The sequence below is a fragment of the Aeromonas sp. ASNIH7 genome, assembly GCF_002903485.1.
GTDB classification, from domain to species: Bacteria; Pseudomonadota; Gammaproteobacteria; order Enterobacterales; family Aeromonadaceae; genus Aeromonas; species Aeromonas caviae.
This window is the reverse complement of sequence record NZ_CP026226.1, coordinates 1544964-1656906: the sequence shown is the minus strand read 5'-3', so window position 1 is coordinate 1656906 and position 111943 is coordinate 1544964. Positions and strand designations below refer to the sequence as shown.

107 protein-coding genes, 4 tRNA genes, 1 other RNA gene and 5 pseudogenes (2 of these 117 only partly in view) are annotated in these 111943 nt (G+C 61.7%); 68 read left to right on the top strand and 49 right to left on the bottom strand.

Annotated elements, in window-relative coordinates:
* Together C2U47_RS07810 and C2U47_RS07805 are read right to left on the bottom strand one after the other, a co-directional pair.
* Window positions 1-22 carry the start of a GNAT family N-acetyltransferase gene (locus C2U47_RS07810; protein ID WP_041214330.1) on the bottom strand. It extends 407 nt beyond the left edge of the window, so only the first 22 of its 429 coding nucleotides appear in the window; it begins with the start codon at window positions 20-22; the stop codon falls past the left edge of the window.
* Between the two features lie 28 nt (window positions 23-50).
* Complete coding sequence (locus C2U47_RS07805) at window positions 51-686, bottom strand: Vat family streptogramin A O-acetyltransferase (protein ID WP_103261567.1); 636 nt, start codon at window positions 684-686, stop codon at window positions 51-53.
* A 222-nt stretch (window positions 687-908) separates the two neighbouring features.
* Here C2U47_RS07805 and C2U47_RS07800 point away from each other — a divergent pair.
* Window positions 909-1492, top strand: a pseudogene (locus C2U47_RS07800) (penicillin-binding protein activator LpoB).
* 326 nt (window positions 1493-1818) lie between these two features.
* Window positions 1819-2709 carry a sensor domain-containing diguanylate cyclase gene (locus C2U47_RS07795; protein ID WP_103261566.1) on the top strand — a complete coding sequence of 297 codons (891 nt, stop codon included), beginning with the start codon at window positions 1819-1821 and terminating at the stop codon, window positions 2707-2709.
* Between the two features lie 75 nt (window positions 2710-2784).
* On the opposite strand, the gene C2U47_RS07790 is transcribed toward C2U47_RS07795, so the two are convergent.
* On the bottom strand, window positions 2785-3423 hold the full coding sequence (locus tag C2U47_RS07790) for an exopolysaccharide biosynthesis protein (protein WP_103261565.1): 639 nt from the start codon (window positions 3421-3423) through the stop codon (window positions 2785-2787).
* Window positions 3424-3668: 245 nt separating this feature from the next.
* Here C2U47_RS07790 and C2U47_RS07785 point away from each other — a divergent pair, with 245 nt between their 5' ends.
* Together C2U47_RS07785 and C2U47_RS07780 are read left to right on the top strand one after the other, a co-directional pair.
* Entirely contained in the window at window positions 3669-4265 is a 597-nt protein-coding gene (locus C2U47_RS07785; protein WP_180911694.1) for an outer membrane beta-barrel protein, read from the top strand.
* A gap of 45 nt (window positions 4266-4310) precedes the next feature.
* On the top strand, window positions 4311-4841 hold the full coding sequence (locus C2U47_RS07780; RefSeq protein WP_010672677.1) for a GNAT family N-acetyltransferase: 531 nt from the start codon (window positions 4311-4313) through the stop codon (window positions 4839-4841).
* On the opposite strand, the gene C2U47_RS07775 is transcribed toward C2U47_RS07780, so the two are convergent.
* Entirely contained in the window at window positions 4822-5127 is a 306-nt protein-coding gene (locus C2U47_RS07775) for a monooxygenase (RefSeq protein ID WP_103261951.1), read from the bottom strand. The two genes, C2U47_RS07780 and C2U47_RS07775, sit on opposite strands and share 20 nt — an antisense overlap.
* Window positions 5128-5248: 121 nt before the next feature.
* Here C2U47_RS07775 and C2U47_RS07770 point away from each other — a divergent pair, with 121 nt between their 5' ends.
* Entirely contained in the window at window positions 5249-5605 is a 357-nt protein-coding gene (locus tag C2U47_RS07770; protein ID WP_069785521.1) for a winged helix-turn-helix transcriptional regulator, read from the top strand.
* Here C2U47_RS07770 and C2U47_RS07765 read toward each other — a convergent pair.
* From C2U47_RS07765 to C2U47_RS07755, 3 genes are all read right to left on the bottom strand, one after another.
* Window positions 5577-6614: an acyltransferase gene (locus tag C2U47_RS07765; protein ID WP_069785522.1), complete on the bottom strand. Its 1038-nt coding sequence runs from the start codon at window positions 6612-6614 to the stop codon at window positions 5577-5579. The two genes, C2U47_RS07770 and C2U47_RS07765, sit on opposite strands and share 29 nt — an antisense overlap.
* Before the next feature lie 176 nt (window positions 6615-6790).
* A complete protein-coding gene (locus C2U47_RS07760; RefSeq protein ID WP_069785523.1) occupies window positions 6791-7411 on the bottom strand; it encodes a PepSY-associated TM helix domain-containing protein in 621 nt (206 codons plus the stop codon).
* A 65-nt stretch (window positions 7412-7476) separates the two neighbouring features.
* Window positions 7477-9519 (bottom strand): TonB-dependent receptor, encoded by a 2043-nt coding sequence (locus C2U47_RS07755; protein WP_052814443.1) that lies wholly within the window; start codon window positions 9517-9519, stop codon window positions 7477-7479.
* Window positions 9520-9790: 271 nt separating this feature from the next.
* On the opposite strand from C2U47_RS07755, the gene C2U47_RS07750 reads away from it, so the two are divergent.
* A complete protein-coding gene (locus tag C2U47_RS07750; protein WP_069785524.1) occupies window positions 9791-10273 on the top strand; it encodes a GNAT family N-acetyltransferase in 483 nt (160 codons plus the stop codon).
* 470 nt (window positions 10274-10743) lie between these two features.
* Window positions 10744-11481 (top strand): class I SAM-dependent methyltransferase, encoded by a 738-nt coding sequence (locus C2U47_RS07745; protein WP_069785525.1) that lies wholly within the window; start codon window positions 10744-10746, stop codon window positions 11479-11481.
* Between the two features lie 59 nt (window positions 11482-11540).
* Here C2U47_RS07745 and C2U47_RS07740 read toward each other — a convergent pair whose 3' ends face one another.
* Window positions 11541-12599: a porin gene (locus C2U47_RS07740; RefSeq protein WP_069785526.1), complete on the bottom strand. Its 1059-nt coding sequence runs from the start codon at window positions 12597-12599 to the stop codon at window positions 11541-11543.
* A gap of 218 nt (window positions 12600-12817) precedes the next feature.
* On the opposite strand from C2U47_RS07740, the gene glpX reads away from it, so the two are divergent.
* The gene (gene glpX / locus C2U47_RS07735; protein WP_039040467.1) at window positions 12818-13828 is read left to right on the top strand and encodes a class II fructose-bisphosphatase; all 1011 of its coding nucleotides are present in this window, start codon (window positions 12818-12820) and stop codon (window positions 13826-13828) included.
* 355 nt (window positions 13829-14183) lie between these two features.
* Window positions 14184-14435 (top strand): YkgJ family cysteine cluster protein, encoded by a 252-nt coding sequence (locus C2U47_RS07730; protein ID WP_069785527.1) that lies wholly within the window; start codon window positions 14184-14186, stop codon window positions 14433-14435.
* Between the two features lie 162 nt (window positions 14436-14597).
* Here the strand turns inward: C2U47_RS07730 and murA are convergent, their stop codons facing one another.
* From murA to mlaF, 7 genes are read right to left on the bottom strand one after another with little or no spacing between them, the layout of a single operon-like run.
* Window positions 14598-15854 (bottom strand): UDP-N-acetylglucosamine 1-carboxyvinyltransferase, encoded by a 1257-nt coding sequence (gene murA, locus C2U47_RS07725; RefSeq protein WP_041211853.1) that lies wholly within the window; start codon window positions 15852-15854, stop codon window positions 14598-14600.
* Window positions 15855-15873: 19 nt separating this feature from the next.
* A complete protein-coding gene (gene ibaG / locus C2U47_RS07720; RefSeq protein WP_010675882.1) occupies window positions 15874-16131 on the bottom strand; it encodes a BolA family iron metabolism protein IbaG in 258 nt (85 codons plus the stop codon).
* Window positions 16131-16403, bottom strand: coding sequence for an STAS domain-containing protein (locus C2U47_RS07715; RefSeq protein WP_069785528.1), 273 nt, complete (start codon window positions 16401-16403; stop codon window positions 16131-16133). Before C2U47_RS07715 ends, ibaG begins: the two co-directional genes overlap by 1 nt.
* Window positions 16400-17032, bottom strand: coding sequence for a phospholipid-binding protein MlaC (gene mlaC, locus C2U47_RS07710; RefSeq protein ID WP_039040470.1), 633 nt, complete (start codon window positions 17030-17032; stop codon window positions 16400-16402). The genes C2U47_RS07715 and mlaC overlap by 4 nt, the downstream gene beginning before the upstream one ends.
* Window positions 17033-17034: 2 nt before the next feature.
* Window positions 17035-17532 carry an outer membrane lipid asymmetry maintenance protein MlaD gene (gene mlaD / locus C2U47_RS07705; protein WP_010675879.1) on the bottom strand — a complete coding sequence of 166 codons (498 nt, stop codon included), beginning with the start codon at window positions 17530-17532 and terminating at the stop codon, window positions 17035-17037.
* A gap of 7 nt (window positions 17533-17539) precedes the next feature.
* The gene (gene mlaE / locus C2U47_RS07700) at window positions 17540-18319 is read right to left on the bottom strand and encodes a lipid asymmetry maintenance ABC transporter permease subunit MlaE (protein WP_010675878.1); all 780 of its coding nucleotides are present in this window, start codon (window positions 18317-18319) and stop codon (window positions 17540-17542) included.
* Window positions 18319-19119, bottom strand: coding sequence for a phospholipid ABC transporter ATP-binding protein MlaF (mlaF, locus tag C2U47_RS07695; RefSeq protein WP_029314846.1), 801 nt, complete (start codon window positions 19117-19119; stop codon window positions 18319-18321). The genes mlaE and mlaF overlap by 1 nt, the downstream gene beginning before the upstream one ends.
* A gap of 206 nt (window positions 19120-19325) precedes the next feature.
* On the opposite strand from mlaF, the gene C2U47_RS07690 reads away from it, so the two are divergent.
* The 10 genes from C2U47_RS07690 (at window position 19326) to npr (ending at window position 26137) form a co-directional block, all read left to right on the top strand.
* Complete coding sequence (locus tag C2U47_RS07690) at window positions 19326-20321, top strand: KpsF/GutQ family sugar-phosphate isomerase (protein WP_029314845.1); 996 nt, start codon at window positions 19326-19328, stop codon at window positions 20319-20321.
* Window positions 20321-20875: a 3-deoxy-manno-octulosonate-8-phosphatase KdsC gene (gene kdsC / locus C2U47_RS07685; RefSeq protein WP_042864828.1), complete on the top strand. Its 555-nt coding sequence runs from the start codon at window positions 20321-20323 to the stop codon at window positions 20873-20875. The genes C2U47_RS07690 and kdsC overlap by 1 nt, the downstream gene beginning before the upstream one ends.
* On the top strand, window positions 20872-21432 hold the full coding sequence (gene lptC, locus C2U47_RS07680) for an LPS export ABC transporter periplasmic protein LptC (RefSeq protein ID WP_039040473.1): 561 nt from the start codon (window positions 20872-20874) through the stop codon (window positions 21430-21432). The genes kdsC and lptC overlap by 4 nt, the downstream gene beginning before the upstream one ends.
* Window positions 21419-21937, top strand: a complete 519-nt coding sequence (lptA, locus tag C2U47_RS07675) for a lipopolysaccharide transport periplasmic protein LptA (RefSeq protein WP_010675873.1) — start codon at window positions 21419-21421, stop codon at window positions 21935-21937. The genes lptC and lptA overlap by 14 nt, the downstream gene beginning before the upstream one ends.
* Window positions 21938-21949: 12 nt before the next feature.
* On the top strand, window positions 21950-22675 hold the full coding sequence (gene lptB / locus C2U47_RS07670; RefSeq protein WP_010675872.1) for an LPS export ABC transporter ATP-binding protein: 726 nt from the start codon (window positions 21950-21952) through the stop codon (window positions 22673-22675).
* Between the two features lie 65 nt (window positions 22676-22740).
* Window positions 22741-24180, top strand: coding sequence for an RNA polymerase factor sigma-54 (locus C2U47_RS07665; protein ID WP_041211850.1), 1440 nt, complete (start codon window positions 22741-22743; stop codon window positions 24178-24180).
* A 20-nt stretch (window positions 24181-24200) separates the two neighbouring features.
* Window positions 24201-24488, top strand: a complete 288-nt coding sequence (hpf, locus tag C2U47_RS07660) for a ribosome hibernation promoting factor (RefSeq protein WP_005305957.1) — start codon at window positions 24201-24203, stop codon at window positions 24486-24488.
* A 2-nt stretch (window positions 24489-24490) separates the two neighbouring features.
* Complete coding sequence (gene ptsN, locus C2U47_RS07655; RefSeq protein WP_010675870.1) at window positions 24491-24937, top strand: PTS IIA-like nitrogen regulatory protein PtsN; 447 nt, start codon at window positions 24491-24493, stop codon at window positions 24935-24937.
* A gap of 40 nt (window positions 24938-24977) precedes the next feature.
* The gene (rapZ, locus tag C2U47_RS07650) at window positions 24978-25844 is read left to right on the top strand and encodes an RNase adapter RapZ (protein WP_010675869.1); all 867 of its coding nucleotides are present in this window, start codon (window positions 24978-24980) and stop codon (window positions 25842-25844) included.
* 20 nt (window positions 25845-25864) lie between these two features.
* Window positions 25865-26137: a PTS phosphocarrier protein NPr gene (gene npr / locus C2U47_RS07645; protein WP_010675868.1), complete on the top strand. Its 273-nt coding sequence runs from the start codon at window positions 25865-25867 to the stop codon at window positions 26135-26137.
* A 15-nt stretch (window positions 26138-26152) separates the two neighbouring features.
* Here the strand turns inward: npr and C2U47_RS07640 are convergent.
* From C2U47_RS07640 to C2U47_RS07585, 12 genes and pseudogenes are all read right to left on the bottom strand, one after another.
* Window positions 26153-28056 (bottom strand): annotated as a pseudogene (locus C2U47_RS07640) (BglG family transcription antiterminator).
* A gap of 103 nt (window positions 28057-28159) precedes the next feature.
* Complete coding sequence (dagF, locus tag C2U47_RS07635) at window positions 28160-28900, bottom strand: 2-dehydro-3-deoxy-phosphogluconate aldolase (protein WP_069785532.1); 741 nt, start codon at window positions 28898-28900, stop codon at window positions 28160-28162.
* Window positions 28900-30015: a DgaE family pyridoxal phosphate-dependent ammonia lyase gene (locus C2U47_RS07630; protein WP_069785533.1), complete on the bottom strand. Its 1116-nt coding sequence runs from the start codon at window positions 30013-30015 to the stop codon at window positions 28900-28902. Before C2U47_RS07630 ends, dagF begins: the two co-directional genes overlap by 1 nt.
* Entirely contained in the window at window positions 29999-31138 is a 1140-nt protein-coding gene (locus C2U47_RS07625) for an amidohydrolase/deacetylase family metallohydrolase (protein ID WP_103261561.1), read from the bottom strand. The genes C2U47_RS07630 and C2U47_RS07625 overlap by 17 nt, the downstream gene beginning before the upstream one ends.
* A 142-nt stretch (window positions 31139-31280) precedes the next feature.
* Window positions 31281-31931, bottom strand: a complete 651-nt coding sequence (locus C2U47_RS07620) for a DUF4310 family protein (RefSeq protein WP_069785535.1) — start codon at window positions 31929-31931, stop codon at window positions 31281-31283.
* An 11-nt stretch (window positions 31932-31942) separates the two neighbouring features.
* Window positions 31943-32719, bottom strand: a complete 777-nt coding sequence (locus C2U47_RS07615; protein WP_010675862.1) for a DUF4311 domain-containing protein — start codon at window positions 32717-32719, stop codon at window positions 31943-31945.
* Window positions 32720-32744: 25 nt separating this feature from the next.
* On the bottom strand, window positions 32745-33041 hold the full coding sequence (locus tag C2U47_RS07610) for a DUF4312 family protein (RefSeq protein WP_069785536.1): 297 nt from the start codon (window positions 33039-33041) through the stop codon (window positions 32745-32747).
* Window positions 33041-33406 (bottom strand): SFCGS family glycine-rich protein, encoded by a 366-nt coding sequence (locus C2U47_RS07605; protein ID WP_010675860.1) that lies wholly within the window; start codon window positions 33404-33406, stop codon window positions 33041-33043. Before C2U47_RS07605 ends, C2U47_RS07610 begins: the two co-directional genes overlap by 1 nt.
* Window positions 33407-33769, bottom strand: a complete 363-nt coding sequence (locus tag C2U47_RS07600) for a transcriptional regulator (protein ID WP_010675859.1) — start codon at window positions 33767-33769, stop codon at window positions 33407-33409. It abuts the gene before it with no gap.
* 308 nt (window positions 33770-34077) lie between these two features.
* A complete protein-coding gene (gene degS, locus C2U47_RS07595) occupies window positions 34078-35205 on the bottom strand; it encodes an outer membrane-stress sensor serine endopeptidase DegS (RefSeq protein WP_010675858.1) in 1128 nt (375 codons plus the stop codon).
* Between the two features lie 89 nt (window positions 35206-35294).
* Window positions 35295-36653 carry a Do family serine endopeptidase gene (locus C2U47_RS07590; RefSeq protein WP_042015057.1) on the bottom strand — a complete coding sequence of 453 codons (1359 nt, stop codon included), beginning with the start codon at window positions 36651-36653 and terminating at the stop codon, window positions 35295-35297.
* A gap of 81 nt (window positions 36654-36734) precedes the next feature.
* Window positions 36735-37115 carry a YhcB family protein gene (locus C2U47_RS07585; protein WP_010675856.1) on the bottom strand — a complete coding sequence of 127 codons (381 nt, stop codon included), beginning with the start codon at window positions 37113-37115 and terminating at the stop codon, window positions 36735-36737.
* Window positions 37116-37253: 138 nt separating this feature from the next.
* Here C2U47_RS07585 and zapE point away from each other — a divergent pair, with 138 nt between their 5' ends.
* The 8 genes from zapE to C2U47_RS07545 all read left to right on the top strand — a co-directional run bounded on the left by zapE (window position 37254) and on the right by C2U47_RS07545 (window position 43436).
* Window positions 37254-38348: a cell division protein ZapE gene (zapE, locus tag C2U47_RS07580; protein WP_042864835.1), complete on the top strand. Its 1095-nt coding sequence runs from the start codon at window positions 37254-37256 to the stop codon at window positions 38346-38348.
* 266 nt (window positions 38349-38614) lie between these two features.
* Window positions 38615-39043 (top strand): 50S ribosomal protein L13, encoded by a 429-nt coding sequence (gene rplM, locus C2U47_RS07575; RefSeq protein WP_005336289.1) that lies wholly within the window; start codon window positions 38615-38617, stop codon window positions 39041-39043.
* Window positions 39044-39057: 14 nt separating this feature from the next.
* Complete coding sequence (gene rpsI / locus C2U47_RS07570; RefSeq protein ID WP_005336286.1) at window positions 39058-39450, top strand: 30S ribosomal protein S9; 393 nt, start codon at window positions 39058-39060, stop codon at window positions 39448-39450.
* A gap of 299 nt (window positions 39451-39749) precedes the next feature.
* The gene (petA, locus tag C2U47_RS07565; protein ID WP_010675854.1) at window positions 39750-40340 is read left to right on the top strand and encodes a ubiquinol-cytochrome c reductase iron-sulfur subunit; all 591 of its coding nucleotides are present in this window, start codon (window positions 39750-39752) and stop codon (window positions 40338-40340) included.
* A gap of 2 nt (window positions 40341-40342) precedes the next feature.
* Entirely contained in the window at window positions 40343-41560 is a 1218-nt protein-coding gene (locus C2U47_RS07560) for a cytochrome b (RefSeq protein ID WP_103261560.1), read from the top strand.
* On the top strand, window positions 41557-42291 hold the full coding sequence (locus tag C2U47_RS07555) for a cytochrome c1 (RefSeq protein WP_042078451.1): 735 nt from the start codon (window positions 41557-41559) through the stop codon (window positions 42289-42291). Before C2U47_RS07560 ends, C2U47_RS07555 begins: the two co-directional genes overlap by 4 nt.
* An 87-nt stretch (window positions 42292-42378) precedes the next feature.
* Window positions 42379-43008, top strand: a complete 630-nt coding sequence (sspA, locus tag C2U47_RS07550) for a stringent starvation protein SspA (RefSeq protein ID WP_039040485.1) — start codon at window positions 42379-42381, stop codon at window positions 43006-43008.
* Entirely contained in the window at window positions 43005-43436 is a 432-nt protein-coding gene (locus tag C2U47_RS07545; RefSeq protein ID WP_029314842.1) for a ClpXP protease specificity-enhancing factor, read from the top strand. The genes sspA and C2U47_RS07545 overlap by 4 nt, the downstream gene beginning before the upstream one ends.
* A gap of 43 nt (window positions 43437-43479) precedes the next feature.
* Here the strand turns inward: C2U47_RS07545 and dolP are convergent, their stop codons facing one another.
* The 4 genes from dolP to C2U47_RS07525 are packed head-to-tail and all read right to left on the bottom strand — an operon-like array spanning window position 43480 to window position 46766.
* On the bottom strand, window positions 43480-44058 hold the full coding sequence (gene dolP / locus C2U47_RS07540) for a division/outer membrane stress-associated lipid-binding lipoprotein (RefSeq protein WP_010675849.1): 579 nt from the start codon (window positions 44056-44058) through the stop codon (window positions 43480-43482).
* Between the two features lie 4 nt (window positions 44059-44062).
* Entirely contained in the window at window positions 44063-44653 is a 591-nt protein-coding gene (locus tag C2U47_RS07535) for a D-sedoheptulose-7-phosphate isomerase (protein ID WP_010675848.1), read from the bottom strand.
* Between the two features lie 9 nt (window positions 44654-44662).
* The gene (locus C2U47_RS07530; RefSeq protein WP_080770042.1) at window positions 44663-45058 is read right to left on the bottom strand and encodes a YraN family protein; all 396 of its coding nucleotides are present in this window, start codon (window positions 45056-45058) and stop codon (window positions 44663-44665) included.
* Window positions 44976-46766, bottom strand: a complete 1791-nt coding sequence (locus tag C2U47_RS07525) for a penicillin-binding protein activator (RefSeq protein WP_049637188.1) — start codon at window positions 46764-46766, stop codon at window positions 44976-44978. The genes C2U47_RS07530 and C2U47_RS07525 overlap by 83 nt, the downstream gene beginning before the upstream one ends.
* 199 nt (window positions 46767-46965) lie before the next feature.
* On the opposite strand from C2U47_RS07525, the gene rsmI reads away from it, so the two are divergent.
* The 21 genes and pseudogenes from rsmI to mutT all read left to right on the top strand — a co-directional run bounded on the left by rsmI (window position 46966) and on the right by mutT (window position 71071).
* On the top strand, window positions 46966-47799 hold the full coding sequence (gene rsmI, locus C2U47_RS07520) for a 16S rRNA (cytidine(1402)-2'-O)-methyltransferase (RefSeq protein WP_052814457.1): 834 nt from the start codon (window positions 46966-46968) through the stop codon (window positions 47797-47799).
* Window positions 47800-47861: 62 nt separating this feature from the next.
* Window positions 47862-48248: RNase P RNA component class A (gene rnpB / locus C2U47_RS07515), an RNA gene on the top strand.
* 446 nt (window positions 48249-48694) lie between these two features.
* The gene (gene mraZ, locus C2U47_RS07510; protein WP_039040489.1) at window positions 48695-49153 is read left to right on the top strand and encodes a division/cell wall cluster transcriptional repressor MraZ; all 459 of its coding nucleotides are present in this window, start codon (window positions 48695-48697) and stop codon (window positions 49151-49153) included.
* Window positions 49154-50092 (top strand): 16S rRNA (cytosine(1402)-N(4))-methyltransferase RsmH, encoded by a 939-nt coding sequence (gene rsmH / locus C2U47_RS07505; RefSeq protein ID WP_042015088.1) that lies wholly within the window; start codon window positions 49154-49156, stop codon window positions 50090-50092.
* A 3-nt stretch (window positions 50093-50095) separates the two neighbouring features.
* Entirely contained in the window at window positions 50096-50410 is a 315-nt protein-coding gene (gene ftsL / locus C2U47_RS07500) for a cell division protein FtsL (protein WP_010675842.1), read from the top strand.
* Window positions 50407-52173, top strand: a complete 1767-nt coding sequence (locus C2U47_RS07495; RefSeq protein WP_010675841.1) for a peptidoglycan glycosyltransferase FtsI — start codon at window positions 50407-50409, stop codon at window positions 52171-52173. Before ftsL ends, C2U47_RS07495 begins: the two co-directional genes overlap by 4 nt.
* A gap of 95 nt (window positions 52174-52268) precedes the next feature.
* Window positions 52269-53753, top strand: coding sequence for a UDP-N-acetylmuramoyl-L-alanyl-D-glutamate--2,6-diaminopimelate ligase (gene murE, locus C2U47_RS07490; protein WP_045522167.1), 1485 nt, complete (start codon window positions 52269-52271; stop codon window positions 53751-53753).
* Entirely contained in the window at window positions 53750-55105 is a 1356-nt protein-coding gene (gene murF / locus C2U47_RS07485) for a UDP-N-acetylmuramoyl-tripeptide--D-alanyl-D-alanine ligase (protein WP_042864853.1), read from the top strand. The genes murE and murF overlap by 4 nt, the downstream gene beginning before the upstream one ends.
* Window positions 55099-56180 (top strand): annotated as a pseudogene (gene mraY / locus C2U47_RS07480) (phospho-N-acetylmuramoyl-pentapeptide-transferase). Before murF ends, mraY begins: the two are co-directional and overlap by 7 nt.
* 3 nt (window positions 56181-56183) lie before the next feature.
* Window positions 56184-57467 carry a UDP-N-acetylmuramoyl-L-alanine--D-glutamate ligase gene (murD, locus tag C2U47_RS07475; protein ID WP_042015091.1) on the top strand — a complete coding sequence of 428 codons (1284 nt, stop codon included), beginning with the start codon at window positions 56184-56186 and terminating at the stop codon, window positions 57465-57467.
* Window positions 57464-58648, top strand: a complete 1185-nt coding sequence (ftsW, locus tag C2U47_RS07470; protein ID WP_103261559.1) for a cell division protein FtsW — start codon at window positions 57464-57466, stop codon at window positions 58646-58648. Before murD ends, ftsW begins: the two co-directional genes overlap by 4 nt.
* Window positions 58645-59712: an undecaprenyldiphospho-muramoylpentapeptide beta-N-acetylglucosaminyltransferase gene (murG, locus tag C2U47_RS07465; protein ID WP_010675835.1), complete on the top strand. Its 1068-nt coding sequence runs from the start codon at window positions 58645-58647 to the stop codon at window positions 59710-59712. The genes ftsW and murG overlap by 4 nt, the downstream gene beginning before the upstream one ends.
* A 110-nt stretch (window positions 59713-59822) precedes the next feature.
* Window positions 59823-61277, top strand: a complete 1455-nt coding sequence (murC, locus tag C2U47_RS07460) for a UDP-N-acetylmuramate--L-alanine ligase (RefSeq protein WP_041211792.1) — start codon at window positions 59823-59825, stop codon at window positions 61275-61277.
* Between the two features lie 97 nt (window positions 61278-61374).
* On the top strand, window positions 61375-62127 hold the full coding sequence (locus tag C2U47_RS07455; RefSeq protein WP_029314839.1) for a cell division protein FtsQ/DivIB: 753 nt from the start codon (window positions 61375-61377) through the stop codon (window positions 62125-62127).
* Window positions 62108-63367, top strand: coding sequence for a cell division protein FtsA (gene ftsA, locus C2U47_RS07450; protein WP_010675832.1), 1260 nt, complete (start codon window positions 62108-62110; stop codon window positions 63365-63367). Before C2U47_RS07455 ends, ftsA begins: the two co-directional genes overlap by 20 nt.
* A 39-nt stretch (window positions 63368-63406) precedes the next feature.
* Window positions 63407-64558, top strand: a complete 1152-nt coding sequence (gene ftsZ / locus C2U47_RS07445) for a cell division protein FtsZ (protein ID WP_005305686.1) — start codon at window positions 63407-63409, stop codon at window positions 64556-64558.
* A 102-nt stretch (window positions 64559-64660) separates the two neighbouring features.
* On the top strand, window positions 64661-65584 hold the full coding sequence (lpxC, locus tag C2U47_RS07440; RefSeq protein WP_010675831.1) for a UDP-3-O-acyl-N-acetylglucosamine deacetylase: 924 nt from the start codon (window positions 64661-64663) through the stop codon (window positions 65582-65584).
* 140 nt (window positions 65585-65724) lie between these two features.
* The gene (locus C2U47_RS07435) at window positions 65725-66630 is read left to right on the top strand and encodes a M23 family metallopeptidase (RefSeq protein ID WP_039040495.1); all 906 of its coding nucleotides are present in this window, start codon (window positions 65725-65727) and stop codon (window positions 66628-66630) included.
* Window positions 66631-66687: 57 nt separating this feature from the next.
* Window positions 66688-69408, top strand: a complete 2721-nt coding sequence (gene secA, locus C2U47_RS07430) for a preprotein translocase subunit SecA (RefSeq protein ID WP_103261558.1) — start codon at window positions 66688-66690, stop codon at window positions 69406-69408.
* A 65-nt stretch (window positions 69409-69473) separates the two neighbouring features.
* On the top strand, window positions 69474-70658 hold the full coding sequence (locus tag C2U47_RS07425) for a tetratricopeptide repeat protein (RefSeq protein WP_103261557.1): 1185 nt from the start codon (window positions 69474-69476) through the stop codon (window positions 70656-70658).
* A gap of 8 nt (window positions 70659-70666) precedes the next feature.
* The gene (gene mutT, locus C2U47_RS07420; RefSeq protein ID WP_174218568.1) at window positions 70667-71071 is read left to right on the top strand and encodes an 8-oxo-dGTP diphosphatase MutT; all 405 of its coding nucleotides are present in this window, start codon (window positions 70667-70669) and stop codon (window positions 71069-71071) included.
* A 57-nt stretch (window positions 71072-71128) separates the two neighbouring features.
* On the opposite strand, the gene yacG is transcribed toward mutT, so the two are convergent.
* The 9 genes from yacG to C2U47_RS07375 all read right to left on the bottom strand — a co-directional run bounded on the left by yacG (window position 71129) and on the right by C2U47_RS07375 (window position 78785).
* Window positions 71129-71323, bottom strand: coding sequence for a DNA gyrase inhibitor YacG (gene yacG, locus C2U47_RS07415; protein ID WP_039040499.1), 195 nt, complete (start codon window positions 71321-71323; stop codon window positions 71129-71131).
* Between the two features lie 10 nt (window positions 71324-71333).
* Window positions 71334-72056, bottom strand: coding sequence for a cell division protein ZapD (gene zapD / locus C2U47_RS07410; protein ID WP_010675825.1), 723 nt, complete (start codon window positions 72054-72056; stop codon window positions 71334-71336).
* A 37-nt stretch (window positions 72057-72093) separates the two neighbouring features.
* Complete coding sequence (gene coaE, locus C2U47_RS07405; protein WP_043154105.1) at window positions 72094-72708, bottom strand: dephospho-CoA kinase; 615 nt, start codon at window positions 72706-72708, stop codon at window positions 72094-72096.
* An 18-nt stretch (window positions 72709-72726) separates the two neighbouring features.
* Window positions 72727-73602 (bottom strand): prepilin peptidase, encoded by an 876-nt coding sequence (locus C2U47_RS07400; protein WP_103261555.1) that lies wholly within the window; start codon window positions 73600-73602, stop codon window positions 72727-72729.
* 77 nt (window positions 73603-73679) lie between these two features.
* Complete coding sequence (locus tag C2U47_RS07395) at window positions 73680-74921, bottom strand: type II secretion system F family protein (protein ID WP_010675822.1); 1242 nt, start codon at window positions 74919-74921, stop codon at window positions 73680-73682.
* A gap of 127 nt (window positions 74922-75048) precedes the next feature.
* Window positions 75049-76755, bottom strand: a complete 1707-nt coding sequence (gene tapB, locus C2U47_RS07390) for a PilB family type IVa pilus assembly ATPase TapB (protein ID WP_103261554.1) — start codon at window positions 76753-76755, stop codon at window positions 75049-75051.
* Between the two features lie 7 nt (window positions 76756-76762).
* Window positions 76763-77137 (bottom strand): pilin, encoded by a 375-nt coding sequence (locus tag C2U47_RS23620; protein ID WP_103261553.1) that lies wholly within the window; start codon window positions 77135-77137, stop codon window positions 76763-76765.
* 310 nt (window positions 77138-77447) lie between these two features.
* Window positions 77448-78311: a carboxylating nicotinate-nucleotide diphosphorylase gene (nadC, locus tag C2U47_RS07380; RefSeq protein WP_103261552.1), complete on the bottom strand. Its 864-nt coding sequence runs from the start codon at window positions 78309-78311 to the stop codon at window positions 77448-77450.
* Between the two features lie 3 nt (window positions 78312-78314).
* Window positions 78315-78785, bottom strand: coding sequence for a retropepsin-like aspartic protease family protein (locus C2U47_RS07375; RefSeq protein ID WP_042015101.1), 471 nt, complete (start codon window positions 78783-78785; stop codon window positions 78315-78317).
* A 128-nt stretch (window positions 78786-78913) separates the two neighbouring features.
* Between C2U47_RS07375 and ampD the strand changes: the two genes are divergently transcribed.
* From ampD to lpdA, 5 genes are all read left to right on the top strand, one after another.
* Complete coding sequence (ampD, locus tag C2U47_RS07370) at window positions 78914-79486, top strand: 1,6-anhydro-N-acetylmuramyl-L-alanine amidase AmpD (RefSeq protein ID WP_103261551.1); 573 nt, start codon at window positions 78914-78916, stop codon at window positions 79484-79486.
* A 276-nt stretch (window positions 79487-79762) separates the two neighbouring features.
* Window positions 79763-80527 (top strand): pyruvate dehydrogenase complex transcriptional repressor PdhR, encoded by a 765-nt coding sequence (gene pdhR / locus C2U47_RS07360; protein ID WP_010675815.1) that lies wholly within the window; start codon window positions 79763-79765, stop codon window positions 80525-80527.
* Between the two features lie 83 nt (window positions 80528-80610).
* Window positions 80611-83271 (top strand): pyruvate dehydrogenase (acetyl-transferring), homodimeric type, encoded by a 2661-nt coding sequence (aceE, locus tag C2U47_RS07355; protein ID WP_039040509.1) that lies wholly within the window; start codon window positions 80611-80613, stop codon window positions 83269-83271.
* Between the two features lie 120 nt (window positions 83272-83391).
* Window positions 83392-85287, top strand: a complete 1896-nt coding sequence (gene aceF, locus C2U47_RS07350; protein WP_103261549.1) for a pyruvate dehydrogenase complex dihydrolipoyllysine-residue acetyltransferase — start codon at window positions 83392-83394, stop codon at window positions 85285-85287.
* Window positions 85288-85435: 148 nt separating this feature from the next.
* Entirely contained in the window at window positions 85436-86863 is a 1428-nt protein-coding gene (gene lpdA / locus C2U47_RS07345) for a dihydrolipoyl dehydrogenase (protein ID WP_010675812.1), read from the top strand.
* A 73-nt stretch (window positions 86864-86936) separates the two neighbouring features.
* Here the strand turns inward: lpdA and C2U47_RS07340 are convergent, their stop codons facing one another.
* The 3 genes from C2U47_RS07340 to C2U47_RS07330 all read right to left on the bottom strand — a co-directional run bounded on the left by C2U47_RS07340 (window position 86937) and on the right by C2U47_RS07330 (window position 90942).
* On the bottom strand, window positions 86937-87119 hold the full coding sequence (locus C2U47_RS07340) for a hypothetical protein (RefSeq protein WP_017779057.1): 183 nt from the start codon (window positions 87117-87119) through the stop codon (window positions 86937-86939).
* A 143-nt stretch (window positions 87120-87262) separates the two neighbouring features.
* A complete protein-coding gene (locus C2U47_RS07335; RefSeq protein WP_069785555.1) occupies window positions 87263-88909 on the bottom strand; it encodes a methyl-accepting chemotaxis protein in 1647 nt (548 codons plus the stop codon).
* Between the two features lie 122 nt (window positions 88910-89031).
* Window positions 89032-90942, bottom strand: coding sequence for a methyl-accepting chemotaxis protein (locus C2U47_RS07330; RefSeq protein WP_069785556.1), 1911 nt, complete (start codon window positions 90940-90942; stop codon window positions 89032-89034).
* A gap of 273 nt (window positions 90943-91215) precedes the next feature.
* Between C2U47_RS07330 and C2U47_RS07325 the strand changes: the two genes are divergently transcribed.
* The 3 genes from C2U47_RS07325 to C2U47_RS07315 all read left to right on the top strand — a co-directional run bounded on the left by C2U47_RS07325 (window position 91216) and on the right by C2U47_RS07315 (window position 98149).
* A complete protein-coding gene (locus C2U47_RS07325; RefSeq protein ID WP_103261548.1) occupies window positions 91216-93519 on the top strand; it encodes a patatin-like phospholipase family protein in 2304 nt (767 codons plus the stop codon).
* A 229-nt stretch (window positions 93520-93748) separates the two neighbouring features.
* Window positions 93749-96346, top strand: coding sequence for a bifunctional aconitate hydratase 2/2-methylisocitrate dehydratase (acnB, locus tag C2U47_RS07320; RefSeq protein WP_103261547.1), 2598 nt, complete (start codon window positions 93749-93751; stop codon window positions 96344-96346).
* 231 nt (window positions 96347-96577) lie between these two features.
* On the top strand, window positions 96578-98149 hold the full coding sequence (locus tag C2U47_RS07315; protein WP_042864865.1) for an EAL domain-containing protein: 1572 nt from the start codon (window positions 96578-96580) through the stop codon (window positions 98147-98149).
* On the opposite strand, the gene C2U47_RS07310 is transcribed toward C2U47_RS07315, so the two are convergent.
* A complete protein-coding gene (locus C2U47_RS07310; protein ID WP_103261546.1) occupies window positions 98146-99063 on the bottom strand; it encodes a LysR family transcriptional regulator in 918 nt (305 codons plus the stop codon). The two genes, C2U47_RS07315 and C2U47_RS07310, sit on opposite strands and share 4 nt — an antisense overlap.
* A gap of 76 nt (window positions 99064-99139) precedes the next feature.
* Between C2U47_RS07310 and C2U47_RS07305 the strand changes: the two genes are divergently transcribed.
* The 4 genes and pseudogenes from C2U47_RS07305 (at window position 99140) to mdtD (ending at window position 103927) form a co-directional block, all read left to right on the top strand.
* The gene (locus C2U47_RS07305; RefSeq protein WP_103261545.1) at window positions 99140-99757 is read left to right on the top strand and encodes a LysE family transporter; all 618 of its coding nucleotides are present in this window, start codon (window positions 99140-99142) and stop codon (window positions 99755-99757) included.
* Between the two features lie 115 nt (window positions 99758-99872).
* Window positions 99873-101279: a D-arabinono-1,4-lactone oxidase gene (locus C2U47_RS07300; protein WP_103261544.1), complete on the top strand. Its 1407-nt coding sequence runs from the start codon at window positions 99873-99875 to the stop codon at window positions 101277-101279.
* Between the two features lie 71 nt (window positions 101280-101350).
* Complete coding sequence (locus tag C2U47_RS07295; RefSeq protein ID WP_069785561.1) at window positions 101351-102478, top strand: CobW family GTP-binding protein; 1128 nt, start codon at window positions 101351-101353, stop codon at window positions 102476-102478.
* Between the two features lie 61 nt (window positions 102479-102539).
* A pseudogene (mdtD, locus tag C2U47_RS07290) lies at window positions 102540-103927 on the top strand (multidrug transporter subunit MdtD).
* Window positions 103928-103936: 9 nt separating this feature from the next.
* On the opposite strand, the gene C2U47_RS07285 reads toward mdtD, so the two are convergent.
* The 3 genes from C2U47_RS07285 to folB form a co-directional block, all read right to left on the bottom strand.
* Window positions 103937-104419, bottom strand: a complete 483-nt coding sequence (locus C2U47_RS07285; RefSeq protein WP_048208541.1) for a YbaK/EbsC family protein — start codon at window positions 104417-104419, stop codon at window positions 103937-103939.
* A 117-nt stretch (window positions 104420-104536) separates the two neighbouring features.
* Window positions 104537-105046 carry a 2-amino-4-hydroxy-6-hydroxymethyldihydropteridine diphosphokinase gene (gene folK / locus C2U47_RS07280; protein WP_039040929.1) on the bottom strand — a complete coding sequence of 170 codons (510 nt, stop codon included), beginning with the start codon at window positions 105044-105046 and terminating at the stop codon, window positions 104537-104539.
* The gene (gene folB / locus C2U47_RS07275) at window positions 105046-105417 is read right to left on the bottom strand and encodes a dihydroneopterin aldolase (RefSeq protein WP_069785562.1); all 372 of its coding nucleotides are present in this window, start codon (window positions 105415-105417) and stop codon (window positions 105046-105048) included. Before folB ends, folK begins: the two co-directional genes overlap by 1 nt.
* Window positions 105418-105588: 171 nt before the next feature.
* Between folB and plsY the strand changes: the two genes are divergently transcribed.
* The 6 genes and pseudogenes from plsY to C2U47_RS23740 form a co-directional block, all read left to right on the top strand.
* Window positions 105589-106251, top strand: coding sequence for a glycerol-3-phosphate 1-O-acyltransferase PlsY (gene plsY / locus C2U47_RS07270; protein WP_029314836.1), 663 nt, complete (start codon window positions 105589-105591; stop codon window positions 106249-106251).
* A 47-nt stretch (window positions 106252-106298) separates the two neighbouring features.
* Window positions 106299-106374 (top strand) — tRNA-Phe (locus C2U47_RS07265).
* A 52-nt stretch (window positions 106375-106426) separates the two neighbouring features.
* A tRNA-Thr gene (locus C2U47_RS07260) sits at window positions 106427-106502 on the top strand.
* 3 nt (window positions 106503-106505) lie between these two features.
* A tRNA-Phe gene (locus C2U47_RS07255) sits at window positions 106506-106581 on the top strand.
* Between the two features lie 8 nt (window positions 106582-106589).
* A tRNA-Asn gene (locus C2U47_RS07250) sits at window positions 106590-106665 on the top strand.
* Window positions 106666-106763: 98 nt separating this feature from the next.
* A pseudogene (locus C2U47_RS23740) lies at window positions 106764-107804 on the top strand (IS3 family transposase); the annotation flags it as partial.
* A gap of 170 nt (window positions 107805-107974) precedes the next feature.
* Here the strand turns inward: C2U47_RS23740 and C2U47_RS07240 are convergent.
* A complete protein-coding gene (locus C2U47_RS07240; protein ID WP_010672813.1) occupies window positions 107975-108454 on the bottom strand; it encodes a MarR family winged helix-turn-helix transcriptional regulator in 480 nt (159 codons plus the stop codon).
* A gap of 163 nt (window positions 108455-108617) precedes the next feature.
* Between C2U47_RS07240 and C2U47_RS07235 the strand changes: the two genes are divergently transcribed.
* Window positions 108618-109145: a hypothetical protein gene (locus tag C2U47_RS07235; RefSeq protein ID WP_010672814.1), complete on the top strand. Its 528-nt coding sequence runs from the start codon at window positions 108618-108620 to the stop codon at window positions 109143-109145.
* 9 nt (window positions 109146-109154) lie between these two features.
* A complete protein-coding gene (locus C2U47_RS07230; RefSeq protein ID WP_069784987.1) occupies window positions 109155-110753 on the top strand; it encodes a BCCT family transporter in 1599 nt (532 codons plus the stop codon).
* 70 nt (window positions 110754-110823) lie between these two features.
* Here C2U47_RS07230 and mutS read toward each other — a convergent pair whose 3' ends face one another.
* On the bottom strand, window positions 110824-111943 hold the 3' end of the coding sequence (gene mutS, locus C2U47_RS07225; protein WP_069784988.1) for a DNA mismatch repair protein MutS. Its footprint extends 1451 nt past the window's final position; only the last 1120 of its 2571 coding nucleotides appear in the window; its start codon lies beyond the right edge, outside the window — the gene reads right to left on this strand; its stop codon occupies window positions 110824-110826.

The window sequence follows — 111943 nt, the reverse complement described above, 5'->3', positions numbered from 1 at the left end:
GTTGGGGTGGGGTGAGCTGCATAGTGCTTCCTGCTTGATGGTGGTTGTCTCTAACGGGTTGCCGCTTCCAGCGCAGCTATCTCACCGCCGCTGATCAGCGGCAGGTTGCGGCTGATCTGCTCTACCGGCCAGTCCCACCAGGCGAGGGCGTTGAGACGGGCGATGGTGTCGTCGTCGAAGCGATAGCGGATCACCTTGGCGGGGTTGCCGCCGACCACGGCGTAGTCGGGCACATCGCCGGTGACCACGGAGCGGGCGGCGATGATGGCGCCGTTGCCGACCTTGACCCCTGGCATGATCAGGGCGTCATAGCCTATCCAGACATCGTTGCCGATGACGGTATCCCCCTTGTAGGGGAGGCTGCCAGGGGTCGGGGCGGCACTCTCCCAGCCGTTGCCGAAGATAAAGAAGGGGTAGGTGGAGAAGCCGGAGGCCTGGTGGTTGGCGCCGTTCATGATGAACTTGACCCCGCGGGCGATGGCGCAGAACTTGCCGATGATGAGCTTGTCGCCGATGAAGGGGAAGTGGTAGAGGACGTTGCGCTCGAAGCCCGCCGCATCCTCCGGATCGTCGTAATAGGTGTAGTCACCCACCTCGATATTGGGTCCCTTGATGGTGTTCTTGATAAAGCACACCTGGGGGAAGCCGTTCATGGGGTGAGGGTTGGCGGGATCGGGTCCGTGCATGGGGGCTCCTCTGGGGTCTGGGCTCTGGCTACCCTAACGGAATCGGGTGGAGCCTTGCCACCCTTTTGTGCCCTCCGCTTCGCCAGTCTCTGTCGCCCCCTGCCCATGTGCGCATCGACCCGGGGCGGGTTTGTCTCTAGCATGGAGGGGCGGCGGAGTCTGGCTCCGTCAAAATGGATGATGGACGAAGTGCGCCTTGCACACTTCTGGCGGAGAGAAAAGATGAAGCTGCGTTCCTTGTTGATGGTGGGTGTCCTGCTGCTGGGCGGATGTGCGGTCAATCCCTATGGGGGGACGCCTGCGCCGGTCGGCGAGCCGGACAAGCCGGTGACCAAACCAGAGAAACCCGTGGCCGAGCCTGACAAGGCCGAGCCGGTGCCTGCCCCCAAACCCGTGGCACCGACGGGGCTGGCGGTCGCCCTGGCCGATGACTTCCTGAAGGCCGCCGATGTGCAGGCGCTGGCGGGCAGCAGCCCGGTACTGCTGCTGATGGCGCCCCAGAACGGTACAGGTGAGCCCTTCAGCACCCAGCCCCTGGCGGTGGCTATGATCCAGCGCATTCAGGCCAATAGCGGCTTTCGCTTCGCAGACCCGGGCCAGGTGGCGGCCATCACGGGTCAGCTCGAATACCAGCAGGGGGCATGAACCCCGCTTCCCTGGTGCGTCTGGGTCGCCAGACCGGGGCGGGTTACATGCTCTACGGGGATCTCCTCTCTGAAGGGGGCCGCTACCGGCTCGCCATGAGCCTGATGGATCTCAAGAGCGGCGAACTGCTCTGGAACGCCAGTCGATCCGCTGCCCGTTGATGCCAGCTCGCCGGATCCCTCTTGACCGGGATCCGGCCTTGCCCCCTTGTCCGGGGGCGGGAATACCCCTGTGGCGCCCCTGACGTCACTGGGTTGGCATGTCGCACTGCCTGAAGGAAAAAAAACCTTCCTGACTGTCTGACAATTCTGGTTCTGACAGCATCCCCGATTGCTACCATTCACTTTGCCGGAGGCTTGTCCGGTGAACACGTCACCGACCGCATCCTTCCCGCCCGGCAGGCAACTTTCTGCCCCTGTGCGATACTCCATGAGTCTTGTATAACAGGAGTACAGGGACCCACTCCCACGGATAGCAAGGAGCTCGGATGGCGCTCTCAGTGGCACAACTCTACGAAGTGATGGCCCAGTTGCCGGATCCCGTTTTCATCCTCAGCGAAGATGGCTACTACATCGAGTACATCGGCGGGATGGAGCAGCAGTCCTACCAGAACGGCAACCCGCTGATCGGCAGACAACTGCTGGACGTGCTGCCCGAGGACAAGGCGCAGTGGGTGATGGCGCAGGTGGCTCAGGCCCTCGCCAGCGGCCAGGTGCAGGTGGTGGAGTATGACCTTTCCCCCGCCGAGGTGGACGGCATCGACGCCGACGCCGGGCCCCAGGGAATGCAGCGTTTCGAGGGCAAGATAGCGCCCTTGCCCTCTTTATATGAGGGGAAGCGGGCGGTGGCCTGGATGACCCGCAGCATCACTCGCCAGCACGAGTTGCAACAGCGGCTCAAGCGGCTCGGGGAGACGGATCAGCTCACCGGCCTCTACAACCGCCACTTCTTCTTCGACCAGTATCACCACAGGGTGCAGGGGCAGCATCTCACCGGCCTCATCATGCTGGATCTCGATCACTTCAAGCAGATCAACGATCGCTTCGGCCACCAGACCGGTGACAAGGTCTTGTGCCGGGTCTGCGAGTGCGTCTCCGCCCAGTTGCGGGGGGAGGATCTCTTCGTGCGCAGCGGTGGCGAGGAGTTTCTGATCCTGCTGCCGCAGATAGACGAGGGGATATTGCTGAAGGTGGCGGAGCGGATCCGCGCCGCGGTGGCGGCCCTGGCGCCGGATCCGGCCCCCGTGACCGTGAGCCTGGGCACCACCCTGATCCGGCCGGGCGAGGATCTCGGCACCGTGCTGGCCCGGGCGGACGAGTGGCTCTATCGGGCCAAGCGGGGCGGGCGCAACCAGGTGGCCCACGCGGGGGATCCCTGAAAAGCGGCCAGGCCTGCAACGAAAGAGGGCGACCCTGTGTCGCCCTCTTTCATTTGTCTGCGTCTTGGCGCCGTCTCAGCCAAACAGCGTCGAGATGTTCTGGCCCGCCATCAGCAGGCCGATGGCCAGCACGCTGAACCAGACCAGGGTGGCGGCGACCAGGGTATAGCCGAGGGCGACGAAGAGACCGTCCCGCTGCAACATGCCGACGGCCAGCAACAGTATGGCCCAGGCGGGCATGGCGTTGGTGAAGGGGATGGCGCCGAGCGGCAACATCAGCAGCAGGGCGGCCAACATGATGAGCAGGCCGTTGCAGCGATTGATGGCGTAACTGCCGGTCAGGATCAGCAGGCGGGGCCGGATCAGGCGATCGATGCGGGCCAGCAGATCCGCCCCCTTGTGCAGGGTCGGCTTGATGTGCTCGGCGGCGAAGCGGCGCTCCATCAGGACGGCGGGCAGCCAGGGCACCCGGTTGAGGGTGATGCCGGTGCCGATGAAGAGGATCAAGAGGCCAAAGGGCGTGCTGACGCCGGGGATGGAGACCGGCAGCAGGAAGGGCACGGTGAGCAGCACGCAAAACAGCAGCATGCCCTGCTCGCCCACCAGGGCCAGCATCTGGCGCAGGCTGATGTGGCTCTCTTCGATGGCGTGAGCGGTGGCCCTCAGGGTATCGGAGAGCGTGCTTTGTGGGTCGTTGAGTTGCGCGGCAACCATTCCTGAGATCCTCGTCCTGTTAAGGCCACCCCTGTGGCGCCGACAGCTTACGGGGGCGAGGTTAATCCCAGATGAATAATGTGAGCCGGCGCAAGTTTTGATGGCAAGGATGCGCCGGGAGCGGGGGCGGGTCGCCAAAATGGGGCGATACAGCCCCCGTCCAGGGTCGGATGGAACAGGCTCTGATATGCTTTTTGACGCAATCCATGTGAACCGGGGAGAAGAGCGTGACGAGAGCGACGATGATGGTGCTGGGACTGTGGTTACCGCTGACGGGCTGGGCGGCCGAGCCCGCGGTGTCGGGCTGGCAGCTGACCCCTTTCCTGGGTTACAGCTCGTCCATCGACTTCGAGGCGATGGATGAACCCACCCCCACGCCGCACTCGGCCGGCATCGGCTCCCTGCAGGGGGAGAGCTCGGGCAACTGGGGCCTCTTCATCAGCAGGGAGGTGGATGACCCCGGCATGGTGGAGCTGCTCTACAGCCACCAGTCGACCCGGGTGTCCCCCGAACTGCCCGACAGGCTGACGGTGGACACCCTGCAGTTTGCCGGGGCCCTGACTCTCTCGGACAACCTGATGGCCCCCTATATCGGCGCCGGGATCGGGGTCACCCGCTTCGATGCCTACGACAGCGAGACGGCCCCCTCCATGTCCCTGGCGCTCGGGGTGCAGCCGCGCCTGACCGAACATCTGGCTGTGCGGGCCGAGGTGCGCGGTTATGGTGCCCTGGTCAACGACGACAGCCAGTTTCTCTGCAACCCCGAGATCTGCGCCTTTCGGGTGCGAGGGGAGCTGATCACCCAGTGGCAGGCCAATATCGGCTTGACCCTGAGGTTCTGAGCCTCATGATTGGGCTCCTTTGACCAGACAAGGCGATACGACTCCGTGCCATCCCTGCCCCGTGAACTGCCCGTACTGCTGACGCCAAGGGGGCGACTGCGCCCCTTCGATGGGCGGGATGCTGCCGATCTCTTCGCCATCTACGGGGATCCCCTGGTGATGCGCTTCGTCGGGGAGCCGCCGTTTCCCTCCCTTGCCACCGTGTCGCAGATGCTGGCTAGCGTCGAGCGGTTGCTGGCTGGCGGCGAGTCGCTGGAGTGGGGGCTGGTGTTACGCGGCAGCGGCCGCCTGGTGGGTACCTGCGGCTTGCACAGCTTTGCGGCCGGCGCCAGCCTGCGCCAGGCGGAGGTGGGCTGCATGCTGGCCCGCAGCCACTGGGGACAAGGTTTGATGGGGGAGGCGCTGAGCGCCCTGATCGCCTATGCCCGCCAGCTTGGCATCATCACCCTGCTTGCGGATATCGAACCGGACAATCTGCCCAGCCAGCGGCTATTTGAGCGGCTGGGCTTCATCTGGCAGCAGGATACCTGCTACCGGTTGCTGCTGGGCGAGGAGATCACACCAGACCGCGCGTGACGCGGCTGAGGGGCTCGTTGACGTCGAACACCTTGTACTGCACCGCGCTGGCGCCCATGGCGAGCACCCGCTGCTCATGCATGGTGGCGTAGGCGAGGGCGCTCCCCTCATCCTCGAACAGATAGATGCCGCCCGCCTCGCCGGTGCGGGGGTTCTCGGTCCAGATCTTGGAGATGAAGCCGGGCTCCCGGGTGATGGAGTCGGCCAGCGGCATGGCCGCAGCAGTGAGGGCTGGTCCCATCATCTGGGCGGGGAAGTTGAAATGGATCTGCAGCAGGCTGGGCATGATAAACCTCTCGTGGGCGTTGATTGGCGGAATCCGCATCATAGGAAGCCAGCATCTTGGCTGCAAGAAGGCACATTTTCGTGGCATAGTTACCGCAAAGTAACCACTCACGAGCCATACCGTGCCCTCACTGCCCTGTCCCGCCTATCAGGTATTGCGCCTGCTGACCGGCAAATGGAAGCCGGCCATTCTGTTTCATCTGCGCGAACAGACCCGGCGCTTTGGCGACCTGCGCCGCTGCCTGCCCGAGGTGAGCCAGAAGGTGCTCACCGCCCAGCTCAAGGAGCTGGAGAGCGACGGTGTCATCATCCGCACCCTCTACCCCGACGTACCGCCCAGGGTGGAGTACTGTCTGAGCCCGCTTGGCGTCGCCCTGATCCCCCTGCTCCAGCAGATGCACGATTTTGCGCTGAACCACGTTGATCTGCTGGCTGGTCAGGGTCCTGTTTCTAGCGAGCCCGCAGCAACCAGCGGCTGAGGGCGGTGGCCGCCAGCAGTCGGTAGCCGAGCAGAGTGAGCGCCAGCAGCGCGGGTACCTTGAGGAGCTCCCACCACACCTGCTTGCCCTGGGGGCCGAAGATCATCAGCCACACCACCAGCATCATGTGCAGACAGTAGAGGCCGAGCACCTTGGGGGCCTGGCGCTCCAGCCAGCTGCCTTTGCCCCATGCCGGGTTGGCCAGCAGCAGGCCGAACAGCCCCAGCGTCCAGGGGAGCGAACCCAGCAGGAAATCGTGACGAGCGAGGGGGACGGCGGCAATGCGCAGCAGACCTGCGGCCTCCAGGGCGTAGAGCCCCATCCCCGCCATCATCATCAGGGCGCAGCGCCTGGCGTCCGGCTGCCAGGCACGCAGGCGCAGCTCGGCGCCAAGCGCCACGAACAGCAGGGAGAAGAAGGGGCCGTTGCGGGTCAGCAGGGCCCACTCGCCCCCCGGCAGCAGCGGGCCATAGGAGCCACCGATCAGGGCCAGGCCGTAGAGCAGGGCCCCCAGCAGCAGGGCCAGCCTCGGCAGGCGGACCTGCTGGCAGAGCCCCAGGATCAGCACCGCCACCATCAGGGCGGGCAGGAACCAGAGGTGGATCATGCCGCCCACCCACCAGACGTTGAGATGATCCCCGAGCTGCATCTGCCACTGGCCTGCCATGGCGGGCAGGTAGCCCTCGCTCACCGCCGCGAGCGGGTTGAAGGGGATCAGCACGTAGAGCAGGCTCCACGCCAGCCAGAGCCCCAGCAGGGGTCGGCAGTAGCGCAGTGCGACCGTCAGCGGGTGGCCCGCGGCGAGGGCGGGTTGCAAGAAGTAACCGGCGCACAGGAAGAACAGCGGCACCGCGAAGCGGCAGAGCTGGTTGATGACGGCCCCGACCAGAGGGTAGGGCGTGCCGTCCCACAGGGCGGGGTCGAAGGGGTTGCTGAAGGGGGAGAGATGGATGGTCATCACGGCCAGGATGGCCACCACTCGCCCGCATTCGATGCTGGAGATGCGCATGATTCCTCGCGGCGTTCGGGAGCTGGGCGCACCCTATCAGCCGCAGGCGTTCCCTATCCAGCCGCCTGGTCGCCAACTGTGACCCCCATCGGCGGCCGGTTACCCTTTGTTACCCGAGGTGCGGGCAAGGTTACCGCCGCCGGGAGCGGGATCCCGTTTTGGTGTCGGTAAAAGGGCTAGAGCAGGGCCACCAGCACGGTGACCAGGGCGCCCAGCAGCAGCAGGGCGATGCCGCGCGCGGCCGGGCCGTGCAGCTTGTTCCACATCAGCAGGCTGGTGAGGGCCAGCAGCAGCATGGCCAGCGCCGCCAGATCCCCCACCAGCTGCCACGGCAGGCCGGTGCCCATGCCACGGTGCAGCCGGTTGAGGCTGGCAGCGAAGTTGGCCTGCTGCAGCTCGGTGCGCACCAGCAGAGTGCCTTCCACATAGCTGGCGGCCACGCTTTCGCTCAGGGTGACACCGCGCAGCTCCCAGCGGGCCGGCAAGGTGAGAGAGCCGGATGGTGTGGGCAGGGTCTGGGGCGGGGTGATCTGGGGTCGCCCCTCCTCGAACATGTCTGCATAACGCTGTTGCAGCAGGGCTTTCAATTCATCCGGGCTGGCCAGCGGCGTGCTCAGTACTATCTCTTCGCTCGACTTGGCGGTGTGGGGACCGGGCAGGGGCAGCACGGCCCTGTGTTGCAGCCAGAGGCCGGTGAGGCCGTAGATCAGCATCAGGGTGAGGGTGGCAAAGCCTGCCCAGGCGTGGATGCGGCGCACCCACTTGTTGTTGTGCAGGGGGAGTTTTCTGCGTGTCATCGTTCGGTGCTTCATAACAATCTGGCCAGCGAACGCTGGCCAGAGGGGTCGGTAAACAGGGAGGATCAGAAGCGGTAGGCGGCGGTCAGGTGCAGCTGACGGGGCGTGCCCGGCATGATCTGGGCCGCGCTGGTGGCGCTGACGAAGTAGTCGTGATCGGTCAGGTTCTCCACGCTCAGCTGGGCTTCCCACTGGGGCCAGCGGTAGCCGGCACGGGCGTCGAAGCGGGCGTAACCGGGCAAGGTGGTTGTGTTGGCGTTGTCGGCGAAGCGATCCCCCACCGCCGTCATCCCGGTCTCGCCGAACCAGCCCTGCTTGCCGCTCTGGTAGCCGGCGAACAGCTGGCCGTTCTGGCGGGAGACGTTCATCGGTCGCTTGCCTTGCAGGTCCGCATCTGCCTTGACCTGCTCGGCATCCTGGATGGCGACGCCGCCGCGCAGATAGATCTCGTCGGTCAGCTGGGCACGGGCGCTCAGCTCGATGCCGTCGGTGCGCTGCAGACCGGTGAGGATCACCCGGGTGGGATCCAGCGGATCCTTGCTGCGCTTGTTGTACATCTCCAGCCGGTAGAGGGAGAGGGTGGTGGCGAGGCGGCCGTTCAGCCAGTCGCTCTTCACGCCCCCTTCATAGAGCCGGGTGTGCTGGGGATCCAGGTTGTTGTTCTTGTCCCCCGGGGTGATGCCGATAAGCTCGCCGCCCACCGGGGTGAAGGTCTTGCTGTAGGAGGTGTAGAAGGCATGCTCCTCGATGGGGTTCCACACCAGGCCCAGGCGCGGACTCAGGCTGGTGACCGAGAGGGTCTCTTCCTTGTCGAGGTCGTTGCGGCGGCTGGTGACGGTGAAGTCGTCGCGGCGCAGGCCTGCCAGCAGGTGCCAGTCGCCCAGGCTGAGCTGATCCTGCACATAGAGGCCGACACCGCGCACCCTGTGATGGGCGTCGCTGGAGAGTTTCATGGCGCCGTCGTAGGTGGGCAGGGAGCCCGGATCATAGAGGTTGCCTGCCGGGATCGGGTTGGCGTTCTGGTAGAGCTTGGGGGTGCGATCCTGCCAGCCCTGCTCCAGGCCCACCAGCAGACGATGGGCGACGGGGCCGGTTTGCAGCTGGCCTTCCGCCTCGGTGTTGCTGGTGAGGCTGCTGGCCTTGAGATCCTGCTGCCAGCGGGCGCGGGTCACCTTGTCACCCTTGACGCTGGTGACATAGGTATTGTCGAACTGGCTGTCGAGGGTGGTGTAGCCGAGCTGCTGGCGCAGTTGCCACTGATCGTTGATGTCCCAGGTGAAGCGGGAGCGGGTGGACTGGGCCACATCGTCGATGAAGTCGCGGCGGGTGTCGCTGTAGACGCTCTCGATGGGGACATCCGCCGGGCGACCATCGACGCCGGGAATGCCGCGATCCGGGGTGCGATCGTGCTCGTTGCGCTCGTATTGCACCAGCCAGTTCAGGGTGTCGGTGATCTCCCAGTTGACGGAGGGGGCCAGCAGGGTGCGCTTGCTGGTCACGTCGTCGCGAAAGCTGTCTTTGTCTTCCTGGGCCAGGTTCAGGCGCACCTGTACCCGCTCTCCTGCCTCGCCGTTGAGGTCGGCGGCGAAGCGTCGGCTGTCGAAGCTGCCGACCTGGGCGCTGACGCTGGAGGCCTGCCCCTTCTGGGGAACCTTGCTGACCCGGTTGACAATGCCGCCCGTGCTGCCACGGCCGTAGAGCACGGCGGCGGGGCCCTTGAGCACTTCGACCCGTTCGATGTTGCCAAGGTCGCGGGTGTATTGCATGTCGTCGCGCAGGCCGTCGAGGTAGAAGTCGTTGCTGGCGCTGAAACCGCGGATGGTGACGCCGTCAAAACGGGTGTCGCCGCTGGCGTTGACGCCAGGGATGCCGGTCAGGGCTTCACTCAGGGTGGGCTGGCCGAAGGCGGTCAGCTCGCTTGCCTTGACGGTCTCGATGCTCTGGGGCACCAGCTTGGCCGGGGTGGCGGTACGGGTCGCGGTGGCGACCTCTTCATGTTGGCTGCGTTTGCCGACCACGGTCAGGGTTTCGTCTTCGGCACGGGGGCTGGTGCAAACCGCCAGCAAGGCGACGCCCAGCAAGGCGCGCGGGGAGTTGGAATGGTTCATCTGGGTGTGACTCTTTGTCGACCAATCGGCCTGAAATTGTTGATTTTATTGTAATTATTGATTTCTCTCATCGTGAGAGGTTGCTAATGATATTGATTTTCATTTGCCTTGCAAGGAGAAGATGCAAGAAAAAGAGATCATTGGCGGCAGGCACTGAGGGGGCTGGAACCTCGGGGAAAAGGCCGGGGGAACCTTGGTTCGGTTCGGAGGGGACGCTACCATGGTGGCCTCGCGCCTTGGCGCACCATCCGGCACACACAGGGAGAGAAACATGGTCGAGATCATCAGGGCGGATCTGCACAACCCTCGCCACGGCGAGGCGCTGATCGCGATGCTGGACGAATACGCCAGGGACGAGATGGGGGGCGGCAGTGCACTGGCGGACGAGGTGAAGGCGAATCTGGCCGAAGCCCTGGCCGCGCGACCCGGTGCTCATGTGCTGCTGGCCTGGGTCGATGGGGAGCCTGCTGGCGTTGCCACCTGCTTCGAGGGCTTCTCGACCTTCGCCTGTCAGCCGCTGCTCAATATCCACGACGTGGCGGTGCACCCTGCCCATCGCGGCCACGGCATCGGCAAGCAGCTGTTGGCGGAGGCGGAGCGGCTCGCCCGGGAGCTCGGTTGCTGCAAGCTGACCCTGGAGGTGCTGGAGGGGAACAAGGTGGCCCAGGCTGCCTATCGCGCCAGCGGCTTTGCGGGTTATGAGCTCGATCCCGAGGTGGGCCGGGCCATGTTCTGGCAGAAGAAGCTGGGGTGAGAGGGTCGGCAAACATGATCTGCCGGGCTTGCCTCTGAGACTCCTGTCCCCTAGAGTGGCACCAGATTTTTCAATGTGTTGATGGAACCGGCCCGGCCGGGTGAGTGACATGACCCTTTATGCTTCGGATCAGCGAGTGACCCGAATGAACTCCGTACAGATGCGCACGATGAAGCATTGTCCGGAGCCGGTGGAGGCCCAGACCTCCCATCCATTCATCGTGCAGTGACGACCGGATCTCGCTACCTCGCGGGAGCCGTGACCTTGCCGCACGACTGAACCAAGGCCATAGACGTTGCCTCGTCTATGGCCTTTTTTGTTGCCCCGCAGCCAGGCTGCGGGTGCGAGACAGAGCAGAGGCCCGCCCGGGTCTCTGCTTTTTTTATGGTCTGTCATGACCGACGGGTATGCTTGGCAAGGGCCGGGTCGTTGGCCAGAGAGGCTGACCATCTTCAAGAGGAAACAGTGCAATGTCACAAAATATCTATGATGAACCAGGGTTTTTTGAGGGCTATGCCCAACTGCCACGCTCCCTTCACGGGCTGGCGGGGGCGCCGGAGTGGCCGGCGCTGCAAGCCATGCTGCCGGATCTTGCCGGCAAGCGGGTGCTGGATCTGGGCTGCGGTTATGGCTGGTTCTGCCGGGCAGCCAGAGATCTCGGGGCTGCCGATGTGGTCGGTATCGATCTCTCCGCGAAGATGCTGGCCCGTGCCGCCGAGCTGACCCGGGATGAGGCCATCCGCTATCGGCAGGGGGATCTGGACGGTCTTGCGCTGTCCGATGAGCCTTTCGATCTCATCTACAGCTCCCTGGCGCTCCATTACCTGCCCGAGGTGGCGCCGCTGTTTGCGGAGATCCACCGTGCGCTGGTGGCTGGCGGCAGCCTGGTGTTCTCGGTGGAGCACCCCATCTTCACCTGCCCGCAGCCGCAAGGCTGGCTGGTGGATGCAGAGGGACGCCGCTCCTGGCCCGTCAACGGCTACCAGGCCGAGGGCAAGCGGGTCAGCAACTGGCTGGCGGAGGGGGTGGTCAAGTATCACCGCACCCTGGGCTCCTACCTCAATGCCCTTGTCGCCGCCGGGTTCCAGATCCGCCGCGTGGAGGAGTGGGGGCCGACGGCGGCGCAGATTGCGGCCAACCCGGCCCTGGCGGAGGAGGCGGAGCGCCCCATGCTGTTGCTGGTGTCGGCGTATAAACCCCTGGCCTGACGCAATAAAAAACGGCGCGCAGAGTGCTCTGCGCGCCGTGTCGTCAGGTGGTTGCCGACTTAGAAGTCGTAGCGGGCCGCCAGCTGGAAGTCATCCTTGGTGTTGAGCTTGCCGCTGTCATGGCTGTCGAGGTTGTTGATGCGGTACTCGCCGATGACGCGCAGGTTCTTGTTGAACTTGTACTGGGCACCCAGGGTGTAATAGTCGATGGAGTCGTAGTCAGACTTGCCAGCCTGCTCCACCTTCTGCTTGTTCCACAGGGCCATCAGGCCGAAGCCGCTCTCGAAGTTGTAACCCAGTGCCCCTTCCCAGCCGGTGTGATCCTTGCCGGTGGCCAGGAAGTCGCTGCCGTCGGCATAGCTCAGGGCGGCGTAGAGGGCCTTGTTGTCGTACTTGGCGGAGAGCAGCCACAGCTTGGCATCCTCTTCACCGCTCTTGTCGCGGATGCCCACGTTGTAGGCGGTCCCCAGGGAGAGGTTGAACGGGAAGGTGTAGGCCACGGCGGCACCGTAGGCGGCATCGCTGTCCTTGCTGGAGGTCTCTTCGGTGTCACCGCCATCGAACTTGTAGCTGGTATCTACCTGGAAACCGTTGAACAGGCCGGAGTACTTCAGCACGGAGCCGGCGCGGTTGGTGGCGAAGGTGTCGGTCTTGGCGCCCAGTGCCTCGTTGCCGTAACCGTCGGAGAGGGAGACATCAGTCCAGTCCGCCAGGAAGCCAGGAGCCCCCTTCTGGCGACCGAAGGTGACGGTTCCCCAGTTGGCGCCGACACCGGCGAACGCCAGACGGGTACGCAGGTTGTCGGAGTTCTCGCTGACGGTCTTCTCGCTGTCGTTGATGTACATCTGCAGTTCGTACTGGGCCAGCGCCTTGAGACCCGGGTTGATCTCGCTCTCTACCTTGGCGCCCAGACGGACAAACTGGTTGGCTCCCTGTTTGTCGCTGTATTCGTCTTTGATGTCACCGTTGGCGTCCAGCTCTTTCTTCTCGCCGAAGAACTGGCCGGCGTAGATGCGGCCGTAGAGGTCGAGCAGGGTGCTCTCGTTTTTGTACACTTCAACGGCTTGAGCCTGGAAGGCGGCGGTAAGAGCCAATGCTACTACTGTCAGCTTTTTCATCATGATCCCTTGTGTTGCAAGCTTTTGTTTTAAAAGACGGGGCCATGCTAGAAGTGACAGATGACAGTCGGGTGACCGTGCAATGAACAAACCGTGTCGGTTCCATGTCAGCGGGATGAAAACCGGGATTTATGTGGCTGGTCGCCACTTTTACGCGCAAAGGTTTGCCCTTGTGGTAGAATGCCGCCCGTTTTCGAGCTCCTAAGGTTGGATATGCGATGAGACGTGAACTGGCAATCGAATTTTCCCGAGTGACGGAAGCGGCTGCACTGGCTGGCTACAAGTGGCTCGGACGTGGTGACAAGAATATCGCCGATGGCGCGGCCGTGGCGGCCATGCGTCACATCCTCAATCAGATCCAGATCGATGGCGAGATTGTGATCGGCGAAGGGGAGATCGACGAAGCCCCCATGCTTTACATCGGCGAGAAGGTGGGCACGGGTCAGGGCGACGCCGTGGACATCGCGGTCGACCCCATCGAGGGGACCCGTATGACTGCCATGGGTCAGGCCAATGCCCTGGCCGTGCTGGCGGTGGGCGACAAGGGATCCTTCCTCAAGGCCCCCGACATGTACATGGAAAAGCTGATCGTGGGCCCGAAGGCGAGAGGCGCCATCGATCTCGATCAGGCCCTGGAGCTGAACCTCAAGGCCGTGGCCAAGGCGCTCGGCAAGCCCCTCTCCCGTCTGACCGTCATCACCCTGGCCAAGCCGCGTCATGACAAGGCGATCAAGGAGATGCAGGGCCTGGGAGTGCGGGTGTTCGCCATTCCCGACGGCGACGTGGCCGCCTCCATCCTCACCTGTCTGCCGGACAGCGAAGTGGACATGCTCTACGGCATCGGTGGCGCGCCGGAAGGGGTGATCTCCGCCGCGGTGATCCGCGCCCTGGACGGCGACATGCAGGCTCGCCTGATCCCCCGCCACCAGGTCAAGGGTGACAGCCCCGAGGTTCGCGCCCTGGGTGAACAGGAGATCGCGCGCTGCGAGGAGCTGGGCATCGACGTGAGCAAGGTGCTCAAGCTCGAAGATCTGGCCAAGAATGACAACGTCATCTTCTCGGCCACCGGCATCACCAAGGGTGATCTGCTGGAAGGGATCACCAGCGACGGCGTCATGGCGACCACCGAGACCCTGCTGATCCGCGGTAAATCGCGCACCATACGTCGTATCAAGTCGATCCACTTCCTGGATCGCAAAGACAGCGTGGTACGCGACATCATCCTGTAAGCAGGAGGATGGCGGTGGCGGCAAGTCACGTACTCTCATGCCGTCGTATCAAGCCGATCCACTTCCTGGATCGCACGGACAGCGTGGTACGCGACATCATCCTGTAAGCAGGAGGATGGCGGTAGCGGCAAGTCACGTACTCTCATGCCGTCGCATCAAGTCGATCCACTTCCTGGATCGCAAGGACAGCGTGGTACGCGACATCATCCTGTGATGTGCTGACTCCCGCAGCAAAAAGCCCGGCACTGCCGGGCTTTTTGCGCTCTGCAGGGCGCCAGGGTGCCCGGGCAGGGATAAGGCTTAGGAGCAACCGGACTCCTTGCTACACTGCAGTGCCCCACAGAGGAAACATCACATGGAATGTCGTCAGGGATGTGGTGCCTGCTGCATCGCCCCCAGCATCAGCAGTGCCATTCCCGGCATGCCGGACGGCAAGCCCGCCGGTGTGCCCTGTGTGCAGCTCGATGCGCACCTGGGGTGCAAGATCTTCGGCCAGCCGGAGCGCCCGGCGGTGTGCAGCGGCTTTCGCCCCATGGCGGACGTGTGCGGCTCCCATCGCCAGGAGGCCATCTGGCTTATCGGCGAGCTGGAGCGGCTGACCGCCTGAGCCCTTGACCCTCTCCCTCGGGGAAAGGGTGTCTGCTTGTCCTCCTCATCCCCGCCCCTTCTCCCGCAATGGGAGAAGGGGGTGCCGCCATTCGGAGTCATGAAAAAGGCCCCCTCGCTTTGCGAGGGGGCCTTTTTATCGTCGGCTCATGGTGAAGCCAGCTTATTCCTTGATGCGCTCGATGCGACCACCCAGGCCTTGCAGCTTGTGCTCGATGTCTTCGTAGCCACGGTCGATGTGATAGATGCGATCGACGATGGTGGCCCCTTCGGCCACGAAGCCGGCCAGCACCAGGCTGGCGGAGGCGCGCAGATCGGTCGCCATCACCTGGGCACCCTTGAGCTGCTGGGTGTCGCGGCAGATGGCCACATTGCCCTGCAGTTCGATGTCGGCACCCATCCGAACCAGCTCGGGCACGTGCATGAAGCGGTTCTCGAAGATGGTCTCGGTGACCATGCCGGTGCCCTGGGCGACCGCGTTCAGCACGGTGAACTGGGCCTGCATGTCGGTCGGGAACGCCGGGTAGGGGGCGGTCTTGATGGTGACAGGTTTCAGGGTGCGACCTGTCATGTCGAGGGTGATCCAGTCGTCACCCTTTTCAATCAGGGCGCCAGCCTCTTCCAGTTTGACCAGTACGGCTTCCAGCAGGCTGGGGTCGGTGTTGCGGCAGGTGATCTTGCCACCGGTCACGGCGGCGCCCACCAGGAAGGTGCCGGTCTCGATGCGATCGGGCTGCACGCTGTAGCTGCCACCGTGCAGACGTTCTACGCCGTCGATGGTCAGGGTATCGGTGCCTGCGCCCTGAATGTTAGCTCCGAGCGCGTTGAGGAAGTTGGCCAGATCGACCACCTCCGGCTCACGGGCGGCGTTTTCGATCACGGTGCGACCGTCAGCCAGGGTGGCAGCCATCATCAGGTTCTCGGTACCGGTCACGGAAACCATGTCCATCAGGATGTGGGCACCTTTCAGGCGGCCGTCGACGCGGGCTTTGATGTAGCCCTCTTCGATGACGATCTTCGCCCCCATCAGCTCCAGGCCGTGGACATGCAGGTTGACCGGGCGGGCACCGATGGCACAGCCGCCGGGCAGGGAGACGTCTGCTGCACCGAAGCGGGCTGCCAGCGGGCCCAGGGCCAGGATGGAGGCACGCATGGTCTTCACCAGCTCGTAGGGGGCGACATGATTGTTTACCGCGCCGGTCAGCACGGTCACGTTGCCGTTGACCTTGGTGGTGGCGCCCAGCATCTCCAGCAGCTTGAGGGTGGTACCCACGTCTTTCAGGCGCGGTACATTGGAGAGTTGAACCTCTTCGTCACACAACAGGGTGGCAAACAGGATGGGCAGGGCGGCATTCTTGGCGCCGGAGATGGTCACTTCACCGGAGAGGGTGCAGGGGCCGGTGATCTTGAATTTGTCCATGGTTTACTTCTTTACCAAATCAGGAGGGCAGCTGGAATTTACGCTCGCGTTTCCACTCGGCGTCGGTATAGGCCTTGATGGAGAGAGCGTGGATCTCGTTGGTGGCGATCTTGTCCATCAGCGGGGCATAGATGGCCTGTTGTTTCTTGACCCGGCTCATGCCGTCAAACATGTCGCCGACGGCGATCACTTGGTAGTGACTGCCGTCCCCTTTGACATGGACTTCGGACAATGGCAAAGCCTCGAGGAGTATCGCTTCAATTTCAGAGACTTGCATTATGAGTCCTCAGTTGTGAGCGGGGTTGAATGAAAGAGGCTGGCCACCCCGTAAAGGTTGGCCAGCGTATGGAAATCGTTGGAGGCACCCACCAGTGTCGGAGTGGCACCCCGTGCCAGGGCCGCCTTGGCCCACTTGACCAGCAGGGCAAGGCCGGCGGAATCCAGGGTAGTGATGGCACCGAGTTCGAGCCGATCGTCCTGCCACCAGTCGGCGCGGCGTTGCCACAGATCGTTGACCTGCGGGGCCTGCAAGTCACCGCTCAGGATCATGACTTGATCACCAGCGGCTTGGCGTTGTGTTCACGCAGCTGGGCGATCACCGCATCGATGCCGTTCTGGCGGATGAGGCCACCCAGCTCGTTCTGCTTGGCAGAGAGCAGGCTGATCCCTTCGGCAACCATGTCGAAGGCTTTCCACTCGCCGGTCTTGTTGTTCTTGCGCAGCTTGAACTCGAGGAAGATGTCCGGCTTGCCGGCCTCTTTCACGCTGACGTTGACGGCGGTGATGTTGCTCTCGGCGGCTTTGCCAGGCTGGACCTTGACGGTCTGCTTGTCGAAGTGTGCCAGGGCGTCCGCGTAGGAGCTCACCATGTACTCGGTGAAGACGTCGACAAAGGCGTCACGCTGGGCAGGGGTCGTCTGTTTGATCTGGTTGCCGAGCACCTTGTAGGCGGCGAAGCGGTTGTCCACGTAGGGCAGCAGCTCCTCGCGGATGATGACGCGCAGGTGATCGGGGTTGCTCTTCACCTGGGCCTGATCGGCCTTCAGGCGGGCAAAGGTCTGCTGGGCGGCCTGATCCACGAGGGCATAGGGGTCCGAAGTATTGACATCCGCACGGGCGACGAGGGAGAACAGCATGCTGGTCATCAGACCCAGCATCAGGGCGATCTTCTTGAACATGGTTACTCCTTGGTTGCGGGTGTGTTGGCCGGAGAGGACTGGCTGTAGAGGAACTTGCCAATCAGATCTTCCAGCACGATGGCGGACTTGGTGTCTTCGATCATGTCGCCATCCTTGAGCATGCTGGTGCCCATCTCCTCATCGCTGAACCCCGGTGCCAGACCGATGTACTGCTCACCGAGCAGGCCAGAAGTCAGGATGGAGAGGGTGCTGGTCTCGGAGAACTCGCCGGCACTCTTCTGCATCTGCAGGGAAACGATGGGGACCTGGCTCTTGGGATCCAGGGTGATGTCGCTGACACGACCGACGACGACGCCGCCGACCTTGACCGGCGAGCGCACTTTCAGGCCGCCGATATTATCGAAATGGGCGCGCAGGGTATAGGTTTCTCCTTCCGGTTTGAAACTCAATCCCGCCACTTGCAGTGCCAATGCCAGAATGGCCGCGATGCCAGCCAGCATGAAGGCGCCAACCAGAAATTCTACTTTGCTGAACTTCATCTTTCCCTTATCCAAACATGACTGCGGTGAGTATAAAATCCAGACCGAGCACGGCCAGGGATGAGTGAACCACGGTACGGGTCGTCGCCTGACTGATCCCGGCCGAGGTCGGTTTGGCATCATAGCCGTTGAAGAGCGCTATCCAGGTCACCACCAGGGCAAAGATCAGGCTCTTGATGGCGCCCTGCATGATGTCGTCCTGCCAGTCGACGGAGGCCTGCATGGCGGACCAGAAACTGCCTTCGTCCACCCCCAGCCAGTCGACACCAACCAGCTTGCCGCCAAAGATGCCGATCAGGCTGAACATGAAGGCCAGCAGCGGCATGCTGATGACCCCGGCCCAGAAGCGGGGCGCCACGACCCGGCGCAGCGGATCGACCGCCATCATCTCCAGGCTGGAGAGCTGCTCGGTGGCCTTCATCAGGCCGATCTCGGCGGTGAGGGCGGAGCCCGCACGACCGGCGAACAGCAGGGCGGTGACCACAGGGCCCAGCTCACGGAGCAGGGAGAGGGAAACCAGAGGCCCCAGGCTCTGCTCTGCGCCGAAATCCTTCAATACGTTGTAACCCTGCAGGGAGAGCACCATGCCGATGAAGAGGCCGGACACCAGTATGATGGCGACGGATTGCACTCCCACCACATACAGTTGCTGCACCAGCAGCGGGAAGTGCTTGCGTGGCTGGGGTCGTCCTGCCAGTGCATGAAACAGCATGATGGTTGCCCGGCCGACGGCGTTGATGAAACGCACACCGCTGCGGCCCAGCTTGCTTATCTGACTTGTCAACATCACAGATCCTGTAGCAGGTCGCCTGCCGGAAAATGAAACGGAACAGGACCGTCGGGCAATCCCTTGAGGAACTGCTCGACTTCGGGATTGTGCTCCTCGCGCAGCTGTTCCGGTGTGCCGTGTGCCACTACCTTGCGGTTGGCGATGATGTAGGCGTAGTCGGCGATGCTCAGCACCTCCTTCACGTCGTGGGTGACGATGACGGAGGTGATGCCGAGGGCATCGTTGAGCTCCTTGATGAGCTTCACCAGCACCGCCATGGTGATGGGGTCCTGCCCCACGAAGGGCTCGTCATACATGATGAGATCCGGATCCAGCGCGATGGATCTCGCCAGGGCCGCGCGACGCGCCATGCCACCGGAGAGCTCGGACGGCATCAGCTTGGCCGCCCCGCGCAGACCGACAGCCTGCAGTTTCATCATGACGATGGTGCGGATCAGCTCTTCCGGCAGGCCGGAGTGCTCCCGCAGCGGGAAGGCCACGTTGTCGAAGACGGTCATGCCGGTGAACAATGCGCCACTCTGGAACAGCATGCTCATCCGTTTCCGCACTTCATACAGGCGTGAACGGGAGAGCGTGGGAACGTCTTCCCCGTCAAACAGGATGTGACCGGACTCAGGCTTGAGCTGGCCCCCGATCAGGCGCAGCAAGGTGGTCTTGCCGATCCCGCTCGGACCCATGACGGCGGTGACCTTGCCACGGGGAATGGTCAGGTTGATCCTGTCGTACAGCAGCCGATCCCCGTGACTGAAGGTCAGGTCGGAGATGGTGATCAGGTCATCGTTCAAACAATTGTCCATCCGGTATAAATGAAGAGCGAATTTTATGGGCTAGTCTAGGTCTAAGCAACAGCGAGGAACAACTATTGAGCGGGTTTCCCCCCCAAGTACGCGACAGTTTTATGTAACAACCTGCGTCAATGACCGCCCATTCCGCATCCGATTCGCTTATCTCGGCAGACTTTTTTATAATCCCGCAGCAAATTTCGGCCCGGAGCTGTGCCTTTATGTCTGTAAAGCCTGAAAAAGTGTCTGAATTGTTCGATTTCCGTCGCAGCGCCCGAGCGGTGCTGGACATAGAAAAACAAGCCATTGATGGACTCTACCAGTACCTTGACGAGGCGTTCGAGCGTGCCTGCGAGATGGTGCTGCGCTGTGGCGGCAAGATAGTGGTGACCGGCATGGGCAAGTCGGGTCATATCGGCAACAAGATTGCCGCGACCCTGGCCAGCACGGGAACGCCCGCCTTCTTCCTGCACCCGGGCGAGGCGAGCCACGGGGATCTCGGCATGATCTCAGCCGGGGATCTCATCATCGCCATTTCCAACTCCGGCGAGAGCGACGAGATCCTGGCCCTGCTGCCGGTGCTCAAGCGCCGCGGCATTCCACTCATCTGCATGACAGGCAATCCGGCTTCCACCATGGCGAAAGAGGCCAACGTGCACCTGTGCATCAAGGTGGAGAAAGAGGCCTGCCCCCTCGGTCTGGCCCCGACATCCAGCACTACCGCCACCCTGGTGATGGGGGACGCGCTGGCCGTGGCCCTGCTGGAGGCCCGTGGTTTCACCGCCGATGACTTTGCGCTGTCGCATCCGGGCGGGTCCCTCGGCAAGCGGTTGCTGTTGCGAGTGGGCGATCTGATGCACAGCGGCGAGCTGTTGCCCAAGGTGGGGATAGATGCCACCATCAGCCAGGCGCTGCTGGAAGTGAGCCGCAAGGGGCTCGGCATGACGGCGGTGGTGGACGATCAAGGGCTGCTTGCCGGTCTGTTCACCGATGGTGACCTGCGCCGCATTCTGGACCTGCAGGTGGATATTCATCACACCCCCATCAGCCGCGTCATGACGGTGAACTGTGTTACCGTAGGGCCTGAGATGATGGCGGCCGAGGCCGTCAAGCTGATGGAAACCAGGAAAATCAACGGGTTGTTGGTCGTGGATGGGGAGAGACACCCGCTGGGTGCCTTCAACATGCATGACCTGCTGAAAGCCGGAGTAATTTGATGCAAGACGTACCGACCCTCTATGGTCCGGTGACGCGCAGCCAGTACGAGAAGGCGGCGCAGATCCGCCTGCTGGTGTGCGATGTGGATGGGGTGCTCTCCAACGGCTTCATCTATATGGGCAATAACGGCGAAGAGCTGAAGACTTTCTGCACCCGTGACGGTGCCGGCATGCGTGCCCTGCTCAATGCGGGCATCGAGATTGCCATCATCACGGGGCGAAACTCCCGCATCGTCAGCGATCGCATGAAGAGTCTGGGAGTCCAGCACCTGGTGCAGGGTGCAGACAAAAAGCTTCCCCACTTCGAGGCCTTGCTGACCAAGCTCGGGCTGGATGCATCGCAAGCCGCCTATATGGGAGATGACACCATCGATCTACCGGTGATGCAGGCTTGCGGCCTGGGTATCGCCGTTGCCGACGCCCATCCGCTTGTGCTGGCGAAGGCGGATCTGGTGACGCGGCTTGGCGGTGGCGTCGGGGCCGTGCGCGAGGTGTGCGACCTGATCTTGCAGGCCCAGGGATTGGCTGACTATCAACCCGAGGCGTCGCGATGAACAAACAGACTGTACTGTTCGGCCTGCTGTTTCTGGCTGCGCTGGCGGCCTGGCAGCTGGGGGAGATCGAGCTGGTCCCCGAGCCGACCACCAAGACGGAAAATTTTCAACCGGACTTCACCGCCAGAGAGTTGGTGACGACCCGCTTCAACGAGCAGGGCAAGCGCACCGAGCGGCTGGAATCCGAATATGCGGAGTACTACCAGGTGCTCGAGCAGGCCACTTTCACCAAGCCGGTGGTCTACATGTTCGATGACAAGGGCGCGGCCGAATGGAAGCTGACGGCCGAAACCGGGGTGCTCAACACCGATGACAATGTGATCCTCCGTGACAAGGTGCATCTGGACGGTCTGCTGCCCGCTTCCTTCATCTCCACGCTGGATACCTCCTATCTGGAGCTGGATCTGGTGACGCAGGGGATGAGAAGCAACCAGCACATCAGCATTGTGGGCCAGGAGTTCCAGACCGAGGGCGTTGGCCTCAAGGGTCACCTGGAACGTAAATATTTCGAGTTACTGGATAAAGGCCATGCCACTTATTTCAATGAAAAACGTTAATCTGGCCCTCACGGCCCTGTTGCTGTGCGGTTCCCTGAATGCCAAAGAGTCCGACTTTGCCGAGAAGGTCTATGTGGATGCGGTCAAGCAGGTGGCCGAGATGCAGGACAACCGCATCACCTTCAGCGAGGATGTCATCATCACCCAGGGCACCATCAAGATTAAGGCCGACAAGGTGGTGGTGATCCGCTCCGGCGACAAGGGCGCCGAGGTCATGACCGCGTATGGCAACCCAGCCACTTTCTTCCAGGTGCTGGACAACGGCAAACCGGTCAATGCCCATGGCAACAGCATCCGCTACGAGCTTAAGAACCGGCTGGTGACCATCACCGGCAATGGCCAGCTCAAGCAGGAAGACAGCCAGGTGACCGGCGATCTCATTCGCTACGACATCGTCAAGCAGAAGATGATTGCCGAGAGCAAGGGGCCCACCCAGCGCGTCAAGACGGTGTTCCTGCCGGATCAGGTGGAGAACTTTGACAAACCCGCCGATCAGAAGAAGTAGGAAACAACAGCCATGGCAGTGTTAAAAGCAACGGGTCTGCAAAAGAGCTACAAGCGCCGCATGGTGGTCAGCGATGTGAGCCTGGAGGTGGGAACGGGCCAGATCGTGGGCCTGCTCGGCCCGAACGGTGCGGGCAAGACGACCTCCTTCTACATGATCGTGGGCCTGGTGCAGCGGGATGCTGGCCTCATCACCATCGACGAGCAGGACATCAGCCTGCAGCCCATGCATATCCGTGCCCGCAATGGCATCGGCTATCTGCCTCAGGAGGCCTCCATCTTCCGGCGCCTGTCGGTGTTCGACAACTTGATGGGGGTCATGCAGACCCGCAAGGGGTTGAGCCGCGAAGAGCGGGAGGATAAGGTCGAACAGTTGCTGGAAGAGTTCAATATCACCCATATCCGCGACAGCCTGGGCCAGAGCCTCTCGGGTGGGGAGCGGCGCCGGGTGGAAATCGCCCGGGCGCTGGCGGCAGAGCCGAGATTCATTCTGCTCGATGAGCCTTTCGCAGGTGTTGATCCTATTTCAGTCATCGATATCAAAAAGATCATCCAGCATCTGAAAGAACGCGGGTTGGGTGTGCTGATTACGGACCACAACGTCAGAGAGACGCTGGATGTGTGCGAGAAGGCCTACATCGTCAGCCACGGCAAGATGATTGCCGAGGGCGCGCCGGCCGATATCCTCGCCGATGAGCAGGTCAAGCGCGTCTATTTGGGCGATCAATTCAGTCTATAGTAAGGGGGCACCCCTCATTTTTGTTAGGTGACTGCCTCGCTGAACATAAGGATATCCCGACGTAGATGAAGCCGACATTACAGTTGCGTCTCGGTCAGTCCCTGACCATGACGCCACAATTACAACAAGCGATTCGTCTGCTCCAGCTCTCCACCCTGGAACTCCAGCAGGAAATTCAGCAAGCGCTCGACAACAACCCCTTGCTGGAGCAAGAGGAGAACGAGGCGCAGGAAACCAGTCAGGCAGAGACACAGGACGCCAGTCAACTCGACTCCAGCGATGCCATGGCCCAGGAGAGCATGCCGGATGAACTGCCGGTGGACACCACCTGGGACGAGGTCTACTCGGCCGGTACAGCCCAGAGTGCAGGCCCCATCCATGACGGGGAAGACAGCGTCTATCAGGGGGAGACCACCGAGAACCTGCAAGACTACCTGCTGTGGCAGATGCGGCTCACCCCGTTCAGTGATGTGGATGCGGCCATCGCCCTTGCCATCATCGATGCCATCGACGAATCCGGGTATCTGACTGCCACCCTCGAGGATATTCAGGCTGCAGTCAGCAGCGAGGAGGTAGAAGTCGAACTGGATGAGATCGAAGCCGTGCTCAAGCGGGTGCAGCATTTCGATCCGGTCGGCATCGCCGCCCGTTCGGTGCAAGAGTGTCTGCTGATCCAGCTCGGCCAGTATTCGCCGGACCTGCCCTGGCTCGACGAAGCCAGAGAGGTGATCCGCGAACACATGGACCTGCTCGGCAATCGCGACTACCGCACCCTGGCTCGCAAGACCCGCCTCAAGGAGAGCGATCTCAAGGAGGTGCTGGATCTCATCCAGCAACTGGAGCCCAGACCCGGCAACGGCATCATCCAGAGTGAATCCCAGTACGTGATCCCGGATGTGTCCGTGGTCAAGAAGGGCAGCAAGTGGGTGGTTGAACTCAATCCGGATTCTGCTCCGCGCATCCGTGTCAACGAGGCCTATGCGGCCATGGCGCGCAATGCCCGCAGCAGCACGGATACCCAGTTCATCCGTTCTCATTTGCAGGAGGCCAAGTGGTTCATCAAGAGCCTGGAGAGTCGTAACGACACCCTGCTCAAGGTGGCCAGCTGCATCGTCGAGCAGCAGCAGGGCTTTTTCGAGTACGGCGAAGAGGCCATGAAACCCATGGTACTCAACGACATCGCGGAAGCGGTGGAGATGCATGAGTCGACCATTTCACGGGTCACGACCCAGAAGTACATGCATACGCCCCGCGGCATTTTTGAACTGAAGTTTTTTTTCTCCAGTCACGTCAATACGGAGGGAGGAGGAGAGTGCTCATCGACCGCTATTCGCGCCCTGATCAAGAAGCTGGTGACGGCGGAAAACCCCGCCAAGCCGCTTAGTGATAGCAAGATCGCGGATTTGCTGGCCGAACAGGGTATTATGGTGGCGAGACGCACGATCGCAAAGTACCGTGAATCCTTGTTGATCCCGCCATCCAATCAGCGCAAACGCCTGGTTTAGGCAAACAAAAGGAAGACGTTATGCAAATTAACCTGACCGGACACCATGTCGAGATTACCGAAGCTCTGCGTGATTATGTGAACAACAAATTTGCCAAACTCGAGCGTCACTTTGACCATATCAACAACGTACACGTGGTGTTGAGCGTCGAAAAACTGAACCAGATCGCCGAAGCCAAGCTGCATGTCAGCGGGGGAGAGGTGTTCGCCAATTCGCAGCATGCCGACATGTATGCGGCGATTGATACCCTGCTGGATAAACTGGATCGGCAGATCATCAAGCACAAAGATAAGTTAAATCAAAAATAACTATGCAACTTGAACACATACTGAGTCGGGACTGCACCAAGAGTGCGGTCCCTTGTACCAGCAAGAAACGCGCGCTCGAGATCATCAGTGAACTGGCCGCAGAGCGCCTCGGCGCTTCCCGCCAGGTCCTGTTTGAAAGCCTGCTGGCGCGAGAAAAGATGGGTAGTACCGGGATCGGAGCCGGTATCGCCATCCCCCACGGCCGGATTGACGACGCCTTCGCGCCGACCGCCGTGTTGATGACCTTCTCCGAGCCCATCCCTTTCGATTCTATCGACAATCAACCGGTTGACCTGCTCTTTGCATTGCTGGTGCCGGAAAGCGAGTGCAAGCAGCACCTCAAGACTCTTTCCCTGATGGCATCCAAACTGGGTGACAAGGCCGTCTGCCGCCAGCTGCGCCAGGCGACCAGCGACGAAGAACTCTATCAGATCATGACGTCGGCCTGAGGCCGGGTCTGACACAGCCACGTTGGCGTGAGGGGACAAGATGCAGTTAATTGTAGTAAGCGGTCGTTCGGGCTCCGGCAAGACGGTGGCCCTGAGGGTGCTCGAGGATCTCGGGTACTACTGCGTGGACAACCTGCCGGTCAACCTGCTGCCCCAGTTGATCGTGTCGGTGGAGAGCCAGTATGACAAGCTGGCGGTCAGCATCGACGTGCGCAACCTGCCTGCCCAGGCAGACAGGCTGGAGAACCTGCTGAGCCAGGTGCGCAACGAGGGGCGAGTCAAGTTCTCGAGCTTCTTCTTCGATGCGGACAACGCGACCCTGCTCAAACGCTACGGTGAGAGCCGCCGTCTGCACCCTCTGTCCCGCAACAAGCTTTCGCTGGACGAGGCGATCCGGGAAGAGACCCACCTGCTGGCACCGCTCTCCTCGACCGCCGACCTGCGCATCGACACCACCAACCTCAGCATCCACGATCTCAGCGAGCTCATCAAAACCCGGGTGCTCGGCAAGAAAGAGAACGAACTGGTGCTGGTGTTCGAGTCGTTCGGTTTCAAGTACGGCATTCCCAAGGATGCGGACTTCGTGTTCGACGCCCGTTTCCTGCCCAACCCGCACTGGATCCCGGAGCTCAAGCCCTTCACCGGCAAGGATGAGCCCGTGGCCAACTACCTCTCCAGCCAGCCGGATGTCATGCTGTTCATCCAGCAGATCGAGAATATGCTGGGGACCTGGTTGCCCCACCTGGAGCGCAACAATCGCAGCTATGTGACCGTCGGGATCGGCTGTACCGGCGGACAACACCGCTCGGTGTTCATCGCCGAGCGGCTGGCCAGCGCATTCCGGTTGCTTGGCAAGAACGTGCAGATCCGCCATCGCACGTTGGACAAGCGTTCAAACCCCGCCTGACAGATCCACAGGATGCTCAGATGACCGTTTCCGCCTCGGTAGAAGTCAAAAACAAGTTAGGCATTCACGCCCGACCGGCCATGATGCTGTTCGAGCTGGTGCAGGGGTTTGATGCCCACGTGCTGCTGCGCAACGAAGAGGGAGTCGAGGCCGACGCGGACAGCGTGATCGGCCTGCTGATGTTGGACTCCGCCCAGGGCAAACAGGTGGAGGTGCAGGTGGAGGGCCCCGAAGAGGTGGAGGCCCTGGCCGCCGTGGTGGCGCTGTTCACCTCGGGCTTCAATGAGGAGTAATACGCCTCGGCGTGCTCAAGGTGCGCTGCGAGCCAGCGCCTTGAAAGCGGCAAAATCCCGACAAGCCAGCAGACTTCTGCTGGCTTTTTCGTTCATCAGTGCCAGAAACAGATCATAAAGTCCCATGGCTTCCTCATAATCCGCCTTGGCGATGGCCAGCACGAAGATGAGGGTAGCGCTCTCGCCGTTGCCCCAGTCGATCCCCTGGGGGGCCAGCACGGTATAGACCAGGGTGCGGCGCGCCAGCAGGCCGAGGGAGTGGGGCAGAGCGATGCCGTCCCCCAGCAGGGTGGAGACGATCCGCTCCCGCTCCTGCAAGGATCCCCGGAATCCGCTCTGCACCAGATCCTCCGCCTCAAGCTGGCTGCAGATGCGATCAAACAGCGCCCCCTGGCTGATGGGTTCATCAAGCATCATGAAGTGGTCGGCATCGAAATACTTGTCGAGCAGATAGGGACGGGTGCGATCGACGAGCACCAGCTTGCCGAGCTGCTCCAGCTGGTATTGGGTCGGGAAGGGGGAGACCTGCACCACGGGAGCATTCTTCTCGCTCACCTTGAGGGTGCTGATGACGAAATCCTGCTCGACTCGCACCAGTCCTTCATAGTCCCGCACCGACTCCAGCGTGGTCAGCAGCAGTTGGGGGTATTCCCGCCGGATGCGTGCTTCCAGCACCCGGAAGGTGGCGTTGCCCGCATCGCACAGCAGCAGCGCCTGGGGGCGCCGGGTGTAACCGATGTCGTAGTGGCGCTCCAGGCCGACCCCGATGTGGATCACCAGGTAGCCGATCTCGTGGTGGGTCAATCGGTAGGGGGTCTGCCTGATCCACTCAGAGATGGCCGCCAGGGTGATGTCGTAGGCGAGGGGGTAATACTGCTTGATGTGATCCGCCAGGGGATTGTGGCTGCCAATCTGGTATTTGACCCGCAGCAGCATGGCGCCGATGTGGGTCTGCAGGTCGGCTCGCAATTGCGGGTCGCCGCGCAGGTCATAGGGGTAGTGCTGGTGGATGTAACCCAGCAGGTGTGCAGTCAGTTGCTCGCTCTCGGCCGCCATGGCCGGGCTGAGCAGGGGCGTCTCTGCAGTGAGGCGAGCCTGGATCTGGATGGCGAGACAGGCGATCTCTTCCTGCACCGGTGAAGTCAGGGTCGGCAGCTCGGCATAGATGTCGCGGGCCACCACTGCCAGGGGGGGGTGATGTCGTCGCTGGCAAACTGGCGCAACTCGTGGCCAGACGCCTGGCGAAGCAGGGCGACGGCACAGTAGACGGTGACTTGCTGCAGGCTCTCGTCGGCCAGGCGTAGCTGATGGCGACCGAGTTGCTCGTGAATGTGGTTGCCCACTACCTCCAGCGTCTTGCTGGGGCAGAGGGTGGGCAACAGGCTCTGGAGCGGATGCTGGTGCAGCAGCTCCTGGCAGAGCAGTTGGGTGAGGCAGGCGCGGATCGCCATCTCGCTTCCCGCAATGCGCATCCCCACCCTGGGTTTGCTGTCGATGGTGAGCCCGAAGTGGGCGAGCCGCTCCCGCACCTCCGTCATGTCCCCTTGCAAAGCCGCCCGGCTCAGATACCAGGTGTCCGCCAGCTCGTCGAGCTTGATCCCCTGTTCCGCCGTCAGCAGCAAGACCTGGAGGTGCAGCACCCGCTCGCGGCTGGTGCGAGGCAGGGGGCTCTCCTGCCCCTGGGCGGCTAGCAGCGCATCGAACAGTCCCTGATTGTAGATCTTGAGCTGGTAACCGCTGCCCCGCTGATGGATCAGGTGGGCGCCCCGGGTGGCAATGAGCTCGTTCAGGGTCGCCACGTCGGTACGCACGGTGCGGGTGGACACATTGAGACGGCGAGCCAGCTCCTCTTGTGGCAGGGGCTCGGCGTGAAGCAGGGCGAGCAGTTGCTGGAGTCTGGGGTGGGGCAGCTTGGTCATGAGGGGGTGGGGACTCCTGTCGCGCATGGTGGGTCGATGTTAACAAGGGGGTCATTAACAAGCCAGGCACCGCCCAGTGACCGGGTCGGTGCCTGTGGGGTTGCTATGCCAGCAGTGCCTTCACCATGGCGAGGAGGGTACGCACATCCTCCGGCCTGGTCTGGCCACTGACACTGTCGATGATGGAGCTGTAGACGTGGGGGATCATCTTCTCGACTCCTGCCTCCAGCGCGATCCGCACAATCTCCTCGAAGTTCTCAAGATCGATGCCGCCGGTGGGCTCCAGCCAGAAGCCGTGGCGGGCACAGGCCTCGGCCACAGCCTGATACTCGGCGCGGCAGGCGAGTCCCCCCATGGGGAAGAACTTGACCGAGCTGCCCCCCATGTCCTTGAGCAGGGCAATGGCGGTATCGATGGGGACGATGCCGTCAGGCTGCTGGCTACTCAGGGGGCCAGTGGAGATCTTCACCATGCCGGGGGTGCCGGTGGGGGAGACAAGGCCATTGACGAGGGTGTCAGCTTGACCGAGCAGCGCCCGGCTGGCCCCGACCCCGGTGAACACCTGATTGACATGCTGAGGCTGCAACTGGCGGGCTAGCTCGGCCACCATGGCGGACTGGCGCGGATCACCGGCTCCCAGCCCGATGGAGAGGGCGTTGTCGATAAGTTTGGCGTAGGCCTGCATGTCGGCGACGGCAGAGGGGATGTCCGGGTAGTTCTTGGATAGCACACCGACCAGGACGTGGCCCTCGGCAGCCTCATAAATGTCGACGGCATTCTCTTTGGAACCTGCCAGCACGTTGAGGCAGACCCGATCGCTGTAGTAATTGGGGGTAAGAGACATCAGTTGTTCTCCTGAACGAGGTGGGCAATGGCGGAGTGGATCTGGTCGAGCTGGGGCTGGGTGACGCTGCGCACGTCTATCTCGATGTGCCCCTCGTTGGCCTTGTAGCCGCGGCAGTAGATGGCGGGGGTACCCTGTTGCAGACGGGAGACCACTTCCACCGTGGTCATGCCGATCTGCTGGTGGTCGAAGGCGATGTCGGTGCGGGCGATGTCGCGCCCCGCGCTGTCCCACACCACCTTGGCGCTGACGCCGGGCAGCTGGTTGAGGCGCTCGATGAAGGGGGTCATCTTGGCGACCATGGCGGTGCCGCTCTCCTTCTCTTTGGCCAGGTAGCGCTCGATGGCGTGGGTCAGGCCGAGGATCCCCTCCTTGCCCACCTTCATGGCACGGCCGATGCCGTTGGCCTGCTGCTTGACCCACTCCACATACTGACGTCTGCCGAGCACCAGGCCGCTGGTGGGCCCTTCGATGGCCTTGGCACCGCTGTAGATGACCAGATCCGCCCCCTGGTTGTAGTAGAGACGCAGATCCTCTTCGGCCGCTGCATCGACGATGAGCGGGATCCCGTGGGCCTTGGCCACCTCGGCCGCCTCGGTCACCGACAGAATGCTCTTCTGTACGCAGTGGTGGGACTTGATGTAGAGGATGGCGGCGGTATTGGCATGGATGGCGGCGGCCAGCTGGGCGGGTGAGCACTCGTTGGCGTAGCCTGCCTCCACCACCCTGCCGCCCCCCAGGTTGACCATGGTGCCGACGGGGGCACCAAAGTTCACGTTGTGGCCCTTGGGCAGCACGATGTCGCTCGGCACGTCGTGGGCATGAGCATGCAACTGCTCGAGGCGATAGGGGTCGCCGCGCACGATCACGGCGGCCACCGACTGGGCGATGCCGGCGCTGGCGCAGGAGACCACCACCGCATCTTCAACGCCCAGCAGATCGGCCAGGTAGGCGCCGGTCTTGTTGACCAGATCCTTCACCTCGAAGTAGTGGCCGAGGCCGAAGTTGACCGCATCGACCACCTCCTGCTCGGGGGTGGAGACGCCGAGGATGGTCATGCGCCCGGAGGCGTTGATCACCGGTTTGAGCCGGTATTTCTCATACACAGAAGGCATGGTGTGATTTCCCGTAGTGAGTCAGAACCAGTTCGCCGCCCACCAGGGCGGCGAGAGGGAGCAGTTGCCGGTCACCGTTGCGGGTGCCGGCCTCGGTATCGGTAAAGAGAGTGGGGCCGCAGCTCACCTCGAACAGGGTGATGTCTGCATCGGCGCCCACCTCGAGTCGCCCCTTGCCGGGCAGGCGCAGGGCATCGGCGGCCTGGTGAGTGACGCAGGCGAGCACCTGCTCCAGGGTCATGCCGATGGCGAAGAACTTCGACATCACGTGGGCAAGGCTGTAGACGGGCCCCTTGATGCGGTTCTTGCAGTAGATGTCTGAACTGATGGTGTGGGGCAGGATGCCCTGGGCAATGGCCAGCTCCGCCACTTCGAAGCTGAAGCTGGCGCCGCCGTGGCCGATGTCGAGCAAGAGTCCCCGCCGCATCGCTTCGCGTACCGCCTGGCGCAGTTCACCCGCCGGGGTCAGGATGCGGTTGGGCTTGCCGTTGAAGCAGTGGGTCAGCAGATCGCCCTCCCCCAGCAGGGCGACGATCTCGTCCAGATCCGGCGGCGTGTTGCCCACGTGCACCATCAGTGGCAGGTTGCCATTGGCCTGCTGGATCTGCTTGGCCATGCGCAGGGGTTGCAGACCGCTTTCACCCACCACGCTGCCGCTCATGCGCGCCTTGATGCCGACGATGAAGCCGGGATGGCGCCGGATGGCCGCCTGGGCGAGGGCGGGATCGATGTCTGCCGGATCCGCCAGCTCGTTCTGGCGCAGCAGGCCGATGCGGGATATGTTGAGCAGGGCGTGCACCCGGGTCTTGCAGCCGGCGGCGAGACGCTGGAAGTCGTCCACGTCGTCGGCCCCGGTACTGCCGGCGTCGATGACGGTGGTGACGCCGGATTCCACGCCCACCTTGTCCGGCTCATCGTGATAGAGGGGGGAGGCGGGGTAGCAGTGGGTGTGGCCGTCAATCCAGCCGGCGCTCACATGGACCTGCCCGCCCAGAGTGAGGGTTTGCTTCGCCTCTGTGCTTTCTGGCAGCGAACCCAGCGCCGCTATCTTGCCATGCTTGATGGCGACGTCGACGAGCTGCCCGTTTCCCAGGCGTCCCGCCCTGATGATCGTGTCGTACATGCTGATATCCCTCTTGTAACCTGCTTGCGCTCTTACTGCGAGACCGCTTCCAAGGCTCATGTGTTGCTCTTCACCTTGCTGACGACCTCTCGCGACAGAGCGCAAACAGGTTCTTGAATGCCGCCCAAGAGACGGCCTTGGATTAAGCCAGGGCGATGGGGAAGACGGTCCCGAACATCATGGCCCCCAGGATGGCGCCGCCCGTGATGGGCTTCTCCCAGATGTAGAACAGCAGGGCACCCAGCAGGGAGCCTATCCCGATGGGAATGGAGGCGCCCATGGCGGAGAGGATGATGAGGGGACCGAGGAAGCGGCCCGAGCTGTTGCCAGCCCCCATCATGACGTCTGCGCCGTAGGTGGAGTTGCTCTGGTTGATGGTGAACTTGCGCGCCAGGATGATCACGTAGCCGATGGCCATCCCAATCCCCATGCCGGTGATCAGGGAAGCGGTGAAATTTTCCACCGGATAGACGATGCCGGCCCCCAGCAGCAGGGCGGGCACCCCGAGGCCGACTCCGGTCTGGATGGCGCCGCCGATGTCGAGGATCCCCACCAGGGAGCCCTCGATGATGCGGGCGAACAGGAAGCTGGCACCGAAGGCGGCGACTGCACCATAGGCCCCCGTGTCCATGCCGGCCTTGAGCATGGCAACGAAGGCCACCTCGTTGAAGGCGCCGACCCCGTAGAGGTAGAACATGTGGGTGCCGGCGAAGACGCCGGAAGAGAGCAAACCGACAAAGATGGGGAAGGACCAGTCGGCATACCAGAAGTTGTTTCTCAGTTTCTCATCCATGGTGTGCTTCCTTATTTGCCGCTCATGAGGTTGTGGACGTTTTCCAGCCACAGGGGAACGCCCAGGTGGAAGGATTCAATGAGTTTCATGTCAAAGCCGCGGAAGAAGCCGCTCAGCACGAACAGCAGGACGATGGCACTCATCATCACCTTGGTGACGTGGTTCCAGCCGCTCTCTTCCACCCCCTTGCCGATCAGGATGCCAAGCACCAGACCTGGTACCGCGTTGCCCATGATGAGCTGGGCCAGACCGCCGAAGATGGTGGCCCAGAAGCCGGACTTCTTGCCTGCCTCGATGGCGGCCAGCCAGAAGATCACCGGCATGACGGTGTTGACCAGCAGGTTGGCGGCGGGCACCAGCACCTTGACCGCGGTCACCTGCAGGGCGGCAGGTACGGCGGCGGCCGTGCTGTTGAGGAAGGCGACCACGATGGCACCAATGATGCCGCAGGCGATGGCCATCTTTTTGGGATCATGGAGGGTGGTGGCGAGATCCCGGTTCTTGATCATCAGGGCCGCTGCACCCCAGTTCGGCAGGATGCGGTGATCCACGTCCTGGGTGAAGGCGCCGGCCGCGACCGTGGAGGCCCAGGCGTTGAAGAAGAAGCCCAGACCGAACGAGAAGTGGGAGGCGGGGTCCCCTTCGCAGGAGTTGAGCTCGCCCAGGGTACGGAACGCGCCCATCCCCTGCACGGTCGGGGCGTGGAACATCCGCGCCGCGCCAGCCCCCACCCCGACGCCTACCAGGCCGCCGATGATGAGTGACTTCATCAAAATGATTAGAAACATCCAACTTGTCCTTTTGGTTGTGGGGTCAGGCCCGGGTGAAATCCACCTTGTCGACATCCAGGCTGGTGACCTTGACGGTGATCGCCAGCCGGACCCGGAACTCGTGGCGCTGGCGTGGCAGGAAGAAGAACAGGAACTTCTCCACCCGTACCGACTCCTCGGCCTCGATCACCTCGACTTCGAGGGGTTCGATGCGCAGCATCACCTTGGGGCTCTCCTTGAGCAGGCTGGGTTGCACCTGGCTGAGGGCGGCGGCGAACGCCTGCTGGCGAGTCGCCCCCTTGCCGTTGACCGTGATCCGGGTGGTGAAGTGCTCTTTCATCAGGCGCGTCCGTGTTTCTTGGCGAAGGCTTCGATCAGCTTCTGGCCCAGCTCTTCCTTGTCCATGAAGCCGAAGCCCAGTACCACGCACCCCTCGTTGATGGCGGTGACACCCTCTTCGATGGATCGCATGCCGTAGCGGCACTTGTAGCCGTACTTGGTCTGGGCCGTGATGGCGCCCGCGCCACCGCTGCCGCAGAAGGAGATGCCAAGGTCGGCCTGCTCCTTGTTCATCACATCACCGAGCTTCATGTCGGCGGCCATGCCGGGGATGACGGTCACGGTGGCGCCGGCGGCTTCTGCGCCTGCCCCCACTTTCTGACCCTTGCCGAGACGATCTCCAATCACGAGTTTGATGGCAGTCATTTAGCTTTCTCCTTTTACTGAGCTGAGTTCGTTTTCTTTGGCCACTTCAAAATGGACGGACAAGAGGTGCGCCTCCTCGTAGGCGAGGCGGTCGAGCCAGGCGACGACCTGTTCGGCCAGGCGCAGGGAGAGGGGGGAGATCTCCTCGAACAGGCTGAGGTCGACCTCCGGCAGGGACTCCCCGCTGTAGGAGCGCCACACCATGGCCTTGACGTGGGAGGCCAGCATCTGCTGCTGCACGTCGTTGGGGCGTATGCCCTGATCCGCCAGCAGGTTGTGAATGCGGGCCAGGGTCAGGTCGGTCTTGCGCAGCAGTGCCGGGCTGTCCGGGGTCAGGGGGGCGTCATGGGTGTCGGTATTCAAGGTCTGCTCTCCAGGCTGGCAGAAAGGATGGGCTCACCATAAAGCGGAGGAGAGTGCGGGAGGAGGCAGGTTTTTTCCGATTCGAAGTGGAAATCCGGAGGGAAAGGCATCAAAAGAAGCCCTTTTGGCGTTCAGGAAGAGGAAAGGAGCGGACTGGCGGCAAGGGAGTGTGATCGGTGGCGCGTTTTGACGTCGCCTTCGCCCGATTGCTCATTGGCGCAATGTGTGAGCTGTCTCACGCACAGGTGGGAGCCGGAGGAAAGCGGGCACAAAAAAGGGCCCTGTCGGGCCCTGCGAGGATCCGCCCCTCAGGTGGCGGGTGCCGCACTGCTGGTCGGCAGGGTCTGATTCTGGTAGCGCAGGTCCTCTTCGATGATGACATCGACGTCCAGCGGCTTGCCGTTGCGGATCACCGAGATGGTGAGCTTGGTGCCGGGGCGGCTCTCGACGATCTTGTCCATGACGGGACGCACGCCGGTGATGGCCTCTCCGTTGATCTTGAGCAGCACATCCCCACGTTTGAGACCGGCCTTGGTGGCTGGGCCATTGGGATCCAGGCTCTCCACCACCAACCCCTGCAAGTCCCCCAGGTTCAGCATGCGCGCGACGATGGGATTGATCTCGACGCTGGAGATGCCGAGGTAGCCGCGGATGACCCGGCCGTTGGCGATCAGCTCGTCCATGATGCGCTTGGCCAGCTTGTAGGGGATGGCAAAACTGATGCCATAGCTCTCCTGATTGCCGTTGAGGTGGTAGGCGGCGGTATTGATACCCACCAGATCGCCACGGCCATTGACCAGGGCGCCTCCGGAGTTGCCCTCGTTGATGGCGGCATCGGTCTGTAGCAGATCCTGTCTGCCATTGCTGTCCGGCCCCATGCTGGAGAGGCCGATACGGCCGGTGGCGCTGATGATGCCCTGGGTGATGGTCTGGCCGACGTTGTAGGGGTTGCCGATGGCGAGCACCACGTCTCCCACGTCCGGCAGACGATCCGGGTCCTGAGGGATCACCGGCAGGTTGTCCGATTCGATGTAGAGCACCGCCAGATCGGTCAGTTTGTCGGTGCCGACCAGCTCTGCACTGAATACCCGACCATCTTGCAGGGCGACGATGATCTGGTCCGCATCGGCGATGACGTGATAGTTGGTGAGCACGTGACCGCGCTGGTTCATGATGACGCCGGACCCCAGCCCCTGGGGTCTGAGTTCGGCTTTTTCACCGCGATTGCCGGCGAAGCTGCGGGTGTAGATGTTGACGACGGCAGGGCCGGCGCGATGGGCCGCGTAGGAGAAGCTCAGCTCGCGGGCGTTGGTGATGAGGCCCGGCAGGGGAGCGCCGCCGCGAAAATTGGGAAACACCAGCAACAAAAGCGCAGCCATGGCGAGGCCAAAGCCGACGGACTTGCCCAAGTAGCTGATCAGAGGTGGGATTTTCATGTCTTTCTCGTCCGTACAGGCTGCGGGCAGAGAATAACATTATCGATGGATAAAAATCACCCGCGGCGGTTGCCGCGGGTGTGAGGGGCTTAACGGATCACCAAATAGAGCGAGGAGTCGCCGCGCTGAATGTTCAGCGCCAGGACTTCCGGCTTGTTTTTCAACACCTTGGTCAGTTCACCCATGGAGTTGATGCGCTGGCGGTTGACCCCGATGATGATGTCGCCCTTTTGCAGGCCGGAGGCGGCTGCCGGTGAGCGGGGATCGATGTCGGAGACGGCCACGCCGGTCACGGGGTCCGTGGTGGTGCTCAGCTTGGCTCCTTCCAGTGCCGGATGCAGGGCGCTGGCCAGGATCTCGCTGTCATCCGCCTTCTTCAGGGTGACCTTGACGGTCTGCTCCTTGCCGTCACGGATGAGGCCGAGCGAGACCTGCTTGTCGGCCCCCATGGTGGCGATCTTGGCACGCAGCTCGCCGAAGGAGCGGATGGGCTTGCCATCGATGCTGATGATGATGTCGCCTGCCTTGATGCCTGCCTTGGCGGCGGCGGAGTCAGGCATGACCTGGTTGACGAAGGCACCGTCCTTCTTGTTGTAGCCGAAGGTCTTGGCGATTTCGCTGGTGAGCTCGGTGCCGGTAATCCCCAGCTGGCCACGGCGCACTTCGCCGTATTTCACGATCTGCTCGGAGAGATCGCGCACCATGTTGGACGGGATGGCAAAGCCGATGCCGATGTTGCCGCCGTTGGGGCCCAGGATGGCGGTGTTGATGCCGATCAGCTCCCCGCGCAGGTTGAGCAGGGCGCCGCCCGAGTTGCCGGAGTTGATGGCCGCATCGGTCTGGATGAAGTTCTCCAGATTTTCGATGTTGAGGCCGCTGCGACCCAGGGCGCTGACAATGCCGGAGGTGACGGTCTGGCCCAGGCCGAACGGGTTGCCGATGGCCAGCGCGTAGTCACCGACTCTCAGCTCGTCGGAGTCGGCGAACTTGATCTGCACCAGATCCTCGGCCTTGATTTGCAGCAGGGCGATATCCGACTGTTTGTCTTCCCCTATTTTCTTGGCTGCATACTCACGGCCATCCTTCAGGTTGACCTTGATCTCGTCCGCCTCGTGGACCACGTGGGCATTGGTGATCACGTAGCCTTTCTTGGCATCGATGATGACGCCGGAACCAAGCGCCTGGAAGGGCTGCTCGCTCACCTGCTCGTCAGGCATGTTGGGGCCGAAGAAGAAGCGGAATTGTTCCGGCAGGCGCTGGCGGGTGATCTTCTTGCCAGAGACGGAGATGTTGACCACGGCAGGGGTCACCTGCTCGAGGACGGGGGCCAGGCTCGGCATCTCCTGGTTGTTCGCCATCAGGGGCAGTGCGGCCTGCGCCGGTGCTGAGGACATGGCGATACCGACACTGAGGGCTAAGACACTGAATACAGAAAGAGATTTACGCATATGAGAAACAGCTCCCAGAAAAAGTTGCAGTGCAATCGTCAAGGTCTGACCACGATAAAGCGTAATTAGTTCAACCGACGATCAGCCCGGCTGCTTGAGCAGGCCGGATGCACCGGCGTAATCGCGAGGAGGAAGGCCCGGCTCTTCGCTGTTGGCGGCATCGCCTGTTTCTTCCACTTCGGGTTCGCGGAACAGTGGTTCCTGTACCTTGGCCAGGAACTTGCTCTGTTCCGCCATGTGGCGATAAAGGGTCTGGTACTGTTCGGCCAGTTGCTCCATCAGGGCGGCGCTGTCGGCGAAGTGGGTGGTGATCTGCCCCTGGTAGCTTTCCAGCTCCTTGTGGGCTTTTTTCAGCTCCTGTTCCAGGCGTCCGGCATCCCGGCTACGGACAGAGAAGCGGCCGATCAGCACGCCGATGATCAGGGCGGCGATCGCCAGCAGGATCCCGTTAAACAGAGTCATAGAAGCTCCTTGTTACAGCTAACACGATGAATTTGAAGCGGTCGGATGGACCGCAACGCCTCGTTGGCACTATACCGTGCCCCCGAGAGCGTGATACCATTTTGTCCCTCATTCAGGGACTTGGAGGCGGTTTACAGGATGACCCCGCAGCAAAAATATCAGCAGGATTTGCAGCGCCCCGGCTTTGTGGCCGATCCGGCCCAGGCCATGGCAATCGCCCGCCTGGAGCGACTCTATCAGGATCTGTGCGTAAGCCCGACTCCGACCAGATCCCGTGGCCTGCTGGGTTGGCTGCAAAAGCCGAAAACCCGTGACCCCGTCCAGGGGTTATATATGTGGGGCGGTGTGGGCAGAGGCAAGACCTGGCTGATGGATACTTTTTTTGAGAGCCTGCCGGGGGAGCGCAAACTGCGCATCCACTTCCACCGTTTCATGCACCGTGTGCACGGCGAGCTCAAAGGGCTGACCGGTCAGTCCGATCCGCTCAAGCTGATCGCCCGCAAGCTGGCCGACGAGACCGACGTCATCTGCTTCGACGAGTTTTTCGTCTCGGATATCACGGATGCCATGCTGCTCGGCACTCTGTTCCAGGAACTCTTTGGCCATGGCGTGGTGCTGGTGGCCACATCCAACATCCCCCCTCAGGATCTCTACCGCAACGGGTTGCAGCGTGCTCGCTTCCTGCCTGCCATCGCGCTTATCGAGCGTCACTGCGAGGTGATCAATGTCGATGGCGGTGTCGATTACCGGCTGCGAACCCTTGAACAGGCAGAGATCTATCACTTCCCGCTGGATGAGCAGGCCAGGAGCAACCTGGATCGTTATTTCAGCCAGTTGACCGGGATTGGGCAGGTGACTGCCGCCGCACTGGAAGTCAACCATCGCCAACTGAGTGCGCTGGGCGTGGGGGAAGGGGTGCTTTATATGGAGTTTGAACAGCTGTGCTGTACTCCACGCTCCCAGGGCGACTACATCGAACTGGCCCGTGAGTTCCACACTGTCCTGCTGGCCAATGTGCAACCCATGGGCAGCGGCACGGATGACGCGGCCCGCCGCTTCATCGCCATGGTGGATGAGTTTTATGAACGGCACGTCAAGCTCATCATATCGGCGGCGGTCCCCATGACCGGGCTCTATGGCGAAGGCTTGCTGAATTTCGAATTCAAGCGTTGCCTTTCACGGCTTCAGGAAATGCAATCGCACGAATACCTTGCCAGAGTGCACCTTCCTTAGTCACAATACCGCGCCTGCCAGTCGGATGGGCATCTGCGGCAGGTAGGGTCGGGCGACATTTGCTAGCTTCATGGCAGTGAAATTAGCAGGTGATATTTAAGGCAACTTCACTTATAATCGCCCGGCCCACGTTACAGCTGTCGATAAGACAGCAACACTTTAAGCTTTACTTGTATTCGAAGGGGTACAGGTAGGCCATCGTTTGTTGTTTGTGGGAGAGCCCCCATAAGCAATTGGGTCTGTAACAGGTAATTGGGTTTAACTTAATGAAAACTTTCGTTGCCAAGCCAGAAACCGTAAAACGTGACTGGTACATTGTGGACGCAGAAGGTAAAACTCTGGGTCGTATCGCAACCGAGATCGCTGCTCGTCTGCGTGGTAAGCACAAAGCCGAGTACACTCCGCACGTTGACACCGGTGACTACATCATCGTTGTAAACGCTGAGAAGGTACACGTAACCGGTAAGAAATTTACCGACAAAATGTACCACGCTCACTCCGGTTTCCCGGGTGGTATCAAGTCCATCAGCTTCGACAAGCTGATTCAGCGTAAGCCGGAAATGGTAATCGAAGCTGCCGTCAAGGGCATGCTGCCGAAGGGGCCGCTGGGCCGTGCCATGTTCCGTAAGCTGAAAGTTTACGCAGGCGCAGAGCACGCTCATGCTGCTCAGCAACCTCAAGTACTGGATATCTAACGGGAACTGGCAACATGGCAGAAAATCAATACTACGGTACCGGCCGTCGCAAAAGCTCCACTGCTCGCGTATTTATTAAAGCGGGTAGCGGTAAAATCGTAATCAACCAGCGCTCCCTGGAGCAATACTTCGGCCGTCCGACTGCCCGCATGGTAGTTCGTCAGCCGCTGGAACTGGTCGAGATGACCGAGAAACTGGATCTGTACATCACCGTTAACGGTGGTGGCATCTCCGGTCAAGCTGGTGCGATCCGCCACGGTATCACTCGTGCTCTGATGCAGTACGACGAGACCCTGCGTTCCGAACTGCGTAAAGCTGGCTTTGTTACTCGTGATGCCCGTAAGGTTGAGCGTAAGAAAGTCGGTCTGCACAAAGCGCGTAAGCGTCCGCAGTACTCCAAGCGTTAATTCGCTTTTGGTACGCACTCTCAGGAGTGTCAAAAAAGCCTGGCAATTTGCCAGGCTTTTTTTATTGGTAATGTTACATGTGACAATGCTAAGCATACGTCACAAAAGACAAAAAATTGTGTATTTATTGTTTTTGCCCATCGACTCCCTTTCTTGTCAAATTGTTATCTTTTCTTTAAAATTTCCATGGTCTTTCTGTGTCAATTGCCACTCCGCTTCCATCGCAGTTGTCAGAGGGAGAGGAGAAGTAAACAGGGACACTATAAGAATGAGCGGAGTCCACATGGGAGAGTTTTTGGATGAGCAATGCGCCAGTTGATACCGGTCGCCGCAGATTTCTTACCTGGTCAACGGTTGCCGTTGGCGGTGTAGGAGCTGCTTTTACCGCAGTGCCGTTTATTAAGTCATGGAATCCGAGTGCCAAAGCCAAGGCGGCAGGCGCCCCGGTTGAAGTGGATATCAGCAAGCTGGAGCCGGGTCAGCTAATCCGCGTCGAGTGGCGCGGTAAACCGGTCTGGGTGGTGAAGCGCACCAAGCAGACGCTGGATGCTCTGGCTGCACACGATGACAAGCTGCGGGATCCTGCGTCAGACGAGCCACAGCAACCGGACTATGCCCACAATGGCTACAGATCCATCAAACCGGAAATCTTCGTGGCCGTTGGCATCTGCACTCATCTGGGATGCTCCCCTTCCTATTTGCCCGACAGCTTCGGCGAGCAGGTTCAAGGGGTAACTTCCGGCTTCTTCTGCCCCTGCCATGGCTCCAAATTCGACATGGCTGGTCGAGTGTTCCAGGGCGTCCCCGCACCGCTGAACCTGGTCATTCCGCCATACCAATTTCTTAGCGACACCACCATTCTGGTCGGTGCCGACGGCAAGGAGGCCTGACCATGTTTGCCAAACTCATGGGCTGGATCGATGATCGTTTCCCGCTCACGGCCATGTACAACGACCATATGGCCAAGTATCCGGCGCCCAAGAACCTGAACTTCTGGTACTTCTTCGGCTCGCTTGCCATGTTGGTGCTGGTCAACCAGATCATCACCGGCATCTGGCTGACCATGAACTACAACCCCTCGGCGGAAGGTGCCTTCGCTTCCGTGGAATACATCATGCGGGATGTGGATTACGGCTGGCTGCTGCGTTACATGCACTCAACCGGGGCATCCGCCTTCTTCATCGTGGTCTACCTGCACATGTTCCGCGGCATGATCTACGGCTCTTACCAGAAGCCAAGGGAACTGCTGTGGATCTTCGGCATGCTGATCTTCCTGGTACTGATGGCCGAGGCCTTCATGGGTTACCTGCTGCCCTGGGGGCAGATGTCGTTCTGGGGGGCCCAAGTCATCATCTCGCTGTTCGGTGCCATCCCCGTTATCGGTGACGATCTTACCCTGTGGATCCGGGGGGACTATGTCATCTCGGGTGCGACCCTGAACCGCTTCTTTGCCCTGCACGTCATCGCTCTGCCGCTGGTGCTGGTGATGCTGGTGGCCATGCATATCCTGGCGCTGCACGAGGTGGGCTCCAACAACCCCGATGGCATCGACATCAAGAAGCACAAGGACGAGAACGGCTGGCCACTGGATGCGGTCGCGTTCCACCCCTATTTCACAGTGAAGGACATGATCGGGGTAGCCGGTTTCCTGTTCTTCTTCTGTGCCATCATCTTCTTCAAGCCGGATATGTGGGGCTATTTCCTCGAGAAACCGAACTTTGAGGTGGCCAATGGACTGAAGACACCGGCGCATATCGCCCCGGTCTGGTACTTCACCCCCTTCTACGCCATCCTGCGTGCGGTGCCTGACAAGCTGCTGGGGGTCATCATGATGGGCCTCTCCATCGTGGTGCTGTTCCTGTTGCCCTGGCTGGATCGCTGCAAGGTGCGTTCGGTGCGTTACCGCAGCACCCTGCACAAGCTGAACATCGCCCAGTTCGTGGTCTGCTTCATCATTCTGGGTGTGCTGGGGGTGTTGCCATCGACCCCGACGCTGACCCTGATCGCCCAAATCTGTACTCTGGGCTATTTCGGGTTCTTCGTCCTGTTGTTCTTCTACAGCAAGAATGAGCGCACCAAGCCGCTGCCGGAGAGGGTGACATTCAAATGAAAAGAATAATTTTTGCAGTGCTGGCCCTTCTGCCCGGTCTGGTGTTGGCCGCGGGCAGCGGCTTCCCCCTCGACAAGGCGGAGTACGACCTGAGCGACAAGGCATCCCTGCAACGGGGCGCCGCCACCTTCATGAACTACTGTGCCGGTTGCCACTCCACCCAGTATCAGCGTTACAACCGGGTGGCCGCCGACATCGGCATTCCGGAAGAGCTGATGAAGGAGAACCTGATCTTCACCGGCGCCAAGATTGGCGACCTGATGAAGAGCGCCATGTCCGAGAAGGATGCGGCCAAGTGGTTCGGTGCGCCGCCCCCCGACCTGACCCTGGTCGCCAGGGTGCGGGGCGCTGACTGGGTGTATACCTATCTGCGTTCCTTCTACGTGGACGAGACCCGACCGTTCGGAGTGAACAACGCCGTCTTCCCGTCCGTGGGCATGCCTCACGTACTGGAGCCGCTGCAGGGGACGCCCCGCGCCGAATTCACGACCCACAAAGTCGATGGCGTCGATGTCCAGCAGGTTGTCAGCATCAAATCTGACGGCAACGGTGAAATGAACAACGAAGAATATGATCAGACGGTACTGGATCTGGTAAACTTCTTGGTCTACTCGGCTGAGCCGGTGCAGCAGGAGCGCGAACGCATGGGCTTCTGGGTGCTCGGTTTCATCGCTATCTTCTTCATCTTCACTGTGCTGTTGAAGAAGGAATTCTGGCGCGACGTTCACTAAGCGACCAGATCGGAGTAATATGACGCACGGCAATGAAGACAGACATGCTTCATTGCCGTTTCTGCTTTTTAATGACGGGAGGGTTCAATGGCTGTAGCTGCCAATAAGCGTTCGGTAATGACGCTGTTTTCCGGTGCCAACGATATGTTCAGCCATCAGGTGCGCATTGTCCTGGCGGAGAAGGGTGTTAGCGTGGATATCTGCCAGGTGGATCCTGCCAACCTGCCGGACGAGTTGGCCGAGCTGAACCCGTACAACACTGTGCCGACCCTGGTGGATCGCGAGCTGGCTCTGTACACCTCGCGCATCATCATGGAGTACCTGGACGAGCGTTTCCCGCACCCGCCCCTGATGCCTGTCTATCCGGTGGCGCGCGGCAACAGCCGTCTGATGATGCACCGCATCGAGCTGGACTGGTACTCCCTGGCCGACAAGATCATGGCGGGCACGGATACCGAAGCCGCCCGCGCCGAGCTGCGTGACAACCTGCTGGCCATCGCCCCCATCTTTGGCGAGATGCCCTACTTCATGAGCGAGGAGTTCGGTCTGGTGGACTGCTACATGGCTCCGCTGCTGTGGCGTCTGCCGAGCCTGGGTATCGACTTCACCGGTCGTGGCGCCAAGGAGCTGAAGGCCTACATGGTGCGCCTGTTCGAGCGCGAATCCTTCCAGGCTTCCCTGACCGAAGCCGAGCGCGAGATCCGCGCCGGCGTATGAGCATGGAACCGACAATGACACCCAGTCGCCCGTATCTGCTGCGGGCGTTTTTTGACTGGTTGCTGGATAACGATCTGACTCCTCATCTGGTGGTCAATGCCAACATTCCCCATGTGATGGTACCGATGCAGTTCGTGCAGGATGGCCAGATTGTTCTGAACATCGCCCCCCGGGCCGTGGGCCAGTTCCACATGGATAATGACGCTGTCAGCTTCAGCGCCCGTTTCGGTGGCGTATCGCAGCAGGTCTATATCCCCATGGCGGCCGTACTGGCCATCCATGCCAGGGAGAACGGAGTGGGGACCCTGTTCCCGCCGGAGCCTGGGTATGACCTCTGGCTGGAACAGGCACAGACACCCACATCGGTTGACCCCGAGCCGGAACCACCGCGCCCGAGCGGTCGCCCGACCCTGAAAGTCATCAAATAAAAAACGCAGCCTGAAGGCTGCGTTTTTTCATCCTGCCAGATGGTCAATTTTGGGCAAACTCGAAGGCCTTGATCACCTGCTTAACGCCGCTGACGTGGCGGGCGATTTCCACGGCCTGATCCCCTTCCTGGCGGGTGACCAACCCAATGAGGAACACCTCGCCATTCTCGGTGACAACCTTCACCTTGGCGCTGTCGAAGTTCTTGGTGCCCAGCATGTCGGCCCGCACCTTGGAGGTGATCCAGGTGTCATTGCTGCGCACGCCGATACTGACTGGTTTGCCAAGGCGCAGCTCGTTGTAGACATGGCGAACCCCTTCAATCCGGCTCACGATTCTGCCCGCTTCCTGTTTGTAAGCGTCAGAGGGTGTCTGACCCACCAGCAGCACACGGCCGTTGTTGCTGTAGACACTGATCTTGCTGGCGGCGCTCAGGGGCTTGTTGTCGGCCAACAGGTTGGCGGCTTTCAGCTCTATGGTCTGATCGTCCCACTGGGCACCCAGGGTGCGGCGATCGCCGCTCGCCTTGGCGGTGCCAGCCGCGCCACCGACCACCACGGCAGCACAGCCTTGCAGCAGCAGGACGCCGGTCAGCAGGGCAAGAGCGAGAATAGGCTTTTTCATGGTTTCAGTCTTCCTGTTGCGGGAAAAGTGTCTGGTCGATGAGATCACAGAGACAATGCAGGGTCAACAGGTTCACTTCCAGAATACGGGGACGGCGAGCGGAAGGAACGCGGATCTCCACGTCATTGGGGCCCAGCAGACCGGCGATCTCTCCCCCGTCTCCGCCACCGAGAACAATGATGGTCATGTCGCGGGAGAGGGCGGCCTCCGCAGCCTTGATCAGGCTGCGGCTGTTGCCTGTCGTGGTGATGACCACCAGAATGTCGCCTGGTTGTCCCAGAGCACGTATCTGTTTGGCATAGACCTCTTCGAAACCGTGATCCGTGGCGATGGCGCTGATGGTCGCCATGTCGGGCGTCAGGGCGAGACCGGGCAGGGAGGGGCGAGGAGTTTCATAGCAGTTCACCAGTTCGGAAATGAACAGCTGTGCCAATGCCGAGGAAGGACCATTGCCACATGCCATCACCTTGTGGCCATTGAGCAGGCAGATGGTCAGCATCTGGGCTGCCGTATGGATGGCATCCGGCAGTGCTTCGGCGGCGGCTATCTTGGTCTGGATGCTTTCGGTGTAATTCTCTTTGATGGGATCAGTCATGGGGTCCTCTTAAAACGCGTTCTGGATCCAGTCCGGCTGGTCGCCCTCGAACGCGATCACATCGAATCGACAGGCCTGGTTGGCCTCATTGATGGCATGTTGCTTGAAATAGTGGCGCGCGGCCAGCACGATCTTGTGCTGTTTGCGCCGGGTGACCGAGCTGGCTGCACCGCCATGGGTGGCGTTGGCGCGATATCTCACTTCAACGAACACCAGGGTCTCTCCCTGGCGCATGATGAGATCGATCTCGCCGCCACGGCAGCGGTAGTTGCGGGTCACGGGTTGCAGGCCGCGGGCCTGCAACCAGCGTTCCGCTATTTGCTCAAAGTGTTGTCCCTTGCTCGTCGCTGCCGACGGCAACAGGTTCAACCACTGCTGGTGAAGTTGTGTCAGTAGCCTCTTCATGAGTCGCATCCTCCAGCTGGGGGGCTGCGCTGTCGCTGACCAGCTTGCCATTCTGGTAGGTGGCCCAGTCCAGCATGCGCACTATGTTGCCCTGGGGATCCACGCTCAGCTGGCCACTCATGCCGGGTTGCTGCATGGCATTGACCTTGCGCATTTGCGGCAGGTTGCCTGCCAGGCTGACGGCATCGTAGCCGAGGGCGAACAGGCGCAGCAGGTCGCCCTGGGTCTGGGGCCAGAGCAGGGCTATCTGTTCACGCTGCGTCTCGAAGCCACCCAGCAGCAGTGGCATGTCGGAGATATGCATGCCGTTGAGCTCGGATGCTACCTCGGTCGTCCCGCCGTCGTATCCCCGCGAGCTGCTGTAGATGGGCAGGCTGCCCATGGGATTGACCGAGATGTCCACATAGGGCTTGATCATCCGGGTCTCCAGGCTGTTGGCCACCACATAGACGGCGTCGATGCTGCGCGGCGCGGCATCGGACAGCTGGACAATCTCCCCGGCTCGTGCGGTGGAACGGCCGCTCAGAGCGTTCTTGACCATGCCCTGCACTTCGTTGCGCGCCCCGAAGGTGGCAACCACGGGCTTCTCCTGGCTGACGCCGGCCCAGGCCTGCTCAAACGCCTTGATACTGCTGTAGCCAATCCGGCCTTGTGCCGCGATCAGCAGCGGCTTGCGGTAGCCCTGACCATAGAGGTACTGGGCCGCCTGGCTCGCATCGGCAGCGGCGGAGAGCGAGAAATAGAAGGTGTTGTCGTTGACGATCGGCTTGTCCAGCTCGTTGAGCGCCAGCACCGGCACGGTCGGATTCGACTTGAGCAGCTCCTCCACCTGATCCTTGAGCAGGGGGCCGATGATCATGTTGGCCCCTTCCTGAATGGCCTGCTTGTAGAGGTCCCCCATCGCCTTGCCCTGGGTATCATAGAAGTTCAGGGTGAACTGGCTCTGATTTTCCTTGTAGGACATCAACATGCCGTTGCGGATGGCGGCGCCCTGGGCTTCCAGGTTGCCGGAGAGCGGCAGGAAGACGGCGATCTGCTGCAGCGAACCGTTGTCCGTGATAGCGAGATCCCCAAGGCCGGCCGGCATGTCGCTCTGGGCAGGGTGGTTAGGGAAGCTCTGCTTCCAGCCGGCAAGCTGGCGGGCCAGCTGGCTCGGCTGTGCCCCGAATTCGTTCACCAGCGCCGCAAGACGCAGCCAGCCGGTGGTCACATCGGGAGCTGGCTCCTCTTCGAGCGCCTGCAGGGTGGAGGGGGTCATGCTTTTCAGCAGTGACCAGATCTGCTGGTGATTGGTGGCCAGCTCATTCTTGGCCAGATAAGGTTCCAGCAGGATCAACGACTTGGCCGCACCAAACTTGTTGTTGATGTCGAGCTGCAGCACCACACGCTGGCGGTACCAGTCCTTCTGGGTATCGGCATCCAGCACCACATCCGGCTTGCCTTCCAGCAGGATCAGCGCCTGGTTGGCGTTGCCCTGGGCGAGCAGCAGGTGTGCCTGCAGCAGTTGCAACTGCGCCTGCTGCACCGGGCTCTTCGCCTGCTTCTGCAACTGCTGATACAGGGCGGCAGCCGGTTTGGCCTGGCCGAGCGCCAGATAGCTGCGCGCCGCCATCATCTGCCACACGAAGGCCTCTGCCGGTTTGGCGGGATCCACCTGCTCCAGATACCACTGGGCATTCTTGGTCAGATCCGAGAAGGCCGACGGCATGCCGGGTTGTCCGGAAGATTGATTGGGCTCCGACGCACAGGCGGCGAGCAGGACTGCCGCGAGTAGGATGCCGAAGAGTCGTGATACACTTAGCTGCTTTATAACCCGGTTCAAGTTCATTCCCCGACCAGTGTTGAAATTCTCCATAGTGTAAACGGGCCAATATGGCGACACAATTGTCGGGACACTCGGAGCTCCCATGAGTGACATCCCAACCCTGTATATAGTCCCCACTCCGATCGGCAATCTGGCCGACATCACCCAGCGAGCACTGGACGTGCTGCGCAGCGTCGATCTGGTGGCCGCCGAGGATACCCGGCATACCGGGATCCTGCTCAGCCACTACCAGATCTCGGTACCGACCTTTGCCCTGCATGATCACAACGAGCAGCAAAAGGCGGATGTGCTGATCGCCCGTATCAAGGAGGGCAAGAGCGTGGCCCTGGTCTCCGATGCGGGGACGCCGCTCATCAGCGACCCCGGTTATCACCTGGTCACCCGTTGTCGCGAAGCCGGGGTCAAGGTGGTGCCGCTGCCCGGTCCCTGCGCTGCCATCACGGCGCTGTCCGCCGCCGGGCTGCCCACCGACCGCTTCGCCTTCGAGGGTTTTCTGCCGGCCAAGGCCAAGGGGCGGGATGATCGCCTGCAAGCCGTCATCGAAGACACCCGCTCTCTGGTGTTCTACGAATCCCCGCGCCGGGTGCAGGATACCGTGGAAGCGATTGCTCGCATCCTTGGTGAGCGCCAGGTGGTGGTGTGCCGCGAGCTGACCAAGACCTTCGAGTCCATCCACGGTCTGCCCGCCTCCGAGATGCTGGCCTGGCTCGGAGAGGACGATAACCGTTGCCGCGGGGAGATCGTGCTGGTGGTCGCCGGTGCCAGCAAGGTGGATGACGAGTTGCCTGCGGAGGCGATCCGCACCCTGGGCCTGCTGGTCAGCGAGCTGCCCCTCAAGAAGGCGGCAGCCCTCACCGCCGAGATCCACGGGGTGAAGAAGAACGCCCTCTACAAATACGGCCTCGAGCACTATTAATTGCCGTAAACCGGAATTGACGGTTTACCCCGTCCGTCTCGCGAGGCTATAATCCGCGCCTCGGAGTTGGCTGGGCAATCGCTGCTTCGTCGTTGTGTCCCTCGGGACAGACGGGCGGAGGGGAGGAAAGTCCGGGCTTCACAGGGCAGGGTGCCAGGTAACGCCTGGGGGGCGCGAGCCTACGACCAGTGCAACAGAGAGCAGACCGCCGATGGCCCGCAAGGGATCAGGTAAGGGTGAAAGGGTGCGGTAAGAGCGCACCGCGCGACTGGCAACAGTTCGTGGCACGGTAAACTCCACCCGAAGCAAGACCAAATAGGCCCCTATTGGCGCGGCCCGCGTTGGGGGCGGGTAGGTTGCTTGAGCCAGCGAGCGATTGCTGGCCTAGAGGAATGATTGCTACCCGGGGCAACCCGGTACAGAACCCGGCTTACAGGCCGACTCCGACCTCTTTCCTGAAGAGCCTTGCGATTTATCGCAAGGCTCTTTTTATTAACCATAAAGTACTGCCTCGGTTGACTCGTGATATTTACTGTTGGGCTAGCTATGTTTAACAAATGTATTTTATATCAATCTGTTATGTGGAATTTTTCCATGTTCTGAATATCGTGATGGCGCTGGAGAAGCGCGGCCTGCATGGCTGATGTTTATTCGTGCAATTTGTCAGTTTTTTAATTGCTGAAAATTAATCGAGTTGCGGGTAACACAAATAACTTGTGGAAAATCAATTCATTTAATCGGTAGTCCCATCACGCTGCGTCAATATGTTCCCCATGCCCGAGATCCTTGCTTGAAAAGCCCCCTGCTCGTCCTTAAACTTCATGGTGGAGAAAAGTGGATCAAAGTGGTTTTATTGGGCATCTAGCCCCCATAACTCACCTTCGGGGACTGCAATTTGTTGCGTGGCGCTCACGCCATCAGCCTGGACAGCAAGGGGCGGTTGGCGATTCCGACCAAATTTCGTGATTGGCTGCGCGACGAATGCGACGGTCAGCTGGTCTGCACCATCGACATCGCCCATCCCTGTCTGCTGCTTTATCCCCTGAATGAATGGGAAGAGGTGGAGCGCAAGCTGAAGACCCTTTCCAGCACCAACCCGGCGGAACGCCGCCTGCAGCGTCTGCTGCTCGGCCACGCGGCCGAATGCGAACTGGATGGCAATGGCCGTCTGCTGCTCAGCCAACCGCTGCGCAGCCATGCCGGGCTGGACAAGAAAGTCATGCTGGTGGGCCAGCTCAACAAATTCGAGCTGTGGGATGAAGCCCGCTGGCAACAACAGATCAACGACGACATCCTGGGCCTGCCCGAGGACGACTGGGCAAGTTCACCACGACTACAGGATTTTTCTTTATAAATGACCCAAGCCGCTGAACACATCACAGTGCTGTTGCACGAAGCCGTCGAAGGGCTGGCCATCAAGCCGGACGGTATCTACGTCGACGGTACCTTTGGCCGGGGGGGTCACTCTCGTCTCATTCTCCAGCATCTGGGCCCGAACGGCCGTCTGATCGCCATCGACCGGGATCCCCAGGCCATTGCCGAGGCGGCCAAGATCCAGGATCCCCGTTTCGAGATCGTGCACGGTCCCTTCTCCGGCATCACCCGCTATCTGACCGAGCGCGGCCTGCTGGGCAAGGTCGATGGCTTCCTGCTGGATCTCGGTGTCTCCTCCCCCCAGCTTGACGATGCCGAACGTGGCTTCAGCTTCATGAAGGACGGCCCGCTCGACATGAGGATGGATCCCACCTCCGGTCAGAGCGCCGCCGAGTGGCTGGCCCGTGCCGATGTGGACGACATCGCCTGGGTGCTGAAAACCTTCGGTGAGGAGCGCTTCGCCAAGAAGATTGCTCGCGCCATCGTGCACGATCGGGTGACAGAGCCCTATGTGCGCACCCGCCAGCTGGCGGAGATGATTGCCCGGGTCAACCCGAGCAAGGAGAAGGGCAAGCACGCGGCGACCCGTAGCTTCCAGGCCATCCGCATCTATATCAACAGCGAGCTGGACGAAATTGAAACCGCCCTCAACGGCGCGCTGGACGTGCTGGCTCCTCACGGTCGTCTCTCCGTCATCAGCTTCCACTCTCTGGAAGATCGGCTGGTAAAGCATTTTATTCGCAAGCATGAGAAAGGTCCGGAAGTACCCCACGGGATCCCTCTGACCGAAGCCCAGCTGGCCGGTGGTCGCAAGCTGAAGTCGATCGGCAAGGCACTCAAGCCTTCCGACCACGAGGTCAATGAAAACACCCGGTCCCGCAGCTCGGTGCTGCGGGTCGCAGAGCGTCTTGCGGAGTAAGCGATGAGCGACGTGCGCGTTCACCTCGCCAGGGAGATCGTTGCGGATCTCTGGCGCCACAAGTTGCAGGTCCTGTTGACCGTCGCCGTGCTGGTCACCGCCTTTGCGGTGATCCTGGTGACCAACATGACCCGGGGTCTGACGGCCAAGCAGAACGATCTGATGGCGGAGGAGGACAGGCTCAACATCGAGTGGCGCCACCTCTTGCTGGAACAGGGCACACTGGCTGAGCACTCCCGGGTGGCGAGTCTGGCCATGGACAAGTTGCAGATGGCTCGTCCCCTGGTGACCACTGAAAAGGTAATTACACAACCATGACACGCAAGGCCGCCACCAAGGCTCCGGCAAAGGACAAAGCCAAGGCGAAAGCACCCTCACTCTACCCGTGGCGCTTTCGTACCCTGGTTTTCTTCATCGGCATCGCGTTTGCGGGGCTGATCCTGCGGCTGGCCTGGATCCAGGTGATCGATCCGGACAGACTGCGCCAGGAGGGGGACATGCGCTCCCTGCGCACCACCTCCACCCAGGCGGTGCGCGGCATGATCACGGACCGCAATGGCGAGCAGCTTGCGGTATCCGTGCCGGTCGAAGCGGTCTGGGCCGATCCCAAGACGGTGCATGAGTCCGGTGCCATCCACAACGAGCGTGCCTGGCTGGCACTCTCCGCCGTGCTCAAGCTCGACATCAACACCCTCAAGCATCGCATCGCCAACCCGAGCAAGCGCTTTGTCTATCTGCAGCGTCAGGTGACGCCTGCGGTGGCCGAGTACATCAAGGGGTTGAAGCTGGGGGGCATCTATCTGCGCCCCGAGGCGCGCCGTTTCTACCCGACCGGCGAGATAAGCTCCCACCTGGTGGGGGTGACCAACATCGATGGCAGCGGCATCGAGGGGATTGAGCGCAGCTACAACGAGTGGCTGACCGCAACCCCTGGCGAGATGAGGGTGCGCAAGGACAGGCAGGGCCGCGTCATCGAGCGCCTGGGCCTGGTGAAAGAGGGCAAGCACGCCAACGATCTGCAACTGAGCATCGATCAGCGGGTGCAGGCGCTGGCCTATCGCGCCCTCAAACGGGCTACCGACGAGAACAAGGCCACCTCCGGCTCCATGGTGATGCTGGATGTGAAGACCGGCGAGGTGCTCGCCATGGTGAACACCCCCTCCTACAACCCGAACAACCGCGGCCAGTACCAGAGTTTCCGGGTGCGAAACCGGGTGGTGACCGATACCTATGAGCCGGGCTCCACGGTCAAGCCATTGATTTTGCTTAGTGCCTTGCAAGCCGGTGTCACCAGCTGGAAGGACTTCATCCCGGGCGGCCCCCTCTTCATCGGGGCCAAGCAGATCCGTGACGTGAGTATCCACAAGGCGACCAACCTGTACGACATCCTGCGCTACTCCTCCAACATCGGCATGTCGCGCATCGCGCTGCGGATGCCGGCCCAGGAGATGATCAACACCCTGAGCATGGTGGGCTTCGGCATGGACACCGGCAGCGGCCTGATGGGGGAGAGCAGCGGCATGCTGCCCCAGCGTCGCCGCTGGTCCGACATCGAGCGAGCCACCCTGTCGTTCGGTTATGGTCTGCGAGTGACCCCGCTGCAGCTGGCCTCCGCCTACGCCACCCTGGCCAACAAGGGCAAGCGGGTACCGCTCTCCATCATCAAGGTGACCAAGCCGCCCAAGGGTGAGCAGGTCATCGATCACAACAACGCCGCTGCCATGTTGCAGGCGCTGGAGTACGTGGTCAGCAATGCCATTCCCAAGGCCCAGATCCCCGGTTATCGGGTCGGTGGCAAGAGTGGTACCGCCAAGGTGGCCGTGGCTGGGGGCTATGGCAAGGACTACATGGCCTGGTTTGCCGGTTTCGCGCCAGCCAGCAATCCCCGTTTCGTCATGGTGGTGGTGATCAACGAGCCCAAGGGGGATGCCTACTACGGCGGTGCCGTGGCGACCCCGCCCTTTGCGGAGGCCATGGGAGGCGTGTTGCAGCTCTTCAACATCCGTCCCGATGCGATCCCGCCCGAGGTACCCGCCAAGCTTGCCCGCACGGAGGCCAACAATGGCGCACCGCGTACTTGACGGGCATCCGGCTTTCTCCATCGGCCCCGCTGCTGTCGGGGCGTTTTCCATGGCGTGTAAGAGCGCCCGCATTCCCGCATTTTCGGAGGCTTCCCATGCCGCCCCGCACACTTGATCAACTGATGAGCCGCTTCGGCATCGATGCCCCGGCGCTTTCCCTCACCGATCTCCAGCTCGACAGCCGGCGGGTCGGTCCCGGCTCGCTCTTCGTGGCGATTCGTGGCCATCAGGTGGATGGCAGGCGCTTCATCGAACAGGCGGTGGCTCAGGGAGCGACCGCCGTGCTGTTTGAGGAGGACGGAGAATTCGTCCCTCCGGCGACCCAGATCCCCTGCATCGGCATGAGGGATCTTCCCGCTCGTCTCTCCGAGCTGGCCGGTCATTTCTACGGTCACCCTGCGCAAAAGCTGCAACTGGTGGGCATCACGGGCACCAACGGCAAGAGCACCACGGCCCTGCTGGTGGCCAACTGGCGCACCCTGCTGGGGGGCAAGGCCGGGGTCATGGGCACCATAGGCAACGGTCTGTTTGGCGAGCTCATCGAAGCAGAGAACACCACGGGCAGCGCGGTCCAGGTGCAGGCCAATCTGGCCGCCTTGCAGCAGCAGGGGGCCGATCTGGTGGCGATGGAGGTCTCCAGCCACGGTCTGGTGCAGCATCGCGTGGCGGCCCTGCCGTTTGCCGCGGCAGTCTTCACCAACCTGAGCCGGGATCATCTGGACTATCACGGCACCATGGAGGCCTATGCCGCCGCCAAGGAGGAGCTGCTGAAGCTGGTGGATGAGCCTTGCGCCGTCATCAACGCCGATGACCATCTGGGACGGCAATGGCTGGCGACCTATCCCGGTGCGGTGGCCTTCGGGGTTCATGGTCCGATTGAAAACCATGCCGGACGACAACTGACGGCGCAGGATCCCCATTTCCACCAACAAGGTTTTGATACGCGCATTAACTCCAGCTGGGGGAATGGTGTATTATCCGCCCCCTTGCTCGGCCGCTTCAACGTCAGCAACGTGCTGGGCGCCATGGGCGCCATGCTGGTGCTCGGCTACGACTTCGATGACCTGCTGGCGACGGCCCCCAGACTGCAACCGGTGACCGGTCGCATGGAGTGCTTCGGCGGTGGCGATGCGCCGCTCGCCGTGGTCGATTACGCCCACACCCCGGATGCGCTGGAGAAGGCATTGCAGGCCCTGCGGGTGCACTGTCACGGCCGGCTCTGGTGCCTGGTGGGTTGTGGTGGCGACAGGGATCGCGGCAAGCGTCCCATGATGGCTGCCATGGCGGAGCTGCATGCGGACTGCGTGATCCTGACCGACGACAATCCCCGTACCGAGGAGCCGGCCCGGATCATGGCCGACATGGTGGCGGGTCTTCGCGATCCCGGCGCCGTGCAGATTGAGCACGACAGGACCAAGGCAATCCAGCTGGCACTGAGTCAAGCGAGCAAAGAGGACATCATCCTGGTGGCCGGCAAAGGCCACGAGGATTATCAGATCATTGGAACCGACAAGCGGCACTACAGCGATCGGGAAACCGTCGCAGCCGCCTTGCACACATTAATGGAGTCATTCAAATGATGACCCTCAGGCTTGCCGACCTGGCGCAGGTGCTCGATGCCCGTCTGATCGGGGGCGACCATGAGATCACGGCGGTCAGCACCGACACCCGTACCCTGGGCGCGGGGGCGCTGTTCGTGGCCCTGCGCGGCGAGCGTTTCGACGCCCACGATTTCTGCGACCAGGCGGTTGCCGCCGGCGCCAGTGCCCTGCTGGTGGAGCGCGAATTGCCGCTGGCCATTCCACAACTGGTGGTGGGCGACACCCTCAAGGGGCTTGGGCGTCTGGGCAGGCTGGTGCGCGAGCGCATCAATCCGAAAGTGCTCGCCATCACCGGCAGCTGTGGCAAAACCACGGTGAAGGAGATGGCGACGGCCATCCTGCGCTGTGAAGGGGAGGTGCTGGCCACCGCCGGCAACTTCAACAACGAGGTGGGGGTGCCGCTGACCCTGCTGCGCCTCGAGCCGCAACACCAGTTCGCGGTGATGGAGCTGGGAGCCAACCACCCGGGCGAGATCGCCTGGACCACGTCGCTCGCCAGACCCGACGCCGCCATCATCAACAACGTCGCTGCCGCGCACCTGGAAGGCTTTGGCTCCCTGGAAGGGGTGTTCCATGCCAAGAGCGAAATCTTCGAAGGGTTAGGCGAGGGCGGCACCGCCATCGTCAATGCCGACAACGAGTTCTGGCCGAAGTGGCGTGAAAAGGGCATCCACTGCGCCTTCTCCCTCGAGGATCAGCGTCAGCCGTTCCACGCCCGCGACATCGTGCTCAACGAGCAGGGTTGTGCCGGGTTCGTGATGGTGACGCCCCAGGGAGAGGTGAACCTGACCCTGGCCATCCCGGGCCGCCACAACGTGGCCAACGCCCTGGCTGCTGCCGCCGGGACCCTGGCCCTGGGCGCATCGCTTGCGTCCGTCAAGGCGGGGCTGGAGCAGATGGCGCCGGTCAAGGGCCGTTTCTGCGTGCAACGCTGGGGTGGCCTCACCCTGGTGGATGACACCTACAACGCCAGCGTGGAGTCCGTGCTGGCGGGTATCGATGCCCTGACCGCCATGAACGGCTACAAGGTGCTGGTATTCGGTGACATGAAAGAGTTGGGTGAGGAGTCCGCCGCGCAGCATGCCCGGGTCGGACACCACGCCCGTGAGCAGGGCCTCGATGCCGTGCTGACCGTAGGGGAACAGAGTCGCCACACCGCAGATGCCGCGGCTGGCCGACATTTCGATAACAAAGCGTCGTTGTTTGAAGTGCTTGCGCAAATGATAAAGACACATCAGGAAATTTCGATTCTGGTCAAGGGCGCCCGTGGCTCCCGCATGGAAGATATCGTCGAGATGGTCAAGGGCCATCAGGAGTCAGCCACATGCTAGTCTGGCTGGCGGAACTGCTCACCCCGCACTTCACCTTCTTCAACGTCTTCTCCTACCTGACGTTTCGCGCCATCCTGTCGATCATCACCGGTCTGGTGGTGGCGCTCTGGATGGGGCCGCGCCTCATCCGTCGCCTGCAGATCATGAAGTTCGGCCAGGTGATCCGCAACGACGGTCCCGAATCCCATCTCAGCAAGAAGGGCACCCCGACCATGGGCGGCCTGATGATCATTGCAGCCATTTTCACTTCTGTGCTGCTCTGGTGCCGCCTCGACAACCCCTATGTCTGGCTGGTGCTGTTCGTGCTGGGGGCCTATGGCGCCATCGGTTTTGCCGATGACTATCTCAAGGTGGTGCGCAAGAACACCGACGGCCTCATCGCCCGCTGGAAGTACTTCTGGCAGTCCGCGGTCGCGCTGGGTGTGGCAGTCTTCCTCTACGCCACGGCCACCCACGATGGCCAGACCCAGCTGGTGGTCCCCTTCCTCAAGGATGTGATGCCCCAGCTCGGCCTGATGTTCATCCTGCTGACCTACTTCGTCATCGTCGGTACCTCCAACGCGGTCAACCTGACCGATGGCCTGGATGGCCTCGCCATCATGCCCACCGTGATGGTGGCGGGGGGCTTCGCCCTGATCGCCTGGGCGACGGGCAACGTCAACTTCGCGAACTACCTGCACATTCCCTACGTGCCCTACACCTCCGAACTGGTGATCGTCTGTACCGCCATCGTGGGCGCGGGCCTGGGCTTCCTCTGGTTCAACACCTACCCGGCCCAGGTCTTCATGGGGGATGTGGGTTCCCTGGCCCTGGGCGGCGCGCTCGGTACCATCGCCGTGCTGGTGCGCCAGGAGTTCCTGCTGGTGATCATGGGGGGGTCTTCGTGATGGAGACCGTCTCGGTGATCCTGCAGGTCGGATCCTACAAACTGCGCGGCGTGCGCATCTTCCGCATGGCCCCCATCCATCACCACTATGAGAAGAAGGGCTGGCCGGAGCCGCGCGTCATCGTGCGCTTCTGGATCATCACCCTCATGCTGGTGCTGCTTGGCCTCGCCACCCTGAAGGTGAGGTAAGCCATGGTCATCATCATCGGACTCGGCAAAACCGGACTCTCCTGCGTCGATTACTTCCTCGACCGCGGCGTCACGCCGCTGGTGATGGACACCCGTGCCAATCCGCCGGGCAAGGACGAGCTTCCCCCCGAGGTGGAGCTCATCCACGGGCTGGACGCGGAGCGGCTCAAGCAGGCGCACATGATAGTGGCGAGCCCGGGCATCGCCCTGGCGACTCCGGAGTTGAAGGCCGCCGCCGAGTTCGGAGTGCGCATCGTCGGTGACATCGAACTGTTCGTGCGTGAAACCCAGACGCCCGTCATCGCCATCACCGGCTCCAACGGCAAGAGCACGGTCACCACGCTAGTGGGTGAGATGATCGCCGAGGCGGGACTCAAGGTCGGTGTGGGGGGCAATATCGGCACCCCGGCGCTGTCGCTCCTCAAGCAGCCCATGGATCTCTGCGTGCTGGAACTCTCCAGCTTCCAGCTCGAGACCACCTACAGCCTGCGGGCTGCCGCCTCCGTGGTCTTGAACCTCAGTGAAGATCATATGGATCGCTATGCCGGCATGGCGGATTACCGCGCCGCCAAGATGGAGATCCATCAGCACTCCCAGCACATCCTGATCAATCGCGACGATCCCCAGACCCTGCCCGATGTGGGTCAGGTGTGGCAGAGTTTCGGCCTCGACTGCAACGGCTACGGTCGCTGCGAGCTGGAGGGCCGTCACTGGCTGACTTTGCACGGTGAGCCGCTCCTGGCGGTGGACGAGATGAAGATAGTGGGTGCCCACAACCAGGCCAATGCCCTGGCGGCCATGGCCCTGTGCGATGCGGTGGGCATTCCCCGCGAGGCACAACTTGCCGTGCTACGCCGCTTTGAAGGCCTGCCTCACCGTGCCCGCTTCGTGCGGGAGGTAAATGGGGTGCGCTGGATCAACGACTCCAAGGCCACCAACGTGGGGGCGACCCTGGCCGCCGTGGCCGGGGTGCGTGAAGCGGTCAAGGGCCGCCTGCTGCTGCTGGCAGGTGGCCAAGGCAAGGGGCAGGACTTCGGCCCGGTGCAGGCCCTGCTCGGCAGCCAGATCGATCACATGTACTGCTTTGGTCAGGATGCCGAGGTGCTGCTGGCCCTGGGCGAACAGACCGAGCGGGTCGCCGATCTTGACGCTGCTGTCGCCAAGGCGGCGGCCGATGCCAGGCCCGGAGACTGGGTGCTGCTGGCGCCGGCCTGCGCGAGCCTGGATCAGTTCAAATCCTTTGAAGCGCGCGGCGATCGCTTCACCGAACTGGTGATGGGCTTATGAACGCCCTGCGCGTGGTTGCGGGATTCTTGCAGCGCTGGTTGCTACCGGCGCGCCCCGCCGGTCTCTACGATCGGCAGCTGGTGGTACTGGCTCTCGCCCTGATGGGCGTCGGGCTGGTGATAGTGGCGTCAGCTTCCATTCCTGAGGGGATCGCCATCAACAACGATCCCTTCATGTTCGTGAAGCGCCACGGCATGTTCCTGGTGATGGCGCTGGGTATCTCCTGGTTCGTGTTGCAGGTACCCATGGCACGCTGGCAGCACTACAACGGCCCCATGTTGTTGCTGGCCATCGTGCTGCTGGTGATGGTGTTGCTGGTGGGCCGCAGCGTCAACGGTTCGGTACGCTGGCTGCCGCTTGGCCCCTTCAACTTGCAGCCGGCTGAGTTCGGCAAGCTGGCGCTGTTCGTCTATCTGGCGGGCTATCTGGTGCGCCGCCAGAGCGAGGTGCGCGAACGCTTCATCGGTTTCATGAAACCCATGGCGGTGCTGTTCGTGGTGGCCATCCTGCTGCTGGCCCAGCCGGATCTCGGGTCAGTGGTGGTGATGTTCGTCACCTCCCTCGGGATGCTGTTCCTGGCCGGTGCCCGGCTGGTGCAGTTCATCGGTCTCATCCTGGTGGGGGTGAGCGCCGTGGTGACCCTGATCATTGCGGAGCCCTACCGGATGCGGCGGGTGACCTCTTTCCTCGACCCTTGGGCCGATCCCTTTGGCAGCGGCTATCAGCTGACCCAGTCCCTGATGGCCTTTGGTCGGGGGAGCTGGTTTGGCGAGGGGCTCGGCAACTCCATCCAGAAGATGGAGTACCTGCCGGAGGCCCACACCGACTTCGTGTTCGCCATTCTGGGCGAAGAGCTGGGCTACGTGGGGGTGCTTGGCGCATTCTTCCTGATTTTTGCGCTGGCGGTGAAGGCGCTCAAGCTGGGTCACCAGGCGCTGGTGGCCGAGCGGCTCTATGAAGGTTATCTGGCCATCGGCATCGGCATCTGGTTCAGCTTCCAGACTTTCGTCAACGTCGGTGCCGCCAGCGGCATGATGCCTACCAAGGGGCTGACCCTGCCGCTGGTCAGTTATGGCGGCTCCAGTCTCATCATCATGATGGTGGCGGTGAGCATGTTGATTCGTATCGATTTCGAGTTGCGCCAGGCGAGTGCCCAGGCGCGCGTGCGGGAGGTTGCGTGAGCAAGACGTTACTGGTGATGGCGGGTGGTACCGGGGGCCATGTGTTCCCCGGCCTGGCCGTCGCCGATCGCCTCAAGGCCCAGGGCTGGACCATCCACTGGCTCGGCACTGCCGACCGGATGGAGGCGGAGCTGGTGCCTGCCCATGGTTATCCCATCTCCTTCATCGACATCCAGGGGGTGCGTGGCAACGGCATCAAGCGTCTGCTCGCGGCGCCCTACCGTGTCATCAAATCCGTGCTTCAGGCCCGCCAGGTGCTCAAGACCATCCAGCCCGATGTGGTGCTGGGCATGGGGGGCTTTGCCTCCGGCCCGGGTGGCGTGGCCGCCTGGCTGTCCGGCATTCCGCTACTGCTTCACGAGCAGAATGCCGCCGCCGGCCTGACCAACAAGCTGCTGGCCCGTATTGCCAGGCGGGTACTGATGGCCTTCCCCGGTGCCTTCGCCCCCAATGCCCGCACCGCCGTGGTGGGCAACCCGGTGCGCCCCGAGGTGGTGGCGCTGCCGGATCCCCAGCTGCGTAGCAGCAGCGATCCTCTGCGCCTGCTTGTGGTTGGTGGCAGCCTGGGGGCCCGGGTCCTCAACGAGCAGGTGCCTCCTGCGGTTGCAGCTGCCGGTGTGCCCATCGAGGTGCGTCACCAGTGCGGCAAGGGCAACGGGGAGGCCGTGGCTGCCTCCTATGCCGGGCTGGGGGTCGAGGCCGAGGTGAGTGAATTTATCAAGGACATGGCGGATGCCTATGCCTGGGCTGACCTGGTGGTGTGCCGCGCCGGCGCATTGACCGTCTCCGAAGTGGCCGCTGCCGGTGTGGCCGCGATCTTCGTGCCCCTGCCCCATGCGGTGGACGATCACCAGACCCGCAACGCCCTGACCCTGGTCGACGGCGGTGCGGCCGAGTTCCTGCCCCAGTCCGAGCTGACGCCGGCGGCGCTGGCGTCGCGCCTCTCCTGGCTCGCCGGGCGCAGGGAAACTCTGTTGAACATGGCCCAGGCCGCGCGCCGGGTCGCCATCATCGATGCTGCCGAACGGGTTGCCGATGAGTGCAAACGGCTCGCCACCGGCTGAGCCAAACGAGATGGAAGGCCAAGATGTGCCGCCAAGGCCCCGCTTCTGTCTTCGAACTGATGAATGTCGCCGAATGAAAATGGCCTGTGGCCGCGAATTGAGAAAGAACTATGACCAAGGTTGAACTGGCAAAACTGCGTACCGTTATCCCCGAAATGCGCCGCGTGCGTCGCATCCACTTCATCGGCATCGGTGGCGCCGGTATGGGCGGTATTGCGGAAGTGCTTGCCAATGAAGGGTATCAGGTGACCGGCTCTGATCTGGCCCGCAACGGGGTGACCGAACGCCTGGCCTCTTTGGGCGCACACATCTTTGTCGGTCACAGTGCCGAGCATGTGGACGGTGCCAGCGTAGTGGTGGTTTCCACCGCCATCAAGCAGGACAACCCCGAGCTGCTGGCTGCCCGCGAACTGCGTATTCCCGTGGTGCGCCGCGCCGAAATGCTGGCGGAACTGATGCGCTTCCGTCACGGTATCGCCATCGCCGGGACCCACGGCAAGACCACCACCACCAGTCTGGTGGCGAGCATCTATGCCGAGGCGGATCGCGACCCCACCTTCGTCATCGGCGGTCTGCTCAACAGCGCCGGCACCAATGCCCGCCTGGGCAGCAGCCGTTATCTGATTGCCGAGGCGGACGAGAGCGACGCCTCCTTCCTGCATCTGCAACCCATGGTTTCCATCGTGACCAATATCGAAGCGGATCACATGGACACCTATGGTGGCGATTTCTCCAGGTTGAAGGCCACCTTCATCGATTTCCTGCACAACCTGCCGTTCTACGGTCTGGCCGTGGTGTGCGTGGATGACCCCGTGATCCGCGGCATGCTGCCGGAGATCGCCCGTCCTACCCTCACCTACGGTCTGAGCGATGATGCCGATGTGCAGGTGCTGGACTTCGTGCAGACCAGCAATCGCAGCCGCTTCCGGGTGCGCCGTGCAGGGGCGGGTGAGCTGGAGGTGACCCTGAATCTGCCGGGCATCCACAACGCCCTCAACGCCGCCGCCGCCATCGCGGTGGCAACCGAAGACGGCATCGGCGACGAGGCCATCATCCAGGCACTTTCCAAGTTTGAAGGGGTGGGGCGCCGCTTCCAGCAATATGGCGAGTTTGAAACCGGCCGTGGCAAGGCCATGCTGGTGGATGATTACGGTCATCACCCGAGCGAAGTGAAGGTGACCATCAACGCCGCTCGCGCCGGCTGGCCCGAGAAGCGGCTGGTGATGGTGTTCCAGCCGCACCGCTACAGCCGGACCCGGGATCTCTACGAAGATTTCGCGGACGTGCTTTCCAAGGTGGACGTGCTGGTGATGCTGGAGGTCTATGCCGCCGGTGAGGAGCCCATTCCCGGTGCCGATGGCCGAGCCTTGTGCCGTTCCATCCGCTCCCGCGGCACCCTGGAGCCCATCTTTGTCGCAACGCCGGACGATGTGCCCGCGGTGCTGGCCGACCTGATTGGCGAGGGAGATCTGGTATTGACCCAGGGGGCGGGTAACGTCGGTGCACTGGCCCGTCGTCTCGGCGAGATGAAATTGAGCGTGGATAGCATGAAATCCGGTGCCTGAGGGCCCAATGAGTATTTTGACCGCCAAGCCGAGGCCTATATAATGGCGAACCGGTCTGCAAGTGGCCGGCATGGCGCGTTTTACGGGGATCGATCGGGTGGAGGCAAGGGCACAAGGGCGCACCAAGGGGGGCTTCATCGCCGGGGTGGCATTTTTCATCCTGGTCATGTGGGGGCTCTACCAGACTGCGCTGGATGTTAAAGACTGGCTGACGGATGCCAGTCGGTTGCCCATGAGCGAGCTGTTGCTGCAGGGGCAACACGAATATTTGAAGGCCGATGAGTTGCGTGCTGCCGTGCTGGATGGTGCCGAACTTCGCAACTTCTTCGAGCTGGATGTGAACGAATTGCAGGCGCGTCTGAACGCTCTGCCCTGGGTGGCCCAGGTCTCGGTACGAAAGAAGTGGCCGAACAAGATCAAGGTCTATCTCACGGAACAGGATGTGGCGGCTCGCTGGAACGGCAACCGCTTCGTCAACACCAAGGGTGAGGTATTCAGTGCCCCGGACAGGGTGAAGAAGCCCCTGATGCAGTTGTCCGGGCCCGATGATCAGGCCGCCAAGGTGCTGGAAGCCAGCCATCAGTACGAAACGCTGCTGGCGGCCAAGGGATACAAGTTGCTGGGGGTGAATCTGACCCCCCGCCATGCCTGGGAACTGACCCTGGATGGCAACATTCAGCTGTTTGTGGGGCGCTCGGATATCGCGCTTCGTCTGCAGCGGTTTATCGATGCCTTTCCGGTCATCGAGCCCCGTGAGCGGGTTGCTTACGTGGATCTTCGATACGACACCGGGATGGCAGTTGGCTGGAAGAAAAGCGAAGAGAAAGTGAATGACCAACACCGCAGATAGAAATTTGATTGTCGGACTGGATATCGGCACGACCAAGGTGGCGGTACTGGTTGGCGAAGTATTGCCTGATGGCGAACTCAATGTCATCGGCATGGGCAGCCACGCTTCTCGCGGTATGGAGAAGGGCGGGGTCAATGACCTCGACTCCGTGGTCAAGTCCCTGCGCCGCGCGGTGGAAGAGGCCGAGATGATGGCAGACTGCCAGATCAGTTCTGTCTATCTGGGGCTGTCCGGCAAGCACATCGATTGCCGCAACGAGACCGGCATGGTGCCCATCTCCGACGAAGAGGTGACCCAGGAGGATGTGGACAACGTCATCCACACCGCCAAGTCGGTGCGGTTGTCTGACGAGCTCCGGGTGCTGCACGTGCTGCCCCAGGAGTTCGCCATCGACTATCAGGAAGGGATCAAGAACCCGGTCGGCCTCTCCGGCGTGCGGATGGCAGCCAAGGTGCATCTCATCACCTGCCACAACGACATGGCGCGCAACATCGAGAAGTGTGTGGAGAAGGTGGGTCTGCGGGTGGATCAGCTGATCTTCTCCGCCCTGGCCTCCAGCTACGCCGTGCTGACCGAAGACGAGAAGGAGCTGGGTGTCTGCGTGGTGGACATCGGTGGCGGCACCATGGACATGTCGCTCTTTACCGGCGGTGCCCTGCGTCACACCAAGGTGATTCCCTATGCCGGCAGCACGGTGACCAGCGACATCGCCTATGCCTTCGGCACGCCGCCGCTGGATGCGGAGGCGATCAAGGTGCGCTATGGCTGTGCCCTCGGCCGCCTGGTCAGCAAGGAAGACAATATCGAAGTGCCCAGTGTCGGCGGTCGCCCGGCGCGCAGCCTGCAACGGCAGACACTGGCGGAAGTGATTGAACCCCGTTACACCGAGTTGCTCTCCATGGTGAATGACGAGCTGGTGCGGGTGCAGAGCGAATTGAAGGCACAGGGGGTCAAGCATCAGCTGGCCGCCGGTGTGGTCTTGACCGGTGGCGCGGCCCAGATCGAAGGCATTGTGGAGTGCGCAGAGCAGATCTTCCAGAGCCAGGTCCGGGTGGGCGAGCCCATGAATATCCGGGGATTGAGTGACTACGTACAGGCACCGGTGTACTCGACTGCGGTCGGGTTGTTGCAGTACGGCCGCACCAACCAATCCACCGGCAGTAACAAGGAATATGCCGCCAAGGCAAGCGTAGGTGGGCTGGTCAAACGGGTCAGCAACTGGTTGCGTGGCGAGTTCTAAAGATTTTGCTGAGTCAGGCAAATAAAGCGGAGAGACAACATGTTTGAATTTATGGATAGCCACACTGACGAAGCCGTCATCAAGGTGATAGGTGTGGGTGGCGGCGGCGGCAACGCAGTCGAGCACATGGTTCGTCAAAACATCGAAGGTGTCGAGTTCATCACCGTGAACACCGACGCCCAGGCACTGCGCAACTCCAGTGCCAATACAACCCTGCAGATCGGCGGTGGCATCACCAAGGGTCTGGGTGCCGGGGCCAACCCGGAAGTGGGTCGTGACGCCGCCATGGAAGACAGGGAAGCGCTGCGCGAGCTGCTGACCGGTTCCGACATGGTGTTCATCGCTGCCGGCATGGGTGGTGGTACTGGTACAGGTGCTGCACCGATCGTGGCCGAAGTGGCCCGCGAGATGGGTATCCTGACCGTTGCCGTCGTGACCAAGCCGTTCTCCTTCGAAGGGAAGAAGCGGATGGGCTTCGCCGCTCACGGCATCGAAGAGCTCTCCAAGAACGTCGACTCCCTGATCACCATCCCCAACGACAAGTTGCTGAAGGTGCTGGGTCGCGGCATCTCCCTGCTGGACGCCTTCAAGGCGGCCAACGACGTGCTGCTGGGTGCAGTACAGGGCATCGCCGAGCTGATCACCCGCCCGGGCCTCATCAACGTCGACTTCGCGGACGTGCGTACCGTGATGCGCGAGATGGGTACCGCCATGATGGGTACCGGCTCCGCCTCCGGTGACGACCGTGCCGAAGAAGCGGCCGAGAAGGCCATCTCCAGCCCGCTGCTGGAAGACGTGGATCTGGCCGGTGCCCGCGGCATCCTGGTCAACATCACTGCTGGCATGGACATGACCATCGAAGAGTTCGAGACCGTGGGTAACGCGGTCAAGGCCTTCGCGTCCGAGAACGCTACCGTGGTGGTGGGTACCGTAATCGACCCGGAAATGCACGACGAACTGCGTGTTACCGTAGTGGCGACCGGTATCGGTGCCGAGCGCAAGCCCGACATCACTCTGGTCAAGAACAACATGGTTCAAGAGCGTCCGGCCCGTCAGCCCCTGATCAGCGAAGCCCTGCAGTCTCGCGTGATGGAAGAGGCCCCGGCCAAGGTGGTGAACGCCGAGCCGCAAGCTCGTCGCGAACCGGATTATCTCGATATTCCTGCGTTCCTGCGCAAGCAGGCAGACTAAGCCTCTGATGGCTCTGGTTTGTTTGTTGCTTAAGGATTGTGCTAAGATGGCCCGGCAACGACCATCTGGTCAGGAATTTGAGCTGTTAAAGCGGATACGCCCATGATTAGACAAAGAACCTTGAAAACGAGTGTCCAGGCCACCGGTGTGGGCCTGCATTCGGGCCGGAAAGTCACTATGACGTTCCGTCCGGCGCCTGTTAACACAGGGATCGTTTACTTGCGTACCGATCTGAATCCTGTGGTCGCGCTGCCAGCCAACGCCGATCAGGTGCGTGATACCGTGCTTTGTACCGCTCTGGTGAACGAAGCCGGTGTTCGCGTGTCGACCATCGAACATCTGTCTGCCGCTCTGGCCGGGATGGGGATCGACAACCTCTATGTCGAGGTTGATGCCCCCGAGATCCCGGTAATGGACGGCAGTGCGCATCCGTTCATCTATCTGCTGCAGGAAGTGGGTATTCGTGAACAGAACGCACCCAAGCAGTTCGTGCGGATCAAGCAGAGCATCCGGGTTGAAGACGGCGACAAGTGGGCGGAATTCCACCCCTATCGCAACGGCTTCAAGATGGATCTCGAGATCGATTTCCAGCATCCGGTGTTTGAAGGGCGCAACCAGCGTTGCGTGCTGGACTTCTCCGGCAGCTCCTTCGTGAAAGAGATCAGCCGTGCTCGTACCTTCGGCTTCATGCGTGATATCGAGTACCTGCGTTCCCAGAACTTGGCACTGGGCGGCAGCCTGGAAAACGCCGTGGTGCTGGATGACTACCGGGTGCTGAACGAAGATGGTCTGCGCTACGAAGACGAGTTCGTGAAGCACAAGATGCTGGATGCCATCGGCGATCTGTACATGTGCAATCGCAGTATCATCGGTGAATTCCGTGCCTACAAGACGGGCCATGCCCTGAACAACAAGCTGCTGCGTGCCTTGCTGGCCCAGCAAGAGGCTTGGGAACTGGTGACCTTCGAGGGTGAGGGCGACAAAGCGCCTATCGCTTACTACGACAACGGTCTGGTTCTGGCCTGATAGCTGTGCAACAGGACGTCGGTCATCTCTCCGCACCGACGTCCTGTCATTTGTTTATTCCATCCTTTAATACCGATTATCTCCCGGTTTTATTGCCCGTGCAGGCCCTTGGCCTCACCTGACCGAGAAGACAGATTTCTATGAGCATTACCCTGATCCTCCACGGTAAGCAGCGCCGCAGGTTGCACTTACCCAAACAACGTCTGGCCTGGGTCGGCGGTATTCTCTTCACTGTATTGGCCTTGGGGGGCGGCTGGCTCTGGCAGAGCTGGCAGCAGAAAATGGAGGCGCTGGAAGTGGCGCTGACCCTGGCGCAGCAGCAAAAATCCACGCAAGGGGCCGATGAAGCCCGCGAACAGCTTGCCATGCTGGCCGCCCAGGTGGGCACCATGCAGGGACAACTTGGTCGCCTCAACGCCCTCGGCGAGCGCCTGACCGAGAAGGCGGACCTCGATCCCGAGGAGTTCAACTTCAAGGAGCTGCCCCCGATGGGCGGCCCTTCCTACGATGCAGACCTGGAAGTCAGCCTGGGTGAACTGCAAGATTCCATGGAACACCTCAGCCGTCAGCTCAGCAGCCGCGAAGAACAGCTGTCGGTACTTGAATCCTTTATCATGAACCACCATATCACCGATGCGGGATTCATCCCCGGCTCACCGGTCAAGCAGGAGCGTGTCTGGATCTCCTCCGGTTTCGGTGGGCGGGTCGATCCGTTCAACGGTCGCGCCAAGATGCACAAAGGGGTGGATTTCCGCGGCAGGCCCGGCACCCCCATCCTGGCGACAGGCAAGGGGATTGTCAGCTGGGCGGGGCGCCATCCGGAGTTTGGCAACATGGTGGAGATTGACCATGGCAATGGTCTGGTCACCCGCTATGCCCACAATTCCAAGTTACTGGTGGATGTGGGCACCCTGGTCGATGAGGGCCAGAAGATTGCCCTGATGGGGCGAACCGGTCGTGCAACCGGAGTTCATTTGCATTACGAAGTGTTGAAAGATGGTCGTCAGGTCAACCCCGCGCGCTTTCTGAATGCCAGACGGGGTTAGGTTTTTTCTTCAGGTTCCAGTGACGGAACGCTTATATAACCAAAACAGTTGGTACCCATGATTAGCACACTGCTCACCAAGATTATCGGCAGCCGGAACGACAGAACGCTCAAGGCTTTGCGCAAAATTGTAAAACAAATCAATGCGATGGAGCCTCAGTTCGAGGCACTGTCCGATCAGGAACTGCAGGCGAAGACCGCCGAGTACCGTCAGCGTCTGGAGCAGGGCGAAACACTGGAGCAGTTGCTGCCGGAAGCGTTCGCCACCGTCCGTGAAGCCTCCCGCCGTGTGTTCGGCATGCGTCACTTCGACGTCCAGCTGATCGGCGGCATGGTGCTGAACTCCAACCGCATCGCCGAAATGAAGACAGGTGAAGGTAAAACCCTGACGGCCACGCTGCCGGCCTACCTGAACGCCCTGACCGGCCGCGGTGTGCACGTCGTGACGGTGAACGACTATCTGGCCAAGCGTGATGCGGAAGCCAACCGCCCGCTGTTCGCCTTCCTCGGCATGACGGTGGACTGCAACGTGCCCGGCATGGATGCGTCCCAGAAGCGCGATGCCTACGCTGCCGACATCACCTACGGTACCAACAACGAATTCGGTTTCGACTACCTGCGCGACAACATGGCATTCTCGCCGGAGCAGCGTGTACAGCGTCCGCTCAACTACGCGCTGGTGGATGAGGTGGACTCGGTGCTCATCGATGAAGCCCGCACCCCGCTCATCATCTCCGGTCCGGCGGAAGACAGCTCCGCCATGTACACCCAGATCAACAAGTTGATCCCGCTGCTGGTCAAGCAGGACAAGGAAGACTCCGAGGAGTACACCGGCGACGGCCACTACACGGTGGACGAGAAGAACCGCCAGGCGCTGCTGACCGAAAACGGCCAGATCTTCGTGGAAGAGCTGCTCAAGAAAGAGGGGCTGCTGGCCGAGGATGACTCCCTGTTCTCCGCCACCAACATCAGCCTGCTGCATCACGTCAATGCCGGCCTGCGTGCGCACACCCTGTTCGAGCGCAACGTCGACTACATCGTCCAGAAGGACGAGATCGTCATCGTCGACGAGCACACCGGCCGCACCATGCCGGGTCGTCGCTGGTCAGACGGTCTGCACCAGGCGGTCGAGGCGAAGGAAGGGGTCAAGATCCAGAACGAGAACCAGACCCTGGCCTCCATCACCTTCCAGAACTACTTCCGTCTGTACGACAAGCTGGCGGGCATGACCGGTACTGCGGATACCGAAGCCTTTGAATTCCAGCAGATCTATGGCCTGGATACCGTGGTCATCCCGACCAACAAGCCGATGGTGCGCAAGGACATGGGCGATCTCGTCTACCTGACCGCCCAGGAGAAATACGCGGCCATCGTGCAGGACATTCGCGAGTGCGTGAAGCGCGGCCAGCCCGTGCTGGTCGGTACAGTCTCCATCGAGAACTCCGAGCTGCTCTCCGGCATCCTGACCAAGGAAAATATCCCGCACAAGGTACTGAACGCCAAGTTCCATGCCATGGAAGCGGAGATCGTCGCCCAGGCCGGCCAGACCGGCGCCGTCACCATCGCCACCAACATGGCCGGTCGTGGTACCGACATCGTGCTGGGCGGCAACTGGCAGGCGGAGATCGCCCAGCTGGAAAACCCGTCAAGCGAGCAGATTGCCGGGCTGAAAGCGGCCTGGCAGGTGCGTCATGACGAAGTACTGGCGGCCGGTGGTCTGCACATCATCGGTACCGAGCGTCACGAATCCCGCCGTATCGACAACCAGCTGCGCGGCCGTTCCGGTCGTCAGGGTGATCCGGGTTCCTCCCGCTTCTACCTCTCCATGGAAGATACCCTGATGCGGATCTTCGCCTCCGACCGCGTGACCGGCATGATGAAGAAGCTGGGCATGGAAGAGGGCGAGGCCATCGAGCATCCCTGGGTGACCAAGGCCATCGAGAATGCCCAGCGCAAGGTGGAAGGTCGCAACTTCGACATCCGTAAAAACCTGCTCGAGTTTGACGACGTGGCTAACGATCAGCGCAAGGTGGTCTACGAGCAGCGCAACGAACTGCTGGACACCAACGACATCTCCGAGACTATTCACGTCATCCGTGACGACGTCTACGGCGCCATCATCGACGAGTACATCCCGCCCCAGTCCCTGGAAGAGATGTGGGACGTGCCGGGTCTGGAAGCGCGTCTGAAGTCCGATTTCGCCCTGGATCTGCCGTTGCAGCAGTGGCTGGCGGAAGACGACAAGCTGTATGAAGAGAAGCTGCGTGAACGCATCCTGGATGAAGCCACCAAGCTCTATGCCCACAAGGAAGAGCTGGTCGGCAAGGAGGTGCTGCGCAACTTCGAGAAGGCGGTGATGCTGCAAACGCTGGATGGTCTGTGGAAGGAGCACCTGGCGGCCATGGATCACCTGCGCCAGGGCATCCATCTGCGCGGTTACGCCCAGAAGAACCCCAAGCAGGAGTACAAGCGCGAATCCTTCGATCTGTTCACCCAGATGCTGGAGACCCTCAAGCGCGACGTGGTCAGCATCCTGAGCCGGGTACAGGTGCAGGAGCGGGATGTGGAGGCGATGGAAGAGCAGCAGCGCCAGCAGGCCGAAGCCGCTCCCCGTACCTACACCCATGCCACGGCCGAAAACCAGCTGGCTGACGAGGATACGGGTGGGGCGGAGGGCCATACCACCTTCGTGCGCGACGAGCAGAAGATCGGGCGCAATGATCCCTGCCCCTGTGGTTCGGGTAAAAAATACAAGCACTGTCACGGTCAGCTGACCTGACACCCTGCCATGATGAATACACCGCCTCCGGGCGGTGTATTCATTTTCGGACCAAGGAGGGGACGATGAGCAGATTGCCAGCGGGATGGGATGGGGAGGCACATGGGCACTGGCTGCAGGAGAGACGCCAGGAGGCGATCCGTTGTGTGCTGAGCAGGCTGAACGCAGAGACGAACAAATCCGTTCCCCTGCAACTGCAGTTTGCCTATTACCTCTTTTTGTCCGGCGATCCCGCTTCGGCGGCACAGGTGCTGACGCTGGCGTACCGGTCCGCGCCCGATAACACTGAGGTGCTGCGCAATCTCTGTGTCTGCCTCTCGCGCTCCGATCAACATGAGCGGGCCGTGACGCACCTGGTCGAACTGGTGCGGCGCGAGCCGGATGATTATCTGGTCCATGACGGACTTTGCACTTCCCTTGCCAAGCTAGGACGCCATGAAGAAGCGGCACAAGCGGGAACCCGTGCCCTGACTCTCAAGGATGAGGCCGTCTCGCAGCCCGTCGCGGGGTGGGTGCTGCCGGCAGAGGGGCCGGATGTCTGGCTCGCGGAGCAGGGGGACAAGCAGGCAGTCATCGCCTTCTCCTTGTGGGGAGCACAGCCCCGCTATTTGCGGGGAGCGCTCGACAATGTGCTGGCCGCAGCTTACCTCTATCCGGGCTGGCGGGTGCGCTTCTATGTGGATGGCAGTGTCCCTCAGGGGTTTCTGGCCTGCCTGCAGGAACATGGCGCCGAGATAAAGGTGCAGCCCGATGGTCAATCCCAGCGTCAGCGCCTCTGCTGGCGCTTCCAGGTCGCCAATGATCCCGGAGTGGGGCGCTTCCTTGTGCGCGATGCGGACTCCGTGCTGAATCTGCGGGAGCGGCTGGCGGTCGATGACTGGCTTGCATCGGGGCGCTGGTTCCATATCATGCGTGACTGGTGGAGCCACACCGATCTGGTGCTGGCCGGCATGTGGGGCGGTGTGGCCGGTGTGCTGCCTCCCCTTGCGCCGCTGATGGCGAGCTATCAGCCCAGTACCATGGAAACACCGAACATCGACCAGTGGTTCTTGCGAGACTGTTTATGGCGCTATCTGCGCCAGAGCGCGCGGGTACACGATCGTTGTTTCACTCCGCCCGGTGCGGTGCCCTGGCCACAGGTTGCGCCGCCGGGCAATGAGCATGTCGGGCAGGATCTCTTCAGGGCCCGGGGGGATCGGCAGGCCATTCGGCTTGCCCCCTGGATCGCCCGTTTGCCGTGTTTACGCTGAGGACAATGATGGAACAGAAGAAACGGATCTGGGTGGCGGTGGGCGTCATCGAGAACGAACGGGGCGATATCTTCATCGCCAAACGCTCAGCCGATCGCCATCAGGGGGATCGCTGGGAGTTTCCCGGTGGCAAGGTGGAGTCGGGGGAAGACCTGCTCACCGCGCTGGACAGGGAGCTGTGGGAGGAGATCGGCATCCGGGTGCAGGATTGCGCCCCCTTCATGGAGCTGCACCACGACTACCCGGACAAGCAGGTGCTGCTGGATATCTGGAAGGTGACCCGCTTCCTGGGCGAGCCGTTTGGCAAGGAAGGGCAGGAGTGCCGCTGGGTGCCGCTGGCAGAGCTGCACAACTACCACTTCCCCGATGCCAATGGCCCCATAGTGGCGCGGCTGCAGGCCTCGCTAGCCTGAAAGGGAATCGATACCAACGAAAAAGGGCCTGAGGGCCCTTTTTTGATCGTGAAGTGTTTATTGCCAGGGATCGCCCTGTTCCGGGTCGGGCAGCAGATCCGGGTTGATCTCGCCCGGGATGCGCTTCTGTTCATCCGCCCACTCGCCGAGGTCGATCAGCTGGCAGCGCTTGCTGCAGAAGGGGCGAAACGGGCTCTGCGGACCCCATTCGATCTCGCTCTGACAGGTCGGACACTTTACCTTGGTCACCATGGGGCGCTCCTCAACAACAGGCGAGCTGGAAGGAGACGTCGCCTATCTGCTGCTCCGTCGTCGGCAGGAAGCGCAGGGCGAAGCGGTTCTTGTGGCCGCTCAGGGTCGGATAGCAAGGCTGGGTGCCCGCCAGACGGATGCGGATCAGTTCAGCCCCTTCGGCGGTATCCTGGAAGAAGCCGTTGGTGGCCACCTGGTCGCTGAAGTTGCCCGACTCGCGCCACAGGCGCAGCAACAGGGAGATGGCGTTCATCAGCAGGGTGATGTCACTCAGCCATTGCTGCATCTGCTGGTGGCGGGTGACGGCCGGGGTCGCCAGCCAGTGGTGCAGTTGCGGCACATCGAAGGCGCACAGACCTCCCGGAATGGAGAAGCGCTGACGAATGGAGCCGAGCAGGCGATCCTCTTTCAGACGGGCGCCGGGGCGCGGGGAGTTTAGCAGGTTGCGGGAGAGCTGGGTACTCTCCTGCTGCATCCGCTGGATCTGCTCGAGATCGACGTCAGGCAGACTGGCCCAGTGGCTCAGGCGTTGGCCGAGGCGCTCCAGATCCTTGATGAGATCGGCACGCAGGTCACCACGCTCCAGCAACTCCTGCAAATCGAACAACCCCTTGAAGAAGGCGATATGTGCCCAGGACTGGTCACTCTCCAGATTGTCGCGGATCTGGGAAAACAGGGACTCCAGACGAAGATAGGTCCGGCTTTTTTCATTGAGGGGAAAATCGTAAATCATGCCTAATCCTGGCCAGCCATAAACCGGCCTAGTGTACTCACAGTTGGTGGGCTTGTTGAGAGGCAAATGCCAGATATGTCTGGTGCAGGGCGAAAATTCGCTGCCCGATGGTCTCACTCGTACCACTCTGGTTGTCCAGGACGTCGTCGGCCATCGCCAGGCGCTCGCTGCGGCTCGCCTGGGACGCCAGTATCGCCTGGGCCTGTTCCCGACTGACGCCATCGCGGCGGCAGGTACGCTTGATTTGCGTCGCTTCGTCCACATCGATCACCAGTACCCGATCGGCGAGGGAAGTGAGCCTGTTTTCCACCAGCAAGGGGACGACCAGCAGGCAGTAGGGGGAGCGGGTTGCCGCACACTGGCGCAGCATCTCGCTGCGGATGAGGGGATGGAGCAGGGCATTGAGCCACTCCTTGGCCTGTGAGTCGGTGAAGATCCGCTCTCGCAGCCGGCGGCGATCGAGCTGGCCATCGGGGGCAACGACATCCGGGCCAAAATGGGCGGCGATGGCAGCCAGAGCAGGGGTGCCGGGCTCCACTACCTCGCGGGCGATGATGTCCGCATCCACCACCTCGATGCCCAGCTCGGCAAAGCGGTTGGCAACCGTGGTCTTGCCGCTGCCGATTCCCCCTGTGATTGCGACTACATACATGGGTCAGAGATCCTTTTGCTAGAGCACGACATCAAGATACCAGCGGGTGATGCTATCGCCCCACAGCAGCGTTATCCAGCCCGCGATGGCGAGATAAGGGCCAAAGGGAATGGGTTTGCCCTGGTGGTGGTTGCGCAGCAGGATGAGACCGATGCCGATGATGGCGCCCGCCAGCGAAGAGAGCAGCAGCACGATGGGCAAGGCTTGCCAGCCGAGCCAGGCGCCCAGCGCCGCCAGCAGTTTGAAGTCGCCATAGCCCATCCCTTCCTTGCCGGTCAGCAGCTTGAAGGCCCAGTAGAGGCTCCAGAGCACCAGATAACCCGCCATGGCGCCGACCACCCCATCGGCCAGGGGCACGAAACCGCCCGCCAGATTGAACAGCAAGCCACCCCAGAGCAGGGGCAGGGTGAGCTGATCCGGCAAGAGCATCTTGTCCAGGTCGATGAAGGTCAGTGCGACCAATGTCCAGGTGAGCAGCAGAGCGGCAAGGGTGCCCCAGCCGGGGGCAAGCGCGGCTGCTACCGAGACCGACAGCAGGGCGGTGAGCAGCTCGACCAGGGGATAGCGAGCCGAAATGGGGGCGTGGCAGTTGCGGCAGCGCCCCCTGAGCCATAGCCAGCTCAGCAGGGGAATGTTCTCCAGCGCCCCTATGGGGTGGTCGCAGTGGGGGCAGCGGGAGCGAGGCACCATGAGGTTGTATCGTCCGGTTGCAGGAGGAGTCGCTTCACCGTCACCGAAATAGTCGCTGTATTCGGCATGCCAGGCCCGCTCCATCATGATGGGCAGACGATGGATCACCACGTTCAGGAAGCTGCCCACCATCAGGGAGAAAAGGAAAATCAAGGAGAGATAGAGCCAGGGCAAGCCCTGGGCCAGTTCGATCAAAGGCACCATAGATCAATCGCTTGTGTCGGGAACGGGGATGGCAGATGGCCGGGGGAAATGCACCGCCCGGCCCTCTGTCGAGGGGGTCAGTGTATCACAGAGCCCAGCTTGAAGATGGGGAGGTACATGGCCACGACCATGCCGCCGACCAGCACCCCGAGCACCACCATGATGATGGGTTCGAGCAGGCTGGTGAGGCCGTCGACCATGTCGTCCACCTCCTGTTCGAAAATGGCGGCGACCTTGGAGAGCATGTCGTCGATGGCGCCGGATTCCTCACCGATCATCACCATCTGGGTCACCATGTCGGGGAAAAGATCCACGGTGCGCATGGCGACGTTGATCTGCATGCCGGCCACCACCTCGTTGCGAATGGCCATGGTCGCAGTGCGATAGACATAGTTGCCGGATGCTCCGGCCGCCGAGACCAGGGCATCCACCAGCGGGATACCGGCGGAGAAGGTGGTGGAGAGGGTGCGGGCAAAACGGGCCATGGCCGCCTTGTGCAGTATGTTGCCCACCACGGGAATGGTGAGGATGAACTTGTCCGTGTTGTCCCTGACTTTCTGGGATTTTCGCCAGGCCCGCACATAGAGGAAGACGGCGAGAGCAGCGCCGCCAAAGATGGCGTACCACCACTCCTGCATAAAGCGGGAGATGGCGATGACGAACCGGGTGAAGGCAGGCAGCTCGGCACCGAAGCTCTTGAAGATATCCTCGAACTGGGGAATGACGAAGAGCAGCAGGATGGAGGTGACGACGATGGCCACCAGAATGACCATGGACGGATAGAACATGGCCTTCTTGATCTTGGATTTGAGGGCTTCGTTCTTCTCGCGGTAGATGGCGATACGGTCGTAGATGGTCTCCAGGGCACCGGATTGCTCCCCGGCCTCGACCAGATCGCAATAGAGGTCGTCGAAGTGGCGGGGATGGCGGCGCAACGCCTCCGAGAGCGGGGTGCCCGTTTCCACATCGGCGGCGATCTGGCCGATGAGCTCGCGCACCGCCGCTTTCTCGTGGCCGCGGGCAATGATCTGAAGACTCTGCACCAGAGGCACGCCGGCGGAGAGCATAGTGGTGATCTGGCGGGAGATAACGGCGATGTCCATCGGCTTGATCTTGGCGCCGCCCTTGGAGAAGAGCCCCTGGCTCTGCTTGCTGACCCTGGTGACGTTGACGCCCTGCTTGCGCAGCTCGGCCTTGACGGTGGTGATGCTGTCGGCTTGCAGCTCGCCTGAGACCTTCTGTCCCTTGCGGTTGACGCCGTGCCAGCGGTAGGAGAAGACTTTTTTCGGTGCGTTGCGTTTTTGAGCTAATGTGGCCATCACTGCATCCTGCAATTGGGCGACGGTGGCCGGATGCTGCTGCCTGTCCGGCTCATCTTGGCTTGAAGAAGGTCATCAGGGTGATGGCAGCGGCTTCACCCGGCGAGATGACTCGGGCACTGCGAACTCAGTTGGTGGTGATCCTGTTGATTTCGGCCAGGCTGGTGACGCCAAGACGCGCTTTCTCGAGGCAGGATGTACGCAGGGTGCGCATCCCTTCCTTCTGGGCTATCGCGGCAATCTGCAGCGAGTTGGCTCCCTGCATGATGAGTTTGGCGATGTTGTCGGACATCAGCATGATCTCATAGATGCCGACCCGGCCTCTGTAGCCTCCCGAGCACTCCTTGCATCCCACGGGCTTGAACAGCCGCAACCCGGCGGCCAGTTGCTGCTGGGTGAAGCCCAGCTCCAGCAACTCGGCTTCCGGCACCACTTCCGGCGCCTTGCAGTGATCGCAGAGTTTGCGGGCAAGGCGCTGGGCCATGATGAGGGTGACCGAAGAGGCGATGTTGAAGGCCGGCACCCCCATGTTCATCATCCGGGTGAGCGTTTCTGCCGCCGAGTTGGTGTGCAGGGTGGAGAGCACCAGGTGACCGGTCTGGGCGGCCTTGATGGCGATCTCGGCGGTTTCCAGATCCCGTATCTCCCCCACCATGACGATGTCGGGATCCTGGCGCAGGAAGGAGCGCAGGGCGCTGGCGAAGGTGAGCCCCGCTTTGGGATTGATCTGCACCTGGTTGACACCGGGCAGGTTGATCTCGACCGGATCTTCGGCGGTGGAGATATTGACCTCGCTGGTGTTCAGGATGTTGAGGCCGGTATAGAGTGAGACCGTCTTGCCAGACCCCGTGGGACCGGTGACCAGGATCATGCCCTGAGGTTTGGAGAGGGCGTGCAGGTATTGCGTCTTCTGCCGGTCGTCAAAGCCGAGCTGATCGATATTGAGCCGGGCGGCCGAGGAGTCCAGCAGCCGGATCACGATCTTTTCGCCCCACATGGTGGGCAGGGTGTTGACCCGCATGTCCATGGATCTGTTGCGCGAAATCTTGAGCTTGATGCGGCCATCCTGGGGCAGGCGCCGTTCGGCAATGTCGAGCCGCGCCATCACCTTGAGGCGAGCCGCGAAGCGGTTGGCCAGGTTGACCGGCGGCGTGGCGACTTCGTGCAGTATGCCGTCTACCCGAAAGCGGATCCGGTACTTGGTCTCGTAGGGTTCGAAATGCAGGTCGGAGGCCCCGCGCTTGATGGCATCCATCATGATCTTGTGGATGTATTTGACGATGGGGGCGTCATCGTCCGCGGTGTTGACGCTCTCGTCGAGGCGGGAACTCTCGTCGGAGACCTCGAGTTCGGAGATCTCGGCCTCGTCGATATGATCCATGCCCAGGGTATCCTGCTCGCTCTCCATCAGCTTGCCGATGGCGGCGGTCAGCTTGCTCTCTTCGACCAGCAGGGCTTCCGTATGCAGGCCGAAGCTGAAGCCAAAATCCTCCAGAGCCGACACATTGGTCGGATCGGACATGGCGATATAGAGGGTATGCCCCTGGGTGTAGATGGGCAGGACATGGTGCTTTTCAATCAGCTTTTGATTGAGGTATTTCTGCGGGATCTCGGCGAGATCGAAGGCCGCCAGATCCAGCAGAGGTACCCCATATTCCAGCTCGCAGAAATCGGCGAGGGCTTTGCTGTCGAGGATGTCATTTTCAATCAGGAAGGTGACAAAGGGCTTGCGCTGCGCCTTGGCCTGGCTCAGATAGCGCTGTGAGTCCGGCTCACTGAGGAGGGAAGAAGCGGCCAGGCTGGTGGCCAGGCCGCTATTGAGGCTAGAGGTCATTATATGATTATGTGCAATTTGCGCCAGATACGGTCTCCCAAGTGACTTTTCCTCCACTGAGTTGACCATCTAGTGTGCAAGTGACATCGGCAATGTCGCCAGCACCTCGACCAGTAATTGTTGCTGCTCCACCGCTAGCAATTGACCCAGAAACACCAGTGACAAATCTGGATGCCACCCCCGTAGCGTTACAAGGCAATGATGCTGTTTGTGCGCATACTTCTAGCTCTGTTTTTACTTGTCCCATGGCTGCTGTTATTTCAGTAGCTTTAGCCTTTTTCGTGTAACTCTGATACGCCGGCAAGGCGATGGCGGCGAGGATGGCGACGATCGCAACGACGATCATCAATTCGATTAGCGTAAACCCTGACTGTCTTTTCATGTGAAATATCCTTTTTTCCATGTTTCCTGATAAGCACCGGTGGAATGCTATCCACGCTGGTATCTTATCCGAGCGCTTCGGGTTGGCAACAGAGGCGGGGACCTTGTTAGCCACTTTTATGTCATTTAGTGAAATGTGTAGAAAAATCAAAGATTAAATGGCTTCCATTGGCACTTGTCATGAGGCGGGAGGGCCCATCTTCACACTCCTTATGTCGTGGGATCCTGCATAAAGAAAAGGCGCCGATGGCGCCTTTTGCAAGTTTCGAGCCCTGTAATATTTTTGGGCACGAGCAACGGATGGGGCTTGCTCAAGCCGCGACAAAGCGCATGGAGAGATCCAGTGCCCGCACATGCTTGGTCAGCGCTCCCACCGAGATGAAGTCGATCCCGGTCGCGGCGTATCCGGCAAGGGTATCGAGGGTGACGTTGCCGGAGACTTCCAGCTTGGCTCTGCCCTGATTGAGGCGAACGGCCTCCTGCATCATGGGGATGTCGAAGTTGTCCAGCATCACGATGTCGGCCCGTGCGGCCAGGGCTTGCTCCAGCTCGGCCAGGGATTCGACCTCGACTTCCACCGGTTTGTCCGGATTGAGACGGCGCGCTTCGCTGATTGCTTCAGGGATGCCGCCGCAGGCGAGAATGTGGTTCTCCTTGATGAGGTAGGCATCAAACAGACCGATGCGGTGGTTTTTGCCGCCGCCGCAGGTGACCGCATACTTCTGGGCGCTGCGCAGGCCGGGCAGGGTCTTGCGGGTATCGAGCAGGCGGCAGTCAGTGCCTTCCAGCTCGGCCACATAACGGGCAGTCAGGGTGGCGACCCCGGAAAGGGTCTGCACGAAGTTCAGCGCATTGCGCTCGCCGGTCAGCAGCACGCGGGCGGGGCCATGGAGGCGGAACAGCTCCTGATTGGGGGCAAGGCGTTCACCATCTTGCACTTTCCACTCGACCTTCACTTCACCACCGAGCTGGGCAAACACCTCGTCGACCCAGGGCTGGCCGCAGAAGACGCCCGCCTCGCGGGTGATGACTCGCGCGGTCGAGATGCGATCGGCCGGGATCAGCAGGGCCGTGATGTCGGCGCTGGCATCCGGTTGATCCAGTGCGGTGAGGGCATCGCCCAAGTCTTCGAGAAGTGCGGCGCGCACGGCGCGGCGGATGTCCTGTTGTAACATGCCTTATTCCTGCAAGGGTCTGAGAAGCAATTGCCTGTCTTTCTGGCGCAATTCCAGCCTGCCCAGGGCATTCATGCCCACCAGGATCTCCTCCCCGTCGGCAGCCGGATTGATAAAGACGGACAAATCGTACAGGGTCAGCGGACCCATCGCCAGACTTTCGATCCGGCCGGTTTCGACCTGGATCTCTCCGGCTGCCGTGTTGACACGGCTACGGCCCGTGGCGACGAGGCCGAGCCGGGCGGCCACCTGGCTCGGTATGGTCACCCGGGTTGCTCCTGTGTCCAGCAGCAGTTGCACCGGCTGGTCGTTGATGGCACCCTCCAGACGATAATGGCCGCTGGCATCGGCCCTGAGCAGCAGATCGCCGCTGGCGGTCACCGACGGTTGTTCACGACCATGAAAGTAGAGGGTCAGCAGACCCAGCAGCGAGAGCCAGGCGAGCAGCCAGAGACGGCGTGCCATCGGGTGCATAGTGTGTCCCATATCGCGCGAGTGAATGGCTCAGCCTAACATAGCGTTATCCATGAATTCAGAGACTTGTTCCCAGTTTTCCCATCCCGCCAGAGGCACATCGCTTCCATTTGTGAGTCGAGCAGACGATGACACAACCCACAACCCTGTTTTCCATCGATCGAGAAGGGTGGTGCGAGCAGGCCCGCAAGGTGCCTTCCCCCCATCACAATGAGAGGCTCAGCCCGGAGGATGTCTCCTTGCTGGTGATACACGGCATCAGCCTGCCCCCCGGGCAGTTTGGTGGCCCCTTTATCGACGATCTGTTTCTGGGGCGCCTCGATCCCGGTGCTCACCCCTATTTCGCCGGTATTCATCAACTGAGGGTCTCGGCCCACTGCCTGATCCGCCGCGATGGGGAACTGGTACAGTACGTGCCTTTTGGCGCCAGGGCATGGCATGCGGGAGTCTCGAGCTGGGAGGGGAGGGAGGCGTGCAACGATTTTTCCATCGGGATCGAACTGGAAGGGACCGACGAGCTTCCCTACAGCGACAAGCAATACGAGGTGCTGTCGGACCTCAGTCGGGCGATTGTTCAGCGTTATCCCGCCATCACGGCGGACCGTATCGTCGGCCACTGCGACATCGCGCCGGGCCGCAAGACGGATCCGGGTGACAGTTTCGAATGGCCTCGCTATCGGGAAAAGCTTCACTTTGAGTGAAAAATCTAAAAATTATTTTGTGTTTTTAGAATCAATGGCTTGCCTTGTCTGGCAAGCCATTTTTCATGTTGTTGGCCAAATGTTATCGGTGAGCAAGTTCACAAATATTGGTCAGACCATTTTCTATGAGCTATGTCATGATTCCGCGTTTTCACCCCCAAAGTGGCAACCGGGCTTCTTGATTCAGATCATCTTTTGGGTGGACTTTTTTCAAGCCCTCTGCTAATTTTCGCCCCAACCATAAAATTGGTAATACCAATTTAACAAAGTAGCCTCATGCCCTATATCAAGATAACTCAGCCGAAGCTGGCCGACGCCATCGTCGCCGAGCTGGAAAGCATGATTCTGGAAGGCAGCCTGCAGCCGGGTCAGAAGTTGCCGCCCGAGCGGGAACTCGCCATCCAGTTTCAGGTGTCGCGCCCTTCCTTGCGCGAAGCCATCCAGCGCCTGGAAGCGAGAGGACTCTTGTATCGTCGTCAGGGCGGTGGCACTTACGTACAAAATGCCCTGAGCAAGGGGATCGCCGACCCCCTGTTCGAACTGCTCAGCACTCACCCGGAAGCCCAGTACGACCTGCTGGAGTTTCGTCACGCGCTGGAAGGCATCTGTGCCTACTATGCGGCGCTGCGGGGCACCGAGGCTGATTTCGAACGGATTCGCCTGGCGCAAGCCGCCATCGAAGAAGCCGGTCAGCAAGGGTCGCTGGTGGTCGAATCGGCCGCCGTGACCCAGTTCTATCTGGCCGTGGCCGAGGCCTCCCACAACGTGGTGCTGCTGCACCTGTTGCGGGCCATGGGCCCCATGCTCGAGCAGAACATTTTACGCAATAACGAAATTTTGAATCGCCGTCCGGGAGTGGTCGCCAAGATCCGTCGCCATCGTGCGAGCCTGATCGAGGCTATCCTGTCGGGGGCTCCGGAGCGGGCCAGGGCTGCTTGTCATGAGCACCTGGCCTTTATCGAGGACACCTTGTTGGATATGCAGAGGGAAGACAGCCGGATCCAGCGATCCATGCGTCGGATCCGTCAGCAGGAAAACTAATCCCACAAGGCTTTCTTAATTGTCGAATGCTTGCGCCCTTCGCCGTGCAATGCCGTGCAATCACAACAACATAGGAACCAGCCATGTCTGATATCCTGAAGAACGATGTGGACCCGATAGAAACGCTGGAGTGGCTTGCCTCTCTGGAATCCCTGCTGCGTGAAGAGGGTCCGCAACGCGCTCAGTTCATCCTTGAACAGTTGGCCGAGAAAGCCCGCGCAAGCGGTGTGGACGTGGCTGCCAAGGCAAACCGCGACTACATCAACACCATCCCGTCCAGCGACGAGCCGGCTTACCCGGGCGACCTGGAAATGGAACGCCGCATTCGCGCCATCATCCGCTGGAACGCCATGATGATCGTGCTGCGCGCCTCCAAGAAAGACCTGGACCTGGGTGGTCACATGTCTTCCTTCGCTTCTTCCGCGACCATCTACGAAGTCTGCTACAACCACTTCTTCCGTGCCCGCAACGAGAAGGACGGTGGCGATCTGGTCTACTTCCAGGGTCACATCTCCCCGGGCATCTATGCCCGCGCATTCGCCGAAGGTCGCCTGACCGAAGAGCAGCTGGACAACTTCCGTCAGGAAGTGGATGGCAAGGGTATCCCTTCCTACCCGCACCCGAAACTGATGCCGGAATTCTGGCAGTTCCCGACCGTTTCCATGGGTCTGGGCCCCATCGCCGCCATCTATCAGGCGCGTTTCCTGAAGTACCTGACCGACCGTGGCATCAAGGATTGCTCCGAGCAGACCGTTTACGCCTTCCTGGGTGACGGCGAGATGGACGAGCCGGAAGCCAAGGGTGCCCTGACCGTTGCCGTGCGTGAAAAGCTCGACAACCTGGTGTTCGTGGTCAACTGCAACCTGCAGCGTCTGGATGGTCCGGTTGTCGGCAACGGCAAGGTCATCAACGAGCTGGAAGGTCTGTTCGCCGGCGCTGGCTGGGACGTGACCAAGGTCATCTGGGGTCGCAAGTGGGATGAGCTGCTGAAGAAAGACACTTCCGGCAAGCTGATCCAGCTGATGAACGAGACCGTGGACGGTGACTACCAGACCATGAAGTCCCGCGACGGTGCCTACGTGCGCGAGCACTTCTTCAACCGTTACCCGGAAACCGCCGCGCTGGTCAAAGACATGACCGACGAGGAGATCTTCGCCCTGAACCGCGGTGGTCACGACCCCCGCAAACTGTTCGCCGCCTTCTCCAAGGCTGCACAGACCAAGGGCAAGCCGACCGTGATCCTGGCCAAGACCATCAAGGGTTATGGCATGGGCGAAGCGGCCGAAGGCAAGAACATCGCTCACCAGGTTAAGAAGATGGATCTGGGCTCCGTGCGTCACCTGCGCGATCGTTTCAACCTGCCGGTCACCGACGAGCAGCTGGAAAACCTGCCGTACCTGAAGATCGAAGAGGGTACCGAAGAGCACAAGTACCTGCACGCCCGCCGTGCCGCACTGAAGGGCTATGTACCGACCCGTCTGCGCGAGAGCACCACCAAGCTGGAAATCCCGGCGCTGGATGCCTTCGGTCCGCTGCTGGGTGAACAGGCGCGCGAAATCTCCACCACCATGGCGTTCGTGCGTTCCCTGAACGTGATGCTCAAAGACAAGTCCATCGGCAAGCGCATCGTCCCGATCCTGGCTGACGAAGCCCGTACCTTCGGTATGGAAGGCCTGTTCCGCCAGATCGGTATCTACAGCCCGCACGGTCAGCAGTACACCCCGCAAGACCGCGACATCGTCTCCTACTACAAGGAAGACAAGCAGGGTCAGGTTCTGCAAGACGGTATCAACGAGCTGGGCGCCATGTCCTCCTGGCTGGCTGCTGCCACCTCTTACAGCACCAACGACTGCCCGATGATCCCGTTCTACATCTACTACTCCATGTTCGGCTTCCAGCGGATCGGCGACATGGCGTGGGCAGCCGGTGACCAGCAAGCCCGTGGCTTCCTGCTGGGCGCGACCTCCGGTCGTACCACTCTTAACGGAGAGGGCTTGCAGCACGAAGATGGTCACAGCCACATCCTGGCCAACACCATCCCGAACTGCATCTCCTACGACCCGTCCTACGCCTATGAAGTGGCGGTGATCGTACAGGACGGCCTGCGCCGCATGTACGGTGAGAACCCGGAAAACGTGTTCTACTACATCACTACCCTGAACGAGAACTATGCCATGCCGGCCATGCCGGAAGGCGCAGAGGAAGGCATCCGCAAGGGTATCTACAAGCTGGAAACCGTGGCCGGCACCAAGGCCAAGGTACAGCTGCTGGGTTGTGGTTCCATCCTGGGTCACGTGCGCACTGCCGCCCAGATCCTGGCCAGCGAGTACGGCGTGGGTTCCGACGTGTTCAGCGTCACCTCCTTCAACGAACTGGCTCGTGACGGTCAGGACGCGGATCGCTGGAACATGCTGCACCCGACCGCCGAAGCGCGTGTGCCCTACATCGCTCAGGTACTGGGTTCCGAAGCCACCATCGCTGCGACCGACTACATGAAGTCCTTCGCCGATCAGGTGCGTGCCTTCGTTCCGACCGAGAACTACCGTGTACTGGGTACCGACGGTTACGGCCGCTCCGACAGCCGTGCCAACCTGCGTCGTCACTTCGAAGTGAACGAGTTCTACGTAGTGGTTGCTGCCCTGACCGAACTGGCCAAGCGCGGCGAGGTAGACAAGCAGGTTGTGGCCGAAGCCATCGCCAAGTACGGCATCGATGCCGACAAGGTCAACCCGCTGTACGCGTAAGAGGATTGAGTGTCGCGCCGGGTATCCGGCGCGACCTTGCCTGGGTTTAAACGGATAACGCGGGATGCGCGTGGTGATGCTCAGGCAGCCACGCGGATGCACGCAAGAGGATAAAGCGCAATGTCCAAACAGATTATGGTGCCGGATATCGGTGCCGATGAAGTTGAAGTCACCGAGATCATGGTGGCCGTGGGTGACAAGGTCGAGCTGGACCAGTCCCTGATCGCCGTGGAAGGTGACAAGGCTTCCATGGAAGTCCCGGCTCCGGCCGCCGGTATCGTCAAAGAGATCCTGATCAAGGTGGGCGACAAGGTTGCCACCGGTTCCCAGATCATGGTCTTCGAATCCGAGGGTGCTGCCGCACCGGCTCCGGTCCAGGCTGCTGCCCCGGTTGCTGCCGCGCCGGCCGCCGCTCCTGCTGCTGCCGCTCGCCAGGACGTCAACGTGCCGGACATCGGTGGTGACGAAGTCGAAGTGACTGAGATCATGGTTGCCGTGGGTGACATGGTTGAAGCCGACCAGTCCATCATCGCCGTGGAAGGTGACAAGGCCTCCATGGAAGTACCGGCACCGTTCGCCGGCCGCGTGGTCGAGATCAAGGTCGCCGCCGGCGCCAAGGTTTCTACCGGCTCCCTGGTGATGGTCTTCGAAGTGGCGGGCGCTGCCCCGGCCGCTGTTGCCGCGCCGGCTCCTGCTGCTGCCCCCGTGGCTGCCGCTGCTCCGGTTGCCGCCGGTGCCAAGGACGTCAACGTGCCGGACATCGGCGGTGACGAAGTGGAAGTGACCGAAATCATGGTCGCCGTGGGTGACAAGGTTGAAGCCGACCAGTCCCTGATCACCGTGGAAGGCGACAAGGCCTCCATGGAAGTGCCTGCGCCGTTCGCTGGCGTGGTCAAGGAGATCAAGGTGAAGGCGGGTGACAAGGTCTCCACCGGTTCCCTGATCATGGTATTCGAAGTGGCGGGTGCCGCTCCGGCTGCCGTGGCTGCTCCGGCTCCTGCCGCAGCGCCCGTTGCTGCCGCGCCGGCTGCCGCCGCTCCTGCGCCGGTTGCCCAGGCTGCTGCCGCCTCCGATTTCGTCGCCAACGACGCCTACGTCCACGCCTCCCCGGCAGTACGCCGTCTGGCGCGCGAGTTCGGTGTCAACCTGGCCAAGGTGAAAGCCTCCGGTCGCAAGGGTCGCATCGTCAAAGAAGACGTGCAGGCTTACGTGAAGGATGCGGTCAAGCGCGCCGAGTCCGCTCCGGCTGCCGGCACCGGCACTGGCAACGGCATGAGCGTCGTGGCCTGGCCGAAGGTTGATTTCAGCAAGTTCGGCCCGGTCGAAGAGCTGGAACTGACCCGTATCCAGAAGATCTCCGGTCCTGCCCTGCACCGCAACTGGGCCATGATCCCCCACGTCACCCAGTTCGACGAAGCCGATACCACGGATCTGGAAGCGTTCCGCAAAGAGCAGAACATCCTGGCCGAGAAGCAGAAGCTGGACGTGAAGATCACCCCGCTGGTGTTCATCCTGAAGGCGGCCGCCAAGGCCCTGGAAGCCCATCCGCGCTTCTGCAGCGCCCTGTCCGAAGACGGCAGCAAGCTGATCATGAAGAAGTACATCCACATCGGTGTGGCGGTGGATACCCCCAACGGCCTGGTGGTTCCGGTGGTTCGCGACGTCAACAAGAAGGGCATCCACGAGTTGTCCCGCGATCTGGCCGAGATCTCCAAGAAGGCCCGTGCCGGCAAGCTGACCGCTGCCGACATGCAGGGCGGTTGCTTCACCATCTCCAGCCTGGGTGGCATCGGCGGTACCAGCTTTACCCCGATCGTCAACGCGCCGGAAGTGGCCATCCTGGGCGTCTCCAAGTCCGAGATGAAGCCGAAGTGGAACGGTAAAGAGTTCGTGCCGCGTCTGATGTTGCCGCTGGCTCTGAGCTACGACCACCGCGTCATCGATGGCGCCGACGGTGCCCGCTTCATCACCACCCTGAGTGGTGTGTTGTCCGACATTCGTCGACTGGTCCTGTAAGTGAGAGGGCGGGCCCAGAGCCCGCCCTTTTTGCTTCTCATTTCGTTAACAGGATTGTAAACTTGCCCCGTTTTTTTCACGGCTGCAGCGGCCTTGTTTGGCATAAGACTGTGCTGTCCGGGGATATAAGAACGACAAAGAGGTCATGATGAGTAAAGAAATCAAAACCCAGGTCGTAGTACTGGGTGCTGGCCCTGCCGGTTATTCCGCTGCCTTCCGTGCGGCTGACTTGGGTCTGGATACCATTATCGTCGAGCGTTACTCCACCCTGGGTGGCGTCTGTCTGAACGTGGGTTGCATCCCGTCCAAGGCACTGCTGCACGTCGCCAAAGTCATTGAAGAAGCCAAGGCGCTGGCCGAGCACGGCATCGTCTTCGGTGCCCCGCAGACCGACATCGACAAGGTGCGTCTGTGGAAAGAGAAGGTCATCAACCAGCTGACCGGCGGTCTGGCTGGCATGGCCAAGATGCGTAAAGTCCAGGTCGTGAACGGCTTTGGCAAGTTCACCGGCCCGAACACCCTGGAAGTGGAAGGCGCCGACGGCAAGACCACCGTCACCTTCGACAACGCCATCATCGCTGCCGGTTCCCGTCCGGTGAAGCTGCCGTTCATCCCCCATGACGACCCCCGCGTATGGGACTCTACCGATGCGCTGGAGCTGACGACCGTTCCTGGCAAGCTGCTGGTCATCGGTGGCGGCATCATCGGTCTGGAGATGGGGACCGTGTACTCCTCCCTGGGTTCCGAGATCGACGTGGTGGAATTTGCCGACCAGCTGGTACCGGCTGCCGACAAAGACATCGTCAAGATCTACACCAAGCGCGTTGCCAAGAAATTCAACATCATGCTGGAGACCAAGGTCACCGCCGTTGAAGCCCGTGAAGACGGCCTGTACGTCTCCTACGAAGGCAAGCACGCCCCGGCCGAGCCGGTTCGCTACGACAACGTGCTGGTTGCCGTAGGCCGTGTACCGAATGGCAAGATGCTGGATGCCGAGAAGGCCGGTGTTGCCGTCAACGAGCGCGGTTTCATCGAAGTCGACAAGCAGCTGCGTACCAACGTGGCCCACATCCACGCCATCGGCGACATCGTCGGTCAGCCCATGCTGGCCCACAAGGGTGTACACGAAGGCCACGTGGCGGCCGAAGTCATCGCCGGCAAGAAGCACTACTTCGACCCGAAAGTGATTCCGTCCATCGCCTATACCGAGCCGGAGATGGCCTGGGTGGGTCTGACCGAGAAGGAAGCCAAGCAACAGGGTCTGAACTTCGAAGTCGCCACCTTCCCGTGGGCTGCTTCCGGTCGCGCCATCGCGTCCGACTGCTCCGACGGCATGACCAAGCTGATCTTCGACAAGGAGAGCGGCCGCGTCATCGGTGGTGCCATCGTGGGCACCAACGGCGGTGAACTGCTGGGTGAAATCGGTCTGGCCATCGAGATGGGTGCCGACGCCGAAGACATCGCGCTGACCATCCACGCTCACCCGACTCTGCACGAGTCCGTGGGTCTGGCTGCCGAAGTGTTCGAAGGCTCCATCACCGACCTGCCGAACGCCAAGGCCAAGAAGAAAAAATAATCTTCTGCCCGTTTCATAAGAAAAGCCGCTCCATGGAGCGGCTTTTTGTTGTCTGTCTTTCGGCACCCAGCGCTCAGCAGCGCCCCTTCTTGGCCTGTCCCGGTGGGCAGAAGGTACCGTAGCCTCCGCGATCCCCATCACTGACCCGGATCCGGGTATCGTCCACGCTCACATCGGCCCCGTGTACCCGCACGGGCCCGCTGCTGCAGGCACTGAGCAGCCCCCCCAGCACTATCATCACGACCAGCTTGCCCATCATACCTCCTCGCGTTTTCCTGATTATGAGGCATGTGGCAGGGCGGTGGGAGGCGGTGTATCCCCCGTGCGTCACGGCTTGCCGTGGTCATGAAGAAGGGCGCCGAAGCGCCCTGGTGCGGGTCAGGAAGAGGTGCCGGACGCTCAGAGGCGGAAGTTGCCGACCAGCTTGTCGAGCTCGCCGGAGAGGTGCTGCAGGTTGCGGCTCGACTCGGTCAAGTGATGGGCGATATCGGCGGTCTCCATGGTGAGCTGGTTGATGTCCTCCACGTTGCGGTTGAGTTCACCCACCACGCTCGACTGCTCTTCGGTGGCGGTGGCGACCTGGATGTTCATGTCGCTGATCTGGGTGATGTGCCCGGTGATCTGGTCGAGGGCGCCGTTGGCCTCGTCGGCCTGGGTCACCACCCGCAGGCTCTGGTTGCGGCCCTGGGCCATGGCGCTGACGGCGCGGGCGCTCTGCTCCTGGAGGCTGTTGATCATGCCCTGGATCTCGGCGGTGGAGGCGGCGGAGCGGCTGGCGAGGTTGCGCACCTCGTCGGCCACCACGGCGAAGCCACGGCCCTGCTCGCCGGCGCGGGCGGCCTCGATGGCGGCGTTGAGGGCCAGCAGGTTGGTCTGCTCCGAGATGCTGCGGATGGTGTCGAGGATGCTGCCGATGGAGTCGGTCTGGCTCGCCAGGGACTCGATGACCCCTGCGACCTGTTCGATTTCACCGGAGAGGCCGACGATGCCGTGACGGGCCTGGGCGACGACCTGGGCCCCCGCATCGGCCTGCTCGTTGGCCTGCTTGGCGACGTCGGCGGCGAGAGACGCATTGCCGGCGATCTCGGTGACGGTGGCCCCCATCTCGTGGATGGCGGTAGCGACCTGGACGGTGCGATCCCGCTGGGCGGTGCAGTTGTGCTGGGTGAGCTGGGCCTTGGCGGCCACCTCGCTGGCGGTGGCGGCCACCTGGCGGGAGTTGCTCGCCACCTGCACGATGGCCCCGTGGATCCGTGTCACGAACTGGTTGAAGCTGTGGGCAATCTCGGCCAGCTCGTCCTTGCCGGTGAGACTGGCGCGGCTGTCGAGGGCGAGGTGGCGGGCCACCTCGCCAATATGGGATTGCAGGAAGGAGACCCGGCGGCGCAGCCCGATGAGGATGAGGGTCGAGACGAGCAGCGAGATGGCGATGGCGATGACGATGATGGCGATCATCTGGGTACGACCGCTGTCATAGCTGTTTTCGCTCAGGTCGTTGCGATGCTGGGCCTGACCTATCAACCCGTCGAGCAGTTCATTGGCGCCCTTGCGCATGACCCCGTAGCTCTGGCTGTAGCGATCCCGGTAGATGGCGCGTGCCTCGTCCATCTTGTTGTCAGAGAGCGCCTGCAACATGGGGGTCAGCTCCTCCCGCTCCACCCGGGTGAATTGATCGAGCAGGGTCTGGGCCTTGGCCCGGGCGTCCGGATCGACCTGAGCCTTGACGGCCTGCTCCATGGCCTGGCGCATCTCGGGAATGTCTTCCTCGCGGGTCTCCTTGACCCGGGTCAGCACCCCCTTTTCGTCGCGCAGGGAGGTGTCCTGCAGCAGCATCATGTCGATGCCGACGCGCATGCGCGGGATGCGGGAGGCTACTTCCGCCATGGCCCGCATGGGGGTGGCAGTATTCTGGAACAGCTCTTCGGCCTGCTGCCTGATGTTGTCCATGCTGCGCAGACTGGCGGCGCCAACCAGCAGCAGGGCGAGACAGGGCACGGTGACGGCCAGGATCAGTTGGGTTTTGATGGTGAGGTTGCCTGCCAGCATGTTGACTCCTTGGTGTGTTGCTGTGTCGCTACTGTAGCGGCTTGTCATGACGGTTCGCCGTCATGGGGGTCGGTATTCCCTGTCGACCCGGTGAAAAAAGGGCGCCGCAGCGCCCTTTCATCTTATAACCGGAAGTTGCCGACCAGCTTGTCGAGCTCGCCGGAGAGCTGCTGCAGGCTGCGGCTGGACTCGGTCAACTGGTGGGCGATGTCGGCGGTCTCCATGGTGAGCTGGTTGATGTCCTCCACGTTGCGGTTGATCTCCCCGACCACGCTGGACTGCTCTTCGGTGGCGGTGGCGACCTGGATGTTCATGTCGCTGATCTGGGTGATGTGCCCGGTGATCTGGTCGAGGGCGCCGTTGGCCTCGTCGGCCTGGGTCACCACCCGCAGGCTCTGGTTGCGCCCCTGGGCCATGGCGCTGACGGCGCGGGCGCTCTGCTCCTGGAGGCTGTTGATCATGCCCTGGATCTCGGCGGTGGAGGCGGCGGAGCGGCTGGCGAGGTTGCGCACCTCGTCGGCCACCACGGCGAAGCCACGGCCCTGCTCGCCAGCGCGGGCAGCCTCGATGGCGGCGTTGAGGGCCAGCAGGTTGGTCTGCTCCGAGATGCTGCGGATGGTGTCGAGGATGCTGCCGATGGAGTCGGTCTGGCTCGCCAGGGACTCGATGACCCCGGCGACCTGTTCGATTTCACCGGAGAGGCCGACGATGCCGTGACGGGCCTGGGCGACGACCTGGGCCCCCGCATCGGCCTGCTCGTTGGCCTGCTTGGCGACGTCGGCGGCGAGAGACGCATTGCCGGCGATCTCGGTGACGGTGGCCCCCATCTCGTGGATGGCGGTAGCGACCTGGACGGTGCGATCCCGCTGGGCGGTGCAGTTGTGCTGGGTGAGCTGGGCCTTGGCGGCCACCTCGTTGGCGGTGGCGGCGAGCTGGCGGGAGTTGCTCGCCACCTGTTCGATGGAGCCGTGGATCTTGGCGACAAAGTTGTTGAAGCCGGTCGCCACCTGGGCCAGTTCGTCACGGCCATCGACCTTGAGGCGATGGGTGAGGTCGCCATCACCGCTGCCGAGTTCGCGGAACAGGCGGGCCAGTTCGTTGAGGGGGCGGCTCACGGAGCCCGCCAGGAGAACGCCGAGCAGCCCCATGCCGACGGCGATGGCCAGGCTGACCAGCACCATGTGCAGGCGCGCTCTGTCCAGTTCGGCATAAATCTCGGCCTCCGGCACCTGGGCCACCAGATACCAGTCGAGCAGGGGGATGTAGCTGCTGGCCAGGATCACGGGCTGGCCGTCGACCTCGGCACGGGTGGCTGCAAAGGGCTGCTTGTTGAGCAGGTTGGTGCTGCTGCCGCTGGCCAGCTGGGTCAGGTTGTCCCGATCGATGCGGGCGGCGTCGGGGTGCAGCTTCACCTTGCCGCTGCCGTCTGTCATGAAGACGAAGCCGCTGTCGCCGATGCGGAAGTTGGCGAGCATGCTGACCATGCTGTCGAGGGATTTGGCGAGGCCGGCGAGGCCGCGTCCGTCGAGTTGCTGGAAGTTGACGAACAGTTTCACCTCGCCGTTGCTCTCCCGAAAGATGCTGAGCATCAGATCCTGGCGGCTCTTGGTGTAGTCATAGAACCAGTTGTCCTGCTCGTGATTAAGAATGCGCAGAAAACCGTCCTGGTTGTAGTAGGCGGCACTCTGGCGATCGGCGAAGGAGGCGGTGACCAGGCCATACTGGCTCGTCATGTCCTTGAGCTGGTTGATGAGGATGGACTCCTGCTCTTTTGGCATGCCGCGCTCGACCCAGTCCAGCACGAAGCGGTCGTTGGCAAGCTGTCTGGCGGCATTGGCGACCGAAGTGAGATCCTTCTCGATCTCCTTGCCGATGCGCTGGGTCAGGTTGGGCAGCTCCTGCTCGAACATGCGGTTCTCGATCAGCTGCTGGGCAGAACGCTGGCTGAAATAGCCCACCAGCAGGCAGGAGAGGGCCACGGCGAGGATGACGGTGGCCAGAATTTTCTGTTTCAGTGTCAGGCTTGCGAACATAAGGGTGACTCGGAAGTGTGAACCAGGGTTGAACTCATAATAGCGGCTGATTTGGCGCGCTCTTGAGGCGGCGGGGGCGTTTATTGTCGATTAACGTTTGCGCTCACACCCGGATTGGACTGGATTGGCGCCCGATTTTGCCGAGACATTGTTGCAAGCGGGGCGACCCCTCGCCAGCACCCCGGCTTGCGGTTAAAGTGCTTGCACTTATAGTAGGCTGCACCTGACTGGCGGCCTGCCCGCTCGACTCGCACCGGATTTATGGACTCTCATATGCGCATCTTTCATCGGGGATGGACCCACCTGCTCGTGCTCCTGCTGGCGACCCTGCCGTTCATGGCGGCGGCCGGAGCCAATGATCCCGCGCCTTCGGCCAGAAACCCGGGGGCAACCAAGATGGATCGTCCGAGGATCGCCCTGGTACTGAGCGGCGGCGGGGCCAAGGGGTCGGCCCATATCGGGGTGCTCAAGGTGCTGGAGGCAAAGCACATCCCGGTGGACATCATCGTCGGGACCAGCATGGGCTCCTATGTGGCGGGCATGTATGCCATGGGGCTCAGCGCCGAGGAGGTGGAGCGCACGACGCTGGCCATCGACTGGAACAAGGGCTATCAGGACAAGGTGGGGCGCGACGAGCTCTCCCTGCGCAAGAAGCAGCAGACCGAGAAGTACCAGCTGCGCACCGACATCGGGGTCAACGGTGACCAGACCCAGTTGCCGGACGGCTTCTTCCAGGGACAGTCCATGGCCAGCCTGCTGCGCCACGCCACCTCCAACCTGCCGGCGCAAAAGAGCTTCGACAACCTGCCTATCCCCTATCGCGCGGTGGCGACCGACATGGAGACGGTGACCCCCTTCGTGCTGGATCACGGCAGCCTCGCCAAGGCGATGCAGGCCTCCATGTCCATTCCCGGTGCCCTCAAGCCGGTGGACTGGGACGGCCGCATCCTGGCCGACGGCGGCACGGTCAACAACATGCCGGTGGACGTGGCCAAGGCCATGGGGGCCGACGTGGTGATCGCGGTGGACATCGGCGCCAAGCTGCGTACCCGGGAGTCCCTCAAGTCGGGATTGGCCATGATCGATCAGCTCACTACCTACATGACCCAGGTGGGGACCGAAAAGCAGAAGGCGCTGCTCGGCCCCGGGGACATCCTGCTGACCCCCGAGTTCGGCAACATGGGGATCGCCGACTTCGCCCTGATGCCGGAGGGGATCAAGATCGGGGAGGCGGTCGCCAACAGTGCAGCGGCCCGGCTCGATGCGCTCTCTCTCTCGCCCGCCGCCTACGCCGACTATCGCAACGGCAAGCTGAGCCGGCGCGCCGAGCGCAGCGGCCAGCCCGCCTACTACATCGACAAGGTGGAGATCATCAACAAGTCGCGCCTCTCCGACGACACGGTGCGGGCCATGCTGAACGTGCGTCCGGACAAGGTGCAGACCTACGAGAGCCTGGAGGCGGGGATCCGTCGCCTCTACGCCCTGGAGTCGTTCGATCGCATCACCTACGAGGTGGAGGAGCGGGACGGGGAGAACGTGCTGGTGGTGGACGCCAGCGAGAAGAACTGGGGGCCGGGTTATCTCAACTTCCAGCTCGGTTTCTCCGATGACTTCGAGAGCAGATCCAACTACAACGTCGGCATGTCCTACACCCTGACCAACGTCAACGACTGGGGAGGCGAGTGGCTGACCGAGGCGTCCCTCGGGACCGCCAAGCACCTCAAGACCGACTTCTACACCCCACTGGAGCCTTCCCAGACCTACTTCGGCGAGACGAGCCTGGCCTACGACAAGACCCAGCGACGGGTCTTCTTCCCGGAAGAGAGCAGGTCGTCGTCCGGGGTCAGCTATCTGGACTCCGAGTACAGCTTCACCAGCGTGGATCTCGCCGTCGGCTGGAATCGCCAGCCCTGGAGCCGCTTCTCCCTTGGGCTGGAGGGCAAGATCGGCAGCGTGGAGATCCAGAACCTCACCAACGCGGATGCCGATGCCTCCGCCTGGGGACCCTACATCCGCTTCGAGCACGACACCCTCGACAGCCGCTACTTCCCCTATCAGGGGGTCTATTGGGACATCAAGGGGGGCTACTCCTACGTCGATCTCGATCCCTCGGACGGCCCCTCCGAGCAGGCCGAGGGGGTGAATTACCGGCTGGTGATGATCAAGCCCTGGTCCTGGGACAGGCACAGCCTCAACCTGATGCTGGAAGGGGGCGGCTCAAGCTCCCAGGAGACGGTACCGCTGTTCGTGCAGGATCTGGGGGGGCTGTTCCGCATGTCCGGCTTCCAGCATTACCAGTTGAGCGGTCGCTACAGCCTGTTCGGCGGATTGCGCTACATCTACCGGGTGGCGGACAACGACTTCGGTGCCTTCAAGGCCCCCCTGTTCCTCGGGGGCTCCCTCGAGCAAGGGGGGGTCTGGGACAAGGGAGAGGACATCAGCATCGAATCCTCCTATACCTCGGGTTCCCTCTATATGGGGGTGGAGAGTTTCCTCGGTCCCATCTTCCTCGGCTATGGCGTGGCGGAGGGGGGGCACGACATGTTCTATCTGCAATTGGGCACTACGTTCCAATAAGGGCGAAATGCTGCCTTTTTGTTAACTCACCTTGGGTGGGCGGCTTGTCACTCTAAAAAAACCTAATGGGTTTATATGGTTATGCTGGTTTGATGAATAACTGTACAGGGTTTGGATTTTAATTAGTCGTTAAAACTTATATAGTGGGGGGCACCCTACGGGTGTCCCGCAAGGACGATCGCCGCGAGCTTGGGCGAACCCCAAAAAAAAGACCAAAGAGGAATTAGTCGTGCTTGAAACATACCGTAAACACGTCGCAGAACGTGCCGCCGAAGGCGTGGTTGCCAAACCTCTGGACGCAGAGCAGGTCGCCGCCCTGGTTGAGCTGATCAAGAATCCGCCCGCCGGCGAACAGGACTTTCTGAAAGAACTGTTGTCCTCCCGCATTCCCCCGGGTGTTGATGAAGCGGCCTATGTGAAAGCCGGCTTCCTCACTGCCGTCGCCAAAGGCGAGGCCCATTCCCCCATCCTGACTGCCGCCGAAGCCGTCGAGCTGCTCGGTACCATGCAGGGTGGTTACAACATTCAGCCGCTGATCGACCTGCTGGACGATGCGACCCTGGCTCCTCTTGCCGCCAAGGGTCTCTCCCACACCCTGCTGATGTTCGACTCCTTCCACGACGTGGAAGAGAAGGCCAAGGCGGGCAATGCCCACGCCAAGCAGGTGCTGCAATCCTGGGCCGACGCCGAGTGGTTCCTGAACCGCCCGGCCCTGGCCGAGAAGATCACCGTCACCGTGTTCAAGGTGACCGGCGAAACCAACACCGACGATCTGTCGCCGGCGCCGGACGCCTGGTCCCGCCCGGACATTCCGCTGCACGCCCTGGCGATGCTGAAGAACGCCCGTCCCGGCATCACCCCGGACAAGGATGGCGTCATCGGCCCCATCAAGACCATCGATGCCCTGAAAGAGCAGGGCTTCCCGCTGGCTTACGTGGGTGACGTGGTCGGTACCGGCTCTTCCCGTAAATCCGCCACCAACTCCGTGCTCTGGTTCATGGGCGACGACATTCCGTTCGTGCCGAACAAGCGTGCCGGCGGCGTCTGCCTCGGCGGCAAGATTGCCCCGATCTTCTTCAACACCATGGAAGATGCCGGCGCCCTGCCCATCGAAGTGGACGTCTCCAAACTGGAGATGGGCGATGTCATCGACATCTTCCCCTATGAGGGCAAGATCACCCGCCACGGCACCGACGAGGTGCTGGCCCGGTTCGAACTGAAGACCGAGGTGCTGATCGACGAAGTGCGCGCCGGTGGCCGCATTCCGCTGATCATCGGCCGCGGCCTGACCGACAAGGCCCGCGAAGCGCTGGGTCTGCCGTTCTCCACCGTGTTCCGTCGTCCGCAGCCTGTCGCCGACACCGGCAAAGGCTTCACCCTGGCCCAGAAGATGGTGGGCAAGGCGTGCGGCGTGAAGGGCATTCGCCCGGGCACCTACTGCGAACCCAAGATGACCACGGTCGGCTCCCAGGACACCACGGGCCCCATGACCCGCGACGAGCTGAAAGACCTGGCATGCCTCGGTTTCTCCGCCGATCTGACCATGCAGTCCTTCTGCCACACCGCGGCCTACCCCAAGCCCATCGACGTACAGACTCACCACACCCTGCCGGACTTCATCATGAACCGCGGCGGTGTCTCTCTGCGTCCGGGTGACGGCGTCATCCACTCCTGGCTGAACCGCATGCTGCTGCCGGATACCGTGGGTACCGGTGGTGACTCCCACACCCGTTTCCCCATTGGTATCTCCTTCCCGGCGGGCTCTGGCCTCGTGGCCTTCGCCGCCGCCACCGGCGTGATGCCGCTGGACATGCCGGAATCCGTGCTGGTGCGCTTCAAGGGCGAGCTGCAACCGGGTATCACCCTGCGTGACCTGGTCCATGCCATCCCCTACGCCGCCATCCAGAAAGGGTTGCTGACCGTCGAGAAAGCGGGCAAGAAGAACATCTTCTCCGGCCGCATCCTCGAGATCGAAGGTCTGCCGACCCTGAAGGTGGAACAGGCATTCGAGCTGGCGGACGCCAGCGCCGAGCGTTCCGCCGCCGGTTGCACCATCAAGCTGGATAAAGAGCCGATCATCGAGTATCTGAAGTCCAACATCGTGATGCTGAAGTGGATGCTCTCTGAAGGCTACGGCGACGTGCGCACCATCACCCGCCGCATCAAGGGGATGGAAGAGTGGCTGGCCAACCCGGTGCTGATGGAAGCGGACAAGGACGCCGAGTACGCCGAGATCATCGAGATCGATCTGGCCACCATCAAGGAGCCGATCCTGTGCGCGCCGAACGATCCGGACGATGCCCGTCTGCTGAGCGACGTGGCGGGTGACAAGATCGACGAGGTGTTCATCGGTTCCTGCATGACCAACATCGGCCACTTCCGCGCCGCCGGCAAACTGCTCGAGAAGTATCAGGGCGAGCTGCCGACCCGCATGTGGATCGCGCCGCCCACCAAGATGGACAAGGATCAGCTGACCGAAGAGGGCTACTACGGCATCTTTGGTCGGGTCGGTGCCCGCATCGAGATTCCGGGCTGTTCCCTCTGCATGGGCAACCAGGCGCGGGTAGCGGAAGGGGCCTCCGTGGTCTCCACCTCCACCCGCAACTTCCCGAACCGCCTGGGCAAGGGTGCCAACGTCTATCTGGCCTCTGCCGAGCTGGCTGCAGTTGCCGCCATCATCGGCAAGATCCCGACCGTGGCCGAGTACCTGCAGTATGCCAAGACCCTGGACGCCACTGCGGCCGACACCTACCGCTACCTGAACTTCAACGAGATCGCCTCCTACACCAAGAAGGCCGATGCGGTGATCCTGCAGCAAGCGGTCTGAGACTCGCCGGTCTGACCACTGAAAATAACAATGCCGCGTCTCGACGCGGCATTTTCCATTTCAGGGGGCTGCGCGATAATGACCCGCCATGCCCAGCAACGGCGTCGTCGATTTGCCTGGTACGCGCGTTGCGCTTTCGTTGTCTGGCCATGATGGCCCCACCGTTTCCTGGTGGGCACTTTTATACCGCGGTACCTGCGAAGCGGGCCCGCGCATTGCGGCGTGGTTGCTATGTTTCTGTTCCGGATTGATCTGGCCCGCATGAAGTGGCGCCTTGGTTGTGCCTTGCTGGTGTTGGCCCTGCCCCTGGTGGTGGGAGGGTGGATGGTGCACGACAGCTACGAGCAGGAGCTGAAGAACGATGCCAGCGCGTCAGCCAGCAAGGCCAGAACCTTGCTGGAGCGCATGCTGGATCAGGCCGAGCGGGCCAACCTCGAGGTATTGCCGCTGGCCGGTCGACCTTGCAGCGACAACCTGCTGCTGCTGCGCAAGCGGGTGGCGCTGGAGCCGTTCCTGCGCTCCATCAATCTGGTGCGACAGGGGATCATCAACTGCACCTCGCTGTTCGGGCCTGCCAGGGAAGTGGATGACGGCTCCCGCTACACGGATCGCAAGTTGCTGCTGATGAGCGGCAACCTGGTGCGCAAGAATCACCCCTTGCTGGTGGTGCGTCAGGAGCGGGGGCGTGATGCGGCACTGAGCGCCATTGACAGCAGTCAGCTCAGTTTCATGCTTACCCTGAGCAGCGATCCCAGCGAGCTGTTCTTGCAGGTGGGGTCCGCCTGGCTCGATGAGTCCGGCCACTTCCAAAGCGATCCGCCGAAACTGCACAGCAAGTTTGCCCTGATACTCGCCTCCCAGCGTTACCCCTTCACCATCCACGCCGGTTATGCCATGCCGATCTACTGGCGTGCCCTGTGGGAGGCTCGCCATCTGCAACTGATCTGGCTGGGAGTCAGTTCGCTGGTGCTCTCACTGCTGGTGTGGTGGCTGCTTGGGCGGCCGGGGGCCCTGACGGACGAGCTGAGGCGCGGGCTGCGAGCCAAGGAATTTGTCCCCTATCTGCAACCGCTGATCGCCAGCAAGGGCGGCAAGATGGTGGGAGCCGAGGTACTGATGCGCTGGCAACATGCCACCGAGGGGCTGATCCGCCCCGATCTCTTCATCCCCCAGGCGGAAGAGTCTGGCCTGATCGTGCCCATGACGGTCAACCTGATGAAGACGGTGGCCAAGACACTCCACCCGGTACAGGAGCAGCTGCCCGAGGCATTTCACATCAGCTTCAACATCAGTGCCATCCACTGCCGGGACCTCTCCCTGGTGGCGGAGTGCCGCGACTTCCTCGGCCATTTCGTGCCGGGACGGGTGGTGCTGGTGCTGGAGCTCACGGAGCGGGAGCTGCTGGTGACCAGCCCGCAGACCCTCTCCCTGTTTCGCCAGCTCGACGAGATGGGGGTGCAGCTCGCCATCGATGACTTTGGCACCGGCCACTCCAGCCTCATCTATCTGCAGCAATTCCACGTGGACTATCTCAAGATCGACCGCTCCTTCATCGGCCGTATCGGGACGGAGTCCCTCTCCGAGCACATCGTGGACAACGTCATCGACCTTGGGGGACGGCTGGGGTTGTCCCTGGTGGCCGAAGGGGTGGAGACGGAGCAGCAGGCCGCCTATCTGAGAGGCAAGGGGGTCCAGTATCTGCAGGGATACCTGTTTGCCCGCCCCATGCCGATACGCCAGTTCTGCCGGGAGCTGACGGCGGGAGAGATACAGGTCGCCGCCGGGCGCACCGCCCAGGGCTAGGCCGCGCCCACCAGGCTGTGCAGCCAGTTCACCAGGATGTCGTGGGGGCTGCCGGGTTCGGGTGGCGCGGGGGCGAGGAGGTGATAGCCGGTGCCGTCGGGGACGAAGCCGAGCGGTGCCACCAGCAGACCGGCCTCGATATCGTCGCACACCTGGCGGTAGGGGCCGATGGCGACTCCCAGCCCGGCGACTGCCGCCTGCAGGCTGAAATAGAAGTGCTCGAAGGTCTGACCCGGCACCTCCTCGTTGGCGGGCATGCCTGCGTGCTGCTGCCACTCCAACCAGGCGCCCGGACGGGTCTTGGTGTGCAGACGGGGGGCCGTTGGCCTGAGGGCCTGCACATCCCCCCTGGATTCAAAGAAGTGCGCCACCTTGCCCGGCGGGCAGACAGGGCCGGTCCGCTCTTCGAACAGCAACTGGTTGTAGAGCTCGGCAGGCCAGTGAAAGTCGTTGCGCCGGATGGCGAGATCGATGCCGCTGCCAAAGCTGAGGGCGCCACCGCCCGTCATCAGGTGTACGTCCAGCTCCGGGTGCAGAGCCTGGAAGGCGGGCCAGCGCGGGATCAGCCAGCGCATAAGGAGGGTGGGTTCGCAGGAGAGCACCAGCGACTGGGGACGGCTCTGCTGGCGCAGGGCCTGCGCCGTCTGGCGGATGCTGCCCAACCCCTCTCTGACCGCCTGATAGAACCGTTCACCCGCGTCGGTCAGAAAGACCCGGCGCTGGCGCCGCTCGAACAGCATGACCCCTAGATCCTCCTCGAGCAGTCGTACCGCCCGGCTGATGGCGCCATGGGTGAGATGCAGTTCATCGGCGGCGCGGCCGAAATGCTCGGTGCGGGCAGCCACCTCGAAACAGCGCAGGGCGGTGAGGGAGGGAAGCGAGAGGGCTTTTTGTGAGTTTTTTTCACCATTCATGTCAGAAATCATCGTTCGTTATTGGTGTTATTGGCAAATAAAATAGCCGATATCCTCTCTAATCAGGACTCTTTTCATGACCGAACTGTTAGCCGTAGTGGCCATTACCCTCTTTGCCGTCATCAGCCCCGGGCCCGACTTTGCCATGGTGTCGCGCAACAGCCTGCTGCTCTCGCGCCGCACCGGCGTGCTGACGGCGATCGGCATCGCGGCCGGGGTCTGCGTGCACGTGGCCTACACCCTGCTGGGGGTGGGCCTGCTGATCCAGCAATCCCTCTGGCTGTTCAACCTCATCAAGCTGGCGGGGGCCGCCTATCTCATCTTCCTCGGCATCAAGATGCTGCGGGCCAAACCGGCTGCCGATGAAGAGCGCATCTGTCAGCCTGCCCTCTCCAGCCTGGGGGCGCTGCGCACCGGATTTTTGACCAATGTGCTCAATCCCAAGACCACCATCTTCATCGTCAGCCTCTTCATGCAGGTGGTGCAGCCGCAGACGCCGCTGGCGGTCCAGATCGGCTATGGCGCCTTCATCGCGCTGGCGCACGCCCTCTGGTTTGGTGCGGTGGCGCTCTTCTTCTCCACCCCTGCGGTGCGGGACCGACTGCTGGCGGTACGCCACTGGATCGATCGGGTGTTCGGGGGCCTGCTGGTGGGATTCGGCATGTTGCTGGCATTGACCCAGCAAACGCGCTGAGGCGGGGAGGGGCGCTCCCCCTATCCACCCCCGACTGTAGGGTCTTGTTTTTCATGCCTTGGCAGCCACTTTTCGGTAGAATTGGCGCTCATTTTGAAGTCAGATGAGGCGCGGTATGACGGTCAGGTTCCAGGCATTTCACAGCATCAAGGCGATTGGCAATCGGGAGGTGCTGTTCAACTGGTCCAGAACCAACCCCCTCGGCGCCCTTGATCAGGTGTGGCGCCCGACGACCCGTGACGAGCTGCAGCAACTGCTGCGGGAATACCCCGAGCGCAAGCTGCGGCTCATCGGCTCCGGCCTCTCTTTCGAACCCATCCACAGCGTCTACGCGGAAGGCAGCCAGGCGCTGCTGGTGGACCTGCACCACCTGCGCGGCCAGCTGGACAAGACTGCCGATACGGTGACCTACCTGGCGGGGACGCCGCTTGATACCGTCTATGCCGACCTCATCGCCATGGATCGCATGCTGCCGGCATCCCCCGGCGTCATCGGCATCCAGACCCTGGGCGGTGCGCTCAGCACCGGCACCCATGGGCAGGGACTGCACCAGTCCGCCCTGTGCGATGCGGTGGCTGCCCTGACCGTGATGCTGGCGAGCGGCGACATCATCCGTGTGGAGCGCACCGATCCGCGCTTCGGCGCCTTCGTGATGGGCATGGGGATGCTCGGTATCCTGCTGGATGTGACCCTCAACACCGTGCCCAACCGCATCATGCGCTGCACCAAGTTCACCACCGACTACCCCTTCCTGCTGGAACACAACGAGCGCCTCAACCGGGAGCACGTCTTCGTGAAGAGCTGGTGGTTCGCCTGGACCGGCGAGAGCCACATCTGGCTGGTGGATCCCGCCTCCGATGACGAGGTGGCCCGCTACCGCGCTGGGGGCAGCGAGCCGCTGGTGCTGGAGGGAGACATGGATGAGCGCATGAACCTGGCGCTCAATGCCACCATAGACGCGACCCTGCAGAAGATGGCCAGAGACACCAAGGACGAGGCCAGAGCAGGCGAGCACTTCGAGACGGTACGCCGCTTCAAGGACGCCTCGGATCTGGTGGGCAACGTCTACCAGATCCTCTGCAAGGGAATTCCTGCTCCCCAGATCAACTGCGAGGTGGCCGTGCCCCTCGAACGCATGGAGGAGGCCCTTGCAATCCTGCAGGCATGGCAGGAGGCGAACCCCGGCGTGCTGCACTACCCCTTCATCCTGCGCTGCACCGGTCCCTCCGTGGCGTGGCTCAGTGCCGCCCATGACAAGTCGGTGTGCTGGATAGGTTTTCTGGTCTATCTGGCGGCGGACGGGACCTTTGTCGGGGGCTCCATGGAGCAGATGCGCGAGTTGCAGCAACTGCTGGTGCCCCTCGGCGGCATTCCCCATTTCGGCAAGCACCTGGCGATGGACCTCTACGACTTCCCGGCCCTGTTGCCGCGCTGGCACGACTTCCTGGCCCTGAAGCGGGAGCTTGACCCCCATGGCCGTTTCGAAAACCGCTGGCTCGGCGACCTGTTCGCCAACCGGTAAGGATCTGACATGACCGATATGCAAGACACTCGCTTACTCATCCTCCTGCCGATCAGAGGGGGGGCAACCCGATGACAGACATGCAAGACACCCGCATCCCCGTGACCCTGCTGACCGGCTTTCTCGGCAGCGGCAAGACCACCTTGCTCAACCACTGGGTCAAGCAGCCCGAGCTCGGGGAGTGCGCCGTGCTCATCAACGAGTTCGGCTCCGTGGGGCTGGATCACCATCTGGTACAGCAGGTGGACGAGCAGGTGGTGCTGCTCGATTCCGGCTGCATCTGCTGCTCGGTGCAGGGATCCCTGGTGGAGGCGCTGCAGGGGCTCTTCATGAAAGCCATCCAGCGCAAAATCAAACCCTTCAAACGGCTGATCATCGAAACCACGGGTCTGGCCGATCCGGCCCCCGTGCTGTTCACGTTGAGGGAAGAGGGCTTTATCGCCCAGCGCTACCGCTTCGACGGCACCGTCACCGTAGTGGATGCCGGTCATATCGAGCAGCAGCTTGCGGCTCAATATGAGGCGGTCAAACAGGTGGCGCTGGCGGATCTGCTGGTGGTGAGCAAGGGCGATCTGGTGGATGAAGAGACCCTTGCTCGGGTGGAAGCCCAACTGGCGACCCTCAATCCGGCAGCTCCCATCCAGCGGGTCAGCAATGGCGTGCTCTCACCCGCGGTGCTGGAGAAGCTCGGCGCCTACAACGAGGCGGCGGGGCGCGACGTGCGCCAGTTGCTGGCCTGGCTGCGTACCGAATCCCCGAAACAGGGGCTGGCTTCGCCCATGCAGCCGAAGATGACGCCGTTTGCCGCCAAGGTGGGGACGGCCGCGCCCACCCGCTTCGAGCACGGCAATATCGAAAGTTTCTCCCTGCGCATCGGCGAGCCGCTCAAGCCCTCCCGCCTGCTGGCCGCCATCGATGCGGTGCAGGCGCAATACGGTGATGCCCTGCTGCGTCTCAAGGGGATATTGCAACTTGAAGGGGAGAGCCAGCCAGTGGTGATCCACGGGGTGCACGGCCAGCTCTATCCGTTGCAGGCGCTGGGGGAGTGGCCCGAAGGCAAGGCCCAGTCCCGGCTGGTGTTCATCGTGAAGAGCCAGGACAGGGTAGGCATAGAGCAGTTGTTCCTCTCAACCCTCAAGGCCCCCGAACCCAGCCTGGAAGAGCACCTCAAGGCCATGCTCGGCCAGCCGGATGCCTGATATGCTGATATGACCCGCGCTCGTGCGGGTCTTTTCTTATGTGATGAGGAGAGACAGAACCATGCCTGACAGCTCCCCGATGGTGACGCCCGCCCAGCGCAAATGGCTGCCCTGGCTGACGGCGGTCGGTTTTTTCATGCAGACCCTGGATGGCACCATCCTCAACACCGCCCTGCCCAGCATGGCCGAGGCCCTGGGCGAGAGTCCGCTGCAGATGCAGTCCGTCATCATCGCCTACATGCTGACGGTGGCCCTGCTCATTCCCGCCTCCGGCTGGCTGGCGGACAGATTCGGCACCCGCCGGGTCTATCTGGTCGCCATCCTGCTGTTTACCCTGGGTTCCCTGGCCTGTGCCATCGCCAACACTCTGCCCATGCTGGTGATCGCCCGGGTGTTGCAAGGGGTCGGGGGGCCTTGCTGATGCCCATCGGGCGTCTGGCGGTGCTGCGGGTCTACAGCAAGCATGAGCTGCTGAGGGTGATGTCGTTCGTCACCATCCCCGGTCTGCTCGGCCCCCTCATCGGCCCGGCCCTGGGGGGCTGGCTGGTGGAGGTGGCGAGCTGGCACTGGGTCTTCCTCATCAACCTGCCGGTGGGCTTGCTCGGCTTCGTGGCGAGCTGGCACTTCATGCCCGACCTTCGCCAGCACACCGCCAGGTTTGACTGGCAGGGGTTTGTGCTGTTCAGTGTCGGCATGGTGCTGGTATCCGTCGGTCTGCAAGGCCTGGGGGAGCATAGCATCTCAACCGGCTGGGCCCTGTTTGCGGTATTGTTCGGCCTGGCCGCCATGGCGAGCTACTGGCTCTATGCCGCCACGGCGGAGCAGCCCCTGTTCAGTCTGGCGCTGTTCAAGACGTCCACCTTCGCCATCGGTATCTGGGGCAATCTGTTTGCCCGCCTCGGCAGCGGCGCCATGCCGTTTCTCACCCCGCTCTTCCTGCAACTGGGGCTCGGCTTCTCCCCGAGCAAGGCGGGGATGACCATGATCCCCACGGTGATCGGCGCCATGCTGACCAAGACGCTGGTGAACAAGCTCATTCCGCGCATCGGTTATCGCCGCATCCTGATCGGCAACACCCTGGCGCTCGGGGCCATGATCGCGAGCTTCTATTTCATCGACAACCAGGTGCCCCACGGCGTACTGCTGGTGTGGCTGGCGGTCTTTGGCGCCATCAACTCCCTGCAATTTTCCGCCATGAACACCCTGACCCTGCAGGATCTCAGCAGCGAGCACGCCAGCAGCGGCAACGGTCTGCTGTCGGTGGTGATGCAGCTCTCCATGAGCCTGGGGGTGGCCATCGCCGCCAGCCTGCTGGGGCTCTTCTCCATCGGCCAGCCCGAGGAGAGTGGCCGCTGGCTGGAGGGGTTCCACCTCACCTATCTGTGCATCGGTCTGATGTCCATGCTGGCGGCGCTGATCTTCGCCCAGCTGGCGCGGGAAAAGCGCTGAGTCCCAGGCTCAGGGGGCGGGCAGGTAGCTCACGTCGCAGGGCAATCGGGCCAGCAGTCCGGCCAGGTGGGTGGTCTCCAGCAGGAAAGTCTGCTCGGGGTGGCCCGGCGTCCAGGTAAAGGCGTGGTGATTCATGAGCACGGGATCCACCAGCAGGGGGATGTCGGCGCGGGGCAGGAAGGGGCAGACGGCTCCCGGCAGGCAGCCAATCTCGGTCTGCATCTCGTCGGCGGTGCAGATGGAGGGTTTGGCACCGAGCGCCGCCTTGACCGCCTTGCTGTCGAGCCGGCCGTCCCTGTGGGTCAGCAGCAGGGCGAAGCGACCATCCTTGAATTTGAGGAAAAGGGTCTTGCTGAACTCGGCCTGCCAGCCGAGGCGAGCCTTGACCCGCTCGTCGGTGGCGTAATCGAGGATGGGTTCGTGCTCGAAGTGCTGGTGGGGTAGGCCGGTGAGCAACTGACGGTTGAAGTCGTGAATGGCATCGAGTGGCATGGGGTTCTCCTGTGATGGCGGTCATCCTGCCACTTGCACCGGCGCAGGCCCAATCACTGTTTCTTATCCGTCATCAGCGGAGTCATCAACAAGGACACCCGAGTGTGCCCTTGTTGTTCAGTGATGCTGCAATTCGCCCGCTTTCCAGTGGAAGGGAATGGGGTCAAGGCGCTGGGAGGCTTTGTTGTAACCTGCCCACAGCTCACCGATGGTGCGACCATCGATGGGATGGCGGAATGTGGGAGCCAGCTCCGCCAGCGGCCAGAGCACGAAGGCGTTGGTGAGGATCTCGCCGCGGGGCAGCACCAGCGGTGTCTCGCAGACCAGCTCGCCGTAGAGCAGCAGATCGAGATCCAGGGTGCGCGGGGCGAACTTCTTGGCATCCGGCTCGCGGCCGTGAGCGAACTCCATGGCGCGCAGGCGCTGGCACAGGGTCGCCAGGGGCAGCTCGGTATCGGCACCCACCACCAGGTTGTAGAAGGGGCGGCCGTTGAAGCCCACCGCCTCGCTTTCGAATACCCTGGAGACCTGCAACTCGCCGAATTCGGCGTGCAGGGCATCGAGGCCGGCGCGGATATGGCGTTCCCGATCGATGTTGGATCCCAGACTGATATAGATGCGGGTCATCAGTTGGCGCTCGCAGCCGGCGTGCGATGGCGCAGGATCTCGACCCCGACGCCTGCCGCATTGGGCACGGCACCCGGTTTGGTCAGGGTCACCTTGACCCACTGTACCCGCTCGTCTTCCAGCACCAGGGCGGCGACCTGCTCGGCCATGGTCTCGACCAGCTCCACTATCTTGCCCTGGGCGTGATCACAGATCTTGCGAGAGAGGGTGGCGTAATCCAGCGCCAGATTGATATCGTCGGTTGCGGCGGCTGGGCGGTTGTCAAACCCCATGTCGAGGTCGAAACAGAGCTTCTGGCGAATGCCCTTCTCCCACTCATATACCCCTATGGTGGTCAAAACCTCGAGTCCGCGAATAAACACCTTGTCCATGACAGTACTTCTTCTTTACTCTTGATGGGCTGTGAAAACAGCGCAGGGATGCAGGCCCGGCAAGCAGATTGCCGCTGGCGGCCGGTTTGGGCGACACGCTTTCGGGCAAGCCCGGGCCTGGGAATGTGGCCCGCATCATACCCCATTCATATCGTGGTAAAAACGACCAAGATGACGGCCCTGACGATTTTGATGATTATTCTGGCCTATCTGGGCGGCTCGCTGTCCAGTGCCGTGCTGGTTTCCCGCATCACGGGTCTGCCGGATCCCCGTGACCATGGTTCCCACAACCCGGGGGCGACCAATGTGTTGCGCCTCGGCGGCCGGATGGCGGCGCTGATCGTACTGCTTCTCGATGTGCTCAAGGGGATGGCCCCCGTCTACCTCGCCTGGTATCTGCAGATCAAGCCCGTCTACCTCGGCTTTATCGGGGTGGCCGCCTGTCTGGGCCACATGTACCCCCTCTTCTTCCACTTCCGTGGTGGCAAGGGCGTCGCCACCGCCCTCGGCACCATGTTGCCCATTGGGTTTGCCATGGGGGGCGCCGTCATCACCACCTGGCTGCTGGTGCTGCTGGTGAGCGGCTATTCGTCACTGGCGTCCATCGTGACCGTGTTGCTGACTCCGCTCTTTACCTATCTGCTCAAACCGGAATACACGTTGCCGGTCTCCCTGCTCTCCTGTCTCATCCTGATCCGTCATCACGAGAATATTACCCGCCTGCTCAAGGGGGAGGAGTCCCGCCTCTGGGGGCGCCGGGGAGCGGTCCCACCAGCAGAAGTGATGAAAATGGATGATGCTGCGCAAAAAAGAGACGAACGAGACGAAAAGTGAAATTTCCCGTTGACCACCTGCCCTAAAATCCGTTTAATAGCGCCCACGCCCAGATAGCTCAGTCGGTAGAGCAGGGGATTGAAAATCCCCGTGTCGGCGGTTCGATTCCGTCTCTGGGCACCATATTTTGGTGCCATGAAATAAAAACGTGTTCATGCACAATGGTTTGAAGTGTGCCGGCTTAGCTCAGTAGGTAGAGCAACTGACTTGTAATCAGTAGGTCACCAGTTCGATTCCGGTAGCCGGCACCATTTGCCCAGATAGCTCAGTCGGTAGAGCAGGGGATTGAAAATCCCCGTGTCGGCGGTTCGATTCCGTCTCTGGGCACCACGAATAATTCCTCCTTAGCTCAGTCGGTAGAGCGACGGACTGTTAATCCGCAGGTCGCTGGTTCGAGCCCAGCAGGAGGAGCCAATTAAAAAGCCCAGCAGCAATGCTGGGCTTTTTCTTTTCCCGTTGTCCCCGTCCTGAATATGGCTTATACCTTCTTCCCCGAATAGATGGAGATCTCGATGGGACAAGGTGTGAAACGCACACAGCGCGATTACTCACTGAGGTTTAAATTGTCCCTGGTCGAGCAGATTGAAAAAGGTGAACTCACCTACCAGTAGACACAATTCCAATATGGCATTCAGGGCAATTCGACCATTCTGGTATGGTTGCATAAGCATGGTCTGCAGGGTTGGAGCCAGGGAGCATCGATTAGAGCTGGCAGGATCACATCATGCCTGATCCCGACAACCAAATGTCTGAACAGCGTATCAAGGAGCTCGAGTAGCTGGCGCTGATGAGCCTGGAGGCTCAGTTCTTTGAAGGCGCCTCAATCGTAAAAAACGACCTGGTAAGCTCTCTCGCAGCGGTATGTCGAAAAGCTGACCATCTTCAGTGCTTGCTGGTTCCTCGGAATAAACCGTTAGGCTGACTACAATCGCAATCGGGTCGCCGACCTGCGTCATGCACAAGGGCAGCAGGTAGTGAGCTTTGTGCGCAAAGTTCACTACGGGTGGGCATCCACAAGTAGCATTATCTGCTGCAGGGCCAAGACGATGCTGGGCTGACGGTCTGGTGGGACAGACTGTTTAGGATATTGGCCGAGCACCGTCTGTTGGTGCAGCCCAAACGGGCCTATCACAAGACGCTCCACAGTTTTCAGCGTTTCTATCGCCATCCCAACTTGCTCAAACCCGGCCCGGTGAAAATCACTGCGGTGGCGCCAGGGCAGGTCTTGGTTGCCGACATCACTTACCTGCCGGCAAAGAGCGGGCCACTCTACCTGAGCCTGGTGACGGATGCCTTCTCGCGTAAGATAGCGGGGCATCACGTGCACGAAGGGATGCATGCTGAGTTGGTTGTGATGGCGCAGAGCACTGAAGCAACGGCGTGGCAGCGGGGAGTTTATCCATCACTCGGACGGCAGGGTGCAGTATTGCTCAGGCTTGAATCAGACGCTGTATGAACGGTACGGAGTACAGTACTCGATGACTGATGGGTATGACTGTTATCAGAATGCGCTGGCAGAGCGGGTGAACGGGATACTGAAAGGAGAGTTGCTGTAGCAAAGCCCGTAGGACCTGGTGTAGACGAGGAAGATGGTGCATAAGGTGGTGGGTAGTTATAACCTAGAATGATCGCATTAGGCCTCGCAATGCAGAATCCCCGATGCGGTACATCGGGTTCTGAGTGCCAGAAGTTAACTGAAAACATGTAAACGGACTTCAGGATTTCAGGCCCGCTCTTCGGTCAGGGGGCTGACACTCAGCACGGGGGCGGCATCGATGCCGTCGGCATTCATCATGGCGGAGATGCGTTGCAGGGAAGAGAGCAACAACCCCTGCTCCCAGTTCTCCAGCGCCTGAAAGCGTTGAATGAAACTCTCCTGCAAGGGGGTCGGAGCCTGGGCAAGCAGGGCGCGTCCCGCGTCGGTGAGCGTCGCATGCACCTTGCGTTTGTCGGTTTCGCTGCGAATGCGCTGCACCAGCTGGCGGCTCTCCAGTCGGTCCATGATGGTGGTGGCGGTGGCCTGGCTCATGTTGGTGTGATCTGCCAACTGGCGCATGGAGATCTGGCCAAGCTCGTCGATACCCTTGAGCAGCAGGAGCTGGGGCGAGGTCAGGCCGGCTTCCTTGATCAAGCGCTTGGAGTGCATGTCGATGGCACGGATGATCTGGCGCAGGGCGATCAGCACTTCATCATGTTTTTCCATGGGGTCTGGGTCATCGCAGGGCTGTGGAGAGGCGCGAAATTCTCCGCCTAATCCATAACAAGGTCAATATGGTTTTTGATGTAATGATTTCAGCTCTAATGAATGTTGTGTTAGGTTATCGGACAATTGCCCCATTCCAACCCGATATTTGAGGAGTGAAATCATGCATGACGACCTGGATATCAAGTCCCTGGTTGCCGATCTGCGCGTGGTCAGAGTTCGCTATGAACTGCCGGATACCGCGGCATTTGTGCGTTATCAACCTGCTTATGACGAGGACCCCAACAACCTCAAGGTACACCACTACGATGGCGAGCTGCCGCTCTCTTGCAGCAACACAGGTTCTTTCAGTCTAAAGGAGTTGGTCAATGAGCTGCGCTATGCCTATGTGCTGGTTCACCTCTTCCCCGACGAGAGTGCCATGAACTTTTATCTGGCGGGTCTGGACAATGGGCTGGCACAGCTGGAGTTCATCGGTGGCTCCTATGACTTCAACCGCCTCTGGATAACCAGCGGTGTCTCCAATCTGGGGGTGCCCATGGCTATCTTCCTTGGCAAACGCCACGCAGTGAACGGTCAGCCGTCGGTGACCCTGGTGGATCACCGTGAGCAGGTGGCAGGTCGTCTGGCCTATCGCGCCATCGGCGGTGCCGGCGATCACGTGGGTGAAGACTTTTTCAACAACGACTAAGGAGGCCCGATGCGAGCAACCAAAGGGCTTTTGAAAGGCCTCAATCCCACCATGGCCATGACGGCCCTCACCGTCGTGACCCTCTTCCTGCTGTTCGGCGTCTTTGATCCGGATACCGCAGGCACCTGGTTTACCGGGGCCAAGGACACCATCATTGCTGGCTTCAAGTGGTATTACATCCTGGTGGTCGCCCTGTTCCTGTTCTTCGCCGTCTACCTGATGTTCAGCCGCTTTGGCAGCATCCGGCTGGGCGACGACGACCAGGTACCGGAGTTTGGCTACTTTGCCTGGTTCTCCATGCTGTTCAGCGCAGGCATGGGCATAGGCCTGGTGTTCTGGAGCATCGCCGAGCCCATGTATCACCTGCAGGGCAACCCCTTCATCACCGAAGGCATGACGCCGGAAGCGGCCCAGATCGCCATGCGCCTCACCTTCTTCCACTGGGGTCTGCACCCCTGGGCCATCTATGTGATCGTCGGCCTGTCGCTGGCCTTCTTCAGCTACCGGCGCAAGTTGCCGCTGGCCATCCGCTCCGTGCTCTACCCCATTCTTGGCGATCGCATCTACGGCTTCTGGGGCCATGCCGCCGACGTGCTGGCGGTGTTCGGTACCGTGTTCGGGGTGGCGACCTCCCTTGGGCTGGGCGTCTCCCAGATGAACACCGGCCTCAACCAGATGTTCGGGATGGGCGTGTCACAAGCGAACCAGCTCTGGCTCATCGGTGGCATCAGCCTGATTGCCACCCTGTCGGCCATCTCCGGTGTCGGGCGCGGGGTGAAGATCCTCTCCGAACTCAATATCTGGTTGAGCGTGTTCGTGCTTGGCCTCTTCCTGGTGCTGGGGCCAACCACCTACATCCTCAACGCCTATGTGCAGAACATCGGTGATTACCTGCAGAACATCGTCAAGCTGAGCTTCTGGACCAATACCGAAGCCAACGGTACCTCGGCCTGGCAGTCTAGCTGGACAGCATTTTACTGGGGCTGGTGGATTGCGTGGGCACCCTTTGTCGGCATGTTCATCGCCCGCATCTCCAAGGGACGCACGATTCGTGAATTCGTGCTCGGTGTCCTGCTGGTGCCCTCCCTGCTCGGCATGCTCTGGCTCACCGTGTTCGGCGGGACTGCCATGAACCTGGAGCTGTTCGGTGGCGGCGGCGTGGTGGAAGCGGTCAATCAGGATGTCACCATGGCGCTCTACAAGACGGTGGAACTGCTGCACTGGGAGACCTTCGGCTGGATTGCCAAGGGGGTGCTGACCCTGCTTATCTGCGCCTACTTCATCACCTCCAGCGACTCTGGCACGCTCGTGATTACGACGCTGCTCTCCATCGGCGATCAGGATCCCCCGGTGCTGCACCGCGCCATCTGGGGACTGGGGCAGGGGCTGGTCGCGGCCATTCTGCTGGTCTCCGGCGGGCTTGCCGCCCTGCAGGCCGCCAGCATCATCGCCGCGCTGCCCTTCTCGGTCATCATGCTGGCCATGTGCTATTCCCTGATGCAGGGGCTCAAACAGGAGAGCCAGCACCAGTTCGAATACAGGCAGAAGCTCAAGCGCCATCCGGGGTCGGTCAATCTGAGCCTGATGGATCGCATCGGTCCGGGCTGATGACAGGTTCGGTCAAACGAAAGGGGAACCTCGCGGTTCCCCTTTTTCATGCCTGTTCGGCGGTCGGTAGCTACAGCATCTGCTTGAGTCGATAGAGCAGGTCAAGGGCCTGTCGCGGGGTCAGCTCGTCCGGGCGAACTGCTGCCAGCTTCTCCACCACAGGATGGGGTTGCGGGGCGAGAGTGACCGGAGCCGGACGGCTTTCGCCGGCGGCGACCGGAGTGGCACTCTCCAGCTCATGCAGCTTGTGGCGGGCCTGGTGGATCACCGATTTCGGCACCCCGGCCAGTGCGGCAACCTGCAGGCCGTAGGAGCGGCTGGCCGCGCCTTCCTGTACTGCGTGCATGAAGGCGATGGTGTCGCCGTGCTCCACCGCATCCAGGTGGACGTTGGCCAGCCCGCTCATCAGCTCGGGCAGGCGGGTCAGCTCGAAGTAGTGGGTGGCGAACAGGGTGTAGGCGCCAATCTTGCTTGCCAGCTGCTCGGCGCAGGCCCACGCCAGGGAGAGGCCGTCGTAGGTGCTGGTGCCGCGGCCAATCTCGTCCATCAGCACCAGACTGCGGGCGGTGGCGTTGTTGAGGATATTGGCAGTCTCGGTCATCTCCACCATAAAGGTGGAGCGGCCGGAGGCGAGATCATCCGACGCTCCGATGCGGGTGAAGATGCGGTCGATGGGGCCGATGCGGGCGCTGTCGGCGGGCACGAATGCGCCGATATGGGCCAGCAGCACGATGAGCGCGGTCTGGCGCATGTAAGTGGATTTACCGCCCATGTTGGGGCCGGTGATGATCAGCATCCGCCGCTCCCGCTCCAGCCGTATCGGGTTGGCGATAAAGGGGTCGGTCATCACCTGCTCCACCACCGGATGGCGGCCCGCCTCGATGAGGATCTGATCCTCGTCGATGAGTGTGGGGCAGCGATAGTCGAGGGTCTCTGCCCGCTCCGCCAGGTTGGCCAGCACGTCCAGCTCCGCCAGTGCGGCAGCAGACTCCTGCAGATCGCCCAGATGCGGCAGCAGGGCGTCGAGCAGCTCTTCATAGAGACGTTTTTCCAGCGCCAGCGCCTGGGCCTGGGCGGTGAGCACCTTGTCCTCGTACTTCTTCAGCTCATCGATGATGTAGCGCTCGTTGTTTTTCAGCGTCTGGCGGCGGATGTAGTGGGCCGGCACCAGGTGGCTGTTGGCGCGGCTC

Excerpts from the sequence above, each read along its gene's own strand:
- C2U47_RS07805 (WP_103261567.1), bottom strand. The coding sequence starts at position 686 with ATGCACGGACCCGATCCCGCCAACCCTCACCCCATGAACGGCTTCCCC.
- C2U47_RS07795 (WP_103261566.1), top strand. The coding sequence starts at position 1,819 with ATGGCGCTCTCAGTGGCACAACTCTACGAAGTGATGGCCCAGTTGCCG.
- C2U47_RS07790 (WP_103261565.1), bottom strand. The coding sequence starts at position 3,423 with ATGGTTGCCGCGCAACTCAACGACCCACAAAGCACGCTCTCCGATACC.
- C2U47_RS07785 (WP_180911694.1), top strand. The coding sequence starts at position 3,669 with ATGGTGCTGGGACTGTGGTTACCGCTGACGGGCTGGGCGGCCGAGCCC.
- C2U47_RS07775 (WP_103261951.1), bottom strand. The coding sequence starts at position 5,127 with ATGCCCAGCCTGCTGCAGATCCATTTCAACTTCCCCGCCCAGATGATG.
- C2U47_RS07765 (WP_069785522.1), bottom strand. The coding sequence starts at position 6,614 with ATGCGCATCTCCAGCATCGAATGCGGGCGAGTGGTGGCCATCCTGGCC.
- C2U47_RS07760 (WP_069785523.1), bottom strand. The coding sequence starts at position 7,411 with ATGACACGCAGAAAACTCCCCCTGCACAACAACAAGTGGGTGCGCCGC.
- C2U47_RS07755 (WP_052814443.1), bottom strand. The coding sequence starts at position 9,519 with ATGAACCATTCCAACTCCCCGCGCGCCTTGCTGGGCGTCGCCTTGCTG.
- C2U47_RS07750 (WP_069785524.1), top strand. The coding sequence starts at position 9,791 with ATGGTCGAGATCATCAGGGCGGATCTGCACAACCCTCGCCACGGCGAG.
- C2U47_RS07745 (WP_069785525.1), top strand. The coding sequence starts at position 10,744 with ATGTCACAAAATATCTATGATGAACCAGGGTTTTTTGAGGGCTATGCC.
- C2U47_RS07740 (WP_069785526.1), bottom strand. The coding sequence starts at position 12,599 with ATGAAAAAGCTGACAGTAGTAGCATTGGCTCTTACCGCCGCCTTCCAG.
- glpX (WP_039040467.1), top strand. The coding sequence starts at position 12,818 with ATGAGACGTGAACTGGCAATCGAATTTTCCCGAGTGACGGAAGCGGCT.
- C2U47_RS07730 (WP_069785527.1), top strand. The coding sequence starts at position 14,184 with ATGGAATGTCGTCAGGGATGTGGTGCCTGCTGCATCGCCCCCAGCATC.
- murA (WP_041211853.1), bottom strand. The coding sequence starts at position 15,854 with ATGGACAAATTCAAGATCACCGGCCCCTGCACCCTCTCCGGTGAAGTG.
- ibaG (WP_010675882.1), bottom strand. The coding sequence starts at position 16,131 with ATGCAAGTCTCTGAAATTGAAGCGATACTCCTCGAGGCTTTGCCATTG.
- C2U47_RS07715 (WP_069785528.1), bottom strand. The coding sequence starts at position 16,403 with ATGATCCTGAGCGGTGACTTGCAGGCCCCGCAGGTCAACGATCTGTGG.
- mlaC (WP_039040470.1), bottom strand. The coding sequence starts at position 17,032 with ATGTTCAAGAAGATCGCCCTGATGCTGGGTCTGATGACCAGCATGCTG.
- mlaD (WP_010675879.1), bottom strand. The coding sequence starts at position 17,532 with ATGAAGTTCAGCAAAGTAGAATTTCTGGTTGGCGCCTTCATGCTGGCT.
- mlaE (WP_010675878.1), bottom strand. The coding sequence starts at position 18,319 with ATGTTGACAAGTCAGATAAGCAAGCTGGGCCGCAGCGGTGTGCGTTTC.
- mlaF (WP_029314846.1), bottom strand. The coding sequence starts at position 19,119 with ATGGACAATTGTTTGAACGATGACCTGATCACCATCTCCGACCTGACC.
- C2U47_RS07690 (WP_029314845.1), top strand. The coding sequence starts at position 19,326 with ATGTCTGTAAAGCCTGAAAAAGTGTCTGAATTGTTCGATTTCCGTCGC.
- kdsC (WP_042864828.1), top strand. The coding sequence starts at position 20,321 with ATGCAAGACGTACCGACCCTCTATGGTCCGGTGACGCGCAGCCAGTAC.
- lptC (WP_039040473.1), top strand. The coding sequence starts at position 20,872 with ATGAACAAACAGACTGTACTGTTCGGCCTGCTGTTTCTGGCTGCGCTG.
- lptA (WP_010675873.1), top strand. The coding sequence starts at position 21,419 with ATGAAAAACGTTAATCTGGCCCTCACGGCCCTGTTGCTGTGCGGTTCC.
- lptB (WP_010675872.1), top strand. The coding sequence starts at position 21,950 with ATGGCAGTGTTAAAAGCAACGGGTCTGCAAAAGAGCTACAAGCGCCGC.
- C2U47_RS07665 (WP_041211850.1), top strand. The coding sequence starts at position 22,741 with ATGAAGCCGACATTACAGTTGCGTCTCGGTCAGTCCCTGACCATGACG.
- hpf (WP_005305957.1), top strand. The coding sequence starts at position 24,201 with ATGCAAATTAACCTGACCGGACACCATGTCGAGATTACCGAAGCTCTG.
- ptsN (WP_010675870.1), top strand. The coding sequence starts at position 24,491 with ATGCAACTTGAACACATACTGAGTCGGGACTGCACCAAGAGTGCGGTC.
- rapZ (WP_010675869.1), top strand. The coding sequence starts at position 24,978 with ATGCAGTTAATTGTAGTAAGCGGTCGTTCGGGCTCCGGCAAGACGGTG.
- npr (WP_010675868.1), top strand. The coding sequence starts at position 25,865 with ATGACCGTTTCCGCCTCGGTAGAAGTCAAAAACAAGTTAGGCATTCAC.
- dagF (WP_069785532.1), bottom strand. The coding sequence starts at position 28,900 with ATGTCTCTTACCCCCAATTACTACAGCGATCGGGTCTGCCTCAACGTG.
- C2U47_RS07630 (WP_069785533.1), bottom strand. The coding sequence starts at position 30,015 with ATGCCTTCTGTGTATGAGAAATACCGGCTCAAACCGGTGATCAACGCC.
- C2U47_RS07625 (WP_103261561.1), bottom strand. The coding sequence starts at position 31,138 with ATGTACGACACGATCATCAGGGCGGGACGCCTGGGAAACGGGCAGCTC.
- C2U47_RS07620 (WP_069785535.1), bottom strand. The coding sequence starts at position 31,931 with ATGGATGAGAAACTGAGAAACAACTTCTGGTATGCCGACTGGTCCTTC.
- C2U47_RS07615 (WP_010675862.1), bottom strand. The coding sequence starts at position 32,719 with ATGTTTCTAATCATTTTGATGAAGTCACTCATCATCGGCGGCCTGGTA.
- C2U47_RS07610 (WP_069785536.1), bottom strand. The coding sequence starts at position 33,041 with ATGAAAGAGCACTTCACCACCCGGATCACGGTCAACGGCAAGGGGGCG.
- C2U47_RS07605 (WP_010675860.1), bottom strand. The coding sequence starts at position 33,406 with ATGACTGCCATCAAACTCGTGATTGGAGATCGTCTCGGCAAGGGTCAG.
- degS (WP_010675858.1), bottom strand. The coding sequence starts at position 35,205 with ATGAAAATCCCACCTCTGATCAGCTACTTGGGCAAGTCCGTCGGCTTT.
- C2U47_RS07590 (WP_042015057.1), bottom strand. The coding sequence starts at position 36,653 with ATGCGTAAATCTCTTTCTGTATTCAGTGTCTTAGCCCTCAGTGTCGGT.
- C2U47_RS07585 (WP_010675856.1), bottom strand. The coding sequence starts at position 37,115 with ATGACTCTGTTTAACGGGATCCTGCTGGCGATCGCCGCCCTGATCATC.
- zapE (WP_042864835.1), top strand. The coding sequence starts at position 37,254 with ATGACCCCGCAGCAAAAATATCAGCAGGATTTGCAGCGCCCCGGCTTT.
- rplM (WP_005336289.1), top strand. The coding sequence starts at position 38,615 with ATGAAAACTTTCGTTGCCAAGCCAGAAACCGTAAAACGTGACTGGTAC.
- rpsI (WP_005336286.1), top strand. The coding sequence starts at position 39,058 with ATGGCAGAAAATCAATACTACGGTACCGGCCGTCGCAAAAGCTCCACT.
- petA (WP_010675854.1), top strand. The coding sequence starts at position 39,750 with ATGAGCAATGCGCCAGTTGATACCGGTCGCCGCAGATTTCTTACCTGG.
- C2U47_RS07560 (WP_103261560.1), top strand. The coding sequence starts at position 40,343 with ATGTTTGCCAAACTCATGGGCTGGATCGATGATCGTTTCCCGCTCACG.
- C2U47_RS07555 (WP_042078451.1), top strand. The coding sequence starts at position 41,557 with ATGAAAAGAATAATTTTTGCAGTGCTGGCCCTTCTGCCCGGTCTGGTG.
- sspA (WP_039040485.1), top strand. The coding sequence starts at position 42,379 with ATGGCTGTAGCTGCCAATAAGCGTTCGGTAATGACGCTGTTTTCCGGT.
- C2U47_RS07545 (WP_029314842.1), top strand. The coding sequence starts at position 43,005 with ATGAGCATGGAACCGACAATGACACCCAGTCGCCCGTATCTGCTGCGG.
- dolP (WP_010675849.1), bottom strand. The coding sequence starts at position 44,058 with ATGAAAAAGCCTATTCTCGCTCTTGCCCTGCTGACCGGCGTCCTGCTG.
- C2U47_RS07535 (WP_010675848.1), bottom strand. The coding sequence starts at position 44,653 with ATGACTGATCCCATCAAAGAGAATTACACCGAAAGCATCCAGACCAAG.
- C2U47_RS07530 (WP_080770042.1), bottom strand. The coding sequence starts at position 45,058 with ATGAAGAGGCTACTGACACAACTTCACCAGCAGTGGTTGAACCTGTTG.
- C2U47_RS07525 (WP_049637188.1), bottom strand. The coding sequence starts at position 46,766 with ATGCCGTCGGCCTTCTCGGATCTGACCAAGAATGCCCAGTGGTATCTG.
- rsmI (WP_052814457.1), top strand. The coding sequence starts at position 46,966 with ATGAGTGACATCCCAACCCTGTATATAGTCCCCACTCCGATCGGCAAT.
- rsmH (WP_042015088.1), top strand. The coding sequence starts at position 49,154 with ATGACCCAAGCCGCTGAACACATCACAGTGCTGTTGCACGAAGCCGTC.
- ftsL (WP_010675842.1), top strand. The coding sequence starts at position 50,096 with ATGAGCGACGTGCGCGTTCACCTCGCCAGGGAGATCGTTGCGGATCTC.
- C2U47_RS07495 (WP_010675841.1), top strand. The coding sequence starts at position 50,407 with ATGACACGCAAGGCCGCCACCAAGGCTCCGGCAAAGGACAAAGCCAAG.
- murE (WP_045522167.1), top strand. The coding sequence starts at position 52,269 with ATGCCGCCCCGCACACTTGATCAACTGATGAGCCGCTTCGGCATCGAT.
- murF (WP_042864853.1), top strand. The coding sequence starts at position 53,750 with ATGATGACCCTCAGGCTTGCCGACCTGGCGCAGGTGCTCGATGCCCGT.
- murD (WP_042015091.1), top strand. The coding sequence starts at position 56,184 with ATGGTCATCATCATCGGACTCGGCAAAACCGGACTCTCCTGCGTCGAT.
- ftsW (WP_103261559.1), top strand. The coding sequence starts at position 57,464 with ATGAACGCCCTGCGCGTGGTTGCGGGATTCTTGCAGCGCTGGTTGCTA.
- murC (WP_041211792.1), top strand. The coding sequence starts at position 59,823 with ATGACCAAGGTTGAACTGGCAAAACTGCGTACCGTTATCCCCGAAATG.
- ftsA (WP_010675832.1), top strand. The coding sequence starts at position 62,108 with ATGACCAACACCGCAGATAGAAATTTGATTGTCGGACTGGATATCGGC.
- ftsZ (WP_005305686.1), top strand. The coding sequence starts at position 63,407 with ATGTTTGAATTTATGGATAGCCACACTGACGAAGCCGTCATCAAGGTG.
- lpxC (WP_010675831.1), top strand. The coding sequence starts at position 64,661 with ATGATTAGACAAAGAACCTTGAAAACGAGTGTCCAGGCCACCGGTGTG.
- C2U47_RS07435 (WP_039040495.1), top strand. The coding sequence starts at position 65,725 with ATGAGCATTACCCTGATCCTCCACGGTAAGCAGCGCCGCAGGTTGCAC.
- secA (WP_103261558.1), top strand. The coding sequence starts at position 66,688 with ATGATTAGCACACTGCTCACCAAGATTATCGGCAGCCGGAACGACAGA.
- C2U47_RS07425 (WP_103261557.1), top strand. The coding sequence starts at position 69,474 with ATGAGCAGATTGCCAGCGGGATGGGATGGGGAGGCACATGGGCACTGG.
- mutT (WP_174218568.1), top strand. The coding sequence starts at position 70,667 with ATGGAACAGAAGAAACGGATCTGGGTGGCGGTGGGCGTCATCGAGAAC.
- yacG (WP_039040499.1), bottom strand. The coding sequence starts at position 71,323 with ATGGTGACCAAGGTAAAGTGTCCGACCTGTCAGAGCGAGATCGAATGG.
- zapD (WP_010675825.1), bottom strand. The coding sequence starts at position 72,056 with ATGATTTACGATTTTCCCCTCAATGAAAAAAGCCGGACCTATCTTCGT.
- coaE (WP_043154105.1), bottom strand. The coding sequence starts at position 72,708 with ATGTATGTAGTCGCAATCACAGGGGGAATCGGCAGCGGCAAGACCACG.
- C2U47_RS07400 (WP_103261555.1), bottom strand. The coding sequence starts at position 73,602 with ATGGTGCCTTTGATCGAACTGGCCCAGGGCTTGCCCTGGCTCTATCTC.
- C2U47_RS07395 (WP_010675822.1), bottom strand. The coding sequence starts at position 74,921 with ATGGCCACATTAGCTCAAAAACGCAACGCACCGAAAAAAGTCTTCTCC.
- tapB (WP_103261554.1), bottom strand. The coding sequence starts at position 76,755 with ATGACCTCTAGCCTCAATAGCGGCCTGGCCACCAGCCTGGCCGCTTCT.
- C2U47_RS23620 (WP_103261553.1), bottom strand. The coding sequence starts at position 77,137 with ATGAAAAGACAGTCAGGGTTTACGCTAATCGAATTGATGATCGTCGTT.
- nadC (WP_103261552.1), bottom strand. The coding sequence starts at position 78,311 with ATGTTACAACAGGACATCCGCCGCGCCGTGCGCGCCGCACTTCTCGAA.
- C2U47_RS07375 (WP_042015101.1), bottom strand. The coding sequence starts at position 78,785 with ATGCACCCGATGGCACGCCGTCTCTGGCTGCTCGCCTGGCTCTCGCTG.
- ampD (WP_103261551.1), top strand. The coding sequence starts at position 78,914 with ATGACACAACCCACAACCCTGTTTTCCATCGATCGAGAAGGGTGGTGC.
- pdhR (WP_010675815.1), top strand. The coding sequence starts at position 79,763 with ATGCCCTATATCAAGATAACTCAGCCGAAGCTGGCCGACGCCATCGTC.
- aceE (WP_039040509.1), top strand. The coding sequence starts at position 80,611 with ATGTCTGATATCCTGAAGAACGATGTGGACCCGATAGAAACGCTGGAG.
- aceF (WP_103261549.1), top strand. The coding sequence starts at position 83,392 with ATGTCCAAACAGATTATGGTGCCGGATATCGGTGCCGATGAAGTTGAA.
- lpdA (WP_010675812.1), top strand. The coding sequence starts at position 85,436 with ATGAGTAAAGAAATCAAAACCCAGGTCGTAGTACTGGGTGCTGGCCCT.
- C2U47_RS07340 (WP_017779057.1), bottom strand. The coding sequence starts at position 87,119 with ATGGGCAAGCTGGTCGTGATGATAGTGCTGGGGGGGCTGCTCAGTGCC.
- C2U47_RS07335 (WP_069785555.1), bottom strand. The coding sequence starts at position 88,909 with ATGCTGGCAGGCAACCTCACCATCAAAACCCAACTGATCCTGGCCGTC.
- C2U47_RS07330 (WP_069785556.1), bottom strand. The coding sequence starts at position 90,942 with ATGTTCGCAAGCCTGACACTGAAACAGAAAATTCTGGCCACCGTCATC.
- C2U47_RS07325 (WP_103261548.1), top strand. The coding sequence starts at position 91,216 with ATGCGCATCTTTCATCGGGGATGGACCCACCTGCTCGTGCTCCTGCTG.
- C2U47_RS07315 (WP_042864865.1), top strand. The coding sequence starts at position 96,578 with ATGTTTCTGTTCCGGATTGATCTGGCCCGCATGAAGTGGCGCCTTGGT.
- C2U47_RS07310 (WP_103261546.1), bottom strand. The coding sequence starts at position 99,063 with ATGAATGGTGAAAAAAACTCACAAAAAGCCCTCTCGCTTCCCTCCCTC.
- C2U47_RS07305 (WP_103261545.1), top strand. The coding sequence starts at position 99,140 with ATGACCGAACTGTTAGCCGTAGTGGCCATTACCCTCTTTGCCGTCATC.
- C2U47_RS07300 (WP_103261544.1), top strand. The coding sequence starts at position 99,873 with ATGACGGTCAGGTTCCAGGCATTTCACAGCATCAAGGCGATTGGCAAT.
- C2U47_RS07295 (WP_069785561.1), top strand. The coding sequence starts at position 101,351 with ATGACAGACATGCAAGACACCCGCATCCCCGTGACCCTGCTGACCGGC.
- C2U47_RS07285 (WP_048208541.1), bottom strand. The coding sequence starts at position 104,419 with ATGCCACTCGATGCCATTCACGACTTCAACCGTCAGTTGCTCACCGGC.
- folK (WP_039040929.1), bottom strand. The coding sequence starts at position 105,046 with ATGACCCGCATCTATATCAGTCTGGGATCCAACATCGATCGGGAACGC.
- folB (WP_069785562.1), bottom strand. The coding sequence starts at position 105,417 with ATGGACAAGGTGTTTATTCGCGGACTCGAGGTTTTGACCACCATAGGG.
- plsY (WP_029314836.1), top strand. The coding sequence starts at position 105,589 with ATGACGGCCCTGACGATTTTGATGATTATTCTGGCCTATCTGGGCGGC.
- C2U47_RS07240 (WP_010672813.1), bottom strand. The coding sequence starts at position 108,454 with ATGGAAAAACATGATGAAGTGCTGATCGCCCTGCGCCAGATCATCCGT.
- C2U47_RS07235 (WP_010672814.1), top strand. The coding sequence starts at position 108,618 with ATGCATGACGACCTGGATATCAAGTCCCTGGTTGCCGATCTGCGCGTG.
- C2U47_RS07230 (WP_069784987.1), top strand. The coding sequence starts at position 109,155 with ATGCGAGCAACCAAAGGGCTTTTGAAAGGCCTCAATCCCACCATGGCC.